Origin of the sequence: Alteromonas sp. CH_MED4-4 (assembly GCF_037029575.1) — a bacterium.
Classification (GTDB): domain Bacteria; phylum Pseudomonadota; class Gammaproteobacteria; order Enterobacterales; family Alteromonadaceae; genus Alteromonas; species Alteromonas macleodii.
On record NZ_JAYMEU010000013.1, the window covers coordinates 1 to 115,343 of the forward strand.

General features: G+C 45.6%; 102 protein-coding genes, 1 other RNA gene and 1 pseudogene (1 of these 104 running past the window's edge). 48 read left to right on the top strand and 56 right to left on the bottom strand.

What is annotated here, in order from left to right; all coding sequences use genetic code 11:
• Nucleotides 1-383: 383 nt before the first annotated feature.
• The 3 genes from acnB to lysC all read left to right on the top strand — a co-directional run bounded on the left by acnB (nucleotide 384) and on the right by lysC (nucleotide 4,927).
• Nucleotides 384-2,996, top strand: a complete 2,613-nt coding sequence (gene acnB / locus WA381_RS10575) for a bifunctional aconitate hydratase 2/2-methylisocitrate dehydratase (RefSeq protein WP_156085945.1) — start codon at nucleotides 384-386, stop codon at nucleotides 2,994-2,996.
• Between the two features lie 71 nt (nucleotides 2,997-3,067).
• Nucleotides 3,068-3,517 carry a DUF192 domain-containing protein gene (locus WA381_RS10580; RefSeq protein WP_014948302.1) on the top strand — a complete coding sequence of 150 codons (450 nt, stop codon included), beginning with the start codon at nucleotides 3,068-3,070 and terminating at the stop codon, nucleotides 3,515-3,517.
• Nucleotides 3,518-3,577: 60 nt separating this feature from the next.
• Complete coding sequence (lysC, locus tag WA381_RS10585; RefSeq protein WP_014948303.1) at nucleotides 3,578-4,927, top strand: lysine-sensitive aspartokinase 3; 1,350 nt, start codon at nucleotides 3,578-3,580, stop codon at nucleotides 4,925-4,927.
• Nucleotides 4,928-4,991: 64 nt separating this feature from the next.
• Here the strand turns inward: lysC and WA381_RS10590 are convergent, their stop codons facing one another.
• From WA381_RS10590 to lptD, 8 genes are all read right to left on the bottom strand, one after another.
• On the bottom strand, nucleotides 4,992-5,573 hold the full coding sequence (locus WA381_RS10590; protein ID WP_156085946.1) for an SOUL family heme-binding protein: 582 nt from the start codon (nucleotides 5,571-5,573) through the stop codon (nucleotides 4,992-4,994).
• Between the two features lie 227 nt (nucleotides 5,574-5,800).
• Nucleotides 5,801-7,825: a HAMP domain-containing methyl-accepting chemotaxis protein gene (locus WA381_RS10595; protein ID WP_014948305.1), complete on the bottom strand. Its 2,025-nt coding sequence runs from the start codon at nucleotides 7,823-7,825 to the stop codon at nucleotides 5,801-5,803.
• Between the two features lie 282 nt (nucleotides 7,826-8,107).
• Nucleotides 8,108-8,935, bottom strand: coding sequence for a symmetrical bis(5'-nucleosyl)-tetraphosphatase (locus tag WA381_RS10600; RefSeq protein WP_156085947.1), 828 nt, complete (start codon nucleotides 8,933-8,935; stop codon nucleotides 8,108-8,110).
• 7 nt (nucleotides 8,936-8,942) lie between these two features.
• Entirely contained in the window at nucleotides 8,943-9,317 is a 375-nt protein-coding gene (apaG, locus tag WA381_RS10605; RefSeq protein WP_014948307.1) for a Co2+/Mg2+ efflux protein ApaG, read from the bottom strand.
• 7 nt (nucleotides 9,318-9,324) lie between these two features.
• Complete coding sequence (gene rsmA, locus WA381_RS10610; protein WP_039235837.1) at nucleotides 9,325-10,152, bottom strand: 16S rRNA (adenine(1518)-N(6)/adenine(1519)-N(6))-dimethyltransferase RsmA; 828 nt, start codon at nucleotides 10,150-10,152, stop codon at nucleotides 9,325-9,327.
• A complete protein-coding gene (pdxA, locus tag WA381_RS10615) occupies nucleotides 10,149-11,135 on the bottom strand; it encodes a 4-hydroxythreonine-4-phosphate dehydrogenase PdxA (RefSeq protein WP_014975694.1) in 987 nt (328 codons plus the stop codon). Before pdxA ends, rsmA begins: the two co-directional genes overlap by 4 nt.
• Before the next feature lie 13 nt (nucleotides 11,136-11,148).
• A complete protein-coding gene (surA, locus tag WA381_RS10620) occupies nucleotides 11,149-12,462 on the bottom strand; it encodes a peptidylprolyl isomerase SurA (RefSeq protein WP_289617973.1) in 1,314 nt (437 codons plus the stop codon).
• 29 nt (nucleotides 12,463-12,491) lie between these two features.
• Nucleotides 12,492-14,744, bottom strand: a complete 2,253-nt coding sequence (lptD, locus tag WA381_RS10625) for an LPS assembly protein LptD (RefSeq protein WP_014975696.1) — start codon at nucleotides 14,742-14,744, stop codon at nucleotides 12,492-12,494.
• A gap of 407 nt (nucleotides 14,745-15,151) precedes the next feature.
• Between lptD and djlA the strand changes: the two genes are divergently transcribed.
• The 12 genes from djlA to WA381_RS10685 all read left to right on the top strand — a co-directional run bounded on the left by djlA (nucleotide 15,152) and on the right by WA381_RS10685 (nucleotide 27,781).
• Entirely contained in the window at nucleotides 15,152-16,012 is an 861-nt protein-coding gene (gene djlA, locus WA381_RS10630; RefSeq protein ID WP_014948312.1) for a co-chaperone DjlA, read from the top strand.
• Complete coding sequence (xerD, locus tag WA381_RS10635) at nucleotides 16,013-16,939, top strand: site-specific tyrosine recombinase XerD (RefSeq protein WP_014975697.1); 927 nt, start codon at nucleotides 16,013-16,015, stop codon at nucleotides 16,937-16,939.
• Nucleotides 16,940-17,289: 350 nt separating this feature from the next.
• Nucleotides 17,290-18,012, top strand: a complete 723-nt coding sequence (dsbC, locus tag WA381_RS10640; RefSeq protein ID WP_014948313.1) for a bifunctional protein-disulfide isomerase/oxidoreductase DsbC — start codon at nucleotides 17,290-17,292, stop codon at nucleotides 18,010-18,012.
• A 243-nt stretch (nucleotides 18,013-18,255) separates the two neighbouring features.
• Nucleotides 18,256-19,977 carry a single-stranded-DNA-specific exonuclease RecJ gene (gene recJ / locus WA381_RS10645; RefSeq protein ID WP_156085949.1) on the top strand — a complete coding sequence of 574 codons (1,722 nt, stop codon included), beginning with the start codon at nucleotides 18,256-18,258 and terminating at the stop codon, nucleotides 19,975-19,977.
• 82 nt (nucleotides 19,978-20,059) lie between these two features.
• Nucleotides 20,060-20,341 carry a hypothetical protein gene (locus WA381_RS10650; RefSeq protein WP_014975700.1) on the top strand — a complete coding sequence of 94 codons (282 nt, stop codon included), beginning with the start codon at nucleotides 20,060-20,062 and terminating at the stop codon, nucleotides 20,339-20,341.
• A gap of 54 nt (nucleotides 20,342-20,395) precedes the next feature.
• Nucleotides 20,396-21,109 carry a DNA repair protein RecO gene (recO, locus tag WA381_RS10655; RefSeq protein ID WP_156085950.1) on the top strand — a complete coding sequence of 238 codons (714 nt, stop codon included), beginning with the start codon at nucleotides 20,396-20,398 and terminating at the stop codon, nucleotides 21,107-21,109.
• Between the two features lie 165 nt (nucleotides 21,110-21,274).
• Entirely contained in the window at nucleotides 21,275-22,012 is a 738-nt protein-coding gene (pdxJ, locus tag WA381_RS10660) for a pyridoxine 5'-phosphate synthase (RefSeq protein ID WP_014975702.1), read from the top strand.
• Nucleotides 22,013-22,039: 27 nt separating this feature from the next.
• Nucleotides 22,040-22,420: a holo-ACP synthase gene (acpS, locus tag WA381_RS10665; RefSeq protein WP_156085951.1), complete on the top strand. Its 381-nt coding sequence runs from the start codon at nucleotides 22,040-22,042 to the stop codon at nucleotides 22,418-22,420.
• A 101-nt stretch (nucleotides 22,421-22,521) separates the two neighbouring features.
• Complete coding sequence (rlmD, locus tag WA381_RS10670) at nucleotides 22,522-23,982, top strand: 23S rRNA (uracil(1939)-C(5))-methyltransferase RlmD (protein WP_156085952.1); 1,461 nt, start codon at nucleotides 22,522-22,524, stop codon at nucleotides 23,980-23,982.
• A 12-nt stretch (nucleotides 23,983-23,994) separates the two neighbouring features.
• Entirely contained in the window at nucleotides 23,995-26,178 is a 2,184-nt protein-coding gene (relA, locus tag WA381_RS10675) for a GTP diphosphokinase (RefSeq protein WP_156085953.1), read from the top strand.
• The gene (mazG, locus tag WA381_RS10680) at nucleotides 26,156-27,103 is read left to right on the top strand and encodes a nucleoside triphosphate pyrophosphohydrolase (protein WP_156085954.1); all 948 of its coding nucleotides are present in this window, start codon (nucleotides 26,156-26,158) and stop codon (nucleotides 27,101-27,103) included. Before relA ends, mazG begins: the two co-directional genes overlap by 23 nt.
• Nucleotides 27,104-27,412: 309 nt before the next feature.
• Nucleotides 27,413-27,781, top strand: a complete 369-nt coding sequence (locus WA381_RS10685) for a YbaN family protein (RefSeq protein WP_156085955.1) — start codon at nucleotides 27,413-27,415, stop codon at nucleotides 27,779-27,781.
• 91 nt (nucleotides 27,782-27,872) lie between these two features.
• Here the strand turns inward: WA381_RS10685 and WA381_RS10690 are convergent, their stop codons facing one another.
• From WA381_RS10690 to WA381_RS10765, 16 genes are all read right to left on the bottom strand, one after another.
• Nucleotides 27,873-29,039, bottom strand: a complete 1,167-nt coding sequence (locus tag WA381_RS10690; RefSeq protein ID WP_156085956.1) for a hydroxymethylglutaryl-CoA reductase — start codon at nucleotides 29,037-29,039, stop codon at nucleotides 27,873-27,875.
• Between the two features lie 207 nt (nucleotides 29,040-29,246).
• A complete protein-coding gene (locus tag WA381_RS10695) occupies nucleotides 29,247-29,894 on the bottom strand; it encodes a hypothetical protein (protein ID WP_156085957.1) in 648 nt (215 codons plus the stop codon).
• Nucleotides 29,895-30,082: 188 nt separating this feature from the next.
• Nucleotides 30,083-30,784 (bottom strand): tetratricopeptide repeat protein, encoded by a 702-nt coding sequence (locus tag WA381_RS10700; RefSeq protein WP_156085958.1) that lies wholly within the window; start codon nucleotides 30,782-30,784, stop codon nucleotides 30,083-30,085.
• Between the two features lie 15 nt (nucleotides 30,785-30,799).
• Entirely contained in the window at nucleotides 30,800-31,645 is an 846-nt protein-coding gene (locus WA381_RS10705) for an SDR family oxidoreductase (RefSeq protein ID WP_156085959.1), read from the bottom strand.
• 65 nt (nucleotides 31,646-31,710) lie between these two features.
• Nucleotides 31,711-32,382, bottom strand: a complete 672-nt coding sequence (locus tag WA381_RS10710; RefSeq protein ID WP_156085960.1) for a TenA family transcriptional regulator — start codon at nucleotides 32,380-32,382, stop codon at nucleotides 31,711-31,713.
• A gap of 3 nt (nucleotides 32,383-32,385) precedes the next feature.
• Nucleotides 32,386-33,900 (bottom strand): AMP-binding protein, encoded by a 1,515-nt coding sequence (locus WA381_RS10715; protein WP_156085961.1) that lies wholly within the window; start codon nucleotides 33,898-33,900, stop codon nucleotides 32,386-32,388.
• Nucleotides 33,890-34,633, bottom strand: coding sequence for a thermostable hemolysin (locus WA381_RS10720; RefSeq protein WP_156085962.1), 744 nt, complete (start codon nucleotides 34,631-34,633; stop codon nucleotides 33,890-33,892). Before WA381_RS10720 ends, WA381_RS10715 begins: the two co-directional genes overlap by 11 nt.
• Before the next feature lie 116 nt (nucleotides 34,634-34,749).
• Entirely contained in the window at nucleotides 34,750-36,552 is a 1,803-nt protein-coding gene (locus WA381_RS10725) for an ArnT family glycosyltransferase (RefSeq protein ID WP_231506596.1), read from the bottom strand.
• Nucleotides 36,553-36,557: 5 nt separating this feature from the next.
• The gene (locus tag WA381_RS10730) at nucleotides 36,558-37,235 is read right to left on the bottom strand and encodes a TVP38/TMEM64 family protein (protein ID WP_049586145.1); all 678 of its coding nucleotides are present in this window, start codon (nucleotides 37,233-37,235) and stop codon (nucleotides 36,558-36,560) included.
• A complete protein-coding gene (locus tag WA381_RS10735; protein ID WP_049586146.1) occupies nucleotides 37,225-37,962 on the bottom strand; it encodes a glycosyltransferase family 2 protein in 738 nt (245 codons plus the stop codon). The genes WA381_RS10730 and WA381_RS10735 overlap by 11 nt, the downstream gene beginning before the upstream one ends.
• Before the next feature lie 90 nt (nucleotides 37,963-38,052).
• The gene (locus tag WA381_RS10740; RefSeq protein WP_039235893.1) at nucleotides 38,053-38,754 is read right to left on the bottom strand and encodes a hypothetical protein; all 702 of its coding nucleotides are present in this window, start codon (nucleotides 38,752-38,754) and stop codon (nucleotides 38,053-38,055) included.
• On the bottom strand, nucleotides 38,751-39,515 hold the full coding sequence (locus WA381_RS10745; RefSeq protein WP_049586151.1) for a hypothetical protein: 765 nt from the start codon (nucleotides 39,513-39,515) through the stop codon (nucleotides 38,751-38,753). The genes WA381_RS10740 and WA381_RS10745 overlap by 4 nt, the downstream gene beginning before the upstream one ends.
• Nucleotides 39,505-39,870, bottom strand: coding sequence for a cupredoxin domain-containing protein (locus tag WA381_RS10750; RefSeq protein WP_156085964.1), 366 nt, complete (start codon nucleotides 39,868-39,870; stop codon nucleotides 39,505-39,507). Before WA381_RS10750 ends, WA381_RS10745 begins: the two co-directional genes overlap by 11 nt.
• Nucleotides 39,854-41,143, bottom strand: a complete 1,290-nt coding sequence (locus WA381_RS10755) for a sensor histidine kinase (RefSeq protein WP_014975720.1) — start codon at nucleotides 41,141-41,143, stop codon at nucleotides 39,854-39,856. The genes WA381_RS10750 and WA381_RS10755 overlap by 17 nt, the downstream gene beginning before the upstream one ends.
• A gap of 1 nt (nucleotide 41,144) precedes the next feature.
• Entirely contained in the window at nucleotides 41,145-41,810 is a 666-nt protein-coding gene (locus tag WA381_RS10760) for a response regulator (protein ID WP_156085965.1), read from the bottom strand.
• A 75-nt stretch (nucleotides 41,811-41,885) separates the two neighbouring features.
• On the bottom strand, nucleotides 41,886-42,785 hold the full coding sequence (locus tag WA381_RS10765) for a transporter substrate-binding domain-containing protein (RefSeq protein ID WP_156085966.1): 900 nt from the start codon (nucleotides 42,783-42,785) through the stop codon (nucleotides 41,886-41,888).
• Between the two features lie 271 nt (nucleotides 42,786-43,056).
• Between WA381_RS10765 and rplM the strand changes: the two genes are divergently transcribed.
• The 7 genes from rplM (at nucleotide 43,057) to WA381_RS10800 (ending at nucleotide 48,229) form a co-directional block, all read left to right on the top strand.
• The gene (gene rplM / locus WA381_RS10770; RefSeq protein WP_014948329.1) at nucleotides 43,057-43,485 is read left to right on the top strand and encodes a 50S ribosomal protein L13; all 429 of its coding nucleotides are present in this window, start codon (nucleotides 43,057-43,059) and stop codon (nucleotides 43,483-43,485) included.
• 12 nt (nucleotides 43,486-43,497) lie between these two features.
• On the top strand, nucleotides 43,498-43,890 hold the full coding sequence (rpsI, locus tag WA381_RS10775; RefSeq protein ID WP_014948330.1) for a 30S ribosomal protein S9: 393 nt from the start codon (nucleotides 43,498-43,500) through the stop codon (nucleotides 43,888-43,890).
• A 437-nt stretch (nucleotides 43,891-44,327) separates the two neighbouring features.
• Nucleotides 44,328-44,960 (top strand): ubiquinol-cytochrome c reductase iron-sulfur subunit, encoded by a 633-nt coding sequence (gene petA, locus WA381_RS10780; protein ID WP_049586157.1) that lies wholly within the window; start codon nucleotides 44,328-44,330, stop codon nucleotides 44,958-44,960.
• A gap of 1 nt (nucleotide 44,961) precedes the next feature.
• Nucleotides 44,962-46,227, top strand: coding sequence for a cytochrome b (locus tag WA381_RS10785; RefSeq protein ID WP_049586160.1), 1,266 nt, complete (start codon nucleotides 44,962-44,964; stop codon nucleotides 46,225-46,227).
• Nucleotides 46,224-46,958, top strand: a complete 735-nt coding sequence (locus tag WA381_RS10790) for a cytochrome c1 (RefSeq protein ID WP_015066276.1) — start codon at nucleotides 46,224-46,226, stop codon at nucleotides 46,956-46,958. Before WA381_RS10785 ends, WA381_RS10790 begins: the two co-directional genes overlap by 4 nt.
• A gap of 168 nt (nucleotides 46,959-47,126) precedes the next feature.
• On the top strand, nucleotides 47,127-47,759 hold the full coding sequence (gene sspA, locus WA381_RS10795; RefSeq protein ID WP_015066277.1) for a stringent starvation protein SspA: 633 nt from the start codon (nucleotides 47,127-47,129) through the stop codon (nucleotides 47,757-47,759).
• Nucleotides 47,756-48,229 carry a ClpXP protease specificity-enhancing factor gene (locus WA381_RS10800; RefSeq protein WP_014948334.1) on the top strand — a complete coding sequence of 158 codons (474 nt, stop codon included), beginning with the start codon at nucleotides 47,756-47,758 and terminating at the stop codon, nucleotides 48,227-48,229. The genes sspA and WA381_RS10800 overlap by 4 nt, the downstream gene beginning before the upstream one ends.
• 194 nt (nucleotides 48,230-48,423) lie before the next feature.
• Here the strand turns inward: WA381_RS10800 and WA381_RS10805 are convergent, their stop codons facing one another.
• The gene (locus WA381_RS10805) at nucleotides 48,424-49,272 is read right to left on the bottom strand and encodes a spondin domain-containing protein (protein WP_156085967.1); all 849 of its coding nucleotides are present in this window, start codon (nucleotides 49,270-49,272) and stop codon (nucleotides 48,424-48,426) included.
• A 12-nt stretch (nucleotides 49,273-49,284) separates the two neighbouring features.
• Nucleotides 49,285-50,100, bottom strand: a complete 816-nt coding sequence (locus WA381_RS10810; protein ID WP_101563515.1) for a spondin domain-containing protein — start codon at nucleotides 50,098-50,100, stop codon at nucleotides 49,285-49,287.
• A 222-nt stretch (nucleotides 50,101-50,322) separates the two neighbouring features.
• On the opposite strand from WA381_RS10810, the gene WA381_RS10815 reads away from it, so the two are divergent.
• A complete protein-coding gene (locus tag WA381_RS10815) occupies nucleotides 50,323-51,075 on the top strand; it encodes a response regulator transcription factor (protein ID WP_156085968.1) in 753 nt (250 codons plus the stop codon).
• A gap of 51 nt (nucleotides 51,076-51,126) precedes the next feature.
• Here the strand turns inward: WA381_RS10815 and mgtE are convergent, their stop codons facing one another.
• From mgtE to WA381_RS10875, 12 genes are all read right to left on the bottom strand, one after another.
• Entirely contained in the window at nucleotides 51,127-52,485 is a 1,359-nt protein-coding gene (gene mgtE / locus WA381_RS10820) for a magnesium transporter (RefSeq protein ID WP_014948338.1), read from the bottom strand.
• A gap of 174 nt (nucleotides 52,486-52,659) precedes the next feature.
• Nucleotides 52,660-52,932 (bottom strand): HPr family phosphocarrier protein, encoded by a 273-nt coding sequence (locus WA381_RS10825; RefSeq protein WP_014948339.1) that lies wholly within the window; start codon nucleotides 52,930-52,932, stop codon nucleotides 52,660-52,662.
• On the bottom strand, nucleotides 52,932-53,777 hold the full coding sequence (rapZ, locus tag WA381_RS10830) for an RNase adapter RapZ (protein WP_014948340.1): 846 nt from the start codon (nucleotides 53,775-53,777) through the stop codon (nucleotides 52,932-52,934). The genes WA381_RS10825 and rapZ overlap by 1 nt, the downstream gene beginning before the upstream one ends.
• Nucleotides 53,778-53,861: 84 nt before the next feature.
• The gene (gene ptsN, locus WA381_RS10835; protein ID WP_014975727.1) at nucleotides 53,862-54,305 is read right to left on the bottom strand and encodes a PTS IIA-like nitrogen regulatory protein PtsN; all 444 of its coding nucleotides are present in this window, start codon (nucleotides 54,303-54,305) and stop codon (nucleotides 53,862-53,864) included.
• A gap of 13 nt (nucleotides 54,306-54,318) precedes the next feature.
• The gene (gene hpf / locus WA381_RS10840) at nucleotides 54,319-54,606 is read right to left on the bottom strand and encodes a ribosome hibernation promoting factor (RefSeq protein WP_012517338.1); all 288 of its coding nucleotides are present in this window, start codon (nucleotides 54,604-54,606) and stop codon (nucleotides 54,319-54,321) included.
• A gap of 30 nt (nucleotides 54,607-54,636) precedes the next feature.
• Entirely contained in the window at nucleotides 54,637-56,118 is a 1,482-nt protein-coding gene (locus WA381_RS10845) for an RNA polymerase factor sigma-54 (protein WP_014948342.1), read from the bottom strand.
• 73 nt (nucleotides 56,119-56,191) lie between these two features.
• Entirely contained in the window at nucleotides 56,192-56,917 is a 726-nt protein-coding gene (gene lptB / locus WA381_RS10850; RefSeq protein ID WP_014948343.1) for an LPS export ABC transporter ATP-binding protein, read from the bottom strand.
• Nucleotides 56,918-56,919: 2 nt separating this feature from the next.
• On the bottom strand, nucleotides 56,920-57,474 hold the full coding sequence (gene lptA, locus WA381_RS10855) for a lipopolysaccharide transport periplasmic protein LptA (RefSeq protein WP_014948344.1): 555 nt from the start codon (nucleotides 57,472-57,474) through the stop codon (nucleotides 56,920-56,922).
• The gene (gene lptC, locus WA381_RS10860; RefSeq protein ID WP_014948345.1) at nucleotides 57,443-58,021 is read right to left on the bottom strand and encodes an LPS export ABC transporter periplasmic protein LptC; all 579 of its coding nucleotides are present in this window, start codon (nucleotides 58,019-58,021) and stop codon (nucleotides 57,443-57,445) included. The genes lptA and lptC overlap by 32 nt, the downstream gene beginning before the upstream one ends.
• Nucleotides 58,018-58,566 (bottom strand): 3-deoxy-manno-octulosonate-8-phosphatase KdsC, encoded by a 549-nt coding sequence (gene kdsC / locus WA381_RS10865; protein ID WP_039224564.1) that lies wholly within the window; start codon nucleotides 58,564-58,566, stop codon nucleotides 58,018-58,020. Before kdsC ends, lptC begins: the two co-directional genes overlap by 4 nt.
• Nucleotides 58,567-59,547: a KpsF/GutQ family sugar-phosphate isomerase gene (locus WA381_RS10870; RefSeq protein WP_156085969.1), complete on the bottom strand. Its 981-nt coding sequence runs from the start codon at nucleotides 59,545-59,547 to the stop codon at nucleotides 58,567-58,569. It lies immediately after the preceding gene.
• A 2-nt stretch (nucleotides 59,548-59,549) separates the two neighbouring features.
• Nucleotides 59,550-60,506 carry a calcium/sodium antiporter gene (locus tag WA381_RS10875; protein ID WP_014948348.1) on the bottom strand — a complete coding sequence of 319 codons (957 nt, stop codon included), beginning with the start codon at nucleotides 60,504-60,506 and terminating at the stop codon, nucleotides 59,550-59,552.
• A gap of 846 nt (nucleotides 60,507-61,352) precedes the next feature.
• On the opposite strand from WA381_RS10875, the gene mlaF reads away from it, so the two are divergent.
• The 7 genes from mlaF (at nucleotide 61,353) to murA (ending at nucleotide 66,060) form a co-directional block, all read left to right on the top strand.
• Nucleotides 61,353-62,153 carry a phospholipid ABC transporter ATP-binding protein MlaF gene (mlaF, locus tag WA381_RS10880; protein ID WP_156085970.1) on the top strand — a complete coding sequence of 267 codons (801 nt, stop codon included), beginning with the start codon at nucleotides 61,353-61,355 and terminating at the stop codon, nucleotides 62,151-62,153.
• Nucleotides 62,150-62,926: a lipid asymmetry maintenance ABC transporter permease subunit MlaE gene (gene mlaE / locus WA381_RS10885; RefSeq protein WP_014948350.1), complete on the top strand. Its 777-nt coding sequence runs from the start codon at nucleotides 62,150-62,152 to the stop codon at nucleotides 62,924-62,926. The genes mlaF and mlaE overlap by 4 nt, the downstream gene beginning before the upstream one ends.
• A 9-nt stretch (nucleotides 62,927-62,935) precedes the next feature.
• Complete coding sequence (mlaD, locus tag WA381_RS10890) at nucleotides 62,936-63,409, top strand: outer membrane lipid asymmetry maintenance protein MlaD (RefSeq protein ID WP_014948351.1); 474 nt, start codon at nucleotides 62,936-62,938, stop codon at nucleotides 63,407-63,409.
• A 118-nt stretch (nucleotides 63,410-63,527) separates the two neighbouring features.
• Nucleotides 63,528-64,193, top strand: a complete 666-nt coding sequence (locus WA381_RS10895; RefSeq protein ID WP_014948352.1) for an MlaC/ttg2D family ABC transporter substrate-binding protein — start codon at nucleotides 63,528-63,530, stop codon at nucleotides 64,191-64,193.
• The gene (locus WA381_RS10900; RefSeq protein WP_014948353.1) at nucleotides 64,190-64,498 is read left to right on the top strand and encodes an STAS domain-containing protein; all 309 of its coding nucleotides are present in this window, start codon (nucleotides 64,190-64,192) and stop codon (nucleotides 64,496-64,498) included. The genes WA381_RS10895 and WA381_RS10900 overlap by 4 nt, the downstream gene beginning before the upstream one ends.
• Before the next feature lie 29 nt (nucleotides 64,499-64,527).
• Nucleotides 64,528-64,785 carry a BolA family protein gene (locus WA381_RS10905; RefSeq protein ID WP_012517351.1) on the top strand — a complete coding sequence of 86 codons (258 nt, stop codon included), beginning with the start codon at nucleotides 64,528-64,530 and terminating at the stop codon, nucleotides 64,783-64,785.
• A gap of 12 nt (nucleotides 64,786-64,797) precedes the next feature.
• Nucleotides 64,798-66,060, top strand: coding sequence for a UDP-N-acetylglucosamine 1-carboxyvinyltransferase (gene murA, locus WA381_RS10910; RefSeq protein ID WP_014948355.1), 1,263 nt, complete (start codon nucleotides 64,798-64,800; stop codon nucleotides 66,058-66,060).
• 145 nt (nucleotides 66,061-66,205) lie between these two features.
• On the opposite strand, the gene WA381_RS10915 is transcribed toward murA, so the two are convergent.
• The 3 genes from WA381_RS10915 to WA381_RS10925 all read right to left on the bottom strand — a co-directional run bounded on the left by WA381_RS10915 (nucleotide 66,206) and on the right by WA381_RS10925 (nucleotide 69,586).
• Complete coding sequence (locus WA381_RS10915) at nucleotides 66,206-67,276, bottom strand: trypsin-like peptidase domain-containing protein (protein ID WP_014948356.1); 1,071 nt, start codon at nucleotides 67,274-67,276, stop codon at nucleotides 66,206-66,208.
• 425 nt (nucleotides 67,277-67,701) lie between these two features.
• The gene (locus tag WA381_RS10920; protein ID WP_014948357.1) at nucleotides 67,702-69,063 is read right to left on the bottom strand and encodes a DegQ family serine endoprotease; all 1,362 of its coding nucleotides are present in this window, start codon (nucleotides 69,061-69,063) and stop codon (nucleotides 67,702-67,704) included.
• 88 nt (nucleotides 69,064-69,151) lie between these two features.
• Nucleotides 69,152-69,586, bottom strand: a complete 435-nt coding sequence (locus WA381_RS10925) for a ZapG family protein (RefSeq protein ID WP_014948358.1) — start codon at nucleotides 69,584-69,586, stop codon at nucleotides 69,152-69,154.
• Nucleotides 69,587-69,841: 255 nt separating this feature from the next.
• On the opposite strand from WA381_RS10925, the gene zapE reads away from it, so the two are divergent.
• Entirely contained in the window at nucleotides 69,842-70,939 is a 1,098-nt protein-coding gene (zapE, locus tag WA381_RS10930) for a cell division protein ZapE (RefSeq protein WP_156085971.1), read from the top strand.
• Nucleotides 70,940-71,269: 330 nt separating this feature from the next.
• The gene (locus WA381_RS10935) at nucleotides 71,270-71,992 is read left to right on the top strand and encodes a YebC/PmpR family DNA-binding transcriptional regulator (RefSeq protein ID WP_014948360.1); all 723 of its coding nucleotides are present in this window, start codon (nucleotides 71,270-71,272) and stop codon (nucleotides 71,990-71,992) included.
• Between the two features lie 135 nt (nucleotides 71,993-72,127).
• Here the strand turns inward: WA381_RS10935 and WA381_RS10940 are convergent, their stop codons facing one another.
• Both WA381_RS10940 and WA381_RS10945 read right to left on the bottom strand, forming a co-directional pair.
• Nucleotides 72,128-72,559, bottom strand: a complete 432-nt coding sequence (locus WA381_RS10940) for a group I truncated hemoglobin (protein ID WP_014948363.1) — start codon at nucleotides 72,557-72,559, stop codon at nucleotides 72,128-72,130.
• Between the two features lie 12 nt (nucleotides 72,560-72,571).
• Complete coding sequence (locus WA381_RS10945) at nucleotides 72,572-73,519, bottom strand: DUF3034 family protein (RefSeq protein WP_039224570.1); 948 nt, start codon at nucleotides 73,517-73,519, stop codon at nucleotides 72,572-72,574.
• A 273-nt stretch (nucleotides 73,520-73,792) separates the two neighbouring features.
• On the opposite strand from WA381_RS10945, the gene WA381_RS10950 reads away from it, so the two are divergent.
• Complete coding sequence (locus WA381_RS10950; RefSeq protein WP_069943783.1) at nucleotides 73,793-74,449, top strand: NAD(P)H-dependent oxidoreductase; 657 nt, start codon at nucleotides 73,793-73,795, stop codon at nucleotides 74,447-74,449.
• 152 nt (nucleotides 74,450-74,601) lie between these two features.
• On the opposite strand, the gene WA381_RS10955 is transcribed toward WA381_RS10950, so the two are convergent.
• The 6 genes and pseudogenes from WA381_RS10955 to WA381_RS10980 all read right to left on the bottom strand — a co-directional run bounded on the left by WA381_RS10955 (nucleotide 74,602) and on the right by WA381_RS10980 (nucleotide 83,803).
• Nucleotides 74,602-75,522 carry an alpha-E domain-containing protein gene (locus WA381_RS10955; protein ID WP_014948366.1) on the bottom strand — a complete coding sequence of 307 codons (921 nt, stop codon included), beginning with the start codon at nucleotides 75,520-75,522 and terminating at the stop codon, nucleotides 74,602-74,604.
• An 11-nt stretch (nucleotides 75,523-75,533) separates the two neighbouring features.
• A pseudogene (locus WA381_RS10960) lies at nucleotides 75,534-76,975 on the bottom strand (circularly permuted type 2 ATP-grasp protein).
• 49 nt (nucleotides 76,976-77,024) lie between these two features.
• Nucleotides 77,025-77,903: a transglutaminase family protein gene (locus tag WA381_RS10965; RefSeq protein WP_014948368.1), complete on the bottom strand. Its 879-nt coding sequence runs from the start codon at nucleotides 77,901-77,903 to the stop codon at nucleotides 77,025-77,027.
• Entirely contained in the window at nucleotides 77,900-80,482 is a 2,583-nt protein-coding gene (locus tag WA381_RS10970; protein WP_069943785.1) for a circularly permuted type 2 ATP-grasp protein, read from the bottom strand. The genes WA381_RS10965 and WA381_RS10970 overlap by 4 nt, the downstream gene beginning before the upstream one ends.
• Nucleotides 80,483-80,502: 20 nt before the next feature.
• On the bottom strand, nucleotides 80,503-83,616 hold the full coding sequence (locus WA381_RS10975) for a transglutaminase family protein (protein ID WP_231506406.1): 3,114 nt from the start codon (nucleotides 83,614-83,616) through the stop codon (nucleotides 80,503-80,505).
• Entirely contained in the window at nucleotides 83,537-83,803 is a 267-nt protein-coding gene (locus tag WA381_RS10980; RefSeq protein ID WP_319633851.1) for a transglutaminase N-terminal domain-containing protein, read from the bottom strand. The genes WA381_RS10975 and WA381_RS10980 overlap by 80 nt, the downstream gene beginning before the upstream one ends.
• Before the next feature lie 288 nt (nucleotides 83,804-84,091).
• Between WA381_RS10980 and WA381_RS10985 the strand changes: the two genes are divergently transcribed.
• The 4 genes from WA381_RS10985 (at nucleotide 84,092) to rnpB (ending at nucleotide 89,072) form a co-directional block, all read left to right on the top strand.
• Nucleotides 84,092-84,406, top strand: a complete 315-nt coding sequence (locus WA381_RS10985) for a hypothetical protein (protein ID WP_231506408.1) — start codon at nucleotides 84,092-84,094, stop codon at nucleotides 84,404-84,406.
• A gap of 85 nt (nucleotides 84,407-84,491) precedes the next feature.
• On the top strand, nucleotides 84,492-87,059 hold the full coding sequence (gene secD / locus WA381_RS10990; RefSeq protein WP_156085972.1) for a protein translocase subunit SecD: 2,568 nt from the start codon (nucleotides 84,492-84,494) through the stop codon (nucleotides 87,057-87,059).
• Between the two features lie 161 nt (nucleotides 87,060-87,220).
• The gene (locus tag WA381_RS10995) at nucleotides 87,221-88,684 is read left to right on the top strand and encodes a potassium/proton antiporter (RefSeq protein ID WP_156085973.1); all 1,464 of its coding nucleotides are present in this window, start codon (nucleotides 87,221-87,223) and stop codon (nucleotides 88,682-88,684) included.
• A 37-nt stretch (nucleotides 88,685-88,721) separates the two neighbouring features.
• An RNA gene (gene rnpB, locus WA381_RS11000) (RNase P RNA component class A) lies at nucleotides 88,722-89,072 on the top strand.
• Between the two features lie 68 nt (nucleotides 89,073-89,140).
• Here the strand turns inward: rnpB and WA381_RS11005 are convergent.
• The gene (locus tag WA381_RS11005) at nucleotides 89,141-91,537 is read right to left on the bottom strand and encodes a TonB-dependent receptor (RefSeq protein WP_197044388.1); all 2,397 of its coding nucleotides are present in this window, start codon (nucleotides 91,535-91,537) and stop codon (nucleotides 89,141-89,143) included.
• A 400-nt stretch (nucleotides 91,538-91,937) separates the two neighbouring features.
• Between WA381_RS11005 and WA381_RS11010 the strand changes: the two genes are divergently transcribed.
• Complete coding sequence (locus tag WA381_RS11010) at nucleotides 91,938-92,882, top strand: DMT family transporter (RefSeq protein ID WP_075176021.1); 945 nt, start codon at nucleotides 91,938-91,940, stop codon at nucleotides 92,880-92,882.
• Nucleotides 92,883-92,901: 19 nt separating this feature from the next.
• Here the strand turns inward: WA381_RS11010 and WA381_RS11015 are convergent, their stop codons facing one another.
• From WA381_RS11015 to WA381_RS11025, 3 genes are read right to left on the bottom strand one after another with little or no spacing between them, the layout of a single operon-like run.
• Complete coding sequence (locus tag WA381_RS11015; RefSeq protein WP_014948377.1) at nucleotides 92,902-93,666, bottom strand: substrate-binding periplasmic protein; 765 nt, start codon at nucleotides 93,664-93,666, stop codon at nucleotides 92,902-92,904.
• Nucleotides 93,667-93,689: 23 nt separating this feature from the next.
• On the bottom strand, nucleotides 93,690-96,569 hold the full coding sequence (locus WA381_RS11020; RefSeq protein ID WP_170826495.1) for an ATP-binding protein: 2,880 nt from the start codon (nucleotides 96,567-96,569) through the stop codon (nucleotides 93,690-93,692).
• Nucleotides 96,566-97,744 carry an ABC transporter substrate-binding protein gene (locus WA381_RS11025; RefSeq protein ID WP_014948379.1) on the bottom strand — a complete coding sequence of 393 codons (1,179 nt, stop codon included), beginning with the start codon at nucleotides 97,742-97,744 and terminating at the stop codon, nucleotides 96,566-96,568. The genes WA381_RS11020 and WA381_RS11025 overlap by 4 nt, the downstream gene beginning before the upstream one ends.
• 336 nt (nucleotides 97,745-98,080) lie before the next feature.
• On the opposite strand from WA381_RS11025, the gene WA381_RS11030 reads away from it, so the two are divergent.
• Nucleotides 98,081-98,578 carry a 3'-5' exonuclease gene (locus tag WA381_RS11030; protein WP_014948380.1) on the top strand — a complete coding sequence of 166 codons (498 nt, stop codon included), beginning with the start codon at nucleotides 98,081-98,083 and terminating at the stop codon, nucleotides 98,576-98,578.
• An 88-nt stretch (nucleotides 98,579-98,666) separates the two neighbouring features.
• Here the strand turns inward: WA381_RS11030 and WA381_RS11035 are convergent, their stop codons facing one another.
• Together WA381_RS11035 and metK are read right to left on the bottom strand one after the other, a co-directional pair.
• Entirely contained in the window at nucleotides 98,667-99,137 is a 471-nt protein-coding gene (locus tag WA381_RS11035; protein ID WP_014948381.1) for a hypothetical protein, read from the bottom strand.
• Nucleotides 99,138-99,374: 237 nt separating this feature from the next.
• Complete coding sequence (metK, locus tag WA381_RS11040) at nucleotides 99,375-100,520, bottom strand: methionine adenosyltransferase (RefSeq protein ID WP_014948382.1); 1,146 nt, start codon at nucleotides 100,518-100,520, stop codon at nucleotides 99,375-99,377.
• Nucleotides 100,521-100,947: 427 nt separating this feature from the next.
• Here metK and tkt point away from each other — a divergent pair, with 427 nt between their 5' ends.
• From tkt to WA381_RS11080, 8 genes are all read left to right on the top strand, one after another.
• Nucleotides 100,948-102,939, top strand: coding sequence for a transketolase (tkt, locus tag WA381_RS11045; protein ID WP_049586189.1), 1,992 nt, complete (start codon nucleotides 100,948-100,950; stop codon nucleotides 102,937-102,939).
• A gap of 18 nt (nucleotides 102,940-102,957) precedes the next feature.
• Nucleotides 102,958-103,968: an erythrose-4-phosphate dehydrogenase gene (gene epd, locus WA381_RS11050; protein ID WP_014948384.1), complete on the top strand. Its 1,011-nt coding sequence runs from the start codon at nucleotides 102,958-102,960 to the stop codon at nucleotides 103,966-103,968.
• Nucleotides 103,969-104,084: 116 nt separating this feature from the next.
• On the top strand, nucleotides 104,085-105,260 hold the full coding sequence (locus tag WA381_RS11055) for a phosphoglycerate kinase (RefSeq protein WP_014975742.1): 1,176 nt from the start codon (nucleotides 104,085-104,087) through the stop codon (nucleotides 105,258-105,260).
• Nucleotides 105,261-105,561: 301 nt separating this feature from the next.
• Nucleotides 105,562-106,461, top strand: a complete 900-nt coding sequence (locus WA381_RS11060; RefSeq protein WP_014978432.1) for a fructose bisphosphate aldolase — start codon at nucleotides 105,562-105,564, stop codon at nucleotides 106,459-106,461.
• A gap of 222 nt (nucleotides 106,462-106,683) precedes the next feature.
• The gene (locus tag WA381_RS11065; protein ID WP_231506410.1) at nucleotides 106,684-106,998 is read left to right on the top strand and encodes a hypothetical protein; all 315 of its coding nucleotides are present in this window, start codon (nucleotides 106,684-106,686) and stop codon (nucleotides 106,996-106,998) included.
• Nucleotides 106,999-107,193: 195 nt separating this feature from the next.
• A complete protein-coding gene (locus WA381_RS11070; protein ID WP_156085975.1) occupies nucleotides 107,194-108,279 on the top strand; it encodes an efflux RND transporter periplasmic adaptor subunit in 1,086 nt (361 codons plus the stop codon).
• A 9-nt stretch (nucleotides 108,280-108,288) separates the two neighbouring features.
• On the top strand, nucleotides 108,289-111,474 hold the full coding sequence (locus tag WA381_RS11075; protein ID WP_156085976.1) for an efflux RND transporter permease subunit: 3,186 nt from the start codon (nucleotides 108,289-108,291) through the stop codon (nucleotides 111,472-111,474).
• Nucleotides 111,464-112,942 (top strand): TolC family protein, encoded by a 1,479-nt coding sequence (locus WA381_RS11080; RefSeq protein ID WP_156085977.1) that lies wholly within the window; start codon nucleotides 111,464-111,466, stop codon nucleotides 112,940-112,942. Before WA381_RS11075 ends, WA381_RS11080 begins: the two co-directional genes overlap by 11 nt.
• A gap of 107 nt (nucleotides 112,943-113,049) precedes the next feature.
• On the opposite strand, the gene WA381_RS11085 is transcribed toward WA381_RS11080, so the two are convergent.
• The gene (locus WA381_RS11085; protein ID WP_039230797.1) at nucleotides 113,050-113,499 is read right to left on the bottom strand and encodes a hypothetical protein; all 450 of its coding nucleotides are present in this window, start codon (nucleotides 113,497-113,499) and stop codon (nucleotides 113,050-113,052) included.
• 234 nt (nucleotides 113,500-113,733) lie between these two features.
• Between WA381_RS11085 and WA381_RS11090 the strand changes: the two genes are divergently transcribed.
• Nucleotides 113,734-115,343, top strand: the 5' portion of a protein-coding gene (locus WA381_RS11090) for a S9 family peptidase (protein WP_156085978.1). It continues 517 nt past the right edge of the window; 1,610 of the gene's 2,127 nt are visible here — the first part of the coding sequence; its start codon is at nucleotides 113,734-113,736; its stop codon lies off the right edge, out of view.

The following is a 115,343-nucleotide window of genomic DNA, read 5'->3' on the forward strand; positions in this document are numbered from 1 at the left end:
ATACCTGCGGTAACACGCCGCGATTACGAACATTTTAACTCTCGCTGAGTGGGTAATTATCTATGCGGACTGGTATTAATCGTTTACGGTTTGCTTCAATTGAAGAAGCATCGTATACAGCTAACCCCTTGTCTTTAAGTCATAAAGCCCTATAACTTTACTACGTGTTAATTGCTAAAGTTACTTTGCTTATTTCTTTTTAATCGCTTTTGCCGTTTAAAAGTAATGGTATGAATAGCGATTATAAGTGAATTAAAAGGGCGCGAAATTTAAAAAATGAGCCCGTGAAGTTATACTATTGATGATTTATTAAACACACCTTGCGTCAAGTGCGTACAAGACCGTTTACTCCCATTGCGCAAGCTAACTTAGAGGAAGAGACTGTGTTACAAGACTATCGCAATCACGTTGAAGAACGTGCCGCTCAAAATATTCCACCTAAACCGCTTAACGCTGAACAGGTAGCTGGCCTGGTTGATTTATTAAAGAACCCGCCAGCAGGCGAAGGGGACTTTCTTTTAGAACTGCTATCAGAACGTGTACCGCCTGGGGTTGATGAGGCAGCTTACGTTAAAGCTGGGTTTTTAAGTGCAATCGCAAATGGTGAAGACAGTTGTGAGCTTATCTCTAAAGAGAAAGCCGTTGAACTGCTAGGAAATATGCACGGTGGCTACAACATTGCTACTTTAGTGGAGCTACTAGATGATAAAGCGCTTGCGCCGTTGGCAGCGAAAGAGCTGAAACATACCCTTTTAATGTTTGACGCTTATCACGATGTGGAAGAAAAGCACAAAGCGGGTAACGAGCATGCCACTGACATCATTAAATCTTGGGCTGAAGGTGAGTGGTTCACGTCGCGCAAGTTAATGGACGATAAAATCACTTACACCGTCTTTAAAGTAACAGGTGAAACTAACACTGATGATTTGTCGCCAGCCCCTGACGCATGGTCTCGCCCAGATATTCCTCTGCACGCCTTGGCAGCTTACAAAATGCCCCGCGAAGGTTTAGAGCCAGAAGAACCTGGTGTTAAAGGCCCAATGGCGCAAATAGAAGAAGTCAAAAGTAAGGGGTATCCCGTGGCTTTTGTCGGTGATGTAGTCGGAACAGGCTCGTCACGCAAGTCGGCAACTAACTCTGTGTTGTGGTTCTTTGGTGAAGACTTACCGGGTGTGCCTAATAAGCGTGGCGGCGGTGTGTGCATTGGTTCAAAAGTTGCGCCTATCTTCTTTAACACCATGGAAGATGCCGGTGCATTGGTGTTTGAAGCCGATGTGGAAAAAATGAACATGGGTGATGTGATAGACATCTATCCGTTTGAAGGCAAAATCACCAACCATGAAACCGGTGAACTTCTTGCAGAATACAGCTATAAGTCGAAGGTGATTCTGGATGAAGTGCGCGCAGGTGGGCGTATCAACCTGATTATTGGTCGTGGCCTTACCGAGAAGGCGCGTGAGACACTAGGCTTAGGCCCGACGAATTTATTCCGTACGCCTGAACAGCCAAAAGACAGTGGAGCGGGTTTCTCGCTAGCGCAGAAAATGGTGGGTAAGGCGTGCGGTGTCGACGGTATTCGCCCAGGCACCTACTGCGAACCTAAAATGACAACCGTGGGCTCGCAAGATACCACAGGGCCAATGACCCGCGATGAGCTTAAAGACCTAGCCTGCCTTGGCTTTACTGCCGATTTAACCATGCAGTCATTCTGTCACACCGCCGCTTACCCAAAGCCAGTGGATATAGAAACGCAGCACACGCTGCCTGATTTTATAATGAATCGCGGTGGCGTATCGCTTCGTCCTGGCGACGGCATTATTCACAGCTGGTTAAACCGCATGCTGCTGCCTGACACAGTAGGCACGGGTGGTGACTCGCATACTCGTTTCCCATTGGGTATTTCATTCCCTGCAGGTTCAGGCTTGGTCGCGTTCGCTGCGGCTACCGGCGTTATGCCGCTAGATATGCCCGAGTCGGTATTGGTGCGATTTAAGGGTGAAATGCAGCCGGGCATTACGCTACGCGACCTAGTACACGCCATTCCGCTGTACGCCATCAAACAAGGCCTATTAACGGTCGAGAAAAAAGGCAAGATCAACGCCTTCTCTGGCCGTATTTTAGAAATCGAAGGGCTAGAGAACTTAACCGTAGAACAGGCGTTCGAGCTTTCTGACGCATCGGCGGAGCGTTCAGCAGCCGGTTGTACTATCAACTTATCTGAAGCGTCGATTGCTGAATACCTGCGTTCAAACATTACCATGCTACGCTGGATGATTAACGAAGGTTATGGCGATCCACGTACGCTAGAGCGTCGCGCGCAGAAAATGGAAGAATGGTTAGCTAACCCAGAGTTGATGCGAGCAGACGCAGACGCTGAGTACGCTGAGGTTATCGAAATCGATCTTAACGAAATTAAAGAGCCCATTGTGTGCTGCCCTAATGATCCTGACGATGCGAAAACCTTATCTGACGTTGCAGGCGATAAGGTAGATGAAGTCTTTATTGGCTCATGTATGACAAACATTGGTCACTTCCGCGCAGCCGGTAAGTTACTTGAGCAGTACAACAAAACACTGCCCACCCGTTTATGGATGTCACCACCGACTAAGATGGACAAAGCTCAATTAATGGAAGAGGGCTATTACAACATTTATGGTCGTGTAGGTGTGCGTACGGAAATGCCGGGCTGCTCACTATGTATGGGTAACCAAGCACGGGTTGATGCGGGCACAACCGTGCTTTCAACATCTACTCGAAACTTCCCTAACCGCTTGGGCGATGGGGCGAATGTTTATTTGACCTCAGCCGAGCTTGCTGCTGTGGGTGCCATCGTTGGGCGCATCCCAACTGCTAAAGAGTACATGGAATACGCTAGTAAAATTAACGCAATGTCGGGTGAAGTATTCCGCTACTTAAACTTCGACAAAATGCCTAGCTTTAAAAAGGCTGAGGAAGAAGCAAAAGCGCGCATTATTCCAACATTGAATGTTGCTTAAAATAGTGTATAAACTACAAAGCCGGTGACCGTTAAGGTGACCGGCTTTTTTATGGCGAAAAGGAATGTCTAATGGGAAAATCTTTCTTTATTGTTGCTGCACTTGTATTAACCTTAGGGTGTGCAAAAGCGCAGGTTGACCCTGTATCGTCGCTGAATTCAGTGGACTTTGAATCCATTACACTGGAGATTGGCGGCAAGCACTATGAAGTTGAGTATGCCAAAACCTTTGAACAACGCGCACAGGGCCTTATGTTTCGCAAAGCCTTGTGTGAAGACTGCGGTATGTTTTTTAAGTTTTCTAGCCCAAAGTTTGCGGGCATGTGGATGAAAAATACCTTTGTTCCTCTAGACGTAGCATTTATCGACAGAAAAGGCGTAATAACGGATATAAAACCTCTCACTCCGCATAGTTTGGAGTCGGTCGGATCATCGAAAGAGGTACTTTACGCGTTGGAAATGAACCAAGGGTGGTTTGCCGAGAATAATATAAAAGTAGGCGACCAAATAACGATTGATTAACCGCGCAAAAGGCGCGGTTGCTGCTGGCGAAATGCTAGTTTTATTCTGGAGTTAAATATAGTGACAAATGCCTTATCGATAGCTAAGTTCGGTGGAACTAGCGTTGCGAATTACGAAGTAATGCAAAACTGCGCCCGAATTGTTGCCGGTAATGACAAAACGCGCATTGTGGTAGTGAGCGCTGCGGCAGGTGTAACCAATCACCTGGTAAGCTTAGCGCACACACCTATGACGCAACAGCAAATTGAAGAGACCTGTCAGGCCATTATCAATATTGAGCTTGCCATTCTTAACAAGTTGAAAGATAAAGACGCGGTTGAGCCAAAACTCAACGACTTGTTAGATGAAATGCGAAGCTTAGCGTTTCATGAAGAAATCCTTCACCGTGATGATTTAAAAGATCAGCTGCTTTCAATGGGTGAGCGGATGTCATCGCTGATGTTCTCTTCAGTGCTTGCAGAGCAGGGCGTAAAAACCATGAACTTCGACGTACGTAAGGTGTTACGTACGGACAGTGAGTTTGGAGAAGGTGCGCCGCAAATCGAAGAAATCGAAAAGCTGTCTAAACAATTGCTGGCACCTGAAATTAAAGACGCGATAGTGGTAACTCAAGGCTTTGTTGGAGCCGATGAGGAAGGCCGTACTACAACGCTAGGTCGTGGTGGTTCTGATTTTACGGCGGCGCTACTTGCTGAAGCGCTTGATGCCGAATCGTGTGAGATTTGGACTGATGTAACAGGGGTGTACACAACTGACCCGCGCATCACGCCAGCTGCTCATCCGTTACCTGAACTCAGCTTTGAAGAAGCGGCGGAAATGGCCACCTTTGGTGCCAAGGTACTTCACCCTGCCACTATGGAGCCTGCACTTCGCAAAGACATTAAGGTGTTTGTAGGCTCTAGTAAGGAGCCAGAAAAGGGCGGTACATGGATTGTGCGTGATTGTGAGCACGAACCACCGTATCGTGCTATTACTCGCCGTAAAGAGCAGGTAATGGTGACAGTGAAAACACCGAAGATGATGTATGCGCAAGGCTTCCTACAGCAGGTATTTGCCATCATCGCTAAGCACAAGCTAAGTGTTGATTTGGTTACCACGTCAGAAATCTCGGTATCTTTTACCCTTGATAACCCTGCAAACTCTGTGGCTCAGCGACTAAACAAAGAGACCATTGCTGAACTTGAAACTATCTGTGATGTGAAAGTAGAAAAAGGTTACGACCTTGTCACGGTTGTAGGTAACAACATGCAAACCGCTGTTGGAGTTTCTAGCAAGATTTTAGCTGCGGTTTCAGATTTCAACCTGCGTATGATTTGCTTTGGCGCTAACCCGCACAACCTATCGTTTTTGGTTAACGAGACCGACAGTGACGACGTGGTTCGCAAGCTTCACACGGCGTTATTTGAATAAGCACCTAATGTGCTGAACGACCCCAAAAAACGGTCGCCTTAAAGGCGGCTGTTTTTATTTCACATCAGTTTGCAGATGCTTTCAAAATGTCGACCTGTACAATGATTTCGTGACGTTTATTCCACGGTAGGGTAAAAGGCGAGTCGTAGCCCATATAGCTAGGTTCACCATCAAGCTCAATATTATTGTCTCTAAGGGCTTTAAGCAGTTTATTCGTATACTGCTTCTTATCGCTGTCCTTGTTGAAACCTGAATAACGAATAGCGGCTACCGTTCTCGCTGGTACAGTAACCAGCGATACATCTTTGTGCGTGGGCACAGGAGCGCTTTTAATGTCATATTTGCTGGGCAAGAAAAACATCATTGTTTCTGAAGATGAGACTTCGACAGGAGAGGTCATTGCAATTTCTTGAGAGCGCTTTCCAACTTCTACGGGGGACGTCATTGATACATTGCTACTGGATGTATTCTCACCAGAGATATAATTAAAGAGTAGCTGAAATGCTCCGTTATCTTCATTCCCACTAGACATTACGCCCAACGCTTCATTGTAATGCCTCACTTCAATATCTTCATCAAGGGTCTCGATAATGGAATAAGGAAGGGTTTCTGTATCTTTGTAATATGATGGCTCAGCCTGGATCATTGTTGACACCAATAAAGTAGTAATGAGAAGAGGCAAGCGAAAACGGGAAAATATCATTCTTTTTTAGTGGTTTGTTACGAATAGTCCTTATACGAATTAAAGCCGATTAATGCTCAGTTAAATTGTTCTTAAGTAACTATCTATGCATCCCTAAAGTGTGCCAGATTAATTGTCGGACACAAAAAAGGGGCTAAAAGCCCCTTCTTAAAACAGGTTCGTAAAAAGCGTTACACTTTAAACTGTCTGATAGACTGTTGTAACTCTTCAGCAAGTCGAGCCACTTCATGGCTAGACTCAGACGTTTGCTGTGCACCAGCTGTCGTCTCTTCAGCGATACCCACAATAGTTTCAAGCTTTTCGCTGATCTCTTGTGATACCGTATTCTGTTCACGGGCAGACTGCTCAATTTGAGAGCTCACGTCATGGGCTTTGTGAACGGCGTCAGAGATGATATCCAATGCCTGTGTAGCCTTTTCAGTTTGTGCCACACACGCCGCAGTTTGCTCTTTACCTTGATTCATCACCGATACCGCTTTTTCAGCACCCGCTTGAAGCACTTCAATCATAGCGTTGATTTCTTGTGTCGATTCTTGAGTTCGGCTGGCGAGGGTTCTTACTTCATCAGCAACAACCGCAAAGCCTCGACCTTGTTCACCAGCACGCGCTGCCTCAATAGCAGCATTCAAGGCGAGCAGGTTGGTTTGATCTGCAACACCACGGATAACGTCTAAGATGCCACCAATGCTTGCGCTGTCTTGATGAAGCTTATTGATAACGTCTGCCGCTTCTTGAACGTCACGAGATAAGATCTCAATGGTGTTCTTATTCTCTAGTGAGATTTGGCGCACGTTCTCAGCCTCAGCATCCGCATGGCGAATTTGACTTAGTGTATCTTCAGCGTTTTGCACAACCAGCTGCGATGTAGAGTGCATTTCTGTGGTTGCTGTTGCTACTTGGCCAATTTGTGATTTCTGATCCTGAATTGAATGCGTCGTTTGCGCCGTCACTGCAGACGTTTGTTCCGATGCGGCTGCCAGCTGTTCAGCACGAACGTTAATGGCTGTAATGAGCTCCTTAAGGTTTCCAATAAGCGTATTACAGTTTCGAGCTAAAAGACCAAATTCGTCTTGCGCCGAATCGTCTAGGCGGTGAGTAAGGTCACCCGATGAAGCCACCGTCAGAAGTTCATTTACACGATAAAGCGGACGTGTGATTGCGCGAACGGTCACGTAGCCAATAAATGCTGCTACTGCAATCGAGATAATAACAACCACAATAACGAACGTGTTGCCCGTCGCAATGGCACCATTAACCTGACTTTCTACATGTGACGCTTTCTTGTCTGCAAGATTGAGCAGGTTTTCTAGAGCGACAACCGCTTGCGCGATATTTGAGTCTGAAGCGTTAAGCGCTTTTTCAGCATCATTTCTGCGCTCTAGACGATCAACATGAAGCTGAACCACGCCATCGTTAGCTTTAATCGCATTGATTGCGTTGTTAACCAAGTCGTTAATATCATCAAGAGTACCAGAATCATCGCGGCCGCCCGCAGTTTGCATCATGTCGCTTAATTGCGTGACCACTTTCTCGACAACCAAATCAACTTCGTTGCCTAGCGTTTGTGAACGAACCAGTGTCTCTGTTTTAATGTACTCGTATGAAACCGTTAGCAAAGAAAGCAGCGACGTCTCAAGTTGACTGCCGATTTCTGCCGCACGTCGTAGGTTAGGGTCGCGCTGAACAGCATCTAAGTCTGAGAAGTCTAGAAGGTAGGTAGATGCATCGTCTGCGTTGTCTTCAGCGTCACCCAGTCTGTCTTGAATTGTGTTGCGTATATCAAGATACATTTGGTGATTTTTGTACATCGCTTCAACATTGGTGATATATGCTTCATATGACTCACGTACAGTATTCAGCGTGCTCTTTAGTTCAGGCTCGTTATTAACGGCCTGCGCCAGTTTCTTATATTCACTCTCAAAGGTGTCTTTGGCAGAGTTAAAAGACGCTCGTTTGTCTTTTAAGCCATTTAGATCTTCTTCGATGTAGCTCTCGAAGGTAAGTCGGCCCATATTGAGAAAGCTGGCTTTAAGTGCATTGCTGCCTGCTACTGTGGGTAATGCAACGTCATTTACTTCTTCCGTTGCTGAGCCTATTGAGTTGAGGTTATAAAGTGAAACAACACTAATGACGATCAGAAGTGCGCTAATCGCTACAAATCCCCCGATTACGCGTGTGGCTACCGTTATTTTCATCGGAACTCCTGGATGAGTGTTTTTTATTTTTATCCCTAACGATATTACCCGTCTCAGCAAACAAAATATAGCGATTAAAGAAGCTAGTTTGCTTAATTACTGAGTAGATAATGAGACATTATCGTTACTATCGTAAGTAAGTGTATCGGCTACAATAACTTAATGTTTATTTTATTTAGCACTTAAGTGTAGAAAGTTTAACTGGTAATACCAGTTGGTGCTTAAAATTATACACGTAAATATGTGAGAATTGGATAATTGCGGAGCCAGTAAACTCTGGTTTTAGGCAGAAACACTCACAAGCGAAGCGGAGTTCAGGTTTAGCAAAGTCATGCTTTGCCCCCAAACATAGCCTGTATCTAAGCCGATAAATTGATGACTGTTCGTTTGGCCCGACAGAGCTGCCCAATGCCCAAATACCACTCGTTGATCGTCACCGAGCTTTTTATTCTCTACTTCAAACCATGGTTTTAACGTGCTACTAGTGCTGTGGGATACTGCGCTGGGATGAGATTTGTTATCAAAATCGAGTGTGCCATCGGTATGAACAAAACGCATGCGCGTACACGCATTCACAATAAAACGCAGTCGCTCATCACCCTTAAGTTTATCTGACCAGTTGTTGGGTTTATTACCATACATTTCTGAAAGAAAAGCAGCGTAATTGTCGGATTTTAGGATGTTGCTAACTTCGTCACTAAGTGAAACGCACTCATCGATAGACCATTTAGGATAGAGTCCAGCATGCACCATTACTGATTGCTCATCTAACTTCATTGCCAACGGGAACTGACGCAACCAGTCAATAAGTTCGGCCAAGTCTGAAGCATTAAGTAGAGGCTCTAATTTGTCGGATTTTTTTGCTTTGCGGATGCCGTTTACAACGGCAAGTAAGTGAAGGTCGTGGTTTCCTAAAACACTGCTAAACTGGCTGCCGAGAGACTTTAAAAAGCGCAATGTGCTCAAAGAATCTTCTCCTCGAGCAACTAAATCACCTACTGCGAGTAGCGTATCGTTTTCTTCGTCGAATTTTACTTTATCTAACGCGCGACGAAGACCATCGTAACAGCCTTGTATATCACCAATGACGTACGTGTTACCTTGCGACATAGAAACCTTAATGAAGAATACTTGGAATGGCTAATCGGAAAACGTCGATAGGAACGCGAAAACGCTCGCCGCTCTCTAATTCCATTACATAGTAGCCTTCCATATTCCCAACCGGTGTGTCAATGACAGCGCCACTGGTATAGTCAAAATGCTCGCCCGCTTTCATGATAGGTTGCTTGCCTACAACCCCATCACCTTCAACTTCTGATGTCTTGCCATTTGCATCGGTAATTTTCCAGTAGCGACTGAGTAATTGCACCGTATGGTCGCTATTGTTCTCAATCGTAATGTGGTACGCGAAGGCAAATTGCTTTGAATCTGACGGAAGGTGGTCGGGAAGGTGACGGGTTTTCACCCGCACCTTAATATCAAGTACATCCATAGAGAACTTACTGCTCTTGTTGGTGCTCTTTTGCCGACACAGCGTTTGCTATTGTGGCAAAATCGTTAAGTGATAATACTTCTGCGCGAGAGGTAGGATCGATACCTAGCTCACGGATCTCCTCTTCACTTAAACTGTCTTTCAGCGAGTTGCGAATGGTTTTTCGGCGCTGGTTGAACGCTTGTGCACAGACGCGCTCAAGCGTATTTACAGACTCAACGTCTACTGGCGGAGCCTGATGCGGCACTAGCTTCACTACTGCAGAATCAACCTTCGGGGGTGGCTTAAAGGCACCCGGCGGAACATTGAGTACCGGAATGACGTGGCAGTAATACTGCGCCATAACGGAAAGCCTGCCGTAATTCTTAGAACCTGGTCCTGCTGCCAAGCGGTTTACCACTTCTTTTTGAAGCATAAAATGCATATCTTCTATGCAGTGAGCATGATCAAAAAGGTGAAACATTAGTGGTGTCGAAATGTTGTAGGGCAAGTTACCAAATACGCGAAGCTTTTTGTCTTTGACTGGCATTTCTTTGCACAAAGCACCGAAATCCATTGTCATCGCATCTTGTTCAATAACCGTTAGCTTATTGCCGTTAAATGGATGGTGTCTCAATCGCTTAGCAAGATCTCTGTCTAGCTCAATGACTGTGAGTGCATCTACTTCTTCACAAACAGGATCTGTTAATGCGCCTAAACCGGGTCCAATTTCTACCAGGTTTTGTTCATTTTTTGGCGCGATGGCCGCAACAATCTTGCCTATCACGTAATCATCGTGAAGGAAGTTTTGTCCGAATCGCTTTCTGGCCGTATGGCCTAAGTGTGTTTTACTCATTGTTGATGATGTGCAAGCTCGATGGCTTTTTCCAATGCTTTTCTGAAACTACCGGCGTCGGCTTCACCTGTTCCTGCTAAGTCTAATGCAGTACCGTGATCTACCGATGTACGAACGAAAGGTAACCCTAGCGTGATATTCACTGAAGCCCCAAAACCCTTATATTTTAGCACGGGTAAGCCTTGGTCGTGATACATAGCCAGCACTACGTCAGCATTTTCCAGATATTTGGGTTGAAATATGGTGTCTGCAGGTAGAGGGCCTGTGATCTTTAAGCCTTCTTCTCTTAGTTCGTTAAGCGCCGGAATGATGGTATGAATTTCTTCAGTGCCAATGTGACCATCTTCACCCGCGTGAGGGTTCAAGCCACACACATAAATGTGAGGTTCTTTAACGCCAAACTTCAATTTAAGGTCGGTGTTGATGATATGAATGACCTTATGAAGACGCTCTCGGGTGATAGCTTTCGCTACATACTCAAGGGGAATATGCGTGGTGGCAAGCGCTACATTAAGACCTTCAGTTGCCAGAAGCATAACCACATCAATGGTATTGGACTGATACGCAAAAAACTCAGTATGACCGCTGAATGATACCCCTGCTTTGTTGATAATGCCTTTGTGTACGGGGCCGGTAACGACGGCGTCGAAGTCGCCATCCATATTTGCCTGACACGCCTGGCGCAGAGTTTCTACTACGTATAACCCGTTTTCGCTATCAAGTTCGCCTGGCGTAACGTCAACGGATTTATCTATTTGCTTTATAAACAACGAACCCGCATCTTGAATTTGCGGGTTAGTGGCATCGTAATCGATTAGCGTTAATGGCAGCCCCAAGGCGCTTGCTCGTGCTTTGAGCATTTCGCCATCGGCAAACACGACAAGCTGCGCTTGCCATGCTTCCTGGGCCAGTTTTATGATCAAATCTGGCCCGATACCTGCCGGTTCTCCCGGCGTTATTGCTATTTTAATTGGTGTACTCATGAATAACTTATTGTTACGAGTCGACAACTTCTACGTAAGCGGCATCACGCATCTCACGTAACCAGTTCTCGGTTTCCTCTGAAAATTTACGGTTGAAGATAAGCTGGTAAGCTTTATCTTCTTTGCGCTTATCGGTAGCGTCATCAATACGACGTTCAATAAGCTGAATTAAATGCCAGCCGTGCACGGTACGAACAGGTTCACTAAATTCTCCAGGCTCAAGCTGTGCAAGTGCGTCTTTAAACTCAGGCACGTAATTATTTGGATCCGACCAGCCAAGCTCGCCACCGCGAAGGGCTGAACCAGGATCTTCTGAATGCTCTTTAGCTAGCTCTGCAAAATCAGCTTCACCATTTTTCACCTCTTCCTTGAAGCGGTTTAGCATGGCTTTAGCTTTGTCTTCGCTAAGAATGATTGACGGCTTAACAAGAATGTGGCGAGAGTTTACTTCTTCCACCGTGACTTTCTCAATACCGCGCGTATCTAATACTTTTAGGATATGAAAGCCTGCACCGCTTCGAATAGGACCAACAAGAGCATCTTTGTCTTTGTTTTGAATAGCTTCAGCAAAAAGCGTCGGCATGGCGTTAATGTTAAGCCAGCCCATGTCACCGCCTTCGAGCGCTTCGTTACCTGATGATGACGCAATGGCGATTTTAGCAAAATCAGAGCCTGACTCTAATAGTGAAATGACTTTGTCTGCACGCTCACGTGCCGATTGAATATCATCATCTGTAGGCTCTGGCGGGAAACCAATAAGAATGTGACCTAAGCGATATTCAGCTTGAGTAGCGCCCTGCTGTTCCATCAGGTCAATCAAGGTTTCAATTTCTTGAGGTGTAATATAAACACGGCGACGTACGTTAGCACGACGAACTTCACCCATGATAACTTCTTCGCGAATGTCTTCGCGGTAATCATCGTATGCAATACCTTCTGCCGCTAATTGGGCACGAAGTTCTTCAATCGTTGCATTTTGATTCGCTGCAATGTTGCTAATGGTCTGCTCTAGCTGTGGGTCGCTAATGCGAATACCCATACGCTCTGCCATTTGAAGCTGGAGGCTCTTAGTGATTAAACGCTCAATGGCCTGTGTACGAAGCGCACGATCTGACGGTAGCTGTTGATTATTAGCTTCTGCGTTGCGTTTAACGTCTTGTATTAGCGCATCGATTTCACTTTCAAGTATTACGCCTTGGTCAACAATTACAGCCACGCGGTCAAGCATGACCTCTTGCGCAACACTGTTAAACGAGAGTAGGGCACCTAACATCAATGCACGGATAATGAACTTCATACACACTCTTTTATTATTGGTTGATTGCATTTAAGCGCTGTAAAGCGCTCAACTGCGGGTTAATTTAAACTATAAGGCTGACGATAGCCAAACATACCGTCTTGAAGCATGCTTCTTTGGGTACCAGATGACCCGATGCCTTTGAAAATAAATTGTAGCGATATTCCAGAATCAAAATCGTCTGTTGTCTGCTCGCCGCTAGCATTGTAACGGTTGTTCAGGCTGCGCTGTGCAACTAATCGCACCGCCCAACAGCATGATTCATACTGGATACCTGCATAGGTTTCTACACTTCTATTGCGTTCAAGATCTCGGTAAGTACGGCCAACCCACTGCCAATTTTCAGATATAGGCCAGCTTGCCGAAATACCAATTTGATCTATGGTTTCACCACTGAGATCGCGAACATAGCGATGACTTAATTGAATAAAGCGCGAATCATCTTTGCGGTATTCAATACCCACACTGCTTAAGTCAACTTTGTCTGTGTCAGTGGTCACTTGCACATCAGAATGGAAGAACCAGTTTTTATTAAAGCGCCAATCCACTTCAGCGGCAAGCGCTGAACGATCTTGATTCTTGGTTGCCGCAATGACTTTGTTATCTTCAAGGTAGAATATCTGACCCACACTAAGAACAAATTGTTCCCGATTGTTTTTATCCAACATGCGTGTAGTCGCGCCAAGGGTGATTTGGTTGTTATCGCTTATTCTATCAAGGCCAGTAAATTCCTGACCTCTAAACAATCCTTCAACGTCGGTTAACAGCGGCGTTGAGTCATAGAATCCAATCGCAGTTTGGTCTTCATACGATGTATAAAGATATTGAATCTTTGGCTCTAAAGTCATCGACATATCGTCGCTGAACCACGATTTATCCCTTTCAAAATATAATGCGCCATAAAGGCGAGCTTGTCCTAATGTGCGTTCAACATCTTCTTTTAAGTCAGTTCCTTCAACATTGTCTTGTTGATAAACCGTTTGAAAAAGCGTGGTTTCTGCGACAAGTTCACCCCATGCTGCGCGAAGCGGCACCGCTAAAGTAGGTGCAACGTGAAAACGAGTAGCCGTTGGAGCGGTATCGAGAGTATTGTCAAAGTGTGCGACTTCTGAGTCTAGGTTGAACTCTAGATATTCACCTAACGCTTTGTTGTAGTTGATTTTGATCTCAGGTACGGCGCGATAGCTATCTGCAGTATTACCCAGTACTTCAAAATCTTTTATCTGCATATTTACGGATAGATTTTGCGAGTAGTAACTTAATCCAACGCTACGATATAGGTGGGTGTCAGCGCGACTGTAATAATCTGAACCAAGGTCAACTAAATAGTTGTCGTCACTTAATCCGTTGAAATCAACGTTTAGTAACCAGTTGTCAGCTATAAGCCCTTGATGCTCCAAGCGATAAAAATATCGGTCAGGGTTCCCACTAATATCTGAGTCGCTCGGCAAGTACTCCACGTACGCTTTGCCTTGGCTACGCTCCGTTAGATAACGGAACTCAGTATTCAACTGAAGACCGCGAAGGGTCATCAATCGCGGTGAGATGGTCATGTCATAGTTGGGGGCAATGTTCCAGTAAAAAGGCTGCGTATAGTCGACGCCCGTTCTGCTTGAACTGGTTAACTCTGGAAACAATAAGCCCGTTTGGCGCTCGTTGCTAACAGGGAACGCAAAATACGGTAAATAAAACACTGGAACATCGGCAATGTAGAAGCGTGTGTGTTTGGCTTGGCCCCATACGGTCCCTTTTTCCAAACTAATTTCACTGGCGCGTATTAGCCAGTCTTCATCGCCTTCAGGACACGTAGTGAAGCTAACTTCTTTGAGCACAATTCCCGTGTCTGTATCTAATACAATATCTTTTGCGGCTCCCTGACCCACAAAACCCGTCAGCTGATAGCGGGTATTTTGCATTTCTAAGCGCTCTTCTTCAGAGCGAAGGGTCACGGCATCACTTTCTACTTTTAACTGCGAGTCTTGATACGTTACGTCGCCTTTCGCAATAAGGTCTCTGCCACTTCCGTTAATTTGTGCTTGAGATGCACTAATTACCGCAGTATCTGACGTGATATCAACATTACCAGAAAACAGCGCTACGGTATCTTGGATAATTTCAGTACGGTTAGCTTCAACTTTAACGTGGCCTTTGGGCATTAATGCCTGGCTACTGAAAGTAACAGGTTCGACTGAGCAGAATGCAAGAGGGGCTGCATCTGACGTTGGTTTAGAATTTGAAGCTGTCGTTTCCTGTGCAAACGCGACTGTAGGCAAAAGAGTCGCGGAAACAAGCATGGCGCAGGTGTTTTTCATGCGTTAATGGGCGGCCTGTTTTGTTGTATGTTGCTTTTAAACCCAAGTAAGACGACGTCCGTCTCGGTTAGTTCGACATAACGTTTAAAAAAACAGTGATAATGCACATTACTTCTTGGCAAAGAGTTAATGTAGCTTTCACTCGCTATTACTATTTATATAAGCGCTCAATTCTAAGCACTTCTGTCGTAATTACCAACCATTCAGACAAAAAAATGCACTTTTATATGCACAACACATCAAAGACGGAGGCAATTAGTGGCAGTAAGCTTGATTTCAAGCTGCACAAGCCCTAGTTAATTAACTTATGTATTTGATATGATGATTGGTATAACGCGCTCTGCACGGCGTGATTTCACTACAGTAACATCAACTTTCTAAACAGTGCACCAACGGAGTATGACGCGATGTCAATTTGGGGAAAAATCCTCGGCGCCTTGTTCGGCTTTATGTTTCTTAAAATACCTGGGGCGATCTTAGGGCTGTTAGTCGGGCACTTTTTTGATAAAGCCTATCGCCAAGACTTCAATCAGCTAGGTGGCTTTGGGCGCTTTTTTACCGATCAGGACAATCTGAAGCAGCAAGCTATTTTCTTTCATAGTTTGTTTAGTGCGTTAGGCCATCTTGCTAAGTCTGACGGCAAAGTAACGGACAGAGAAATTCAAATCGCCACAGCATTAATGGACGAGATGCGTTTAACTGGGGATGCCCGTCGTGAAGCTCAGGATGCATTTAGAGAAGGCAAAGCACGAGACTTTCCTTTAGTCGATACGTTGAAAGGTTTTTACGACGCCAGCCACGGTAGACGGGATATTCTTCAAGTATTCTTAGAGATTCTTATTCAAGCCGCTTTCGCCGACGGTCAGCTTTCACAGGAAGAATACAACGTACTTGAAAAAGTAGCGAAGCCACTAGGCTTTAGGCGTCGTGATTTAGATTATCTAATTTCAATGTATGAAGCTGAAATACGCTTTAGGCAGCGGTCTAACTCTGGCTCAGGACAACGCACTCATTCAGGTCAACGTCAGCACAGCCAATCAGCCTATTCAGAACAGCAAAGTTTAGATGATGCCTATCACATATTAGGTGTGGCGGCATCTGACGATGAAAAGACAATAAAGCGTGCTTACAGGAAGCGCATGTCTGAGCATCACCCCGATAAGCTGGTGTCTAAAGGGCTACCTGAACAGGCAATGGAAATTGCGAAAAAGAAAGCGCAAGATATTCAATCAGCCTACGAGCTGATTAAGCAAAAGCGTGGCTTTTAGATGGCAAAAACTCAACGTGAGTTAACTTATGTGCCGGCAGCTAGTCAGGCGCATATCGATGGTTTTATCGAGATGCTTTGGCTTGAGAAAGGACTGTCTGATCATACTCAGCAAAGCTATCGCACCGACCTTACTAAGCTTGCTATCTTCAGCAACAATCAAGGCGTAAAAGATATCGCTGTGCTGACCACTGAGCAGCTTCAGGATTATTTAGCCTATCGACACGACAAGGGGCTGTCCACACGCAGCACCCAGCGTGCGCTTAGCGCTATCCGGGCGTTTTTCGTATTCCTAATTAGTAAGCAGGTTCGCGTTGATAGCCCAGTTTCCGCGCTGTCTAATCCGAAAACACCCAAAGCTTTGCCTTCTTCACTCAGTGAGCAACAAGTTGAAGATTTGCTAAATGCCCCCCTTACCGACGACCCTATTGAATGTCGGGACAAGAGCATGCTTGAAGTGCTTTACGCGACCGGCCTTCGTGTAAGTGAGCTTATTGGGTTAACAATGGATCAAATAAGCCTTCAGCAAGGCGTAGTTAGGGTTGTGGGTAAAGGGAATAAAGAGCGCTTAGTGCCCCTTGGTGAAGATGCAATAGAATGGCTGCTGACCTATATTAAAACAGCAAGACCGATACTCGCCAGTAAAGCTTCTGATGTGGTATTTCTAAGCAAGCGTGGACAGAAAATGACGCGTCAAACATTTTGGCATCGCATTAAATACTATGCGGTGAAAGCGGGAATTGAGCAGCACCTTTCTCCTCACACGTTGCGTCATGCCTTTGCGACACACCTTTTGAATCACGGTGCTGATTTACGCGTTGTACAAATGCTATTGGGGCACAGCGATTTGTCAACGACTCAAATATACACCCATGTAGCAACAGAGCGACTTCAAACTTTAATCCACAGTCATCACCCACGTGGCTAAATATTCAAATAAAGAATGCTATAAATTGGGGGCTGTATACGACGAGGCTCAGTGACGACGTATATAAAATAAAAAGGTCTATGGTAGGATACGAGCCATGTAAAACGTTTAGAAAGTACATTTTCCGTTAGTGCTTTAACGCGACTGAGTTTAAATGTTGACGTTAAATGTACTGAGGTTAAAAGAAAATTAGCGTTTAAAGTGCAATTTTTTGCTAAGTTTTACGGTCTGAACGTTATGAATGTAAAAATTTTTAGCAATTGCTTTAAATGGAAAGATACCGATTCAAGCAATTGTATGTTAAGCCAGTAAGTACAAGCGAACTTAAATGGCAAAATGGAGAGTATTTAGTGAAAGCAGTAAAGAAAGTATTGTTAGCCAGTGTAGTTGCGGCAGGTTCTCTATTAGGGCTTAGTGCGCAAGCGGCTGATGAAGCGGCTATCCGTGATAAATTAACCTCAATGCTAGGGTTAGATGTAGAAACTATTGCTGACTCTCCAGTATCAGGGCTGGTTCAGGTATCAACAAACCGCGGTTTATTTTACGTAAGTGAAAACGGGCAGTATCTGCTTCAGGCTCGTGTTTTTAACATTGATGAAGAGATGCGTAACGAAACAGAGCTGGCACTTTCTGGGCTGCGCAAAGAAGGCGTAAAAGAGATGGAATCATCGTCTATTACGTTTAAGGCCAAAAACGAAAAGCATGAAATAAGCGTATTTACTGATATTACGTGTGGCTATTGCCGTAAATTTCACAACGAGATTGATGAACTCAACGATGCGGGCATCACCGTACACTACCTTGCGTTTCCACGTTCTGGGTTAAACAGTGAAAACTACAACGATATGGTGTCGGTGTGGTGTGCGAAAGACCCGCAAAAAGCGTTAACTAAAGCTAAAGCGGGTAACGACGTAGCTAGCGCAAGCTGTAAAAATAAAGTGGCAGAGCAGTACATGTTGGGTCAAAAATTAGGCGTGAATGGCACGCCAAATATCGTACTGCCAGACGGTTCATTGATTCCTGGTTATCAGCCAGCTGCGTTGCTTGCTAAAGCATTGGAGGAAGCTGAATAGCCATTCAGTCCTTAACCTTAAATATGATAAAAACGCACGCTTTGTGCGTTTTTTTGTTTTCTGCGGTATGATTCGTCCTCATATTTTCTAGCGTTTTTTCGTACAGTTTTGCTTTGCAGTTCACTCGGGCGTTTACTTGGAATCTGCACTAATTATCAAGTGTCCCGACTCCAGTCTTTTTATTTAAAGCCTATTTGAACTGGCATCGACAACTGCATTTACAGTATTGGTTAGTGGTATTTCATGATTTTGCCTATTGTTCGCCGTGAGGTTACCGGCGCCTCGCTTAGTTCCGACTTACATCCTGTTATCGATAGAATTTATCGCGGTCGTAATATTGCGAATTTAGATGACTTGGAGAATGGTCTAAAAGGGCTAACACACTTCAATGTCTTGAAGGGGATGCCGCAGGCCGCGCAAATTCTCGCCAATGCTGTTGTGCAAAATAAACGTATTATTATTGTGGGCGATTTTGATGCCGACGGAGCAACCAGTACATCGGTATGTATATTGGCGCTTCGAGCCATGGGCTATCAAAACGTTGATTTTCTTGTACCTAATCGTTTTGACTTTGGTTACGGACTTAGCGTGCCTATCGTGGATGAAGCTGCCAAACAGAGGGCAGAGGTTATTGTCACAGTGGACAATGGCATTTCCTGTATTGACGGTGTAACCCATGCAAAGTCGTTGGGAATGCAGGTTGTTGTTACCGATCACCATTTGCCAGGCGATGTTCTACCTCCTGCTGATGCGATAGTAAATCCTAACCAACCTGGCTGTGAATTCCCTTCTAAAAATTTGGCTGGGGTTGGCGTTGCCTTTTACATCATGCTAGCACTTAAAGCCGAGTTACAGCAGCAAGGGCATTTTGAAAGAGCGGGGTTAGCGCCACCAAACCTAGCGTCGCTACTTGATATTGTTGCGGTTGGCACCGTGGCCGATGTGGTGGTACTGGATAAAAATAACCGAATTTTAGTTCATCAAGGCCTTCAGCGCATTCGGGCGGGTAAGTGTCGACCTGGCATCAAAGCCTTGGTTGAAGTGGCAAACCGAGATTGCGCTCACTTAACCTCAACTGATTTAGGCTTCGTGGTTGGGCCAAGGCTTAATGCCGCGGGTCGATTAGACGACATGTCTCAAGGTATTGCGTGCTTATTAGAAGATGAAACCATTCAAGCGCGAATGATCGCTGCGGAACTCGATGCGCTTAATAAAGAACGCCGTGAAATTGAGACCGGCATGAAAGCACAAGCGGAAATCGTACTAGAGCAAATGGCGCTGGATGAAGGCGATATGCCAAGCGCACTGGTGGTTTATCGCGAAGACTTTCACCAAGGGGTTATTGGTATTGTGGCAGGGCGTTTGAAAGAGAAGTATCTTAAGCCTGTTATCGCTTTTGCCCATCAAGACGACGAGATCATTAAAGGTTCGGCACGCTCAATTCCTGGCGTGCACATTCGCGATGTACTTGATGAAGTTAATACGCGCTATCCTGGCGTTATCGAAAAATTTGGCGGGCATGCCATGGCCGCTGGATTAAGCTTGCCCGTAGCTAAGCTTCAAGACTTCGAGCAGGCTTTTGTTGATATTGCGCGAGCGCACATGGCAAAGCTTGATGGAAATCATGCTTTACTTTCCGACGGTGACTTGTCATCGAAAGAGCTGTGTTTACCCTTTGCGCATTTACTGCGTCAAGCAGGTCCGTTTGGACAGGGCTTTGAATCACCACTATTCGATGGTGAATTTGCATTACTTGACCAGCGCTTAGTTGGCCAAAAGCACCTAAAAATGGTGTTAAAAAGTGACGGTGCTAACGAGGTCGATGCTATTGCGTTTAACGTGGATTTAAAATCATGGCCGAATGCCATGGTCAAACGCGTGCATATTGCCTATCGGCTCGATATCAACGTATTTCGCGGTCAGGAAACCGTGCAACTTATTGTCGAGCAAATAGAAGCGCGTTAGCAGGAGCGAGTTCACACGCAGACGGATGGCCAGTAAGCCTAACGAGCAATAAGCGTAAAGTTGTGGAAAAAAAGGGGCAAAGGTGAAAAGCGAAAGACAAAAGCTGGTGGATAAGCATAGTCAGCTGAATCAAACCGACAATGCAAAAGTGATTTCCCACGTTCAGCGAGAAGAGAAAGACAGCGACTGGATTCGCCACACCATTATGCTAGAAGGTATTGATGTCCCTTTTATCTATCGGCGTAAACAGCAATACCAAAGCTTAAAAGGCGCGCGAGTGAACGTCACCTACTATCGCCACGTTGAAGAGGTGGCTGGCATTGAGTTTGAAACCATGAAAGTGGTACGAATTAAGCGCAGCTGATATTAACGTTGCCACAGGCACCACTTCACAACAATTAACACACAGTGAGCAACAATGAATAATGAATGGTTAAATGCCTATGTACTGCATAGACGCCCTTACAGGGAGGCCAGCTATATTGTTGACTTTTTTACCCTAGAAGAAGGGCGTGTTAGTGCGGTAGCGAAAGGGGTGAAGAATAGTAAATCTGACAAGAAAAGCCTGCTTCAACCTTTTCAGCATCTTCGTTTACAGTTAAGCGGAAAGTCAGAGTTAAAAAACTTACGTCACGTTGAAAGCGTTTCGCCTTCCATCAACCTTGTGGGCACGGCGTTATTTTGCGCAATGTACGTTAACGAGCTAACTAATCGCGTTATGCCAGCAGGACTTGCCAGCGATGGCGTTCACAACGCTTATGAAAATGCGCTGCTGTCCCTTCGTGATAATAGCGATATAGAAGTGACCTTGCGACAGTTCGAATTTGCACTGCTTGACGAAATGGGGCTACTGCCCGACTTTACTACTGACGTAGAATACGAAATGCCCATAGAAGAAACAGGCAGCTATAACTTTCAGATAGATGCGGGCTTTGTGCCTATTCCCGAAGATATGGCTGGTCCCCGCGGTATGCGAGGCTTTCCTGGACGAGCGCTGCTTAGTTTGTCACAGGGGGAATTTACGCCGCTTAGTAAAAAAGTGGCTAAGGTGCTTTGCCGGGACTTGCTGAAGCCGCTAATTGGTGACAAGCCACTCAAAAGCCGCGAGCTTTTTATGCACAAACCGCGGTAATAGCATTAAATTATTTTCTCTTAACTCAAACGCTTAATAAGCACGTTCTACAAAAAAATTTGCTACAATTGCGACTTTCCTTAAAAGGGTATTTTTACCCTTAAAGCAACGTATTAAACAGGAAGAGCAGGCCTCTTCTATCGCTCTTACAGGTTAGGTGGTGAAATGAGCACGATTTTATTAGGCGTTAACATCGACCATATTGCAACGCTGCGCAATGCGCGCGGTACGCATTACCCAGATCCAGTGCACGCAGCGGATATTGCCGAGCGTGCAGGTGCAGACGGCATCACGGTTCATTTACGTGAAGACCGCCGTCACATTAAGGACCGCGATGTACGCATTTTAGCGCAAACCATTAATACCCGACTTAATTTGGAAATGGCGGTAACCGATGAAATGCTGGCAATTGCCGAAGAAGTGAAGCCTGTTTTTTGTTGCTTAGTACCAGAAAAGCGCGAAGAGCTGACTACCGAAGGTGGTCTTGATGTGGCAGGGAATTTTGAAAACATCAAAGCGGCGTGCGAGCGACTCGCTAATGCGAACATTTTGGTGTCGTTATTTATTGATGCAGACAAAGCGCAAATTGACGCGGCCGCAGCATGTAACGCTCCTTACATCGAGATTCACACCGGACAATACGCAGAAGCTACCAGCGAAGAAGAACAGCATAAAGAGCTAGCGCGTTTAGTTGAAGGTATCGAGTACGCCGATAGCTTAGGGCTTAAAGTGAATGCAGGTCACGGCTTGCACTATCACAATGTTAAGCCTATTGCGGCTATCCCTCAGTTAATCGAACTTAATATTGGCCACGCTATCATTGCTCGCGCCGCGTTTGATGGCCTTCATACGGCTGTAGCTGATATGCGTAAACTTATGCTAGAAGCACGAGCGGGCATTTAACCTTAGATTCAAAAGGGTGTAGATAACGTGGCGATTGCAGGGCTAGGTACTGACATTGTAGAGATAGCGCGACTTGGTAAAGGTGACGGTGCTAATGAACGCTTAGCCAAGCGAGTACTTACGCCTGCCGAGTGGCAGCAGTTCAGCGAGCACGGTACGCCGGTTCGCTTCTTAGCCAAACGTTTTGCCGCCAAGGAAGCGGCAGTGAAAGCCCTTGGTACAGGAATTGGAAACGGGATCAGCTGGCAGCATATAGAAGTGCGCAATAACCATTTAGGTGCGCCAGAGCTTCATTTTTCTGGCGAGTTTGCTGCAATGTGCAAAAACCGAGGTATCACGCGAAGCGTGGTCAGTATTTCAGATGAGCAGCATTATGCTGTCGCCACCGTTATACTAGAAACTGAATAGAGCAACTGCCCCTAACCCACGTAGGCGACTTCTATTTGGTGAGCGCGTGCAAAAACCTCTACTAACATCAAACCACGTAAAGCAAGTAACCGGAGTTACACTTGGCAAACCTTTTTAAACAATCTCGCAGCAAGCAAAAAGGCAAAACGTCGCTTACTGAGCGTGGCGCTTCAAAAAAAGGGAATGCCAGAGCCAACGCGCAGGTCGCAGGACTTCGATTTGGGAAAAGCAAAAATGCAGCGGATACCAGTGAAAGTCAAAAACCTAACACGGTCACCATTGAAGATTTAGACTGGATGGGCAATGGCGTAGTGCGCGGCAATCCGATGGTATTTGTTGAAGGTGCCCTTGTAGGAGAAACCTGCGACATAGAGGTGGTATCAAGCAAAAAGAAAGTCATTAACGCCAGGGCGACAAACATTCACTCGCCAAGTGATGAAAGACAAGCGCCTTTTTGCCCTGTGTTTGATGTATGTGGCGGGTGTCAGCTACAGCACATAAAGCCCGACGCTGCCCTTGTGCAACGTGACCGTGCTCTTAAAGTGATGATGGAACGTCACCTTGCAATGAAGCCACACGTTTGGCAAGCACCTTTAGCAGGGCCGCGCCCTCAATATCGCAGAAAAGCCAGGCTGGCTATAGATGCCCGCAACCCCAATCAAATTAAGTTGGGCTTTCGTGAAGCAAATAGCAACAACGTTATCAATGTAGAAACCTGCCCAATACTGGTCGACCCGCTATCTAAACTTATTGGCCCTTTACGAGATGTGCTTGCAGGGTTCGAGTCAGCGCGTCATATTGGGCATATCAGCCTTATTGCAGGCGACAACACCTCGCATCTTGTTATTAAACACACCAAAGCCCTTGAAGCTGAGCTTATTGATGCAGTGAGCGAATTGGTGAACACGAGTTCATCAGTTGGTGTTTACGGTATTGAATTAAAGCTTGAAAATAAGCAGGGGCAAATTCGCAGTGTGGGCCGTGGTACTGATATGGTGATGAACACGGTAAATGGCTGCTCAATTTCACCTAGTGCTAACGACTTTATTCAAATTAATAAAGTGGTTAACGAAAAAATGGTTAATCAGGCAATAGGATGGCTAAACCCAAAGCCCAACGAACGTATCGCTGATTGGTTTAGCGGGCTGGGCAATTTTACTTTACCTATTGCTAAGTTAGGTGCAAAGGTTCAGGCGGTAGAAGGTGTGGCAGAGATGGTGCGCCGCGCCAAAGACAATGCACAGCAACAGGGCATTGAAAATGTAGAGTGGCTGCATTTAGATTTGGCCGATAAGATCAACGTCGAGGCTTCATTACAGCAGGGCTTTGATAAGGTACTACTCGACCCCTCAAGAGAAGGGGCGTTGACCGTTTGTCATGCGCTTGTAAAAGCACTACCAAAAACGATAGTGTATGTTTCTTGCAACCCAAGTACGTTTTCTAGAGACGCGAAGGTGTTGATAGACGGAGGATATGAAATGGAAAAAGCGGGCGTAGCAGAAATGTTCCCCTTCACCCATCACATGGAAATGATGGCCTTGTTTACGCGAAAGCAGCAGTAACGAGTAAAGGATATGGTATCGACAAGAAAGGTCCACCAAGCCGACCGACCGCCCTTTGAAGCGTGGTTAGATAGCCTTGAGTTAAGTGCAGAAACAAAAGAAAAACTAAGCGCAGTGTCATCTATTCCAGAGCGACTGTTGGTTGGTCAGGAAATGGTTGAGATTTTGTGTCAGCTCAATATGGATGATGCAACGCTTCAGGCAGCCTTGGTTTTTCCATATTGCGAACAGCACGCCTTAAGTGAAGACGATATTTATGAAGAATTCGGCGGGGAAATACGCGACCTGATCGTTGGCGTGCGCCGAATGGATGCCATCAAGTCGTTACATGCGCGTAAAGTAAAAGGCTCTGGCTTTGCAGAAAAGTCGGACGAACAGCACATAGACAGTATTCGTCGTATGCTGCTTGCGATGGTAGAAGACGTGCGTGCCGTTGTGATCAAAATGGCAGAACGCATTTGTGCATTGCAACAGGTTAAAAAAGCCGACGAAGAAACCCGCGTTATGGTGGCCCGCGAATGCGCTAGCATCTATGCGCCACTGGCAAACCGTTTGGGCATTGGTCAGTTAAAGTGGGAGCTTGAAGACCTTGCGTTTCGCTATCTACATCCCATCACCTACAAACAAATAGCGCATCAGCTTGACGGCAAGCGCAGAGAGCGCGCCGAGTACATAGAAACCATAGTAGGCGACTTGCAGGGCTTGCTTGATAGCGAAGAAATTCGCGCAGAGGTTTACGGCCGTCCTAAGCACATATTCAGCATTTGGAAAAAAATGCAGAAAAAGCGCCTTACGTTTGAGCAGCTTTTTGATATTCGTGCGGTGCGTATTATTGCCGAGCGACTTCAAGACTGTTACGCCGCGCTTGGTACGGTTCACGCCAGCTATAAGCACCTACCGAACGAATTCGACGACTATATCGCAACGCCTAAACCTAACGGTTACCAGTCTATTCACACGGTTATTGTGGGGCCTGAAGGGAAGTCGGTTGAGATTCAAATTCGCACGCAAAAAATGCATCAGGATGCAGAACTGGGTGTGGCTGCACACTGGAAATATAAAGAGGGCAGCACGGGCAAGCAGTCAGGCTATGACGAACGCATAAACTGGCTTCGCCGCATATTAGCGTGGCAAGAGGAAGTGGCCGAATCTGGCGATTTAGTTGAAGAACTTCGCAGCCAGGTGTTTGACGATAGGGTGTACGTGTTCACACCAAAAGGCGATGTTATTGACCTTCCCCAAGGCGCTACACCGCTTGATTTTGCTTACTATATTCACAGCAACGTGGGACATCGCTGCATTGGCGCAAAAGTGAATGGGCGAATAGTCCCTTTCACTTATTTACTGCAAAGTGGCGATCAGATAGAAGTACTTACTGGAAAAGAGCCAAACCCAAGCCGCGACTGGATGCACCCAGGTCTTGGCTATGTGCATTCATCACGGGCGCGTGCCACTATCCATTCCTTCTTTAAAAAGCAGGACAGAGACAAAAACCTTGCTGCCGGTAAAGAGCTACTAGAGCGCGAACTTCAGCGTGCTCATTTGCCTGCCAAAGTACCCAGTGAGGCATTTGAGAAGTTTAACTTACAAACCCTCGATGACTTGTACACTGCGGTAGGTGCCGGTGATGTGCGCGTTATGCAGGTGATTAACTTTATTCATCACTTGCAGGAGCCGCCAGCCCCAGAGCCCGAAATTAGTCCTAAGGTTAAAACGCGCAAAACTGCGGCTGGGACGGGCAAAAAAGATGCAGTGGTGGTGCAAGGGGTGGGTCACTTAATGAGCCAGCTGGCGAACTGCTGTAAGCCGGTTCCCGGCGAAGCTATTTTAGGCTATATCACGCAAGGCCGCGGCGTAAGCGTTCATAAAGAAAGCTGCGACCAGCTGCAACACTTGTTGTCACAACACCCTGAGCGTCAGATAGAAGTGAATTGGTCACAAGAGCTTAAAGTAGGTTTTGAGACGGGTATTGATATATTTTGTCACGATAGAACTGGCCTGTTGCGTGATATTACTACGGTATTGGCGAATGAAAACGTGCCGCTTTTAGGCGTGAACAGCCTAAGTGATAAAAATAGACAGACGGCGCTTATCACTATTTCGATAGAGGTTCAGGACCTCGATACGGTGTCTAAAGTGTTAACCCGATTGCGACAGCTTAAAGGCGTGACCGATGCAAAACGCAAACAAAGCTAAGCTTAGCGAAATGCAGCGGCTGCTTAAAATTATGGCGCAGCTGCGCGACCCGCAATCTGGGTGTCCGTGGGATGTAAAACAAACCATGGAAAGCCTAACTCGCTACACTATAGAAGAAGCCTACGAAGTGGCCGATGCTATTGCCAATGGTGATATGCACGACATTAAAGATGAGTTGGGTGATTTGCTGTTTCAAGTAGTGTTTTACGCGCAGATAGCCAGTGAGTCGAGTGCATTTTCTTTTGACGATGTGGCGAAAAGCATTAGCGATAAGCTCGTGCGTCGCCACCCTCATGTTTTTGCTAATTCGCATGCACCTGAGGGCGAAGTCGATACAAATGAAAACGTCACGGTCGAACGTACCCAATTGAGCGATATTGCTTTAAACGCGCAGTGGGATGCTATCAAAGCCCAGGAAAAGCAGCTTAAAAAGCAGCGTTTAAAGCAAGACAACGAAGCAATAGAAAACAGTATTCTAGATAATGTGCCTAAAGGTATGCCAGCACTAATGTACGCGCAAAAGCTGCAAAAAGCCTGTGCAAAGGTAGGTTTTGATTGGCCTGATGCCGCACCTGTCATAGATAAAGTGCGTGAGGAAGTGGAAGAGATTCAGCAGGAGCTGGATTTCAAACAGCGAGCACTGAATACTGGTGTTGCACCTTTAAACAGTGGCGTGCCCGACAACCAAAAAGCAATTGAAGAAGAAATTGGTGATGCACTTTTTGCCATGGTTAACTTGGCAAGACATTGCAAGGTAGATGCTGATACCGCACTTAGAAACGCCAGTAACAAGTTTGCTAACCGTTTTAAAGGCGTAGAGCGCTTGGCGGCTGAACAGGGCGACAAGCTCGACGCATTGACGCTTGATGAAATGGAAGCGCTGTGGCAGCAGGTTAAGCAGTCGTCTTCTTCCAGTGTTGAGTAAATGGCACATTCTGAATACTAAAAACTTTCCCAAATATTGACCTTATCGTCAATTTTCTAAGCTGAAGACGCGCAGCGAATTGTTGAATTGCATTAAGCTTGAGGTTTAGTCCCTAGAATTAGACCAATGTAGATGGAAACTTCATTATTTTGGCGTATGGTTATAGAGTAGGTTTGATTTACGACAAAGCAATGTAGATCCACTTTATCTAATATCTGAGTATAAATTTGGCATATTGGAAGGGCGTGTCGCTGGTGTTAAGTCATGACACTTACCAAGGAGTTGGACTGAATTGGGCGTAACCGTTTTATGAAAAAAATACTGTATTCTACACTGGGGCTGTTTTTAACGCTTCTTGGCATTATAGGCGCGTTTTTACCTGTTATGCCGACCACGGTATTTTTGATAGGTGCGCTTTTTTGTTTTACTCAATCTTCACCGCGCCTTGAAAACTGGTTACTTCAACACCCTAAATATGGCCCCAGTCTTGTTGCGTGGCGAAAACATGGTGCAATTTCGAAAAAAGTGAAATGCATAGCGTGTTGCAGTATGTTGGTGAGCTTTATTTTGGTTTGTCTGTTCGCATCAATGCCTATTCCAGCTTACATAGGCATAGGTCTATTTATGGGAATAGGCGCGTACTTTGTTGTTACGCGCCCCAGCATGCCTGCTGTATAACTTCTCTATACAGAATTTACTCACCTTCGGCAGTAGCGCACAGTTTATTCGAACTACATTGCTAAGCGTTAGGTGACAGGTATAAAAACCTTTAACGGTTTCTACCCAGTCGCTCGTGACTGCTTACCCATTCGTCTGCGACAACTGCAGAACCCAGCGACAGATCGCCACACAATACGGTCGCAGCGACAATTTCCGCAAACTTATTTACGCTGCCCCTTTCTGTGCAGCCAAGTACGCTTAAACATTCGTTTTGTGTAGCTAAACCGGTTCCACCACCGTATGTAGCAACGATTAACGATGGAATAGTCACAGAGAAGTAGTAGTCTCCATTTGGCATAATTTCAGCGTAGGTAAACCCCGCAGACGACTCCGCCACATTAGCGACATCTTGCCCGCAAGCGATGAACATGGCGGTAATGCCGTTAGCGAAATGCGCACCATTGTTAACGCTGCCTGCCATCAATGCGCCCATATTTGAATATTGGCGCTGTTTAAACAAAGCCTCTGGCGGACAATGCATAATCTCCGTCATAAGTTGTTTTGGCAGGGTGATTTCTGCTACAACGCGCTTTCCGCGGGTATGCAGCGAGTTTAAGTGCGAGTGCTTTTTATCGGTATCAAGGTTTGCTGCCAGCACAAAGTGCTCAATAGGGCCCGAATAGTTTGCCTGTATCCACTCGCAGCCTGCTTTGGTAGCTTTACTTACCATGTTTTGCCCAGCTGCATCACCGCAGGTGAAGTTGAACCTAAGCCAGCGGAGCTTAGAGGCAGCATACTGCTCAATATCCCTTAGCTTGCCCACGCTGGTGGTACTATCACAGGCTTGTTTAATGGTTTCAAAATTTTGCTCGACCCACCTGCCAAATGCGAGTGCTTCACGTGCATCGGAAAACGCAAACATGGGCGCCCGCTGCATGGCATCGTCAATAACGGTGGTCGTTATACCGCCTGCTTCTCTTGTTAGACGCATGCCTCTGCTGTAGCTGGCTGTTAGCGTACCCTCTGTTGTGGCCATTGGAACGTAGAACTCACCTTTGGCGTACTCTCCATTCACTAGCATTGGGCCTGCGAAGCCAATAGGAACCTGTGCAACGCCGGCAAAGTTTTCTATGTTTCCCGACAAGGTTTCTGGCGGTATAGAATAGTGTCCTAAGTGATTTAGCTGAGTGCCGGTTTCGCGCGCAATAAATTCGCGGCGTGTTCGGCTCATGTCGTGGGTATAGTCGTTGTCTGAGGAACGTGGGATTTTAGGCATTGGGCCACTCCTTTTTTCTTTCATATTAGGAGTGCTGATACCGAATTAGAACTGTTTACAATTTATACATGAGGATAAGTGCCACCTATGTATGCGCATTTTATGTAGAAAGGCGTTAAATTCACCTTTCTACACGCAAAAAGCGGGGATATTGCTTATTTCGAACTCATTAGCGACGCGCGATAGCCCCGCATAAAGCAAATGATACTATGCTTTTTTATCCAATTTTGCCTGAAGTATAGCAATCTCTTCTCTGCGTTTTTTATCGGCTAGAGGGCGGTTGGCTTTTTCAGGCGCGTTTTGAGCGCGGATTAAAAACCCTTGGGCTTCTTCGTATTCACCATCGTCGAAAAGAAACTCAGCATAAAAGAAGTTTTGGTCCATACCTTCTGGGTTAATTTCTAATGCACGCTTAAATAATTGTTTTGCCTTCTTATCGCTTCCAAAGCTAACTGGCCAGCCTGGTACTTTATGAAAAAGTGCCGCCAATACAGTAAGTGCCGTCCCCTCTAATACCGCTTCCTCTTTTTCAATGGCACGTTCTAAATTTTCCTTCGCACTTTCAGCAAAGTCCAGGGCACCTAAACCGCCTTTCGCACTTGCAGTACTTGATTGAGAGATAGCTAGCCAGGTCAGTGCTTCAGCGCTATTTTCTGATTGCTCGACTAACACTTTCGCCTGCGCAATCAGTGCAGAAAATGCCTCTAATTGGGCTTCACCTTCAAGCTCATAGTTCGTTTTTGCCCACGCGTGTTGTAACGGTAGTAAATCAGGGGTGTTTGCATGAACCGTAGATATCGACAACGTAGTAATAAGGATGAATAGAAAAGGAGAGAAGAAATTCTTTTTCTGCATGAAAAGTCGCCTTTATAAGATAGAGGTAGTTAGGAATAAACGAGATAACTCGACGAAATTGTTAGTAATTTCATGAATTATCGTTGAATCGGCGGCTAATCTAACGGTATTTGCAGCGAAAATCTAATACTTGTTGAAAATGGAAAGGCAATAAGAGCATTGCCTTTCCCTGTATACCTTTAGGGTGACTAACTTTTTCTCGCTATTTTCGCTTCCAATAAAGCGATCTCTCTTTTGCGACCTGAATCTGCAATAGGACGATCAGCGCGCGCTGGGGCGTCGAGCGCTTTCTTGGCAAACTTGAGCGCTTGCTCGTATTGTCCATTATCGAACAAGTACTCGGCGTAGAAATAGTTGGGGTCTATCCCGTCAGGGCTTATTTCAAGTGCATGCTTCAGCAATTTCTCAGCTTTTTTGTCGTTACCAAAGCTAATAGGCCAACCCGGAAGCTTATGGTACAGCACTCCTAGACTGGTCATCGCTGAGCCCGAGAGTGCATTTTCATCTAGTCGCATTGCATGTTCGAAACTCTTACGAGCATCCTTTGCGTAGTCCAGAGCACCAAGTCCCCCCTTGGCACCAGCTGTACTGGATTGAATTATGCCTTGCCAAATCAATAACTCAGGGTTATTGGGTTCTGCCTTTACGAAAGATTTAGCGGTATTAATAAGGGCGACGAATGCTTTTTCCTTTTCTGCGTCATCAAGTTCATAGTTAATATGTGCCCACTGATGCTGAAGTATCTTTAAAGGGCTGGTTGCTGTTTCGCTTAAGGCTAATGTCGGCGCTGTACTTTCTGTGACTTCGTTAGCTTGAGTCATAGCAGTGTGACTTAATGCCAGACCGAGCCCCAGAATTACCGTGGTGCTAAGCGTGGTTAATTTCTTCATGATAATGTCCTCGTGTTAAACCAGCTTGTTACCCAGGCGGGTATCGTTTTGAGCGCTGGTCTGTTTGTCTTGTGATTGCGTTTTTCGAAAGGCATAGCGTTTAATTGTTGGAAGTTTCTTTGCCAACGCATTGTCAACAACACTAGGAACTAGTGCGTTAAGCTTGGCAAAAAAGCGTTCAGCACGTCCGAGCGCGACTCTTGGCAAATTGTTTTCTAACTGTTTAATGAATGCTTGCGCTACTGCATCAGGCTCGTCTGTCTGGTTGCCCAATGCCTCATTTAGCGCATTAGCGCGTTCGTCATTTATATCGGTACGCGTTGCGCGTGGCGCTAGATAGTGAAATTTAATTTTGCTATCGCTGAATTCTCTGTGCATCGCTTCCGTCCAGCCTTTCAAAGCGAATTTAGTAGCGCAGTAGGTTCCGTGCGCAGCAAAACCTATGCTTCCAAAAGCTGAGCCTACATTCACGACATGCGCAGACGGTCTACGTTCGAGTAACGGCAGTAGGCGTTGGGTTAGTAGCATCGGAGCCAGCATATTTGTCGACACAATTGACTCGATTGGGGTGCCCTCAAACTCGCCCACATAGGTAATGCCAGCATTGTTAACCAGAATACTTAAAGGACGTCGTTGGCAGGCACTTACTACTCTATCTCTGCCTTCATCTGACGTAATGTCAGCCACAATGGCAGTATGATGAAGGGTTAAATTTTGTTGCAGCTGTTCGAGCTTCGCCTTACTTCTGCCAGTTAGGATAATGTGCGCGCCTTTTTCATCAAGCGCCTTGGCTATTGCTTGACCAATACCGCCAGTTGCACCTGTAAGAAGTACCACTTGATTACGCCACTGAATATTCATTGTATTTACCTTAACGTGTTATCAATTTACCTCGGGGGATAAGCACCAGAGGTAAACCCTTGAATTCAAGCAACCTGTTCCAGGCCGTGTTCAGGTGTTAATTCGCGAAAGATATCTCCGTATAAGCGATAAAACATGTTCGCGCTGTGAATGATCATTTGCTGCTCTTTGGGGTCAGTAATTTTGTTCATAAGCCCTTCAAAGAAAACAATGTGCTCTTGGTCTAGCGCACCGTGAGAGGTAAGGTATTTAAACGCTGATTTAGGCAGAGATAACTTGTCTTTGATTTGTTTTGCAGCCGCGTCGGCAAGCGCAATACTTGTGCCCTCTAAAACGAATACCATGCCGAAGAAATACAGTGGGCTTTTGCGTGCTATTGCATCAAAAGCATAGGCAACCATTAATTCGGTGGCGGGTCCAGGCTGACTTTTCCTCGCCTGTTCTTTATCAACGCCACAGGCTGCAAGGTCGTTAAGGATCCACTCTTGGTGACCCATTTCTTCTTCAATGTATTCACCAATTGCTTCTCTTAGCCATTCCTTATCTTCGTTGAGTTTGGCACCTGTAGCCATAAGCAGGGGTACAGTAAACTTAACGTGATGATAAGCCTGTTGAAGAAAGGCAATATAGTCGTTTAGGTTAAAATCACCGTTAAAGCAGCGTTGTATAATCGGCGCCTGTAAGAATGACTGTCTGGCATGTTCGGTGTTGCTTTGAAGTTGCTGATAGAAATTCATAAATTATTCCTTGATAACAAATTGAGAAGAAAATGCTGTTGTACTTTGAACGCTGTACTGGTGTTGGTCTTGGCTCTGGTAGAGCATGTCTAAGTCAGTTGCGTAGCGGGTAATTATTGCGTCACGTTTTAGTTTTCCCGTTGGGGTAAGCAGTTGGTTTTCTGGCGTGCAAAGACCGATGGTGGCGAAGTTAACAACTTGCGCATAGTCAGGTAACTGCTTATTGATAAGCGCCACGGTGCTTTGAATCTGCGTATTAGAAATAGTATTGGAAGCGGGTACGAGGAGCGCGACACAGTAGGGTTTAGCTTCGCAATACACCAAAGCCTGCCTGAACAGTCCTGTTCCCAGCAATAAAGACTCAATCCACTCTGGCGATACGTTTCTGCCAAAGCTGTTCACCATTATGTTTTTTATACGCCCATTCAGCGTAAGTGTGTTGTCAGAAAAGACGCCTAAATCGCCGGTTCTGACCTGGGTCGGATAAAATGAGGAAGGTTGATTCAGATAACCCAGAAAGTGGTTGCCTGTAACTACGACTTCACCCTCTTCGATGTGCAGTTGATTATGACCAAGCGTTTTTCCGGCACTGCCCATCGTATTGCAATTGGGCGTGTTCAATGTTGATACTGATACCGCTTCAGATAAGCCATAACCTTCAAATACTGGTAGTCCCTTCGCTTGAGCTTGCGCCAGCAAAGTGGGCGCTACATGTGCACCGCCAACAGCAATGAACATTAGTGATGAAGGTGGTGTCCAGCCCTGATTACATGCCTGTACTAGCACCATTAGCAAGTCGGGCACCAAGATCACAGACGTTGGTTGAACGCGGTCTATCAGTGACAGCAGTGCGTTTGGATTGACGAGTTTGCTTCCTTGAAATCCGCGCTCAGATGCCGTGGCTAAATAAACCGTGCCGCCGTGGTACAGAGGGGCGTAAACACCTGCAACATTTTCAAGCAGGGTAGACAATGGCAGTAAACACAGGTGGTTCACTATTTCTGGTTGAACAGCACGCTCAATAGAATGGGCAACTTTCCATTGCGATTCAGTTGACAGGCACACGCCTTTCGGTGAGCCCGTAGAGCCAGAAGTAAAGGTTATTTTGTTAGTACCTACAGGTGTGTATACACGAGAGTCATGTTTGAGTGAATGAGCGACAATGTCGTTTTCGCTATCAATAACAATCGGTGAATCACTCCATTCACTTAGTTCACCTCCGCGATTGGTCAATAAAAAGTGACACTGGCTCTCATTTAATACATGTTCTTGTTGGGAAGCGCTAAAAAATAGCGGAACGGGGACACAGCAAACGTTAGCCTGTTGGCAGGCTAAATCAGCAATCACCCATGCAAAGCTATTGTCAAAGGCAATGCCCACCCTCTCGGCATTGTGGTTTGTTATCCAGCTTGCGAGGTTCTCGACGGCGCTCAAAAGGGCGCAGTAAGTCATTGAACCGTCTTTGCATTTCAGCGCAACGTCATCGTCGTGCCCGTTTATATACTGATTAAGCAACATACGCTGTTTCCTTTTTTGTGCAGATATTTTGCGTTAACGCATCCACATTTGCGGAAATAAGCTCAATTGCACGTTGGTAATGAGCATTAAGTTCAGGGCAGCCAATTATGTGTTGTGTTACGTGATGTAGCGACAGGGCAGTAACCTGAGGAGCGGTGTCATAATAGGTGCCCCAGTCATCGCTATTCCCTTTAAGTTTTGACGCATCGGCTTTAACAAGGGGGAGGAGTTGAATACCCGCGCCCATGAGTAAAGAGGTGAGCTGTGAGGTCGCACTGAAAACCAGATATTTGCTACCACATCGTTTTAAAACGAAGAACAGGGCAAATAACAAGGGGAGGGTATAGCGCGATGCACTGCTAAAAAGGTTACCAACTTCAGCAATATGCGCTCTGTTTACGGTTATCCCTTGTAGGGTGAGGGCAGTTTCTACCGAAGTGTTAAGGTATTGCTCTATAAAAAGAGAATTATTCTGACCATCATAGGCGGCAAATCTTGCGCCTGCGGCGGCTTTAACTCCCTTAGCGTCAAGAGCAAACAGCATAGGCATAAAGGAAGTCACTCGTGCGTTGTAGCGAGCTTTAAAACCACTCGCTATAAACGCTTCAATACGGCGGCGGGCATTATGTCCATGTTTTGCCGCGATAAAGGTTATTGCGGGCTTTTCCTTTGAGACAATCGCAGATTGCTGACTAGCAACCTGGGTTGGAACAGAAGCTAAAACGTGACTCATAAACATGCTCATTGGTTTTGCGATGTTATGAGTATTTACGCGAGACCTTAAGAGAACCTTAAGTGGGAAAAACTTTTATAAATGTCAGCCCAAAATGTTAAGAACGCCCAAGCTAATTAATCGCTTGAGCCGTCATAGCTATTAAAAACTGGGCCGTTAGCCGGTAAATCACAGGTAGCGTTCGCAGCAGTGGCAGGAAGCAACAACCATTCGTCACGGTGGGCTACACCCTGTGAAGTGGCTTGTGATAAGTCTACACATTGAAATTTGTAGTCACTTGGAACTAACAAAAAGCGTTGACGTATTGGCGGTCTAACCCGCCGGTCTGAAATCTTTGTCTGCTCGCGGGAAGGCTCGGAAGTATCGGTCAACCAAGCCCACGCTGTCCCGTTTTCTACTTCTTTCGGAGTATGGTAACCAAAATGAGCCATTTCAAAGGGTGAATAAAGCAAATACTGTTCTTTAAAGCTGACTATCCCCACCTCGAAGGCAGTTGAATCCTTCGTCAACATATTACTTATCTGGCTTTCTGCATTTTGAAGGACTATACGGGGAGTACGGTAGTCGTTTAGCAGCCATGCACCGAATGTGGAAGGAATTACAGTTAAAATGAAAAGCCATGCCAGTAATTGGCGGGCGAGTAATTCTCCATCCCCTGCGTTGCGCTTTTTATTGTAAACATAGTAGACAATAAGAGTACAAAGCCCAGCGAATCCGAGTACAAGTAATACTATGCTTAAACGAACAAGGGTTTCGCTGTCGCTGTCAAAGCGCGTCATCAGCTTAACAGCAGTGGGCTCGTGAAATAGCAGTGCTAAGCCAGCAATCAATAAAACGGCAGAGATTAACGAGGTAACTGCGCGCGCAAAAAGCAGCAACCCTCTTGATAAAGTTGAATTCGCAAGTACCAGACCTGCAACCATACTCAACGCAGGCAGTGCCGGTAGAACATAAACACCACGTTTACCTGGGCTGATACTAAAGAAAATGACAACCAATATTACCCATATCAACAAGGATGAGTAAGCGGGGTTGTGAATAAGTACATCTTTTAACGACTTAGCTTTTGATACAAGTATGGCAATTGGAGTTATCCAAAATACAGGAATAACTTCAACAATATAGTAATACCAGGGCTCTATGTGGTGCCAGGCATTGGCATATCGCTCAGCCGTTTGTTTAAACAAAATATTCGACAAGTATTGTTGTATTTGAGGCTCTTGTTTTATCAAACCAAGATAAAGCAGAGGTGCAAGCCACATCGCCACAACTGATAGCATGATTAAGGGACCAAACAACATGCGCAATGACCACTTGCCGCTATGTGAGCCGCTGGTAAATGCGAAAAATGCAATGGGGATAAATAAAAGAACAGGTAAAAAGCCAACGCCTTTGGTTATGATCCCAAGCCCCATAAAGAACCATGCTGCAAAGTACCACCGCCAATTAACATGCACATAAAAGTGCTGAACGAGTCCGTAGACGCCAATCCAGATAAAGCAGGCGACAAGGGCATCTATTTGAGCGAATTTGGCTTGAATAAGAAACTGAGGGCTCAGTAGAAGTACGAGCATACTCAACATTGCCGCTTTTTCATTGGCAAGTCTTAGCGATAGCTTGTAGGTTAACCCCAAAGTGACAAGGCTTGCGATAGCGTTAGGCAGGAGCATAGCCACCTTCAGGCTACCCGTTATAAGGTAAAAGAAGGCAATACACCACATAAACACAGGGGGCTTGTCCGGATAAATTTCGCCACCGCGCATGGGCACAAGCCACTGTCCACTGTTCACCATCTCTTTTGCGACCAATGCGAATCGAGGCTCATCGGGGGGCCAAGCATCTCTGAAACCCAGACCAACAAATATCAGAGCACAGGCAAAAAAGAACAGGGTAGATGCATGGCTATTTGAATTAAGCATAAGCCTCACGACGGCTCACTCCTACGAGAAATGCCTGATAAGGATAGAAGTAGAAGAAGGCTAATGATTAAGCCACCAATTTGTAAAGGCTGTTCGAGGGAGCTGACAAATCGAGAACCGCTTCCAAGCAAGGTAAACAAAAAAGTTTGAGGCGCAAAGCCGATTGCACTTGCAGCAATAAACGGGACAAACGGAACGCTTAGCACACCTGCTACGGCGTTTGTGATTAGGTTGGAGCCAACAGGGAATAAACGAACAATTAGCACATTGCGAAAACTTCGCTTGGCCAGTTTGTTTTCAACAGGCTTTAATTTTGTACCTAAAAGACGGACGGCAAGTGAGCGTAGAGGGCCATTTGCTAATGCGTAGGCTATGCATGCAGACAATACCGTTAGCAACAAGGCAATTAATCCTCCCTGCAATGCGCCAAAGCCCACTCCGCAAAAAAAACTGACAGCCTGACGGGGAAAACCCATGGTTAAAAGTACAACACAAGCACTCAGTATCATGCACAGCGATTGCCAATTTAAATTAGAAATATAGGCATTCAACCAATCTGTATCATCACCGTGCTTCCATACTTCACCAGTGACCTCAAGCGACACATAGCAGACAAGCGCGATGCTTGCTGCCCCGATGAAAAACTGTATGAAGCTTTTGAGGCGGCGAATATTAGTCTTCATTACCAATTCCGCTGGTAATGTGATTAAGCTTATTTCTGTGCATTAGCCATCTGACGCCAAGCATATCGATGATCCCTGCCCAGCCACGATTCCACGCTGTGTAATTTGATTTACCTTCTAAGCGCGCGCGATGATTAACCGATACACATACCACGTCTCCCCCAAGCCTTTTGGTTAAAGCGGGAATATATCGGTGCATATGGTCGAAATAGGGCAAAAGTAAAAAGGTACTTCTTGGGAGGAGTTTCAAGCCACAGCCCGTGTCTGGTGTGTCGTCCTGTAGGATCCACTGGCGAACACGATTGGCAACTTTAGACTGAAATCGCTTCCACGGGGTATCTTTTCGCTTTTTACGATGCCCTATAACGCAGAAGTGCGCTGCATTAGTCTCTTTAGCTGCGCGAATAAGTCGCGGTATATCAGCAGGATCGTTTTGCCCATCAGCATCAAGGGTGATGATCCACTTGCCTTTTGCCTGTAAAACGCCGTGAAAAACCGAAGTGCTTTGACCGCAGCTCATAGGGTGGACGATGACACGACAACTTACCGGCAAGGTGCTTGAAAGGTTATGCAGCAAGGATAGGGAGTCGTCACTGCTACCGTCATCAACAACAATAATTTCTGTTGTTGTACTTGGAACCACTTCTGCAATTTCTCGTAACAAAGCAGAAAGGTTTTTGGCTTCATTTTTAGCAGGTAAAACAACACTGACGTCAAACTGGTGCATAAGAATATTTGGTAAATCATCGAATGACGTGCACTTTAAATGTTGAACCTTAAGGAAAGCTTAAGTTAGGCGCTAAAGTGCAAACTTGCATTAAAATTCGTATTCCAACGACATGCGAAGTGTGTGATCTTTACTGTCACCATTTAGTCCGGCAATAAAGCCCAGTTCCCATTTTAACTGCTTCTGTCGGTCAAAGCGTTTTATACCCATGAATGCTGGACCAACCCCGATAAAATCCTCTGCTACATACACTTCCAATCCAGGTTGTACTTCAGGGATCCAGCGATACCTAAACTTGGCTTTAAATTCGCTTTCCCATTCATTCTCAACAGTTTGACCCCACTCGTACACCAAGCTAATGTTAGTTGTTAAACTGAATTGGCCAAACTCTTTTTCTGTTAATATCCCCGCTTTAACTTCCCAGTCATCGGTATTGTGCTGCTTTTCCAGCTCAAACAGCGTTGCCCAGTCAGCCCAGTATCGCCCTTGTTCAGTCATCATCCAGCGTAACTCTACTTCGTAGCTTTCTAAGCCAAAATCTTCATTTTCATCCCGCGCACCGACAAGGTATGTCTCGAGGATCATAAACTCTGAAAGTGCATGGCCGAATGAGAAGCGTTGCATTAAAACATTGCCATCGTCATTTTGTCTTGAGGTAAGTCGCCACTCAAACTCACGTTCAAAGGGTAATACATAAGGGTGATAAACCTTATCTACGGTAAAATTATCTGCATAACCGTTACTTGAAAACACGGCGCATAATGCGATAGCAGTAAGGAGAAAACGTCTCACTGTGCGACCTCCTGAATTTCATCAGAGAATCTCTTTTTTGAAGAAAAGAAAGCAATTAAATTAGGCACGATAAGTGCGAAGAAAAACACCAATAAATAGCTCATAGAGGGCGTAGCCTCATAGCCAATAAGAGAATTCAGAAGATGACCATATTCGCTATTGTCACTAATAATTGTGCTGCTATCCCATAGCTGCCTTGGCGATGGGAAGGTGTCAGTTTGTTCCAATAATAATGCGATATTAGCGGTTTGAGCTGCCACAAATGTGGTTGCAAAAAAGTATGTTGCTCGCTTGCTAACAAAGTGGGTGAGCAAAATATTAAGTAGAATCGCGATGCTAATACTTATACCCAGACCAATGATAGTGCCCAAGAGCAATAACGTACTATCACTATTACCTGATAACTCGGAAACAAAATAAACTAAAAAGTGCAGCGAATTGGGTAAGCCAATACCTATTATTAGCAGGGTGAGGCCTAGACTGAACCTATTCGACATGCGTGACGGCAAAAGGACAACAAGGCACATACCCAACCACGCAATAAAAAACAGTATTGATTTGAGATACTCAAATCCGGCACCTTCTGATAGTTGCGATACCAGTCCTAGCTGGGGGTAGGTAAATACAGCGAGCAATACCAGCAGCAACACCCGCCACACAACGGCAAGCGTAGATACACGCGGCAGCGCCAGCAATACACTAATGAGCATGAATATGGGCAAGGTGTCACGCAAGAAGAGAACGACGGTATTAATTAGCATCCAGCGTGCCCTCTTTGCTTTTAACTATTACCTTTCCTATTGCGCTATTAGGATGAAACTCACCAAAAAAAGGATACTCACCGGCTTTTAATGGGCCAATAAAGATGGTCCCTCGGCTTTTCGCAAATATCACTTTTTCTCTGTTCAAAGAAAAGCTATCTATTTCTTCGGGAGTATCATCGAAATTGACAAAGGTTAGCTTTACTTTTTGCCCTGCAGGCACAATCACTTCCTGAGGAAAGAATAAGTGCTCTTTAATTTCCACCACCACTTCAGGTAAGGCGAACGCAAGGGGCGTATAAAAAGCACAAAGGGCTGAAAAGCAGAATAAAGAAATCTTAGAGTATGTAGTCATTGGAAAATGCCACCCTAACTTCTAATCCCCCGAGCGAACTTTCATCTAAAGAGAGCTCAGCCCCGTGTAATACAACGATTTGTTCTACAATGGCTAGCCCCAAGCCGCTTCCCGAATGAGGCGAGCTGTTAGATGCTCTTTTGAACCGGTTTAGCACGACAGCGCGCTGGTCAGCAGGGATGCCTGGCCCAGAATCGCAGACGCTTAAAATAAGCTCGTCTTTCCGTCGTTCAATCTTAATAATTATTTGTGCACCGCTAGGAGAGTATTTACTCGCATTGCTCACTAAGTTCTGAAGCAAGGTGTAAAGGACAAATTGAGAACTTAGCAACCAAGCTTCTTCTCCTTCCAGTGCTATCTCTTGGTTTTTATTTTCAATAGCGCCGTATAGGTCACTAATCACCTCTTGCGCGACCACGTGCACATTTACAGGTTCTCGCTGTTCTGCAAACGTTTCTGGGCTGGTGCGAGTAAGCAAAAGGAATTGATTTACCGCGTGGATCATTCTATCAGTGTCTGCTTTGAGCGGAGCCAACACGTGGCCTTTTTCACCTAACTCGTTCGCTATATTGTGAATGTTTATTTTCATCACGCTGAGCGGAGTTCTAAGCTCATGCGCCGCGTTTGATGCGAATTGCTGCTCTCGTTCGAATGCTGAATTCAGTCGCGTGAACATGGTGTTTAACGTAGTAACAACAGGGCTAAGTTCACTGGGCTCACGGGATAACGCAATGGTAGAAAAATCATTACCCTGTCGGCTGGCAAGGAGTTTTGATAGGTGTTTTAACGGCGATAGTCCCCAAGTAATGCCAAAAAAGAGAATGAATGCAAGAATAGGCACACTAATTATAAAAGGGGTGATGGCGGCTACAGTTAGCGAGTCAGTTAAAGTGAAGCGACTACTTACGGGTTGAGCTACCATATACCAGCTATCATTATTCGGGTTAAACCGGGTATGTACCCGCCAGCGTGTACCCAGTGCGTTTACTTCAGAAAAACCCTCGGAGAAGCTGGTTAATGGCGTGCTTAGCGCGTCAGTAGATGAGCTGGCCAGCTTACCTTGTTTCCATACCTGGAAGAAAAGTGTCTGTTGCTGTGTGCGGGTGCCGCTATCTACGTAAGAGATTGCGCGGGATAGCTCAACTAACTCGTTATCTAACAAGGTATTCGATATACCCAGCGTTGCGCGGTAGCCTTTAAGTGCTGCACTAAATATCACTAAAACAAGCGCGCTGATCAGTGTAAGAATTAGAAAGCGGCGAATTGAAGACAATTCACTCCCCCGATTTTGAAATGCAATAACCGACGCCTCGAATAGTCTTAATAAACTCAGGAGGCATTTTTTTACGCAAATTACTCACGTGTACTTCTATTGTGTTGCTTGCCACTTCCTCTCCCCACTCATAAAGTTTATTTTCCAGCTGATCTTTACTCAGTATGCGCCCTGCGTTTTCAATAAGCGCTTTTAGTAGCATGAGTTCACGTCGAGGTAAGTGAACGTTTTGATTGTCGATAGTAAGCGTATGATGGGCAGTATCAAGGCTGACATTCTTAACACTAACAATGCTGTGAGATGCTGTGCTCAGACGACGCTCAAGTACTCTAATCCTAGCTAACAGTTCTTCTATTTCAAACGGTTTAGGTAAGTAGTCGTCGGCGCCTGCATCTAAGCCAGAGATTTTGTCTAGCGTTTTGTCCCGTGCAGTTAAGATCAACACAGGAAGCGTTGCGTTTTTCTTTCGAATAGATTTTAGTACGTCGAGGCCATCTGTGTCGGGTAAACCCAAGTCAAGAATGACAATGTCACTTTGGCCCGCTCGAAGCGTTGCAAGGGCATCTGCGCCTGAATAAACACAGTCTACCGTGAAGTTGGCATTCTTTAGTGAAAGGGCGAGGGCGCCAGACAACGGCCTATCGTCCTCTACAAGCAGTACACGCATAAAAAACTCATTGATAAAAAAACAAATCAAAACACTAAACGAGAGACCTTAAGAAAACCTTAAGTGCTTAGTGTTTTACTCTGACATCTCTTTTTCGAGCGCGCGTATTGCTATATCTTTGTATTTATCCCAACGCGCGTAATCTAGTTTATAAGGTATTGTTGGGTTGCCGAGCTTGTGAATTTTTCTACTTTCAGCATCGGCAAGCATTTCTGCTTTTCTGTGCCCTTCGAAGCTATCGAAGATACGTTCGAGTTCTCCATCGTCTAGAATCTTGATAAGACCTAATCTCAATCTATTCGCGAGGGCAGGGTTATCTGGGCTAACAAAAAAGTACTCATAGTTGGGGTATTTTAATAGGTGGAACTGCTCTAAAGAGACATGCTTATCTTTGTGGCGTTCTAAATCGCGGTGTACTTCGATAATATTGCGGGGAAAGGCGTCGACAAGGTTGCGAGAGACCATTGAATACATTGAGCCAAACCACGAACTCCAATCTTCTCCTTCAACTCTGTACCCATTAGCCGTTAAGACATCCATATCTGGCCAGTCAGTGCCTTGAACCATTGTAAGGTTTTTCAAGGTTCGGCCATCGGCATCTTCGGTGAGTTCGCTTTGCCGGGATGGGTTAATAACAAGCACTCTGAATCCAGCAAATCCTTTGAGTAAAGGAAGCTTAATAGGAATGAGCTTTTGTTCTCGAGTCTGGTTCGTTACGCTCCACAGTACGTCTGCTTCTCCCTTTAATAGGGATTGCATCTGACGACTTTGCGTCATGGGCTGAGGATGAGGGACAAGGGTTATATCGCCATATTCCTTTGTTGCCTTAAATACGGCATTGAGCACAGCTACGTGATAACTTCCATAATCATCATCGGCAAACGCACGTGTATATACTAACTCCTCAGCATTTACACTGGACAAAAGTAGCGTGTGTAGCATCATCATTGAAGCTACGAAGCGAGACATTTTCATTTGTTTTTATATTGGTTCCGAACACAACAGTTTGACGTTACCTTAAATCTGTTTCTGTGTCATCGGCAGATGATGGAATTTTATCCATATTTTTTGTGCTTAGGGGTTCGCATTTCCTTCAATTCCTGTATAATTCGCGCCCTGCCCAGTTACGCCCACCTTTGGGAAGGTGGAAGAATCAGCCGGCTCGAAGGGGTCATTGTGTTGATTTTAAGGTGATTTCTGGTGTTCAGAAATCAGTAACGACGATATTATTCGGGTGAATTTGAAAATGAAAACTTTTGTTGCTAAGCCAGAAACGGTTCAACGTGACTGGTATGTGGTAGACGCCACAGACAAAACTCTAGGCCGTTTGGCTTCTGAAATCGCACTACGCCTTCGTGGTAAGCACAAGCCAGAGTACACACCTCACGTGGACACTGGTGATTACATCGTAGTAATCAATGCTGAGAAAGTTGCGGTAACAGGCCGTAAAGCGCAAGACAAAATGTACTATGCGCACTCTGGTTACCCAGGTGGTCTTAAAGAGACAAACTTTGAAAAACTAATTGCTCACAAGCCAGAAATGGTTATTGAAAAAGCAGTTAAAGGCATGTTGCCAAAAGGCCCTCTAGGTCGCGCAATGTTCCGTAAAATGAAAGTTTACGCAGGTGCAGAGCACAAGCACACCGCACAGCAACCACAAGTTTTGGACATTTAAGGAGCTATTAACATGGCAGATACTCAATACTACGGCACAGGCCGCCGCAAAAGTTCTACTGCTCGTGTGTTCCTACGTCCAGGCACAGGTAGCATTAAAGTAAACCAACGCGCTCTTGACGAGTACTTTGGTCGTGAAACAGAGTGCATGGTTGTTCGTCAGCCACTTGAACTTGTTGAAATGACTGAAAAGTTTGACGTATACATCACTGTTAAAGGTGGTGGTTCTAACGGTCAAGCGGGTGCAATCCGTCACGGTCTTACTCGTGCTCTTATGGAGTATGATGAGGCACTACGTCCAGCACTTCGTAAAGCTGGCTTCGTTACTCGTGACGCACGTCGCGTTGAACGTAAGAAAGTTGGTCTACACAAAGCGCGTAAGCGTCCACAATTCTCAAAGCGTTAATTTTTACGTTTTTTGTATTTGCAAAAACCCGGCTTATGCCGGGTTTTTTTTGCTCTTTTTTCTATTACAAGTTGCCTGCGTCCCACATTCAGTAAAGTCTTCAAGCCTCTACAATTCATAACAAAGGTTTAATTTGCTGGTGTTATCTAACCAAATATTCTTCAAAACCTTGATTTTAGGCCTTTCCCTCACTAAACCTAAACACACCTTTTGAATTAATTTATCGCTTAAATATCAGTAAAACCTTGTGTTTATAAGGGCTTTTCTTTTATCATTTGCGGTCGAAAATTTTGAAAACTTTCGTGACCTCGTAAACCAGTAAATTTTTACTGTTACGTCGCTGTCATGACAAGCCATATGATGCATGACGCAAGCGTGATAAAACCAGTATAAGCTTGGGTTACACATCATAATTATCCAAACCTGGAGAAATGTGGATGAGCAATGTATCTGTAGATGCAACAGAGTCTGCACACAATGAAAACCAGCCAGAAAACAACACTCGTCGTCGGTTCTTGACCGTTGCCACGTCGGTAGTTGGTGGTGTAGGTGTCGTTGGTGCTGCTGTGCCTTTTATTGCGTCCTGGAATCCAAGCGCCAAAGCGAAAGCCGCCGGTGCTGACGTTGAAGTAGATATCAGCGGGATTGAGCCTGGACAGTTAGTACGTGTGATGTGGCGAAGCAAGCCTGTGTGGATTGTACGTCGTACGCCTGAAATTCTTGAAGAACTAGGCACGCACGAAGATAAGCTGAAAGATCCTAACTCTGAAGCTGAGCAGCAGCCTGCCTTTGCTCAAAACCGTTTCCGTTCAATGAAGGAAGAGTACCTTATCCTTGTTGGTATCTGTACTCACCTGGGTTGTTCTCCACAGCATCTTAAAGACGGTGCATTTGAAGAAGTGGTTGAAGGCGTTCCAGATGGATTCTTCTGCCCGTGCCACGGTTCGAAATTCGACATGGCTGGACGTGTATTCCAAAACGTTCCTGCACCGTTGAACCTGGTTGTACCGCCATATCAATTCGTTGATGACAATAACATCATCATCGGTTCAGAAGCGGAGGCCGTGTAATATGAATGCTTTCCTAGGTTGGATTGAAGAGCGCATCCCAATGATGCGCGTTGCGAATATGCACGCTCTTCAATATCCTGCTCCAAAGAACATGAACTTCTGGTATGTGTTCGGTTTTCTAGCAACTATTGTTTTGGTTAACCAGATTGTTACTGGTATTTGGTTGACCATGAACTTCGTTCCATCTTCAGAAGGCGCATTTGCTTCTGTTGAATACATCATGCGTGAGATCGACTACGGTTGGATCATCCGTTACATGCACAGTACTGGCGCATCGGCGTTCTTTATTGTGGTATATCTACACATGTTCCGTGGCATGATTTACGGCTCTTACCAGAAGCCTCGTGAGCTTCTATGGGTGTTTGGTATGTTTATTTACCTAGCGCTTATGGCAGAAGCTTTCATGGGTTACGTTCTACCTTGGGGACAAATGTCTTACTGGGGTGCGCAGGTAATCGTATCACTATTCGGTGCTATTCCTGTTGTTGGTCCTGACCTTGTTATCTGGCTACAAGGTGACTACGTTATCTCTGGCGCTACGCTTAACCGTTTCTTCGCACTTCACGTAATTGCGCTGCCTCTGGTTATCGTTATTCTTGTGTTCCTTCACATCATCGCTCTTCACGAAGTGGGCTCTAACAACCCAGACGGTATTGCGATTAAGCACAAGAAAGGCTCACTGCCTGAGTCTGAAAAGACGAAGTATGAAATTCACGAGTACTACACAAGCAAGTACGACATTGCTGATGACGTGTTACCGTTCTTCCCGCACATTGTTCTTAAAGACCTTGTGGCGTTCTGCGTGTTCTTAGCACTATTCACTTATGTGCTGTTCTTTGCCCCTGAAATGGGTGGTAAGTTCCTGGAACACCCTAACTTTGAAATTGCTAACCCGCTGAAGACTCCTGCGCACATTTTCCCTGTTTGGTACTTCACGCCGTTCTACGCCATTTTGAAAGCGGTACCTGATAAGCTGTTCGGTGTACTTGCCATGTTTGGTGCTATTGCTGCGCTATTTGCTCTGCCTTGGGTTGACCGTGGTCGCGTTAAATCATGGCGCTATCGCTGTGGCCTACACAAAGTAAACCTAATTGTGTTCGCTATCGTGTTTGTTTTCCTTGGTTACCTAGGTGGTACGCCGCAAGAAAACTGGAAAATCATTGCCTCGCAAATCGCAACAGTAATGTACTTCGGTTTCTTCATTGCACTGTTCCTATACAGCAAAAACGAAAATACTAAACCAGTGCCAGAGAGGATTTCTAAATGAAAAAAATGATGTGCTTTTTAGCCTTCTTCCTACCTGGCGTCGCGTTTGCGGCAGGCGGGAACGTACACCTAGATGAAGCGCCTATCGATTTGACTGATAAGGCGTCTTTACAACGCGGTGCACAGTTGTTCATGAACTACTGTTTGGGCTGTCACTCAATGAAGTATCAGCGCTATCAGCGTTCATTCCAAGATTTGGGTATTCCTGATGAACTAGGCCAAGAGTATTTGCAGTTCACGGGTGACAAGGTGTCTGACTATATCACTCGTGCAATGCCTGAAGAGGCAGCAGCAGGGTGGTTTGGTGCTGCTCCACCAGATCTAACGCTAGTGGCTCGTGTTCGTGGTGAAGACTGGATTTACACTTACCTGCGCTCTTTCTATGTTGACGAAAGCCGCCCGTTTGGTGTTAATAACACAGTGTTCCCAGAAGTGGGTATGCCACACGTGCTTCAGCCACTTCAAGGTACGCCAACGCGCACTTATGAAGAGCAAATGGTTGATGGTGAGATGGTCAAGCGTTATGTAGGCATTAAGTCAGATGGTACTGGCGCAATGTCTCCTGACGAGTACGACCAAGCCGTTGCCGATATCGTGAACTTCTTGGAGTACACAGGTGAGCCTGCGAAACTTGAATCTCACAAAATCGGTAAGTGGGTGCTTATCTTTATCGCAGTATTGTTCGTATTTGTTTACTTATTGAAGAAAGAATACTGGCGAGAAGTGCACTAATCGCACAGATTTATGTATAATATGAAAAGGGGGCTTCTCGCCCCCTTTTTTTGGTATTTACTCGTGCTACCTGAAAACCCTTTTGTATAGGGTGTTCAGGTAGCACGAGTTAACGTAATAAGCTTACCGTTTGTAAGCGTAAACTTGTTTCTCGACGGAGGAAATTGAATGGCCGTAGCCGCGAATAAACGTTCTATTATGACGTTGTTCTCTGACACAATTGATATTTATAGCCACCAGGTGCGTATTGTGTTGGCAGAAAAAGGTGTGGGTGTTGAAATCAGCTACACAGATCCTAGCAACCTGTCTGAAGATCTGTTGGAGTTAAACCCTTACGGTACTGTTCCAACTCTAGTTGATCGCGAGCTTGTACTTTACAAGTCGCACATCATCATGGAATACCTTGATGAGCGTTTTCCTCATCCACCACTTATGCCGGTATATCCAGTATCTCGTGGTCAAAGCCGCCTGATGATGCACCGCATTGAACAGGATTGGTACTCACTTGCAGCTCGAATTTTCCGTGGCGAAGGTGACGTTGAAGCAGCACGTAACGATTTACGTGAAGCTTTGTTATCACTAGCTCCAGTATTTGGTGAAATGCCTTATTTCATGAGCGAAGAGTTCAGCTTAGTTGATTGCTACCTTGCTCCGCTATTATGGCGTCTACCTGCGTTAGGTATCGAATTGAACGGTGCTGGCAGCAAAGAAATTAACGCTTACATGAACCGTATTTTCTCTCGTAGTTCATTTAAAGCGTCTTTGACTGACCAAGAGCGTGAGATTCACAACCCGCTATGACATCTATGACGTCAAACCAGCCCTATTTGCTTAGGGCTTTTTATGAGTGGATTGTTGATAACGACTTAACGCCGTACATTGTGGTAGATGCAACCAACGAGTTGGTTGAAGTGCCGCAAGAATTCGTTAAAGACGGTCAGATCGTTTTAAACGTATCACCTAGTGCGTGTGTTAACTTTTCTCTTGATTTAGATGGCTTATCTTTTCAAGCGCGCTTCTCTGGGCAACCTAGAAGATTAAGTATGCCTTGTGAAGCGGTAATGGCTATTTACGCAAGAGAAAATGGTGCAGGTACGGTATTCGCCACTGAAGAAGATGTGGCTCGTGCGCAGCAAGAGCGTCCAGAAACATCTGAAGATGTTTCTCAACCTAGCGGCCCGACGTCGCTGGAAGATGCTGATGCAAGCGACGTGAAAGACGCACCTGTTCCACCTAAAAAGGGTAAACCTACCCTTAAAGTTATTAAGTAGCTTATTAAGTAACTTATTAAATAGCTTATCAAATAACGTATTTGCCTGGTTTTGTGAAGTTTATCTACTCAGCAAAGCCAGCGCTTATCTTTCTTATTCCGTTAAGTTTTATCTCCGGCTCCCCTTCGCACAAAAGTAAAAACACCCCATTACCTGCGTAATAGGGCGCTTTCACGTTTACTGTGTTTGACCATTTAACGGGTTCGGGTAATCACCACGCGGCTCGTTGGGAAATCAAAGCGATGGGCCTCGGTTAGTACCGATGTAGACAGACCCTCACGGCTTGGATCGTCAGCGTTTGCACTAGTGACTACACCTTGGTGAAGTCTTACTGCATCGGCAAGATCATCCCTCACCACATCATAGCCCGCAGCTTCTCCGCCGCCACCCGCTGCACTAGCGGCAGGGCCTGGCATAGTAGCAGCTGTTTCTGTGTTTGCTTCTGTACCCGCATCCCAAGTCACTGTCATGAACGTTTTTATATCACCAACCGCCATGTTGCTTACATTCGCAGCGTTTAAGCCGGTGAATGCGTCGTTGGTGTTGACCAGCATGGTCGTTACCGTAAGGCGAAGGTCGTCAGCATCGAGTTCTGGAACCACTAGAGTTAGTTCTGCGCCCATTGAGCGAGGACCCAATATGCCCCCAGAGTTTTGCGCATCCAAAAAGTCCGTGGAGTCCATGGCTTCAGTAATGACCATAGACGGGTCACCGCCTTCAGCCATTATTTCAATGCCCATGCTGGCTGGCTCGCCTTCATTAAATGAATGGAAGCCTGACTCATGCAATATGACGGCGGCAGGTGCAAAGGGCTGAGAGTAGGTTAAATTGGTAATTTGTACGGTATAAACCGCTGAATTACCATTAATACCGTCTTGTCCGTCCGAACCGTCCTGGCCATCCGTACCATCTTGTCCGTCAGTACCTGCTTCCCCCTGCGGACCCGCTGGTCCTTGAGGGCCTGTATTACCATCGTCGCCGCAGGCAGCAAGAAGCGCTGAAAGCATCAATAATGTACTGAGTTTAATTATTGGATTATTCATCGTATTGGCTCCTTAAGATGCAGGAACAGTAATAACTACACGTGCTACTGGGTTCAACCAACGGTGTACGGTAGAGTCCAGATCACTGGCACCAGCGGCGCTATCAGTATCACCAAGCGCATTGCGGTGGATGTGTACTGGGCCATCTTCACCATCTTCAATTTCGCCATTAACGATTTGTGCACCCACACCCGTGCCACCTGTACCCAAATCAACAACACGAGTGGGAGCGCCGCCACCGGCAACACCCGGTACGCCATATCCACCCAGCGCGTTTCCGGTCCCAGCTTCAACAACATCTGTACGGGCACTATTTAATTCATCGTTAAGCTCAGTACCGGCGTCGTATGCATTAAGGTAATAAGTGTAGGTACCCGGCTCGGTTGGAATTTCAATACTGTCCATACCAACAAAAGCGTCGTTAGTAGGTATTAGCATGGAAAGTAGCGAAAGATATGGCTTGTCCATAGTATCGAAGGGATAGCTTAACGTAGCTTTCGGCGCGAGAAGTCCGCCAAAACGGTGCCACGTATTTGAACCATTGTCGGTATCAACAGGGCCGAGTAACGCTTCAAAGTTTGCGCCGCTTGAATCAGCATTTTGTTCGTCGTCAATAACACCAGCTTCAGCTAACCACGCTAGAGCTGATGACGCAGGTTGCCCAACTTCAAAGGCATCGACGGTGTCATCGTGAGCTATGACTAAGCGCGGCGTAAAACTCTGCGCCTGAGTCAGGTTGGTAATTTCAATGTCTAAAGTGACAGCTTGGCTTACTGATACTGCTGCTAGCGACAAAAGCGTTGCGCTAGCAAGTTTAGTGAATTTCATTTTATTGTCCTTATTTATGGCTTAAATCGCATAAAAATTTAGGGCAGTAAAATGTCCAATTCATCACAGAACTTTCACAAAACGCACACAGATTCGTCTCAATAAATAACAGTGCTGTTATAAATTCTGAATTTATATTTTTTATAAAAAAATTGTAATCACTGTGAAAGAAAACCACGAACGCACTGGTCTTGTTTTTTATTGGCGAATTAGGAGCGAGATATGATCCTTATCATCTACAGTGGAAATAAGTTTCAACAGAACATATCGCAATGCTTAAGTAAGCATAGCTTTCTTTACGACGCAGTCTCTAATTTTCAATCCGCAGAGTCGTTGCTTAAGGCGCAGCATTATTCGCTCGTTATTGTTGAGTCGCATGGAAACATTATCTGTCTTAATCGTATAAAAGGCCTTGTTGATACGAACCCAGAAAGTTGGGTGATGGCAGTGGAAAGTGACGCGATGACAGACGATGTGGCCGACGAAGAGGTAGATGAAGCAAACTACTATGAAGTAGGCGTAGATGATTATCTATCAGGGCCATTTGATGCACGCATGTTTACTGCCCGTATTCGCTCCCATATGCGCAGAAGTATGCCTAGCCAAGCACATTTAAGACCATCTCAAGGTAGTGAAGAGCGCATCGAAATAGGACCCCTTAAAATCGACCAGCGTTTTCATAGCGTAACCCTAAACGGCCAAGTGCTGACGTTAACGGCTAGGGAGTTTGCGCTACTGGATTATTTTTGTCGTCATCCAAACCAAGTTTTTTCTCGCAATCAATTGCTCAGTGAGGTGTGGGGCTATAACCACGAAGGCTACGAGCACACGGTGAATACCCATATAAATCGTTTACGCACTAAGCTTGATAAAATCAACAGTATTGAAAATGGTGGACAGCTAGTAGAAACCGTCTGGGGTGTGGGTTACAAGCTGAACGTCAATGGATATATAGCGAAAGCGCTTATTGCATGAGTGTTGTTTAGCTCACCCATGCCCTATCAGGCATGAGAGTTCAAAATTAACTTAAATTAGAAACAGCGTCGCAGTACCTAAGAAAGCAAAAATACCCACTACATCGGTTATCGTAGTTAAGATAACACTGCCAGCTAGGGCAGGGTCTATCTTAAGACGCTTCATGATCATAGGTAAGGTTGCACCCGCTAAAGCAGCCGCAATCATGTTTACCATCATGGCAAAGGCAATAATTACGCCCAGCATGTAATCTTGTTTCCATAACGCGATGACAGAGGCAATAAGCACCGCCCAAATAGCACCGTTTAAAAAGCCGATGGATATTTCTTTACTGATAAGCCATCGTGAGTTACTTGCGTTAACATGGCCTAGTGCCATACCACGGATAACTAGCGTTAGCGTCTGATTACCCGCTACACCGCCCATACTAGGGACAATGGTATTTAGAATAGCTAACACAGCCAGTTGGCTCAGCGTTGCTTCAAATAGATCACTCACCATCGCAGCCATTAGCGCCGTCACTAAGTTTACTGCCAGCCACACCGAGCGTCGTTTAGTACTTTGCATAACGGGTGCAAAGGTATCTTCGTCGTCATCAAGACCCGCCATACTCATCATCGAGTGTTCCGCGTCTTCACGAATAATATCAACCACGTCATCAATGGTAATTCGGCCCACTAAGCGATGGTTTTCATCTACAACAGGTGCTGAAAGCCAATTGTATCGCTCGAACAGGCTTGCCACTTCATCGTCTGGCATATTCACAGGAATCGCTTCAGATTCCTCGTCCATAACGTCAGACACTTTATCGTCGGTATCTGCGGTGAGTAAACGGGTAACCGGAACAATACCAACAAGGTTGTCAGTTCGGTTTACCACGTAAAACGTATCCGTATTCTCAGGTAGCTCGCCTTTTAAGCGGATATAGCGCAGAACCACGTCAATGGTCACATCGGGACGTAATGTGATGGTGTCGGTGTTCATGATGAAACCAGCGGTTTCTTCACCGTAAGACAGCGCTTGCTCTGCGCGCACGCGATCTTGTGCATCCATCGAGTCTAGAATGTCGGCCAATACTGGCTCGGGAAGGCTGCTTAGCGTCTCTGCTAAGTCATCGGTATCCATCTCTTCAAGTGCGTCAACCACATTAGCGGGAAGCATTTTTGTAATGATACCGTTTCGAACATCGTCAGACAGTTCTTCTAAAATGTCGCCGTGAAAGTCACCATCAATGAGCTCCCATAATTCGTCACGGGTTCTGCTAGGGCTAGATTCAAGAATGTGGGCGACGTCTGAAGGCGGTAATTCAAGCAGAAGCTTACGTACAGATACGAATTGACCGTTGGTCAACGCAGCGTTGAGTGCGCGTAACTGAGTTTGTACGTATTTAGAAACAAGCGCTTCTGCCATAAGGCGTTATTCCTACAAGCTAAAAGATGAACAATGCAGGCCATAGAGCCTAAGTGGGCGTAGAATATCGCAATTATGATGAGTCTGTCATGATAATTGCGTAGGTTTTGCGCGGGATTTTAAGATAACTGCGCTAAGTGTTGATTAATTGGTCAATGGATTGGGCAAGTAAGACTATTCGTCTTCGTTAAATCTGCCCTCAATAAGCTCTTCAATAGCTGCAAGTGCATCAACAGCATCACTGCCGTCCACAATCACGTCTACCTGTTCACCTTGATGGCTTTCAAGCATCATTAATCCCAATACACTGCTTGCGTCTGCTTCTTTATCGCCTTTTTTTAAGATGATTTTAGCGTCGAATTGATTAGCCAGTTTAACCAGTTGGGTCGCCGCTCTTGCATGCAACCCTAACTTATTGACGATAGTTAGCGTTTTTTGAATAGTCATTACTGATTCAGCTCTCTATGGCGAATTTGTACATCAGGGTGTATTTCACTGAAGGTTTTCGACAGGGTCTGTGCGATATAAACCGAACGGTGTTGGCCACCAGTACAGCCAATCGCTACGGTTACGTAACTTCTGTTATTGCGCTCTAAATGAGGCAGCCATGTCGTTATTAAATTCTGAATTTGCCAAATGAACTTGGTCACTACAGGCTGCGACCCCAAAAATACTTCTACTGGCGCGTCTAATCCGGTCAGATGTTTAAGGTCGGGCTCCCAGTGGGGGTTAGGTAAAAAGCGGGCATCAAAAACGTAATCCGCATCTTTAGGAATACCGTGCTTAAAGCCAAACGACTCGAACACAAGCACAAGGCGTGAGCTTTTCTTACCCAAGATACGCTCTCGAATTAACTCTGCCAGTTGGTGAATGGTAAGCTTATCAGTGTCTAAATATAAATCTGCGCGTTCAGCAATAGGAGCAAGTAGGGCTGACTCGGCTTTAATGGCTTCTGAAAGCGATTTATTAAGCTTGGCGAGAGGGTGAAGACGACGTGTTTCGCTAAAACGCTTAACCAGTACATCATCGCTCGCGTCAATGTAAACAATGGTCATCGACCACGAAGAAGGCAGGTAGTCTAGAATTTCTACCAAATCGTCAGGATTTTTAGGTAAGTTTCTCACATCGATACTTACCGCAACCTGATCGTACTCGTCAACAACTGTATGGGTTAAGGTGGGAAGTAAGTTTACCGGGATATTATCAACACAGTAATAACCTAAATCTTCCAATGCGCGAAGTGCGACAGACTTACCAGACCCCGAACGACCACTGATTATTATCAGCTTCACCTACTTTCTCCCTAATACTCTGGTTTTATCACATACGCGTTGTTGAATTAGGCGCCTACTAAACGGTTAATAGGCGCTTAATGTTTAACTTAATGCAGATAGAATATCGTCGCTTGTCGTTGCGCGACGTATTGCTTTAATCGTTTCTTTGTCGCTTAGTTTACCAGCCACGGTGGCCAGCGTTTGAAGGTGTCCTTCGGTCTGTTCCTCGGGAACGAGTAGCGCAAAAAAGATGTCTACGGGTTTCTCGTCAAGGGCGTCAAAGTCGATTGCTGGCGTGCTGGTTACAACAATGGCAATCACTTTCTCAAGGCCCGGCAGGCGCCCGTGGGGCAGGGCGATACCATTGCCAATGCCTGTACTACCCATACGCTCTCGAGCCATCAAACTGTTAAGTACCGTTGCCTGATCAATGTTCTCGTTTTGCTTGGCAGCGATATCAGCGATGATCTCAAGAATTCGCTTTTTACTATTACACTGAACCGCACACTCGGTGCGGTCCAGACTTACGATGGCTTGTATATCCATGCTTAATTAACTACTAATGTTTTTTCAGTTTTTCCTTATGCTTGATTACCTGCCGGTCGAGTTTATCAACCATGCTGTCAATCGCCGCATACATGTCGGTATTTTCTGAGGATGCGAATACTTCAGCGCCACTTAAATGAACGGTCGCTTCGGCTTTTTGATTTAATTTTTCAACGTTCAGGATGACATGCACATTAGAAATGTGATCAAAGTGACGTTCAAGTTTGCTGAACTTCGTATCGACATAATTACGCAAAGAGTCGGTGATTTCGACATGATGACCAGTAAGGTTGATTTGCATATTTCGTCTTCCTTATATTATTAAGCCCGATTAAATAAGGCTTTTGCGTTGGTTCGACGGCGGGATCGACAACGATTCCCGGTACTTTGCTATTGTTCGCCGGGCAACTTTAATGCCTTGTTCGGCCAACAATGAAGCAATCTTGCTATCACTTAGCGGCTTGCTAGGCTTTTCAGCGGCCACTAATTTCTTGATCAATGCACGAATCGCTGTAGATGAACATTCACCACCAGACTCTGTTGCAACGTGGCTTGAGAAGAAATACTTCAATTCGAAGATTCCACGTGGCGTATGCATGTACTTTTGCGTTGTCACTCGCGAAATAGTGGATTCGTGCATATCTACCATTTCTGCGACATCATTTAGCACCATTGGTTTCATCATTTCCGGGCCGTGCTCAAAAAAGCCCATTTGCTGCTGCACAATGCAGTTTGCAACCTTCATTAAGGTTTCGTTACGAGATTCAAGGCTCTTTATGAACCACTTAGCCTCTTGCATGTGTGAGCGGATGAATTGTGAATCGCTACTATTCTTGGCACGGCGACTCATTGCTGCGTATTGTTGATTTACGCTTAACTTAGGCAGACTGTCGGGGTTCAGCTCAACCACCCAACGGCCATTTTTCTTGGTTACTGAGACATCAGGAATAACGTACTCAGGCTCTTTAGTAACTAAAGCACTACCTGGGCGAGGATTCAAGGTTTGCAGCAAACGCATTGCCTCGCGTAGCTGATCTTCTTTCAATCGGCTTTTACGCATAAGCGTACGATAGTCTTTGCTGCTCAGTAAGTCAGAGTACTCTTCAATCAGTTGCTTTGCTTCAGCAAGCCACGGTGTGTCTTCTGAAAACTGGCGCAATTGCACCATCAAACATTCTTGTGGAGAGCGAGAGCCAGAACCAATAGGGTCGAACATCTGAATGCGCTTAAGCACACATTCTATTTCGTCCATTTCAATCGGCTCTTCCATATCATCATCGTTAACCGCTTCTAAAATATCGTCAAGGGTAACGGTTAAATAACCTGACTCGTCAATAGAGTCGATGATTGCTGTAGCGATTGCGCGATCGGTATCCGAGAAATGGGTAAGGCGCATTTGCCAAAGAAGGTGCTCTTGAATATCTTCAGTAGTCTCTCCTTGGAAGATTTGCTCGTCGTCATTGGATGGACCCGGAGCAGGCGAAGATGAAGCAGAGTAGTATTCATCCCACGTACTGTCGATTGGCAGCTCATCGGGAAGATCGTTTTTCTCAAGTGCATCGCCGGCTTCTAATGTGTCACTAGATGCAGAAGCAGTGGCCTCAGAGCCGCTGTCATCGTTGTCGATATTGTTCTTTTCTAGTTGCGGCTCGTCGTTACCTTCTTCAACTTCTAATAGCGGATTAGAATCGAGCGCTTCTTGGATCTCTTGTTGAAGATCAAGTGTAGAAAGCTGCAGCAGTTTAATGGCCTGCTGAAGCTGTGGTGTCATGGTAAGTTGTTGGCTAAATTTTAGCTGTAAAGATGGTTTCATCTACGTCTTATTTAAATGCTCTAAATTGAATATACCAGAGCGAAACTGAAAAATGACAATTCGGTTACATTAACTATAGCCTGAATTGTTCGCCTAGGTATACATCCCTTACTTTTTGATTACTTAAAACCTGTTCCGCCGTTCCTTGCGCAATAAGCTCGCCATGACTCACAATGTACGCCTTTTCACAAACATCCAATGTCTCTCGTACGTTATGGTCCGTGATAAGGATTCCAATACCCCTATCGCGAAGATGTTGTATTATCTTCTTTATATCATTAACTGATATTGGATCAACACCAGCAAATGGTTCGTCTAACAAAATAAATTGCGGTTTTGCTGCCAGAGCGCGGGCAATCTCAACGCGACGGCGTTCGCCCCCTGACAAACTCATCCCAGTACTATTACGTATATGGTTAATATTAAATTCATCAAGTAGCGCATCTGCTTCTTCTTCTTGCTGTTGTGAATTTAAATCTTTACGGGTTTGCAAAATGGCCATGATATTTTCATGCACTGTGAGCTTTCTGAAAATAGAGGCTTCCTGCGGTAGGTAGCCAATTCCGCGGCGTGCACGCTCGTGCATGGGCTGATGAGTTAGCTCATTGTCGTCGATTTCAATCTTGCCTTTATCCAGATTCACTAAACCAACAATCATGTAGAATGTGGTGGTCTTACCAGCGCCATTTGGGCCAAGAAGACCAACAATTTGACCCGTTGAGACAGACAGACTTACATCTCGAACAACCTGTCTTGACTTGTAAGCCTTAGCAAGATTTTTAGCGCTCAAAGTTGCCATTGCTATTCATTGCCCTCGTTGTCTTTTTTGTCTTTCTTAGACGAAGTTTTGCGAATGGTCTCAGGTGTGAATACTGTAGTCACTCGACCCTCACCATCCTTACCTGCGCCGCCAGTCGCTAGCAATTGCTCGGTAATCATATCGAACGTGATGTTGTCACCCTGTACTTTACTGGTGTCTTGTTTCAACTCTGCGTTTCCGGCAAGAGAAATCGTTCGGTTCACCACTTCATAGCGTATTTCATTAGCTTTTGCCGAAACTGGCGTGCCGTCTTCCAATTGCTGGGAATAGCTTGCAGGCTTTCCTCTAGCAATAAATATTTCACGACCACCACCGTCAGTGGCAATTACTTCCACTTCGTCAGCTTCAATAACCAAAGAGCCTTGAGTTATGAGTACGTCGTCTTTGTACAACGCGGTTTTATTTTTACCGTCGATAAACTGGGTGTTCGAGCCTATTTTTATGGGCTGCGAAAAATCATCTTCACTGGCGTGTACCGCACCGCTAGCGATGGCAAGCAATAAACTAGTTGCTAGGGGAATAAGTGGTTTGTACATGATCTAAAAGCTCGTATTCTTGTGTGCGTAAATTCGCGTTAAACCCATTACTTAAAATGACATATTGGGTGCCCAGTATTTCAACGGGTTGGTCAGATGTCATTTGCTTGGTCTCTAAATTAATTTGAATGTACTCGGTCGATATACTTCTGACAAAGTCATCGCCAGTTTGGTTCTCAATATTAACTTGGTTTTCCAGCTGGATTAGCTCGTTATTGTATAGTGTACCTTCATCAGCGGTTACCACCCATGGTGATGACGCGTTTTCTGTATAAAGGGTGTATTTAGGTTGCTGAAACAATACAAAGCCAAGCTGGTCGTAATGCTCCATCGACTCTGCAAATACTTTGTGATTTAACTCACCGTCTTGATTGTACAGCGTAGTGGTTAGATTTTTTGCTTTGTAGGCGGGCTTTAGCGCATCGTTTTCACGATTCCCCTGCGTTTCCGGCTGCTCTTCCATCCACGTAGGGATGTACATCAGCATCGCCAGAATAAATAGCGCCGATATACTTAATCCTAAGCGATTAAAGCCAAACAGGCTCATACACTAGCTCCAAAAATCTCATTTGCTACCCCTTTGGCCTGCAAAATGGTATCCGATATTTCTCGGACCGCGCCAAACCCACCGGGAAGGGTCGTAATCCAGTTTGCTTGTTTTGCTACGTAAGGATGGGCATCGGCAACCGCAATTTTAACCGCAACGTGCTTGTACATACCCGTATCTGGCATGTCATCACCTACCGCAGCCACTTCGTCAGTGTTTAACTCAAGGCGTTTCATCAGGTCGCTAAGCGCGTCTGCTTTATTCTCTTCGCCTTGAATTATATGTGCAACATTCAGTGCCTTCATTCTATTTTCAACAATGGCAGAGCGACGTCCAGTAATTACCGCGACATTCACTCCATTGCTCACTAGCGCTTTTACACCATATCCATCACGGGTATGGAATGCTTTAAGTTCTTCACCGTCGTTACCTAAGTAAATTCGACCATCTGAGAACACACCATCAACGTCGCATACCAGCAACTTTATCTTGGCTAGTTTTGCGAAAAGCGAGTCATTTATTTCCGTGTACAAGGTGGTTGTCATTTAAAGCACTCCTGCTTTTAATAGCATATGCATGTTAAAGGCCCCAACAGGTTTGCGCTTATCGTCAGTAACCATTAACGCACTAATTTTATGGGTTTCCATCAAATTCAGGGCTTCTACAGCCAGCTGACCTGCGGTGGTAGTCTTGCCGCCTTTAGTCATTACTTCTTCTACTGTCGCACTGTGTACGTCTATTCGGGCATCGAGAATTCGTCGTAGGTCGCCATCCGTAAAGACGCCTGTCAGCGTACCGTCTGCCGCTATCACGCCTGTCATACCCAGTCCCTTTTTAGATATTTCCAGCAGTGCGTCAGCAACAGAAGCACTGGCATGGACAAGGGGGATATCACTGCCGCTTTGCATTATATCGCTAACTTTAAGCAGAAGTTTTCTGCCTAAACTACCGCCTGGGTGCGAAAGCGCAAAGTCATCTGAGGTGAAACCTTTTTGGTCGAGCAGTGCTACCGCAAGCGCATCACCCATAACCAGTGTGGCGGTTGTGCTTGACGTAGGAGCAAGACCTAGCGAACACGCTTCTTTTTCAACGCTGATATCAAGTACGACATCTGCGTGTTGCCCTAATGAACTGGAAGCACTGTTGGTCATGGCGACCACCTGTATGCCTAAGCGCTTAACTACGGGCAATAAGTTAACGAGTTCGTTAGTCTCGCCAGAATTAGAGATGGCGAGTAAGACATCGCCTTTGCTTAGCATGCCCAAGTCGCCATGGTTGGCTTCACCAGGGTGCATGAAAAATGCAGGAGTACCTGTACTGGCAAGTGTAGCGGCAATTTTATTTCCGATATGCCCAGACTTTCCCATACCACTCACGACAACTTTACCCTTGCAGGCAAAGAGAATATTACAGGCAGCGATAAATTCATTGTTTAAGCGCTCTGCCAGATTAGCAATAGCCTGTGTTTCAATTTCAATAACGCGCTTCGCTGAGTCGATATAGTTCATCTGAGTTTGTGTATTCATGATTATCCGAATAGCCAGAATTGATAGCCGATAAAGCAAGCCAGAAGTATGAATCCATTTGTTCTTGATATTGTACGTTTGCCGATTAAATCGAAGCTGAACAAGAACAATAATAATGTTAAACCAAGCATTACGTACATATCTCGGTTGTAAACGTCAGGGTCCAGGATACCAGGCGCGATTAACCCGGGCATGCCAAGTACGGCAAGCAGGTTGAAGATATTTGAGCCGATGATATTACCCAGTGCTAAATCGTCTTCCCCTTTCAGTACACCCGCAACACTTGCTGCTAGTTCAGGTAGACTTGTACCAAACGCAATAATCGTTAGTCCGATAACCAAATCCGAAATGCCCATGTATCTGGCAATTTCTACTGCTGAGTTCACCAAAAAGTGAGCACTTAATGGCAGTATTACAAGGCCAACACCAATCCAAATGAGGGCTGACGTATTCGAGACGCCTTTGGGGATTTCATCTGCGGTTTCCGCAACCAGAGGGTCTTCTTTATCTACCTGTAGCGACAGCCACGCCATCATTGCCAGTACGAAAATGAACAGGCCTAGTAGGATAATGCCTTCATAAGACTTAAGTTCACCGTCAAACATAAAGCCAATGGCAATCAATGAGATGATAAGGAGTGCTGGAAGCTCGCGCTTTAATGTTGTTGATGAAACAAGCAATGGTTTCACTAGCGCGGTTATACCTAAAACTAGCGCGATGTTCGTGATGTTAGAACCTAGCGCGTTACCCACGGCGGTGTTCATATTGCCATTTGCGGAGGCTATGGCGGAAACCACAATTTCAGGTGCCGAAGATCCCATAGCGACAATCGTTAGTCCGATCATCATTGGAGAAATGCCGATGTTTTTTGCTAATGCTGAGGCGCCATATACAAACCGGTCAGCGCTCCAACTCAGCACAATCAACCCAACAAGAAAAATGACAATGTTTAAAAGCACAACAACCTGTAATAGAAAGTATTTCGCTAGATTGTCGCAAAAAGAGTGCCATTTGCCTATGCTCGCAGCGTTTTATTTTCGCCAAATACTGTCAATTGACGTAAATTTCCGCTGAACACGCAAATTAGGTCGCACTTACACACACAAGACTTCATATTCAGTTTCAGTTAAGAAACAACAAAATAGGATGGAGTCAATGTTAAGCGTAAAGATTGCTAGGGAAGGTTAGGCACTTAAACGTGAGATACCGAATACCAGACCGCATAGATTATTACCCACGCAGCGAGATTTAAAATGTCCGTAATCGCGGCGTGTTACCGGAGGTATAGTGGTTCTATATCAAGGTGACACAACAAAGAGTACGGACATTTTAAACTCGCCCTTCGGGAAGGTCTGGCAAGCTTCCTAGCTTCATTCTGGGAATTTGAAAGGGAACAGCCATTCCTGCATTCCCACGCTTCGCTAGGAAACTTGCCAGCGCCTTCTGAGTGGGCAATTATCTGTACGGACTGGTATATATTCGCTTTAATCGAACATAACTTGTAACTTTTTGACTTTGGCGATGGGCTTGAAAAAGCGTACAATGCCCTTAAATTACACCGCCCAGACGAGGTGTTCTATACCGTGTCTGGCGATAGAAATTCAAAAAAGTACACTGGAGAGTAAACTTTTTTGATTTTATGCGCTCATAAAGTAAACTGTGCAGTAAACCTTAAGAGTGGATCAAGTGAAGGCATGGAAATTGAATACTCACTTACTCTTATAATTTTAAAATTTTCTAAGTGGATTGAACGCGATATTTTATAAGGTCTCAATCCAACGTCAGGGGTCGACATTTAAGTAACTATGGATCATTTAGTTGAAGTAGATAACCTTACCTTTAAGCGCGCTGATCGCATCATTTATGATGGGATATCGCTAAAGGTACCCAAAGGCAAAATTACTGCGGTAATGGGGCCAAGTGGTATAGGTAAAACCACGCTGCTGCGCCTTATTGGCGGGCAGTTAACGCCAGATGAAGGTGACGTTAGATTCGACGGCGATTCGATTGTTTCTATGTCGAGAAAAACGCTATATGAGACACGTCGTAGAATGAGCATGCTTTTTCAAAGTGGTGCGCTTTTTACCGATATGAGTGTGTTCGATAACGTGGCGTTTCCACTTCGCGAACATACAAAACTTTCTGAAGACGTTATTGCGACAATTGTCGCTTTAAAGCTACAGGCAGTAGGATTGCGCGGTGCAGCTGAATTAATGCCTAGTGAATTGTCTGGTGGTATGGCGCGCAGGGCTGCTTTGGCTAGGGCAATTGCACTAGATCCAGATTTAATCATGTACGACGAACCCTTTGCCGGACAAGATCCTATATCAATGGGTGTGCTGGTTAAGCTTATTCGTGAATTAAACGACGCACTTAATCTAACCAGTATTGTGGTGACTCACGATGTCACTGAAGTACTGACCATTGCCGATTATATATATATCTTAGCTGACAAGCGGGTTATCGGTGAAGGAACGGCGCAGCAAATCAAAGAAAGTGACTCTGAATTAGTCCAACAGTTCTTGAAAGGAAAAGCAGATGGTCCGGTACCATTTCATTATCCTGCACCTGATTTGAAAGCAAGCTTCTTGGGGGCAGATAAATGAAGTTCTTCCAATCAATAGGCGCTAAAACGATAGGGAAGGTCACTGCGGTTGGTCGAGCAGCTCTTATGTTATTCGGTGCGTTAATCGCTGTTCCTCGGCTTAAAAATGTACCGCTGGTGATTAAGCAATTGTATGTAGTGGGCGTTCAGTCGCTACTCATTATTATGGTGTCGGGGTTATTCATCGGCATGGTAATGGCGCTACAAGGCTACACCATTTTGGTTGATTATGGCGCAGAAGGTAGTTTAGGCCCCATGGTCGCACTTTCATTGTTAAGAGAGCTTGGTCCGGTAGTTACCGCATTGCTTTTTGCTGGGCGAGCTGGCTCAGCCTTAACAGCTGAAATAGGCTTAATGAAAGCCACTGAGCAGCTGAGTAGTTTAGAGATGATGGCGGTAGACCCGCTACGACGTATTGTCGCACCGCGTTTTTGGGCGGGAATGTTAGCGATGCCTATGCTTGCCATTATTTTCAGTGCCATTGGTATTTTAGGCGGCCACTTAGTGGGCGTTGATTGGTTAGGCGTTGATGCAGGCAGCTACTGGTCAATTATGCAATCGACAGTAGATTGGAACCAGGATGTCATAAACGGCGTAATAAAAAGCCTCGTGTTTGCCTTGGTTGTGACGTGGATTGCCATATTTAAAGGTTACGATTCTATTCCAACATCGGAAGGGATCAGCAAAGCGACTACCGAAACGGTGGTCTATTCATCATTAGCAGTATTAGGGCTGGACTTCGTGCTAACCGCCCTTATGTTTGGTATCGAGTAGGGGATCGGAATGAGTAAGTATAAAACGGAAGTAATGGTTGGTGTGTTTGTCATGCTTACAATCGGTGCGTTGTTGTTATTGGCACTGAAAGTAGCAAACCAAACGGTAGCCACCGAAGGCGATACCTACACGTTATACGCAAAATTCGACAATATTGGCGGCTTAAAGCCGAGATCGGCAGTAAAGGTTGGTGGGGTAACGGTTGGCCGTGTGTCATCGATTACGCTAGACCAAGAAGATTTTACGCCAGTGGTTGAGCTGTCAATTTTAAATGAATACAACGGCTTTCCAGAAACCAGCTCTGTGTCTATTTTGACCTCGGGTTTGCTAGGCGAACAGTATGTTGGCTTCCAACCTGGCTTCTCTTTCGACGGTGTCGCTAATTTACAGAATGGCGATTACCTTCAGGATACTAAGTCAGCTTTGGTTCTTGAAGATCTCATTGGTCAGTTCTTATTTAATCGCGGAAGCGACGAAGACTAATCGCAGTATTACGGCCAGACGTATATTACCAGGTCGTTAAATTATTCCAGCGGCGTGATGAAACTTATTAGATTGCCATCAGGTCTGCTAAATAGAGTTTTAAGTTAGGAGAGTAATTTTGAAAAAGTTTATGGTAGCACTTGGCATCTTCATGATGTCTGTAGCGGGCATAGCGAATGCACAAGAAGTTAATGAACAAAACCCGTATGAATTGGTTCAAGACGTAGCAAACCGCACGTTTGAGCGCATCAAAGCGAACCAAGCAGCGATTAAAGCTGATCCTGAAATGCTACGCACTATTATGGAAGAAGAATTAGTACCTCATATCGACTACAAATTCGCTGCTTTTATGGTACTAGGTAAACACTTTAAGTCAGTACCTCAAGAGAAGATGGGCGAGTACATCAGCGTATTTCGTCAATATTTGGTAACAACCTACGCTGTGGCAATGGGCTACTACGACAACCAAGAAGTCATCTTTGAGCCTGAATCATCTTTTGATGATAAAAAATCAGTAACAGTGCGTGCAGTGGTTCAAGATCCAAACCGCCCTGAAATCAAAATTGCTTTTAAAGTTCGTAAAGATAGTAAAACGAACGAGTGGAAAGCCTACGATATGGTTGCTGAAGGCATAAGCATGCTAAACAGCAAGCGTAGCGAATTTGAATCAATCCTTCGTCAAGACGGTATCGATGCAGTTATCGCACTAATGCGCGACAAAATTGGTAAGCCAGTTGAGCTTAAGCAAGGCGAGCCAATCGAAATCGAAGGAGAGGCTGAGTGAGCCTATTCGAGGTAAACGACAAAGGCAATGTAGTGGTTCACGGTCATCTTGACCGTGAAACGCTGTCGAAGAATTTCTGGGATAGTTTGGACGGAAATGAGCGTAGTACCTTGATTAACAATAAAAGATGTCTTGTTGATTTAAGTGATGTTGAGCGCGCAGACAGTGCAGGTTTGGCTTGGCTTATTAATGCCGTTAGGGATGCAAAGCAAAATGGTGTTAGCATGAGCCTATATAAAATGCCTGAGAAGCTACGTAAGCTTGCTAAAATAAGCGACGCAGATAGCTTTTTACCCGTAGAATAAACACCCGTTAGCGAATTAAGAAGTAAGTTATGGAATTGTCTGAAATTGAAAAAATCTTGAAAGATGCGTTAGACCTTCACGAAGTCCATGTAAAGGGCGAAGGTTCGCATTTTAATATTATTGCGGTAAGCGATGCTTTTAATGAAATGAGCCGTGTGAAGCGCCAGCAAGCGGTATATGCGCCTTTGGCTGATAAAATTGCAGACGGCAGCATGCATGCAATTACCATCAAGACGTTTTCAGTAAAAGACTGGGAGCGTGAGCGCCAGTTTAATATTCCTCAATAATAGGCGTAGCACGTGGATAAACTCGTAATTAAAAAGGGCCCTGCGCTCAACGGTACCGTGCGCATCTCTGGCGCTAAAAACGCGGCCTTACCATTGTTGATGACAAGCTTGCTGACCGACTCTCCTTGTCGTTACACCAACGTTCCTCGTCTTCGTGACATCAATACTACGACGGCACTTTTGCGTGAATTAGGTGTTGAAGTTGCACTACCCGCACCTAACGATATCGTTATCGATGCGAGTACGCTACAAAGCGTTACAGCGTCCTATGAGTTAGTACGTACTATGCGTGCGTCTATCTTGGTACTTGGCCCATTGCTAGCTAAGCAAGGTAAAGCGAATGTCTCTTTGCCCGGAGGCTGTGCTATAGGTGCGCGTCCAGTAAATCTTCATTTAACTGGCCTTGAAAAGATGGGCGCGAAGATTGAAGTAGACGAAGGCTATATTCGAGCCGAAGTCGATGGGCGTCTGAAAGGTGCGCGTATTTTCATGGATATGGTAAGCGTGGGTGCCACTGAAAACCTACTGATGGCAGCGGCGCTGGCTGACGGAACAACCATTCTTGAAAACGCGGCACGCGAGCCCGAAATCGTTGATTTAGCGAACTGTCTTATTCAGATGGGCGCGAAAATTAGCGGTGCAGGAAGCGATAAAATAACCATTGAGGGCGTGGAAACCTTAAACGGTTGTGATTATGCAGTGCTGCCTGACCGTATAGAAACCGGTACTTTCTTGGTAGCGGCCGCTGTGACAGGTGGGAAAATACGCTGTACTCATGCGGCGCCAGATACATTAGATGCGGTGCTAGATAAGTTAGAGCAGGCCGGAGCTAAAATCACCACTGGTGATGACTGGATAGAGCTAGACATGGAAGGGCGCAAACCACAGGCTGTGCGAGTTAAAACCGCACCACACCCAGCATTCCCTACGGATATGCAGGCGCAGTTTGTTACCTTGAACTGTGTTGCCGAAGGCACGGGCGTAATTACAGAAACCATATTTGAAAACCGCTTTATGCACGTGCCAGAGTTACAACGTATGGGCGCAGAAATCGCGTTAGAAGCGAACTCAGCAGTGTCTAAAGGCAGCTCAAGCCTTAAAGGAGCTCCGGTAATGGCTACTGACCTGCGCGCGTCGGCAAGCTTGGTGATAGCTGGGCTCATCGCAGAAGGTGAGACTCACGTGAATCGCATTTATCACTTAGACCGTGGTTATGAAGCCATTGAAGAGAAGCTGGGTGGCTTGGGTGCCATCATTGAAAGAGTGAAAGAATAACTCAAGGTTTCGCACTTCTACGAAAAAGCGCCAGATAGCATATCTATCTGGCGCTTTTTTTGTGTCTATTATCTATGCGGGCTGGTATTAAATCTTCACGTTTAAAACTCAGGAAGCCGAACTAATCTGCCAGCTCCAACAATACTTATTGACCAGCGCGAAGCTCTGCGACCGTTGCCGTAAGAGTAATTGAACGCCCGTCGCGGCTGAGCTCAATTTCAAGTTCAGTACCGGGCTCGGTTTCGGCAATCATATCCAACGTTTTTGATGCGCTTTCTAAACGTACGCCGTCTATGGCTACAATGATGTCGCCAGGGCGGATACCCGCGATATCGGCAGGGCTGCCTTTAGCTACTGCTGAAACGTCTATGCCTGGTCGGTTGCGGTTTTCACCGCCAACAAAACCAAGCTGCCCGCGAACAACACGTCCATTGCTGATAATTTCATCCATGACTCGCTTAGCTAATTCGTAAGGCACGGCAAAGTTAATGCCGTCTACATTGCGAGCGCGATTATTTGAATCTAGCACTTGGAAGTTGGCGTTAGTGATACCCAGCAAAATACCATTGCTATCTACCAGCGCGCCACCAGAGTTACCTTGGTTCAAAACTGCGTCGGTTTGAATGAAATCAACATAATTAGATAGACCATTTCGTCCGGCTCTGCTTACAATGCCTTGAGTAATGGTTTGTCCCAAATCGAAAGGATTACCAATCGCCATCACCACATCACCCACATGGGTGTCAGGTTCTGACACCTGAGGAATAATGTGCAGGTTATCAGCGGTGACTTTTAACACGGCAAGGTCGGTCAGTGGGTCGGTGCCCACAATTTGCGCTTCCAAAATACGTCCATCTTGAACCGCTACGTAAATGCTATCTGCATCTGCAACTACGTGGTGACAGGTAAGCAAATAGCCATTTTCTGTCATGATAACGCCAGAACCCAAATTGGTGCGCCCACGAGATTGATTTCTGAATAGGCCTGAACCGTTCTCAATACTGACGCTGTAGATATTGACTACTGCAGGCGCAGAGCGACTTAGAGCAGTAAAATAGCTTTCGCGACTAGCGCTTACTGATGGAGAGTTAAAGAATCCTTGAGCAAGGCCTTTGCCTTGACGTAGATCGGGTAGGAAAACTAACAGTAGTGCAGCAACAGCTACGCCAAGAAATACAGATTTTAGTAAGAAGTTAAAAATTGAGCGGCCAGTCACAAATCACACTTTTTGTTATCTGTCGCACTTAATTAATACGTGCCGTTAACTCAGCACTACTTCACAATCTTAAAGCGCAACATTCTTAAATTATCATCTTACGGCAAAGGATATCACTTTATTTAATAAACTACCGTAATGAAACGCAAATTTTGTGCAACTCAATTTGCACTAGCATGTACTTCAAAACCTTTCATGCTGTTCATACAGCCTTATTTACGTGGACATAGGTGTAGCTCGAGAATGCGGCTTATCAGAGGAGTCCGAAAAGAAGCCCCGTTAGGAAGCTAGGAGCACACTGTTTTCAACGGTTATCATTTGAAAACAAAAACGGCGCTTATAATTATAAAGCGCCGTTTTTATGCCAACCCTCAGCTTGGACACCAACGCGTCTGAGCTGAGGATGTAATTGAAGAGCTACATTGCTACTGTCTGATTACCAAGTAAAGCGTAGAGTTTCCACGTTTTACATTGAGTGCGATAACGCCTTTAGCCTCGTCTAGTGCATTTCTGAACTCTGCAACCGTGGACGTACGTACGCGGTTAACGCCAATTATCACATCATCAGATTGAAGGCCAATTCTCGCCGCAGGCGCACCACGCTCGATATCAGAAACCACTACACCAGCATTCCCAGCATCGTCAGTGCCGTTAGACAGGGTTGCTCCTTCTAGGGCTGGGTGAATTTGAGCAGCCGTCACTGTCGTATCTGTAGCGTCATCTAATACAACGTCTACATTCATTTTCTTACCTTTGCGCATTACCGTGAGCTCAACTTCAGCGCCCGCGCCCATACTCGCAATTTTTGCGCGCAGTTCTTGGAAGCTATGAAGTTTACGACCATTAATGGCAGTAATAATATCACCGGCTTGCAGACCACCTTTTTCAGCGGCAGAGTCTGGCTGCACTTCGCTCACGAACGCACCAATGTTCACTTCCGCATTCATGGCTTCTGCAAGGCCCGCGTCAATATCGCTACCTAAAATGCCTAGAAGGCCACGGCGAACTTCACCAAATTCTGCAATTTGATCAATTAGGCTTTTCATCATATTGGCAGGAATAGCAAAACCAATACCGACGTTACCGCCGTTAGGACCAAAAATAGCGGTGTTGATACCAACCAGTTCACCGTGAAGGTTAACTAACGCACCGCCTGAGTTACCGCGGTTAATTGCTGCGTCGGTTTGAATAAAGTCTTCATAACCACCAATGTTCAAGCCAGAGCGGCCCAGAGCACTTACAATACCAGAGGTAACCGTTTGAGAAAGACCAAACGGATTACCAATAGCTACTACAAAGTCGCCTACGCGCAGCGCGTCAGAATCGGCAAGCGGTAACGCTTTTAAATCATCAGGTTCTATTTTAAGTAGCGCGATATCGCTTTGCTCGTCAGAGCCTAGCTTTTTCGCCTTAAACTCGCGACCGTCAGTTAACTTAACAGTGATTTCATCTGCATTATCAACAACGTGGTTGTTGGTAACGACATAACCTTTATCGGCATCAATGATGACACCAGAACCAAGACCTCGGAAAGGGCGTTCTTGAACCTGCTCTTGCGGGGCGCCGAAGAAGTAGCGAAACATCTCGGGTACACGCTGCGTAGAGGTTTGTGTTCCTTCTACCGCAATGCTCACTACCGCTGGGGTAGCTTCTTCTAGCATAGGGGCTAAAGAGGGAACTTCATCTTTCTTATCAGAAAAGAACGGTAACGCCGCCTGTGTGCTAGCAGTAAAGCCCAATGAACTTACAACAACGGCAGACGCCAATAGACAATGGCGGAAAGACATTTTCATGTTCGCTTACACTCCTTCATGTTATATGCGACATAGCATGGTTTCACTAAAAGAGTCCGAGGTCGTGATAAAGTTCCCGATGTTACTGTTTTTCTGCGGTATTCTTATCAGATCCGCCGACGAACAGCCCAGAACCCGAGTTAGCGAAGTCTCTTGGCTGTGTGTCAGATACACGCTGAACTCTCGATTTGTCAGACCCTTTTAGGTTGTTACGTAAATACGTAGTTGCTTGTTCCCCATAAAAAGGAACTTTGCTGTCATCATCGCTGCCTTGCTCAAGCAGCAATTCATACTCTTCAATTTGTTGCTTTAAGGTTTCGCACTGGCTTTCAATGCTCTCTAAGCTTTGACGAGTTTGATGAATGTGGTGTTGCGCCTGCTGTGCGAGGATCTCTTTAACTTGCTTCTCAGTCTGTGCAGTATTGCCTGCGCCCTGCTTTTGTTGAAAAAAGCGACCTGCGAAAAAGCCAATAATTAACCCAACTACTAACAAAGCAAGAGATACTAACAATTCCATTATATTCTCCGAATCAATCTACATCTTGCAGCCGACCTTTACTTCTACGATCTAAAAGCTGCTTTCGACCATACGCTGAATATAGCAAGGTCGAACCCGAAAAGCGCATACATCGTGACATTTATTCGGTGTATGTCGAATTTCAATGTGAGATTCTACCGTGATTTCCATTAAAATTAAGGTCATAATTGAGAAATTCAAGCAGGTCGGTGCAGCAAGCGCCGCTATTGACTTTTGTACGGAGTGGTTTCGGCGATGACGCCATGGGAAAAATATCAGCTAGATCTTCAGTCGTCTGACTTTCATTACGACGCGGCGCAAGAAAATGCAGTAAAAGAACTTCAACGTTTGTTTGATGAACTTACCCAACCAGAAAAGAAAACGACGTGGCGGGTAAAGTTAAAAGCAGCGTTTGGGAAAGGCCATGCGAAGCCCGGTATCCAGGGCATCTACTTTTACGGTGGTGTAGGGCGAGGCAAAACCTATTTAGTAGATACATTCTACGACTGTTTGCCTTTCGAAAAGAAAATGCGCGTGCATTTTCACCGCTTTATGTACCGTGTGCACGATGAACTAAAGCAGCTTAAAAACGCACAAGACCCGCTAAAGCTGGTAGCGGCTAAGTTAGCAAAAGAAGCGCGGGTAATATGCTTTGACGAGTTTTTCGTGTCTGATATAACCGATGCCATGATTTTAGGCACGTTAATGGAAGAGCTGTTTGGTCACGGTATTGTGCTGGTGACGACGTCGAACATAGTCCCTGACGATTTGTATAAAAACGGATTGCAGCGTGCGCGGTTCTTACCCGCTATCGATCTACTCAATCAGAATACCCGCGTGGTAAATGTTGATAGCGGTATTGATTATCGTCTTAGAACGTTAGAGCAAGCCGAAATTTATCACTACCCACTTGATGGCGAAGCCACCGAAAACTTGCATAGCTACTTTTCTCAATTAGCTCCGGAAGAAGGCTCTAAAGGCGAAGATATTGAGGTGAACAACCGAAAAATACCGACGCTTAGAAACGCTGACGGGGTATTGATGATTGATTTTAAAGCCTTGTGTGGCGGGCCCAGAAGCCAGAGCGACTACATTGAGTTAAGCCGTTGTTATCACTCAGTGCTTTTAGCCAATGTTAGGGAAATGGGACAGCATAATGACGATGTGGCGCGTCGTTTTATTGCGATGGTGGACGAATTTTACGAGCGAAATGTAAAGCTGATCATATCTGCAGAAGTCGCGCTGGAAAGCTTGTACACCGAGGGGCTACTTAATTTTGAGTTCAGACGCTGTCTTAGCCGCTTAAAGGAAATGCAGTCACACGACTACCTGGCAACCGAGCATTTGCCGTAAACATAAATATGGGGTCAGAGTACATTTTGACCTCATTAAAAATGTGAAAGCTACCAACCTACACCCTTTCTAGGGGCGTTCACATTGGTATTACACGAAAATTAAGGTAGAATTTCGCCCAAATTTTTTGTGTCGCTTAGCCTACCGTTATTTTGGGCAGTGTTTCGCTTGGCAATTTCTAGCACCGTCGCGTTCGACCATTTATTGAAACGTCGAGTTCGGCAATGCTACCAAGTAAGGCAGAGCGATGCGCCTGATGAACGGTCAGGCAACAGGTAGCCCGATAAAACCCAACGCAGCATTTCAAATTGCGAGAAAGAGAATTTTAAGATGGGAAGAGCATTCGAAGTTCGTAAAAACGCCATGGCAAAAACTGCCGGCCAAAAAACTAAAGTTTATTCTAAATACGGTAAAGAAATTTACGTATGTGCGAAAAATGGTGGTGCCGATCCAGACACCAACCTTTCACTTCGCCGCCTAATGGAAAAGGCGAAGAAAGACCAAGTACCAAGCCACGTTATTGAAAAAGCGATTGATAAAGCCGCTGGTGGTGCTGGCGAAGACTTCCAGCCTATGCGTTATGAAGGTTTTGGCCCAGGTAACTGCATGGTCATTGTTGACTGCTTGTCTGACAATGCAAACCGCACCATCACTGAAGTACGTAACTGCTTTACTAAAACCAACGCGAAACTTGGTGCACAGGGTGCGGTATCGCATATGTTCGATCACCAAGCGGTATTCCAGTTTGAAGGTGACGACGAAGACGCTATCCTAGAAGTGCTAATGGAAGCCGACGTAGACGTAACTGATGTTGAAGTTGAAGACGGTAAAGTTACAGTTTACGCGCCACACACTGAATTCTATCAAGTAAAAACAGCGCTAACTGAAGCCTACCCAGACATTAGCTTTATTGCAGAAGAAATGAGCTGGATGCCTCAGACCGAAACTGAGATAAGCGAAGAAGACATGCCGATGTTTGAAAAATTCATGGACATGCTTAACGACTGTGATGACGTGCAAGACGTTTACCACAACGCGATTACGCCTAACTAAGCTTCAGCTAATTTAGATTGATATAAAAACCCTCGCTAAGACGAGGGTTTTTTATTGTTGTATCTATAAAAAGAACTATAACGTTAACGTACCTGCTTTATTCAGCGTGTACAGGACAGATAAATACACGCTTCCCTACAGGTATACCGTTTCGTATTTGATTGGCGCTAGCAGCTTGAGAATACGGTTTTCTTGCTGATAGGTTAGCCCCACATCGCGCATCGCGCCTTGGACATACTCCACCAATATGTAAAATTCACGCTCCTTAATATTGAGACCCGTGTGAGACTCCAACATTGTTTTTCCATCATATTCGCAAGGCCCGCCAATAAGCTCGCATGTTTGCAATACAAGTTGATCTCTTAAATGTTTTTTGGGAACACCTTTGAAGTAATGACCAATTACGGGGTCAGTGTAAATTCGTGTAATCGCTACACCGTATATGGTATTGAGCGTTTTATGGCCGCCAATTTCTTCATAAAGGCTTTGTTCAGGAGCGCTGGCGCATGCGGTTATCAATACGCTTAACGCAGCAATTACCATTAACCGGAAGCAGTGTCTGATCATTTCGTTCCCCTATCAAAAAGTGCTGTTTACCGTTAGATAAAATCCTGAAGAACTTTCTTGCAAAGGTAAATTGCCCAAATCCACATAGGCAGCGGTAATCGAAATAGATTTATTTGGGAAGTAGGCAATAAAGGCATCAACAACGGTGTCTTCTTCAGCTAAGCCTCCTAATCGATTGGTTTGCGTTCTAAACTCTGTGCCAATTGCTGTGGTAGGGCTAATTAATACCGCTAAAGAGCCCTCCCATTCGAGCTTAGCGCTATCGTTGTTTTCAGAACCAAATCCAAGTAAGCCAAACACATTCGCCTTTGTATATCGCGCGGTAAGATTGGTGAGTAAATTATAACCTGATGGAGTGCCTAACCACAGTTTCGTGGCTGAAAGGTAAACGTCGGTACCACTGTCGTCTTTCGCACCTAGCAGCATTGGTACGCCTACGCCGGGCAAGGGGGTCGTACCGTCGGGTAGCGAAAGAGAGCTGTCGTAGTCTCTGTTTTTCTTGTATTGTGCGCCGATGGATACTTGGGGTATCCATGAGTTTTGAGTAAAGACGCCATCGCCAAGAACCTTAACTTTTGCACCGATTATATCTTGCTCAATGGTGGTGCTGTTGGCGTTTGTAATAGCACCTTCTGTGAGTAACGCGAAAACGTTGCTTGTTAACCCTGAAGCAATATCGAGGCGCTGTCGCTGCACGCTAAGCTCTATACGGTCAAACAAACTAACACTTGCCCCTGCTGTTGTAAGGGAATAATCGCTTAGGCTTAAGTACTGAATATTTGCCGAATAACTGACCTCTTCTTTACTCGCGTATCCGCCAATAAATGCCCAAGGCGTAATGCCGCCACCCGCAGTGCCCTCGAAACCTGTAATACCACCAGATGCAATTAAGCGAGATCCACTGTCTGCGAGTACGGGAGAAGATGCGAGAAAAAGAGGGAGGAGCAAATGCCTGATCATAAGGTAAACCTAATGTTTTTAAATGGTTTTTTGTAATTCTATTTATCAGCATAGCGCTTAACCCATGAATTGTGAAATGCACGCTGCTGGCGGTATTAACTATTATCGAATTTTTATTATCAAAAAATATTTGAAACTGATTCGTTTTTTATGGGGCTTATCATTGAAAAGCTGAATCTATACCATACACGCCATATTCATTGAGTACTTTAATTTTCTGTTCGCAGCATTCATGCGTGAACAACAAATAGCAGACGTATTGAGGAGTTAGTTGTGTCTCATCCAATTATTGAAGATTTAAATAAGCGTTACACGGTTAAACAGTACGATGCGAGTAAACGCATTTCAGCTGATGATCTGGCGACAATTCTTGAGGCGTTGAGACTATCTGCGTCTTCAATCAACTCTCAGCCATGGAAATTTGTGGTTGTTGAAAGTGATGAAGCAAAGCAGCGTTTACACGATAGCTTTGCCAACAAGCATCAGTTCAATCAGCATCACGCTAAAGAAGCATCGCATACTATTCTGTTTGCTTATGATCCTAAATTTACGAAAGAGAAATTTGTAAAGCGTGTCGATGCAGAAGTATCGTCTGGTCATTTACCCGAAGATATGCGTGAAAACTTCATGGGCGCTTACGCATTTGCTGAAGCGAACACCGATGAGAACGGTAACAACGCGGCTTGGACCAAAGCGCAAGTTTATCTAGCATTAGGCAATGTTCTTCACACGCTGGCGCGTTTAGGCATAGCGTCTACGCCGATGGAAGGTGTTGACGCCGAATTGCTTGGCGAACAGTTTAAAGATGAGCTAGACGGCCACGTTTGCGAAGTGGCACTTGCCATGGGCTACCCAGATACAGAGCAAGATTGGAACCATGGTTTACCGAAAGCGCGCCTTGCAAAAGAAGATGTGATCGCGGTTGTGTAATACCTGACAACACAAGCTTGCAATGAATGTAACAAAGCCCGCTTAGTGCGGGCTTTGTTTTGCTTTCTTACTTTTGTGTTCTGGCTTCCATTTCCTGTGTTCACTTATAACTTCTTTTACTTTGCGCACCGACAGACGCGGAAAAACGCGCACTAATGTAAGAAGTATTGCTCTGCGAGTTGTTGATGAATGTCGGCAAAATCAATTTGAAGCTCGTCGATATAGTTGTGCAGCGCTCGTCCTCGAAGTGTCGCAACAGGCTGCTTTTCTAAATCACTAATACTGTGGTCAATTCGCTCTATCATCGCTTCATTGTCGGGCAAGTTGAGGAACAAACTCTTTAGTTTGTTCAAGCAGAACAACACACTTCGCGGAAACTCCTTGCTATGTAGCATAAATAACAACACATCGCCCGGACGTATGCGAACGCCCATTTTCTGGCGATACATTTGGTAGCCGCTCAGGCTTCTAAGTACACTCATCCATAAGATGTTTTCGAATGGCAGGTCACTCATGTCTTCGGTAAGGGTCGATGAGCGAACGTCAATTATCCTTGATGTCATATCAGCCCGCTCCAATGCCGCACCAAAGCGCCAGAAGAAATAGCCTTCATCGTGGCTCATGCTGGCATCCATGGTTCCAAACATTAGTAAACACTGATTGATTACCTGTTTTAAACTTGCAAAGCGCCCGCGTTTACTTAGAAAGCTTGTACTGTTCTCTTTTACCGATAAGTGAAGTGCGTTCAGCGTTTCCCACACTTCTCTTGGAATAACGTCTCTGATTGTGCGCGCATTATCTCTTGCGTATTGAAGCGAATTCAATATGGAAGACGGATTGCGTGTGTCTACCGTCAGGAACTTAACGACATTCTTCTCGCTGTATTCATTATAAATGGCTTCAAATGGCTCGCGATTTCCTGTTATGTCTAGCAATGGCTCCCAGCCTGGCGAAAACCCTTTGGGTAAGTCCATCAGCAGGAGGTTGTTAACATTAATCAAGCGGGCGAGATTTTCAGCCCTTTCAACGTAGCGCGCCGTCCAATAAAGCGTTTCAGCAACTCGTGATAACATGTCAGTCCCTCCTAATCCACAATCCAAGTATCTTTACTACCACCGCCTTGTGATGAATTGACCACGAGGGAACCTTTAACAAGGGCAACCCTAGTGAGGCCTCCCGTTGTAACATAGGTGTGAGTACCTGATGAAAGGATGAAAGGGCGAAGATCCACATCACATGTCGCCCTTCAATTGTAGAACCGTCAATAGTAGGGACGGTAGACAAATTCAAGGTAGGCTGTGCTATCCAGTTTCTGGGGTCAGCCTTTATTTGAGCAAGGGTTTCTTGCTGCTGCTTTTTGGTTGATTTTGGGCCAATTAGCAAGCCGTAGCCTCCCGATTCATTGGCAGGCTTTATTACAAGCTTGTCGATATTGGCTTCAACATATTTGAAGTCTTCGGGCTCGTAACAACGGTAGGTCTCTACGTTAGGCAGCTTAATCTCTTCATCCAAATAATAGCGAATCATGTCAGGCACATAGGTGTACACCACTTTATCGTCTGCCACGCCAGCCCCCGGCGCGTTGATCAGCGTTACCTTGCCTTTACTCCACGCTCGCATTAGCCCGGGAACGCCCAGCATCGAATCAGGGTTAAACGCTTCTGGGTCTAAAAACATATCGTCAATACGGCGGTAGATAACGTCCACTCTGCGTAGGCCTTTAATCGTCTTCATATATACGCAGTCGTCTTTTTCTACGGTTAGATCTCGACCTTCTACTAGCTCACACCCCATTTCCTGAGCAAGATAGCAGTGTTCAAAGTAGGCAGAGTTGTAGATACCGGGTGTAAGTACCACAACTTCAGGCTTATCCTGAGGACGCGGTGATAGACTCGACAACATGTCGAACAGCTGTGAGGGATAGTCGTTTACGGGAAGAATATCCATTTTCTCGAACATGTCTGGAAAGACACGCTTCAGCACCGAGCGGTTTTCTAACATGTAAGACACGCCAGAAGGTACGCGCAGGTTGTCTTCCAGTACGTAAATCGTGCCGTCGCTATCTCGCACTAAATCAGAGCCGCAGATATGTGCCCAGATACCGTTTGGGGGAGAAACACCTACGCACTGCTTTCTAAAGTTCACGGACTTATCGAGAAGCGCTTTAGGAAAAACGCCATCTTTAATAATCTTCTGATCGTGATACAGATCGTCGATGAACATATTAAGGGCTTTTACGCGCTGTTTAAGTCCTTCTTCTACGCGTTGCCATTCTTTATTTGGGATAATACGAGGAATGATATCGATGGGCCACGCTCGGTCAATTGAACTTCCTTCACCATAAACCGTGAAGGTAATACCCATTTCTTTCACCACCAACTCGGCGGCGTCTTGCGCGTTTTTGAGTTCTTCTTCACTTAATTGCGACAAATAATCCATTAACGGCGCACCGTGAGGGCGGGGTTTTCCATTTTTATCTATTAGTTCATCGTAAAACTCGGAAAAATTGCAGTGTTCTAGACTCACAGCTTTCGACAACGTCTGACTTTGTTTTTGGCTACTCAAACTACGCTCCTTATTGTCCGCGATTCATATCCACTGAAACGTCTAAAACCTGATTTCCACCACCAAACATAATGCCTTTAAGCGGTGTGATATCTGCAAAATCTCGTCCGACAGCTAACGTAACGTGCTGGTCGTAGGGTTTCAAATTGTTGGTCGGGTCGTAATCAATCCAACCAGAGCCCGGTACAAAAAGCGCAACCCAAGCGTGGGTGGCGTCTGCACCAGTAAGCTTTTCCTGACCCGGTGGTGGAATCGTTTCGATATATCCACTTACATAGCGCGCCGCCAAACCAATACTGCGTAAGCAAGTAAGCGTTAGGTGCGCATAGTCCTGACATACGCCCCGCTTGTGCTCAAACACGTGGCTTACTGGGGTGTTAATCGTCGAAAAGGATGGGTCAAAGGTAAAATCGTTAAAAATGCGGTTCATTAAGTCGTCGCACGACTCCACGATAGAGCGGCCAGGCGTAAACGACATCAAGGTATAGTCTAAAATCGCTTTATTGGCCTGCGTTAAGCGAGTAGGAATACTGAAAAACTGTGCTGCCAACATGCTCTGATCTACTGGGTAGCGAATTTGATCTCTCACGCTTTCCCATTGCGTATTGTGCGCAAATAGACCTTGTAATGGTGCTCCTTGAATTTCAACTTCACTGGTTGCGATGACCTGCATTTCTTCATGCAAAGTGGGTATTTCAAACACCGTTACCGTGTTGTCGAAGTAGTCTTTAAACTCTGCCTGATAGTCAGGTTCAGGCACAATGGTGACACTGGCGCTAATCCTTTTTTGATTGAAGGTGTTTAGCGGTATTAGGCGGGCATGGTTTTGTGTCAGGCTCACCTTGTCGGAATACTTGTAGGTAGTGACGTGACGAATGGTGTACTTCATTTTTTCACCTCACTTTCATTCGGACTACTGGCATCAGGCGCACTGGCTAACGGAGCTGTCGCTTCCTCATCTATTGGTTTTTCGACGATCTGTACAGACGCGGTGCCAATGCCAGACCAGTGCAGTTGTGACGCAGGCTTAGTGTGGCTGAAGTATTGAGTTTGCATCATTTCGCTAAATTTCTGCAGTTGTGATGTCACGCTTTTTAGTAAAGACACCAAGCCCGAAGGTGCCTGATTAGTGTTGATATTTAAGGTCTGTCTGTCAGCCAGCGCGAAGCTTGCTTTTAACTGCAACAGAATTTTCTCAGTGGTACTTAAAAAGCCGGGCTTGGCGCTTACCGGCAAGCTTTCGCAAAGCTCGGTAATTTTTTGGATTTGATGGGCTAATGAGCGCGGGTATTCGGCATCTAAAAGCAATAGCTCTAATCCCGTTTCAATACTTTGAAACGCTCGGTATCGGCGTCTGTGGGTAATAGCGCTCACTTGCGCCACCAACACGATTTCCAGCACGTTTTGTTGCTCAGCTTCGGGAAGCGGAAATTGCAGCAGGTTTTGCACCATAGACACAAGCTGTTTACTGCGCTCTAACCGTCGTCCAATTTCTATCATAAAGGCGCCATTACTTTTAGACAGGCTGTCTTGAATAGAGCCGTTAAACGCCATGGTAAGCCCAATTAATTTATCGAGTGTACTTTGTAATCTGTGCGTCGGAGTCTGCTCGGTAATGGTACTAAATTCGTGATGTTCCTCTTCTAGGCTTTCGATAATGCGCAAGCTGTCATAAGAAAGTAGCTCTCTCACTTGCAGCGCGCTTTGCACCACCATATTAATGCTACTGTAAAGGCCGCCAGCGAAGGAATTATCGTTAATTAGCGATATCACTAATTCTTTGAATCCTCCTTCGTTCACGGTTATTTTCGCTGCGTCTGGCGTAAGGTAAGGGTAAATTAATGCCTGCTGTTCTAACCCAGATTTAAATCGTAACAGGGCATTTCTGTGCGCCTCATCGGGGTAAATGGCAAGCTCAGTGAATTTGTCTATAAATACCCTGACCAACCGAATCACGTTTTCACTTCGCTCTACCGCACAGCCCAACCAAAATAGGTTTTCCGCCGTTCTGCTAGGCAGTAGCCCCTCGACTAGCGCTAAGTCTGCATCTGATTGCAGTGATTTGGGAATAGAAGGCGCACGCTCTTGTGGCGGACCTATGGTTTCAACCCACGTGTCCTTTATTTCTGTTTTGCCATCGGTGCGCGCTGCCTTAGGCGTAAAACACATGGCTGAGGGGAGAATAAAAACTTGCCCTTGTGAGTACAACGCATAGCAACGCATAATGACTGGCTTACTTACCAGCCCTTTATCGTGCCAAAATGGCGTATGCGAAAGATTCACCTTTTTTCGCCAGAATAGGTCGGTTAACGCTACCGTTTGTAGTGTATTTGCAATAGCGTCAGCGTCTTTTTCACCGTCGTATTTTAATTCAGGGTCAACATAGCTTAATAACTCATATCCCGACCAATCACTTTGCGTAAGGTTTTCTGCGGGAAAGGTTTCTTGTTGGCGAAGCAGTAAAGATTCACCATCAAAAAACTCAGCGGCCCTATGCAAATTGTTTTTGATGGCAGGAATTTGAATAGCGCCATTGCCCAAGGGGTTGAGCAATACCACGTTCTGAGTTCGGACTGCGTGAATTAGACCCGGGATTCCGAACACTGAGTAGTCAACTTGTTCCAGTGAATCTAAGAATCTGTCCTCAATCCAGCGCAAAATGACATCAACTTTTCGTAATCCGTCTAAAGCTTTAAGCCAGACTTGTCCTTTCCTCACCGTTAAATCAGCGCTTCTTACTAGGGTGTACCCCATGTAAGTGGCAAGATAGGCTTGCTCAGAATAATACTGATCGTCTGGACCTCTGCACAAAATAACAATGCGCGGGTCATTAATCGCAGCGGTTTCTTGGTCAATAGCATGTTGAAGTTGCTCAAAAAAGCCTGCTATTCGCTGCACACCACATTCAGCAAACTCCTCACTCATTACCCTTCTTGCCACAATCCTGTTTTCCAGCAGCAGTCCAAGACCGCGAGGGAACTGGCAGTGATCGTTCAGCATGAAATACTCGCCGTTTACATCTTGGGCTATGTCAAACGCGCTTAGAAACACACCGTTGTTTAACGAGGAAAGCGTGTGGCTCTCGGCAAGATAGTAAGGATGACGCATCAAGTGGTCTGTAGAGAAAACGCCGTTGGTTAGCGTGTGCCTGTCTGTGTTAAGGTCTAATAGCACTTTATTGAGCAGTAAGACTCGCTGTTCAATGCCGCGGCTGAGCATTTCCCAGTCTTGGCTTGAAATGAGCATAGGCAAGGGATCTAGCTGCCAATTCTGGCGTTCATCGATATCCGCAAAACCACTGTTTCGCATTAGTCGGCGAATTTCATTTGCTCTAAAGGACAGCTCGTCACTGTTAAGGCCTGACAAACGAGAAAATAACGTATTGAGCAGACGTTTGCTCTCATCCGCAGCAGTGCTCGAATTGATATAGCTGCTAAGCCATTCTGGCATGGTGAAATCTTCACTCATAAAATCGATTGTCACTTAAACTATAGTGTAGGAGGCCGGCGCAAATCCAGCGTATTTGGATATTCTTCATTCTCGGCTTCCTCTAAAGGTAAATCAAAATCACTGTGACCTTCATGGTCAACCACATACTGTGTAGCAAAGTGAGGCGACCACTCAGGCATGGAAGACGATGCCACCGACGGGGTATGACCGTGATCCCAGAATCTGGCAATACGCCTTCCTTCTGCCTCAAAAGCGTTCACAGGCATAGTAGAGAAGTTGCGCCCGCCCGGGTGACTAACATGATAGGTAAATCCGCCTAAAGAGCGACCCGCCCAGCTGTCGTAAACATCAAAGACCAACGGCGCATGTACGCCAATGGTCGGGTGAAGCGCTGATGCAGGGTGCCACGCTCTAAAGCGAATTCCGGCTACATGTTCTCCGCGAATATTGGTGGGTTTTAACGGTAATCTGCGGCCGTTACACGACACTATGTAACGGTCTGTATGCATGTTTGAAACAGTGAGCTGGACGCGTTCCAGTGAGCTGTCAACATAACGCGCAGTTCCGCTGCCTGTCGCTTCTTCACCCAATACATGCCATGGCTCAATAGCGCTAAAGAGATCTAGCTTAATTTGACCGACTTCACGGCTACCGCAGCGAGGGAATCGAAACTCGAAAAACGGATCGAACCATTCAAGCTTAATGGGGAAGCCCGCTGCGTTTAGGTCGCTACATACTTCAGCGATATCTTGCCGTACATAGTGGGGCAGCATAAAGCGGTCGTGAAGCTCTGTGCCCCATCGCACCAGTTTCTTCTTGTATGGTTGTTTCCAAAACCACGCTAGCAGCGTGCGCAGAAGAAGCATTTGCATCAAACTCATTCTGGCGTGAGGAGGCATTTCAAAACCGCGAAACTCTACAATGCCCAATCGCCCGGTGGGTGAGTCGGGGTTGAATAGCTTATCGATACAAAACTCTGCACGATGGGTATTCCCTGTCAGGTCAGTCAGCAAGTGCCGAAGGAGGCGGTCAACTAACCAAGGTGAGGGAACTTCGCCATCGGGAATTTGAGAGAACGCAATTTCTAATTCGTAAAGCCTTTCATCCCGAGCTTCATCGACGCGAGGCGCTTGGCTAGTCGGGCCGATGAAAAGGCTCGAAAACAAATAGGAAAGCCCAGGGTGATGCTGCCAATAAGTAATAAAGCTTCGAAGAATGTCTGGACGTTTTAAAAACGGGCTCTCTAGCGGTGTCGGCCCACCCATGGTCACGTGATTTCCGCCTCCTGTGCCGGCGTGCCGTCCATCAAGCATGAATTTTTCTGTTCCTAGTCGACATGACTTGGCCATGGCATAAAGGGCATGGGTATTTTTTACCAGAGTATGCCAATCGGATGCAGGGTGAACATTGACCTCGATAACACCTGGGTCGGGGGTAACCGCAAACTTTTCAACGCGACTGTCGTAGGGCGGAGTATAGCCTTCTAATATCACGGGAATATCAAGTTTATCAGCGATGGACTCAATAGCGTTTAGCAGTAGCGCATAATGTTCAAAGTGGCTTACAGGCGGCATAAATACGCATAACTTTCCATCGCGCACTTCTATACAAAGGGCGGTTAATACTGACTTTTCACCAATATATCCTTTGTGAGACGTTGGGGATGAGAGCGAGCCGGTCATGTCTGCCGGATCCCGTTCTGCTAGCGTATCCGGACTGCCTAAGCTGCTCAACGGGAGGCGGTAACCTAATGGAGAGTCGCCCGGTAATAAGAAGCAGTGCCCTCGTTTAAATGACCATACGCTACTTTGCCATCCGTCAAACACCGTGTCGTAGGCGAGGGGAAGAATAAAGCCCACGGGTTTATCTAAACCCTGCTCCAATTTGGCTAAAAAGCCTCTGCGGGTCATTGCGTGAAGCAGTTCCGGGGCGTCGGGTGATGGGTCTTGTGGCAGGTTACCCTCTTGCCATAAATGATATAGCACGTCTTCATAAGCGGTGACGACAACCTTTTCACTTAAACCTAACACCGTAGCTAGTTGAGTAGCAAATGTTTGCGCCTCGTTTTGTGAGAAAGAGTAAGTGGCGTTGTTGTCAGCAAGTAGCGCTTGATCATGCCAGATAGGCGTTCCGTCTTTACGCCAGTAACAGGCATATTGCCAGCGAGGTAATGGCTCTCCGGGATACCACTTACCTTGTCCATAATGGCGAAAGCCACTATTGCTAAAGCTTTCCACCATTTTCATGAAAAGCGTGTGCGCTAAAATGCGTTTCTCCTTGCCGTCGGCGGCGGTATTCCACTGTTCGCTTTCCATATCATCAATGGAAATAAACGTGGGTTCGCCGCCCATGGTGAGGGTTATCCCTGCATTAACTAACTCTTTGTCTATTTGGCCTCCAAGCCTATCGATAGCGGCCCACTGGGCATCGCTGTAAGGCTTGGTTACTCGGGGTGGTTCATGCAAACGTTGTACGTTGTTGTAGAAGCTAAACGTCGATTCACATTGATCGATGGCACCGGTAACCGGCGCTGCCGACAGTGGTTCAGGGGTACATGCCAATGGAATGTGCCCTTCACCCGCGAAAAGCCCAGACGTAGGGTCAAGGCCAATCCAACCCGCACCGGGTACGTAAACTTCACACCATGCGTGCAGGTCGGTAAAGTCTTTTTCCGGGCCGCTTGGCCCATCAAGTGACTTTTCATCACTTGCCAATTGAACCAGATAGCCCGAAACAAATCGCGATGCCAGCCCTAAATGCCGAAAAAGCTGAACCAATAGCCAAGCCGAGTCACGACACGAGCCGCCCTTTTTCTGCAGAGTCTCGTCGATGCTTTGGACTCCGGGCTCCATGCGCACACCGTATTCTATCAGGTCGTATACCGCGCGGTTTACACCCACTAAGAAATCGACGGTAGCAACAGGTTCTTTAGGCTGCTGATCGTCAATTAACTGCTGAAACAAAGATGATGCTTCTTCTGTCTCAAGGTATGGCGTTAAATCTCTCGCCAGCCTTTTTTCATAAGAAAAAGGAAAGGTTTCAGCGTAAGACTCTAAAAAGAAGTCAAAGGGGTTAATAACCGTCAGTTCGGCAACAAGGTCTACGGTGAACCAGAACTTTTTTAGTCTTCTCAGGAAATACCACGCGTGCAAGGTAGTTACCAAACGGGTCTTGCTGCCAATTGATAAAATGATTCTCAGGATAGACTTTTAAAGAGTAACTTTTTATTGGTGTTCGACTATGCGGAGCAGGGCGAAGGCGGAAAGTGTGCGGTGACATACTGATACTTCTATCGTAGTGGTATTCAGTATGATGTGTGATCCCTACAGTGATTGTCATGCTATGGCTCCATTGCCAATTGATATACAAACAGCACAAAAAATCACCTTATATCCAAGTGAGTAAACTTACAAGAAGAAGCGATGGGCAGAAATGTAAAACCCAAAAATTATGTGCTTCAACGGTAATCTCGTTACTCACGATATTGAATAATGTATACTCACCCCAATATATGCGCTATAAAACAGCGCGTGTTTTAAGCGCGACTTTTCCTTCACAGATAGACAATTCACTACTTTGAGAGCACTAAACTTTCGCCACGGGTTTTCGTCCTACATGCCGCTTTTCATGGCATGGGTACTCTCGTGTCTCATCCTTAGTGCAAGCTTCCAAAGTGGTCAAATTAATAATGAAGTTGAAGTAAGTCAGCAGTCACCACTTGCCCAATTTAATTACGCGGGCAAGAGCTACTCGTTACGGTTTACCGGCACTAAGCTAGAAAACAGTGACGATCAAGGCGATGGACCAGAGGCAACTGTTGAATTGACCTTGGGGTTTGTTGTTCTGGCTATTGTGCTGTGTTTGGGTATGGCAAATGTTGTACCCCGTGCTCGCCAATACTACCGCCAACCTTCTCGCGGCCCACCTTTATCCCTGAGCTAATTCTCTTTTTGCCTTAATGCGCTAGCACGTTCGCTTAGCTGCAAATTAAGGCGCTTCAAAAAATTAAATTATTCAGGATTTTAAAATGGCACGATTTTCATTTCGTGGCTTTGTGTATGTGCTCATCGTTATGCTCGGTTTACTGAGCGCTGCGCCCAACATATTGCCACAATCAATTAAACAGCAGTTACCTACGTGGTACACCACTTCCACACTATCTTTAGGCTTAGATTTGCAAGGTGGTTCGCATCTGCTATTAGCCGCAGACACCAACGCCTTGTTTGAAAAGCAACTCAACAGCTTTTCGAGCGACTTACTTAGCGAATTGCGCAGTCAAAACGTGCGCTATACAAAAACGTCTCATTCACTCACTCATAAAGATAGTCGTTCTGGAAGTGTCGTCTTTACATTGCGTAGTGCAGATGATGCGAGAAAGGTAAAAGACACCGCATATCAAATTTCCGCTCAGCCAAATGGTTCAAGTGCACTTGATGTAGAGATAAAGCAAAGCACCGTTACCCTTACGCTTAACGAGCTATACACCGAACAACTGGTTAAAGACACGTTAAGCCGAAGTGTTGAAGTAGTTCGAAAGCGTTTGAACGAAACGGGGCTTACTGAGCCTAGCGTTACGCTACAAGGTAAAGACGCCATTTTAGTTCAGATGCCGGGTATGTCTGACCCCACTCAAGTTAAAAAATTATTGGGCACTACCGCACAAATGACTTTTCACTGGGCCGCGAACAGCCAGTCTGAGCAGGTAATGAATAAGCAAGATGCGGCGGGTAATACCTATCGCTTAGAGCAAAAAGTGGCGCTAGAAGGTGAGCATATTACTGATGCGGCAGGTGTCTTAAGTAGTGAAAATGGCCAGCCAGTAGTGACGTTCCGATTAGACAGCGCAGGTGCTAAGCAGTTTGCCACAATGACACGTGACAACATCGGCCGTGTGCTTGCTATTGTCCTTGACGACAAAGTGGTTACAGCCCCCGTCATTAATAGCGTGATTCCGGGTGGTCGTGGTGAAATAACCGGTAACTTTACATTGCCCGAGGCGGGCAACACTGCACTAATGCTTCGCACTGGTGCGCTACCTGTGCCACTTAACATTATAGAAGAACGCACGGTAGGGCCAGATTTAGGCAGCGATGCAATTCAAACTGGAGTGGAAAGCGGTGTGGCAGGTGCGTTACTGGTATTGGCATTCATGGTGGCGATTTACGGCAGGTGGGGCGCTATCGCAAGTTTTGCTCTTTGTATCAATATGGCATTGGTGTTTGGCGCATTAACCCTGTTTGGCGCAACCCTGACGTTACCGGGCATAGCAGGTTTGATCCTAACCATGGGCATGGCGGTCGATGCGAACATTTTGATTAATGAACGTATTCGTGAGGAAAGTAAAAAAGGTCGTCCGGCAGCCAGTGCAATAGAAGTGGGTTTTGATAAAGCGTTCGCGACTATTGTGGATTCAAACTTCACCACACTAATAGCGGTAAGTCTGTTGTTTATGTTTGGAAGCGGCCCTATTAAAGGGTTTGCAATTACAATTGCCCTTGGTCTGGTGTCTTCAGTATTTACTGCTGTAGCCCTAACTAAAATGTTAATGCTAAGAGTGGTTAAATCGAAGCACAAGAATACGCAAGATCGCGCGCAGCAGCGCGTTCCTTTGCGCTTTTCATCACCGCTTTTGCGGTTAAGCGATAAGCTTAGCGGTATTAATTTTCTGGCAAAGCGTAAAATTGCACTCGCTGTTTCGGTAGTGCTAACAGTGCTTTCAATCGGCTTGTTTGCTAAACCTGGCTTACATTATGGTGTCGACTTTACCGGTGGCACCATGATTGAGTTGACCGCACCAACCCTTACTACCGATGAGCTAAGGAATGTGATTGAAAGCAATGGCTTTGATCAGATAGCAATTCAAGAATATGGCAGTGAACATCACTATTTATTGCGAGCACCTGTTCTAGATAGCAGTGGCGATCTTGAAAATAGCAACGCAAAGCAGACTGACGCACTAAAGCGTGCGATTTCGCAAGCCGACAGTGAGGTAAGTTTTGATAAAATTGATATGGTTGGACCCAAAGTCAGCGGAGGCTTTGCCGAGCTATCCATTCTAGCATTGCTTATCGCAGGTGGCGGCATGTTGGTGTATCTGTGGGCACGCTTTGAAGCGCATTTTGCGAGCGCAGCGCTGCTAACCGTGATACTCGATTTAACCAAAACCATAGGCTTTTTCGCGCTTACGGGCATCGAATTTAACTTAACGGCTGTCGCAGCACTGTTGGCGCTCATTGGTTACTCTATAAACGATAAGGTGGTGGTGCTTGATCGCATCCGTGAATTATTGCGTTTAGACCCAAACAAGCCATTGGCAGATACTATTAATGAGGCCGTGAACAGCACGCTAAGCCGCACGGTGTTCACTTCCGTTACCACGCTGTTGGCGTTGTTACCAATGGCTATTTTTGGCGGTGATGCAGTAGAAAGTTTTGCAGTCCCTATGGTTTTTGCTGTCGTGATTGGCACGTCATCGACCTTGTTTATCACCTCTACGCTGCTGTATTTGTTGGGCAGCAGAAGAGAGAAACAAGGTAAAGCGCAGTTAAAGCCTACTGCAGAAGAGATTAAGGCTTCGTTGTCGCACATCCCTTAGGCGGCACAAGTTCCTTAACCCCAATACCTCAGCGTGCTTTCGTACCTCAATACATTGGTGCAAAAACGCGGTAAGGTAGCAGTATTAACAGGAACCCTTGATGCTCTCACGCATACCCGAATAATTTGCGTGAGAGCATCAAGGGCAATAAGGAACGTATAATGTTTGCAGTTGATCACATTATTTTACTCAGTGCAGTGCTTGCCATTTTGGGCGTACTGGCCAGTAAATTGTCCCCGCGCTTTGGCGTACCTGTTTTAGTTTTATTCCTTGGTGTAGGTATGTTGGCTGGAGAAGATGGTATCGGCCGAATCTTCTTCGATAATGCTGATGCTGCGCATGCCATTGGTACATTTGCTCTTATTCTCATCCTATTTGATGGCGGTCTACAAACGTCAAAAAAGTCCATAGCGCAGGCGTGGAAACCCGCCGCGTTACTCGCCACTTTTGGCGTAATTGGTACGGCAGTGATCACCGGTATCGCTGCTATGGTTATTCTCGATTTACCGCTTTATAAGGGCTTATTGCTTGGTGCTATTGTCGGGTCGACAGATGCCGCAGCAGTGTTTTCTGTTTTGCGCAACGCTGGTATACGCATTCCTTCAAAAATAAAATCCACACTAGAACTAGAAAGTGCGTCGAATGATCCAATGGCCATATTCCTCACAATTGGCCTTATAACGCTTATTCAAGACAGTACCACTAAGCCAGTTGACTTACTTTCGCTGTTTGCCAGTCAAATGGGAGTGGGAGCGATAGTGGGCCTTGCCATTGGCGGTATTGCAGTATGGCTTTTCAGACGCGTCACCTTAATGGCCATCGGTTTGTACCCGGTATTTGTGATGTTGTTTGGTGTATTGTCTTTTGGCCTTGCTGCGAACTTAAATGGCAGCGGCTTTCTCGCTACCTTTATTACGGGTGTTATCGTGGGTAACAGCCGCTTTGCTTATCAGCGTAATACGTTTGTGTTTCTGGATGGGCTGGCCTGGCTTGGGCAAATTGCCATGTTTGTTATCTTAGGTTTGTTGGTAACGCCCACCGAGCTGTTTGTTAATTGGAAAGAAGGCCTTTTAATTGCGTTTGTGCTTATTTTTATTGCACGTCCGCTGGTGGTTATGCCGATTTTGTTGCTTTCAAAATTCTCGTTCAAAGCATCGTTGCTCATCTCATGGGTGGGTTTACGCGGTTCGGTGCCAATTATACTCGCTATATTTCCGCTAATATTTGGCATGCCATACGCCGAGCTTATTTTTAATGTGGTGTTCTTTATCGTGCTTATTTCCGCCTTATTGCAAGGTTCCACCTTACCTTATGCGGCGCGTAAGTTAGGCTTAGTGTTGGACGATGAAGTAAAGGAATCGAGCACGCTGGAGATTGTAAAAGTCGCTAAGAGCAAGCGCGAGCTTATAGAAATAGAGGTATCGAAGTTATCACCGGCACTACATAAAACCATTAGCGAATTAGCCCTTCCCGATAATACGGTAGTGGCGATGATTGCCCGTGGTGAAGAAACCCTTATACCTAAAGGAAGTACCAAAATAGAAATGGGCGATCAAATTTTCATTATCACCAAACTGCTCGACAAAAGCGCCGTTGAGCACTGCTTTTACAGCGAGCAGGAATAGGGTGCTATTGTAGGGTACTTCATGTAGAATGCGCCGCGGAGTTGGCCAGGCAATCGCCGCTTTCGTAAGAAAGGGGAGGAAAGTCCGGGCTCCAAAGGGCAGGGTGCCAGATAACGTCTGGGCGGCGTGAGCCGACGACAAGTGCAGCAGAGAGAAGACCGCCTAAGCATGTTTACATGCCGGTAAGGGTGAAAGGGTGCGGTAAGAGCGCACCGCACCTCTGGTAACAGAGTGTGGCAAGGTAAACTCCACCCGGAGCAAGACCAAATAGGATCCCTCAACGTGTGGCCCGCATGGGGATCGGGTAGGTTGCTTGAATCAGTGAGCGATTGCTGATCTAGAGGAATGGTTGCCCACGACAGAACCCGGCTTACGGCCAACTCCACTCTTTTCCCAAAAGAAAGTGAAGCCTCTACCTGAAGGGATATTTCCTCAGGCAGAGACATTTATCACTCTTTACTGAAAGAAATAGCGGAACGTCGCACCAATGGTGCGCGGTTGGTTCACCGTAAATCCAAGTCGAGCTCGTCCACCACGTTCTCTATCAAAGGATAGCTGCGCGTTTTCGTCGAACAGGTTGTTTGCATACAGTAATATTTCATAGTCATCGTAGGTAAGACCGAAGCTCATATTAAGCGTGCCGTAGTCGTCTAACAACAAGTCTAACTCCGTTGTTTCTGCGCCAGTGGCACCGCCAAAGGCAAGGCCTGAAGTGAATATACCTGCGCCTGCAACTTGGTCACTAGGCTGGGTTATACGGTCTCCCACGTACTGGTAAGAGCCTTGGAAATAGGTGCTGTTTGAAGAGAATAAAGGCTGCGCTAAATCGTAGGTAAATGCGATGGAAAAGCTCTCTTCAGGTACTGAAGCTAGGCGGTTACCGTCTTCTACGCCACCTAGTACCGCACCATCACCATCAACAACGGTTGAATCGAACTCGGCTTCAATGATGCTACCCGTTAATGAGAAAAAGAGCTGGTCAGTAAACTGACGCGTAAGCTCAAATTCAATACCTTGGGTGTGGGCGTCAGGCACGTTAAATGATACACGTGACGAGCAAGAACCAGCATCCAATGTAACCTGAAGATCTTCAATATCGTTATAGAAAGCCGAGATGTTAGCTGACCATCCACGACCTGATGATTTCATACCGATCTCATAGTTGGTGAGCTTTTCATCGTCATAGTCTTGGAACGAACCAAAGATGGCTTCATCTTGGTCGGTACACAGGCTTCTATTTAGCGGGTCATTTACACCGCCAAGTCTAAATCCTTGAGACACCTGAGCATTTAAGTTCACGTTTTCGCTTACGCTATACTGGCCGATAACGCGAGAAGTAAAGCCATCTGATTCTGTAGAATCGGTCTGGTTGTCGCCGTTGGCAAATAAGCCCCCAGAGATAAACTGACGCTCTTCTTCATAATCGTAAAAACGAGAGCCCACGGTCATTTTAAAGTCATCGTTCACTTGATAGTTCACTTCACCAAACACAGCAAGCTGCTTCAAGTCGTACGGTAAATAGGCGTTGTAGGGAGAATCAGCTTCAAAACCATTGGCAACCGCTGCTGACGTGCCTTCACCTAAGGTGGCGTCGGTAAATGCGTCGTACCCAGGGGTAGGGAGTGATTGGTCGTAAACACGCTCTGTAGAAGAGTAGAAAGCGCCAACTAGCCAGTCTAGCGCGCCATCGCCATTGGATGCGGCGCGAAGCTCAAAGGTATCTTGCTCTACTTCCGTTCTGTCTAATAAGTTCGACGGTAATAGTACGGCTTCATCAGGAAAACCTAAGTCGATACTTACTGAGCCCGAAAGCGCGCTGGCATCACGACTTACAAGAATATCGCGGTCGGTATAGCTATAAACAAAGGTAAAATCAGCAACGTCGGCTTGATATTCAGCAGTTACGTCAGCAATCAAGGTATCGTCAGAGAAGCCTTCTTCAAGCAGCAGGTACTGTTCTCGTTCACCCAATTGAATAGCTGGGCGGGTCGTTGTGTAAGGGTTAGCAAACACGTTATACACTTCCTGTCTGTTAAACCCGTTCATTTCTAATTCTTGGAAGATAAGTCGTGGTGTAATGGTTAGCTTATCGTTTGGGGCGATGATGAACGCTACGCGTCCGCCAGTTCTATCGCCGTCGTTAACGTCTTCGCTAAACGCGCCGTTTTCACCTAACGCATCTATAAAGCCTGCGTAATCAGTGCGGTATACCACCGCGCGCATGGCAATGGTGTCGGAAATAGGTACATTTACCATGCCCTTAACGTGACCGCCCACGCCACCGTCTGTCACACTATTAAGATTAGCTTCAAACTTACCTTCAAAGGTATCTAACTCGGGCTGATTGGTGATGTAGCGAAGGGTTCCGCCGATAGAGCCAGATCCAAAAAGCGTACCTTGCGGACCGCGCAGGGTTTCAATGCGGTTAAGGTCGAAAAGGTCGAGATCTGGAGTAAATAAAGACAGCGAGATCACGCTTTCATCGAGGTATACGCCGACCTGCTCCTTAACGCCTGGTTGGTCTCGTACAATTTGACCCGCTGAAACGCCACGCATAGATACTTGGCTTTGGCCTGGTCCTAAGTTTTGAATTGATACGCTCGCCACGTTTCTAGCGACGTCTTCTAAGTTTCCTGCACCGCTGCGTTCAAAGTCTCGCTGCGTTTGTGCGTTGATTGAAAAAGGAATGTCTTCAATGGATTCTGCACGCTTTGTTGCAGTTACTATGATCTGCTCAAAGTCATCGTCATCCTTTTGTTGTGTGTCCTGCGCCATTGCACCGGAGCTAAGCAGCCCCATTACCGCAACGCTAAGTGTGCTTCGTCTAAACGACGATTTTTCTATTTTAAACATAAGTCCATCCAGGTTGGTTGTTTCTATTTTGTTATCAGGCAAGGGCGTAATGTGGCAAAAAAGTTGGGTTATTTCCATAACTTGCGAAACAAATATTTCATTTTTTGTTGTATCTAATGCGGTACGTTTTTCTTGTTAATTTAGTGTTAATTGTAAATGTGTGGGGAATGTGCGTCTAAAAGGTCAAAAGAAGCGTCTATCTGGCTAATTACAAAAGCAATAATCTAAGTATCATCTTTATGAGAGAGGTGTTGACCCTAAGAGCAAAAATGACTGGGCGATAAAAGCAAGCGGCAGCAAGCGGTTTATATCAGCGTCACAATAAAAGCTGATGGGTTAATTAGAAAGTACAACATGAAAGCATTGTTCAACAGTTAACGCTAAGAAGGTGAGTAATAGAGTGGAGAAAGCAGTGAATACAAGCGATGTAGTAAAAGGGATATTAGCAATTGTTATCGCAAGCTTTCTGTGGGGGACAACAGGCACTGCCGCTCAGTTCGCTCCAGAAATCAGTCCTCTGGCAATCGGTGCCTTTGCAATGGGTATAGGTGGTGTATTGCTTTGTGTTAGTGCCCGAAAATCACTGGTAAAGGATGCACCTATTCTTTTTTCTACACCACTGACCTTTCTGTTTGGCAGTGCATGTGTTGCAATTTATCCGCTGGCCTTTTACAGCTCAATGCGTTTGTCAGGCGTTGCCATAGGCACCGTGGTTTCTATCGCCAGTGCACCACTATTCGCTGCGCTTTTAGAGTATTTTTTAAGTAAAAAGCCCGTGTCTTTAAAATGGTTTATTAGTTTTGTGTTTGGTGCGTTTGGGATTGGCATGTTAGCCATGGGTAAGGCACACGACGCAATGGCGTTGTCAGCATCTAAAGATGATCAGGTGTTCGGCGTTATATTGGGTTTAATTGCCGGTTTAACTTACGCTGGATACTCATGGGCTGCGAAGCAACACATTGACGCTGGCGCAAATTCAAAATCTGCCATGGCCGGACTTTTCGGTTGCGCTGCCGTTGCTCTGTTGCCTTCCCTCTGGTTTACCGGTCAAAACTTGTTTGCTAACACTATCCACATTAGCGTTTCACTCTATATGGCTGTTGTGCCGATGTTTCTTGGTTATTTGCTATTTGGCTATGGTCTTCGCACTACCGAAGCGAGTAAAGCTACGCTTATTACGTTAATTGAGCCACTGGTTGCGACACTTTTCGCTATTTTTCTAATTGGCGAAGTATTCAAGCCGGTGGGGTGGGTTGGCATGACGCTGGTGTGTCTTTGCCTTTTAATCCAATCGATAAAATTTCCCTTTGCTTTAAAGCGCTATGGCAAAAAAGCAACGGCGTAATGTTGAAACTGCGTGTGGCTTATAATGAAAAGTCAGAATACTTGTTAAGTATTCTATCAATTTGACCCGTTTGTTTTAATTCAGCAATGGCGCGGTTAATGGCGGGGAGCTTATCTTTATGTCGATTGTGAATACGCAACGCCATTTTGCCTGCGGTATGGATGGGGCCCAGCGCTATTTTTATGTTGTGCATTGAAGACCAGTAACGCGCCGCTGCTTCCTCCATTATGATGACATCTATCCGTTTCATGCCAAGGGCTAAGATAAGGTTACTCTCGGCTTGAAAGTCCATTCTGACGAACTTATCAGAATCAAAATAGACATAGCCGGAGATCATCCCTACGGTTTCACCGTAGATAGAGGCGACGGTTTGGTATCGGCTATGGTTTTCAGGCAGAGTAATAAAGTATTCTGTGATGTCTATAATGGGATCTGAGAAAGTGAAGTCGCCCGCGGGCTCATCTTTAGACAGCCAGCTTGGACTGAAAAAGTCGAAATCAAGAGCGCCTGTTTTAAATGCAAGCATGGCACGTTTGGTAGAGAGCATGACTTTTTCTGTCTTAATACCTGCTCTATTCATAATAAGGGGAAGGATTTCAACTAGAATACCGGCCCTATCTTCGTCGACAGCATTTTCGTACGGGATAGAGCTGCCTGACGTTCCAAGATTATATCGCAGTACTTCATCGGCAGTCGCGCCACCGCCTAAAAGCGAAACGTTAATCAATAAGATAAACGAAATAACTTTTTTGATGTGAGGGGCTAATCTCGCTAAGGCGTTCACTCAAGATGTTCCACTACAATAGGTTAATGAACGGCGCTTTCTTCACTATTTCTTTCAATGCTTGCCCAATGCTCAACTTTGTCGATGAGGTCAATAGCATCAAAAGGTTTACTTAGGTAATCGTCCATTCCGGCGTTAACGCAGCGCTCTTTGTCACCTTTCATGGCATTGGCGGTTAGTGCGATGATCGGCACATTCAAATAGCGTTCTCCGGCCTCACCATTTCTTATGCGTTTAGTTGCTTCAAAGCCGTCCATTTCTGGCATTTGACAGTCCATCAAGACAACATCAAAGGTCACTTTCATTTTGTTCAACGCTTCAAGTGCCTCTAGGCCTGATTTGGCACTCAATGTAGTGTGGTTGTTTAGGTGCTGTTTAACAATAACCTGATTAATGTCGTTGTCTTCGACAATTAATACTTTGCGTTTTTTCCCTTTTTCCCGTTTCACTCCTGAGGAGTGGTGAACTGGCTTAAGCAGGGCTTCGTCGGCTTGTTCAAGCATAATAGTGAAAGAGAACGTGCTTCCGTGACCTTTAACGCTCTCAAGTTTTATATCGCCGCCCATGAGTTCGCATAATTGTTTGCTAATAGAAAGGCCAAGGCCTGTTCCGCCGAATTTGCGAGTTGTAGAAAGGTCTTCTTGGGTAAAGACATCAAAGATTGTACTTTGCTTGTCTTGTGCGATGCCAATGCCGGTGTCTTTTACGCTACATAAAAGCTTAAGGCTGTTATCTGCATTTTGCTGAATGCTGGTGGTGACTTCAATACATCCACTGTCGGTGAACTTCACGGCATTACCTAACAAGTTCGAGAGTATTTGTCTAAAGCGTACATCATCGCCTTGTACAACGTGAAAGCCTTGTAAATCAAAGTGAAAATGTAGCGCTAACCCTTTTTCTTGGCACATAATCGCGTACTGACTTTGAAGGTTTTCAAGCGACTCTAAAATGTCGAATGGGTTTTCTTCAATTTGCAGTTGGCCTGCCTCAATTTTAGAGAAGTCCAAAATATCATTTACGATATGTAAAAGGCCCTGGATACTAAACTTAGCAAGAGACAGGTAGTGCTTTTGCTCCTCAGTGAGTTCAGAGCTAGCCATTAACTGCAAAACACCAGAAATACCGTGTATTGGCGTGCGTATTTCATGGCTCATACTAGCGAGGAAGCTCGATTTAAGACGGGCAGACTCTTCCGCTTTTTCTCGCGCATCCTGAAGATACTGTTCGGTTTGTCGTTGTTGAGTAACGTCCTGTTGAAACCCGATATAGTGAGTGACTTCACCATTTATTTTTACCGGCGTTAAATTCAAACGATTATAAAAGGCGCTGCCGTCTTTTTTATAGTTGAGCAGCGTCGTTTCAATAGGCTCGCGCACTGCAATAGCCTTGCGGATTTGGTCAACTGTCTGCTTGCTGGTTTCATCGCCCTGCATCGACCTGCAGTTATGACCGATTATTTCTTCACGACTGTAGCCTGTAAGCTCTTCAAAGGCACTGTTTACGTATATTATTGGTTGGCCGACGCGCTTAATGTCCGAAATGATGATCGACACCGTTGCTTCATCCATAGCGTGAGTGAGCACTTTAACGTGACTTTCAAGAGAGCGTTGTTCAGTTTCGTCGCTACCAACATAGATATCACCACGAATATTACCATTAGCATCGGCCAGTGATGTTTTAGTCCAATGAACAAACCGCTCTTGGCCGGTTGATACCGAAAAGTGTGTAAGTTCATTGCTCTGTGAAGAAGCAAGCTTTTGCATAATGAACTTCAAAATACCGTTCTTTTCACCGTACTGGTCATGACAAAAGTCGTCGAAGCGCTTATTAGAAAGTAAAGTTTGCTTGTCTTGATCAACCACTACAAGCATATCGCCCATTGATTCCAACACGTTGGAAAACTGTTCGTTAGACAGCGAAACCTCTGTCAAATCCCAAATCAGTTTGTCAAACGCTTCGCGAATATCCGCAAGTTCTTGGGCCTCAACGTCACTATCAAGGCGTAGTGAGGTCTTATCATCACTGTTTAGTCGATTCTTAATGTCATTGTACAAAGTCGAAAGTGTTCGCTCGGCAAGCGTTCCCGTCATACTCACCATATGCAAAATGATAAATACGAAGCCTACGATCATTGCCAGCAATACAATCCCAGTCCATGCGGCTTCTCTGTATGCGGTGATGGTGGGTTTAACGCTGTACAAGGTTAGATTTTGCCAATCAGCCTTTTTTATAGCGTAGCCGCTGTCATCAAAATCGGAAAAGCTTGAGTTGGGAGCAATGAGTGAGGGCTCACTGCTAAACAGGACATGCCCACTAGAGTCGGTAACAAGCTGGTTAGTCAGTCTGGGATAGGGCGCGAGCAAAGACTGCAAGCTATCCACATACATGACAAGTGCGCCTTCCGCTACGCCTCTAAGTAACACTGGAACGCTTATTAATACGCCGTACTTTGATACCGAGGAGTATGCATTCGATGAACCAAGGGTTTGCTGGCGCCATGCACTACTGAGCGACTCGGGGATAACAGCATTCCAGTTTTTATCAATCACCCGGTTCCCGGCAAAATCAAATAGCGCAAACTCGACACTTTTCGCCTGAGTTAAATTTAACGAGCGGAAAAACATGGGAAGGTAATTATCCCTTTGCTCGAAATCAACCAAGGAATTGATGATGATATCGTTAGCTGCCAAGTCTGCTAGCTGTCTAGTGGTATCGCTAACAATGTAATTGATATCTTGTTCTAAACCATCAACAGATTGTTGTTGAAGCTGGTCGGTTTGTTTAACAATGAAGTGAAAAGAGAGAGCAAATAGAATGATAGACAAAACCGCGACGAGTAAAACCAGTCGCGGTAGCATGCTTGAAAGCAGAAGAGAGCGTAACCTTGGGGGCTGCTGCATCATTGCACGCCCGTTGTTACCAAGTGACCTTTTTCGTTAAACGTAGTCATAAAATAATCCTTTGCCCAGAGTGCATCGTGTCTGTCCTCTGAAAATGGAGCTGTGTAGTGCTTCACTGCACCTTGCACATTTTGAAGAGACTCTAGCGCACCGCGTAATGCGTCTACTTCTATACTACCAGCTTTCGCGGCAGCTGCCGCGATTAAATGAGTTAAATCATAAGCATGAGCCAAACCTGTCACACCACCAATCGCAGTCGCATCCACCAAGCCATACTTATTATAATAGGCTTCTAACAAGCTTTTTGCCTTGGTATTTTTCTGGTGGTTGAAGTGGAAGGTTTGAAGTACTGACACATTGTAGTTAGCGATGGGCTTTGCAAGTAAAGAGGCGAACTGACCCGACGCGACTCCCCAATGCGACACAACTGGGAGAGAGGCGATGCCTTGTTTTGCCATCTCATCGAGTACCACAACACCTTCAGGAACGTTAGTGACAAGAATGATCGCTTCCGCTTTCGCGCTTTTTATTGCCGCGATATCCTCAGAAAAGTCTTTCTGCTGCCAATTTATCCAATGGGTTGCTGTTATATCAATATCATTATTACTTGCAGCTTGTGTTAATGATTCAAGGTTTGAGCGTCCCCATCCTGTTCTTTCCAGTACTAACGCAATATTTGAAAGCCCCATATATTTGACGTGATTAATTAGGACTGACGCTGCTTCAGCGTCGCGTACCGACACGCGAAATATGTTATTCGGTGAGTGCCCGTTGTCGATAATAGGCGTCCCCGCTGCCCAAGGAACCAACATCAAAATGTTTTTTTCGTGTATTGGGTCGACTTCAGCGAGAACTACAGGTGTATGAACGCCGCCTACTACCGCAAGTAAATTGGGAGTTTGGGAAAATTGCTCAATGTTATATACACCTCGAGCTGGGTTGCCGCGATGGTCTTTCGCAATAACTTTTATTTGACGACCTAGAATCCCACCAGCGGCATTTATTTCGTCGACGGCAAGCTCGACCCCTCTTGTAATAGCGATGCCACCTTCAACAGCTACCGCTGAAAGATCGGCATCAATACCAATCACCAGAGGCTCCGTTGAACTTAATGCTTTACTTGCAGTAAAAATTGAAAAGACGCAAGCCAGCGAGAGAAAGATAGAAAGTGCACGCATGAATAGGCTACCTAAATGTTAACCTTAAAAGTGTATAGCAATGTGCTCAGTCTTTTAGCGTAAACGTCTTATCCTTTAGTATAAGTTTGATGCTTTTTTGAGAGCTTTTACGAGATTTTTGAGCGCTGGCGACGGGGTGGTGTACTAAACGAGTGCGCATTAATTGTGGCACGATTCTACTATTAGCTTATATTTCGAGAAGAGTGGTTGTACATTTGCTAAACAGTGTTCGACGTTGTTTAGTTGTTCCTCTGGTGACGAGGTAGCAGTAAAACCGCCTGATAAAAATGGTTTGCGTATGTTGCAAGCAAGGATAAACAGCGGTTTGGAGCGTGAGTGCGAAAGAATACCCTGCCAACAATAATAGACATTGAAGCAAGTGGATTTGGCGCAGCGAGTTACCCTATTGAAATAGGTATCGTGCGCTATGATGGTGCAAAGTGGTGTAAGCTACTTCGGCCCTTTGACTCGTGGGTTCACTGGGATCGAAAAGCGGAGTCACTGCACGGCATAACGCAGCAGATGCTGCAAACTCGAGGAGAAGAGCCTCGAAAAGTCTGTGTTGAGTTAAATAACTTCCTTGGCAATACGGTTGTTTACAGTGACGGTTGGGTCGTTGATAACCCGTGGCTAATTAAGCTCTACGCCGCAGCGCAGGTAGAAATGTCTTTCACGTGTAGAGCATTGGAATATATTTTGTCTGAAGCACAAATGAATCAATGGCATGAGGTGAAAAGCCGCCTTGCGAGCCAACTTGATGTTAAGCGTCATAGAGCGAGTTCCGACGCGATGGTAATTCAACAGACTTACGCAAAAACCTTATCATTGGCATAACGGCAACTACGTTTCGTCTTTATGATGGGGTGTAATACTAAAAGCGCACCGTGAGTGCAATGTAGCGGTGACCTAAAACAAGGATGACTTAAAACAAGTAATTGACGCCCAATGAGAGAGCCATATTCTCTTCTTCCCCAACTTGCCTATGTTCAAGCTCTACCGCCATGTTTAAACCCTCGCTTTTGCCAAGCAGCCAGCCCAACCGAGTAAAAGTACCTACATCATGTGGTAAATAAAGCCATTCTGCGTAATGCTGAAAGGCGGTATTGTTGGTTTTGTACGTTGCATAGACCTTTTGCGGAACCCAAGTGTTAAACCGCCTGCTGGCGCTAAACATACCTTGTGACCCCGCTGGGTAGGTATAACTGTTGTCGTATAGATAAGTTTCGGTTGTAGATTGAATGCGGTACATACTATTTAGCTGCCACCGGGCTATTTTTTTGCTTTTGAATTGGATAGGACTGTAGTGGGGAGCATTTATTTCCGCGAGCACGGGGGAAGCCGCCATAGACGCAGCCAAAGTAAGTGCCAGAAGAATACCAGTAACCACATTCATGGAAGAGCCCAAGTTGTTATCATGGCTTGTAAACAACCAGAAACTACAAGCGATAGTGTGTTCGTTATTTAAGCATAGCTGCAAAAAATAAATGATGAAAATATTCTTTGCTGTTTTTTATTTGTTTCGTTGATTTTGCTATCCAAATAAAAAACGCCGCTAGTTTATACAAACACTTTTTTGCAAAGCGTTATATAAACTGAGCGGCGCATTTAAAAGCGTTATTTGGTTATCGAATTAAATCGATGCTTTTAACGCTTCTGCTTTATCTGTTGCTTCCCAAGGGAATTCGTCACGACCAAAGTGACCGTACGCAGCCGTTGGGCGATAAATAGGGCGCTCGAGGTCTAGCATTTGAATAAGTCCATAAGGGCGTAGGTCGAAATGTTCACGGACCAGTGCTACTAACGTTTTCTCATCTACCACACCTGTACCGAAGGTATCGATGCTGATAGACGTTGGCTCTGCCACACCGATTGCATAAGACACTTGGATTTCACAGCGCTTAGCAAGTCCTGCTGCAACAATGTTCTTAGCAACGTAACGACCCGCGTATGCTGCACTGCGGTCTACTTTTGATGGATCTTTACCAGAGAACGCGCCACCACCGTGACGGGCCATACCACCGTAAGTATCAACAATGATTTTACGACCAGTTAAGCCACAGTCGCCCATTGGACCACCGATAACGAATCGTCCCGTTGGGTTAATGTGAAAGCGTGTATTTCCATCAATCCATTCACTAGGCAGCACTGGCTTAATAATTTCTTCCATTACCGCTTCGCGAACTGTTTCAGTGCTCACTGAATCACAGTGCTGGGTTGAAAGCACAACTGCGTCGATGCCAACAGGCTTGTCGTTTTCATATTTGAAAGTAATTTGGCTTTTAGCATCTGGGCGTAACCAGTCTAGCTTACCAGATTTACGCACTTCAGCTTGTTTTTGAACAAGGCGGTGAGAGTACGTGATTGGCGCAGGCATTAGTACGTCAGTTTCGTCGCTAGCGTAGCCAAACATTAGACCTTGGTCACCAGCACCTTGTTCTTCAAGGCTTGCGCGATCAACACCTTGATTGATGTCAGGTGACTGTTTGCCAATAGCATTTAATACCGCACATGAATCAGCGTCGAAGCCCATATCTGAGTGCGTGTAGCCAATTTCTTTAACTGTTTTTCGGGTAAGCTCTTCAATATCTACCCATGCAGAGGTAGTTACTTCACCACCCACTAAAACCATACCGGTTTTTACATACGTTTCGCAGGCCACCCGAGCGCGAGGATCTTGTTCTAAAATAGCGTCAAGAACCGCATCTGAGATCTGATCAGCAATTTTGTCCGGATGTCCTTCAGACACTGACTCGGATGTGAATAAATGCGTGGCCATAAATGCTCCGTAAGCGTTAAATTATCAAAATAGTCGTATATTGTACTAAAACAAGTTATAAATACCAGTCTTTACTTCTAGACGTCTAAAAGTCTCTTCGTTACGAATAGTTGACACAACCCGATCACTTATAGGGTTATTCAGGTCGTAATTGTCGAAGTTAATGATGTATTTGTAAAACTAGGCGTCAGATATAACTGTTTTTGCTGTAATGGGAATACGTGATGGTCAGGGTATAGACCATTTTTTACTATGACTTTCACTATTGGCAATCAAAACCCATTGAACTGTAAGGTGGCATAGGTAAGAATAACGCCACATTCATTCGTATAAAGAAGTAGAGCGAACGCCTTACCTCTACGCTCGTCTAGCTTGCCTAGCCCGCTAAGATACGAAACAAAAGATACAAAATAAATCAGGAGACAACATGCCCTCTCGTCGTGAACTCGCCAATGCAATCCGTGCATTAAGCATGGATGCCGTTCAACAAGCTAAATCTGGTCACCCAGGTGCCCCAATGGGGATGGCTGATATCGCACAGGTACTATGGGGTGATTTCTTATCACACAACCCTGCAAACCCATCTTGGGCTAACCGCGATCGCTTTGTGCTTTCAAATGGTCACGGCTCGATGCTGTTGTACTCTCTTCTTCACCTTTCAGGCTACGAACTGCCAATTGAAGAGTTAAAGAACTTCCGCCAATTGCATTCAAAAACGCCAGGTCACCCAGAGTACGGTTATGCGCCAGGTGTTGAAACGACCACTGGCCCACTAGGCCAGGGTATCAGTAATGCTGTGGGCATGGCGCTTGCCGAAAAAGTACTAGCGGCACAATTTAACAAAGATGGTCACACTATTGTTGACCACCACACCTACGCATTCCTAGGTGACGGCTGCTTGATGGAAGGTATCTCACACGAGACCTGTTCACTAGCCGGTACACTAGGCCTTGGTAAGCTTATCGCGTTTTGGGATGACAACGGCATTTCAATTGATGGCGAAGTGGAAGGTTGGTTCACCGACGATACACCAGCACGCTTCAAGAGCTATGGTTGGGAAGTGATCGATGGAGTTGACGGTCACGATGCAGAGCAAGTAAAAGCCGCTATTGAAAAGGCACAGGCGAATACTGCGCAACCTACGCTTATTTGTTGTAAAACCACCATTGGTTTCGGCTCGCCTAATAAAGAAGGTACCGAGTCTTGTCACGGTGCACCACTAGGTGAGGACGAAATTGTCGCTACTCGCGAGAAGCTTGGCTGGAGCCATGGCGCGTTCGAAATTCCAGACGATATTTACGCTGGTTGGGATGCTAAAGAGAAAGGTTCAAACGCGGAAAGCGCGTGGAATGACGCTTTCGCAGCATACGAAGCCGCCTACCCAGAGCTTGCAGCAGAATTCAAACGCCGTGTAAATGGCGAGTTGCCAGCAGATTTCAGCGACAAAGCAGACGCTATCATCGCTGAACTTCAAGCTAACCCACAAAATATCGCGTCACGTAAAGCGTCACAAAATGCACTGAATGCGTTTGGTCCGCTACTTCCTGAACTATTAGGCGGCTCTGCTGACCTTGCAGGTTCTAACCTTACTATTTGGGAAGGCAGCAAAGGTGTTGAAGCGAACGATGCCTCAGGTAACTACATTTATTACGGTGTACGTGAGTTTGGTATGTCGGCCATGATGAATGGTATTGCCCTTCACGGTGGCTTTAAGGCATACGGTGCAACCTTCCTAATGTTTATGGAATATGCACGCAACGCGGTACGTATGGCAGCGCTAATGAAGCAGCCTGCAATTTTCGTTTACACCCACGATTCAATTGGTCTAGGTGAAGACGGCCCAACTCACCAGCCGGTGGAGCAGGTGGTTGCGCTACGAGCAACGCCTAACCTTGATAACTGGCGCCCTTGTGATCAGGTTGAGTCTGCTGTGTCGTGGAAGTCTGCTATTGAGCGCACTGACGGCCCAACAACGCTGATCTTCACGCGTCAAGGCTTAGCGCAGCAAGAAAGAACGGCTCAACAAGTTGCTGATATCGCGAAAGGTGGTTACGTACTTAAAGACTGCGAAGGTACGCCAGAGCTTATTCTTATTGCTACCGGTTCTGAGGTTCAGCTAGCCGTTGAAGCCGCAGCGAAACTAACCGAGCAAGGTAAGGCCGTTCGCGTAGTGTCTATGCCATCAACTGACGTATTCGACCGTCAGTCTGCTGATTACCGTGAAAGTGTACTACCTTCTAGCGTTGTTAAACGCGTAGCGGTTGAAGCGCTGTCTAAAGATAGCTGGTACAAGTACGTTGGCTTTAATGGCGCTATCGTGGGCATGGACACCTTTGGTGAATCTGCACCTGCTGGCGACCTGTTTAAGCACTTCAACATTACCACTGACGCTGTAGTAGAGGCAGCACTGTCTCTGTAAGAGGTAATAGATAAGCCTATGGTAAATATTGCCATAAATGGGTTTGGTCGTATTGGTCGTAACGTGTTGCGCGCGCTGTATGAAAGCGGGCGCAACAACGAATTTAACGTGGTGGCCATTAACGACATTGCTAAACCCGAAGGCATAGCACATTTACTTAAATACGATACCGCCCACGGGCGGTTCCGTTTTGATGTGGCCTTAGAAAATAACACGCTAAATGTCGCAGGCGACGATATTACACTGCTCGCGATAAGCGATATTAAAGACCTACCCTGGAAAGACTTGGGCGTTGATATTGTGCTTGAGTGTACGGGCAAGTTTGATGACAGAGCATCGGGGCAAGCACATTTAGATGCCGGCGCTGGCAAAGTGCTTTTCTCGTCACCCGGGTCACCAGATTTAGACAATACGGTCATTTTCGGAACCAATGAAGACACGTTGACCAGTGAACAAAAATTAGTCTCCAACGGCTCTTGCACCACAAACTGCATTGTTCCTGTTATCCAAGCGCTAGACGCTGCGTTCGGTGTTGAAAGTGGTACGATCACAACCATTCACGCGTCTATGCACGACCAGCAAGTTATCGACGCCTATCACGAAGATTTGCGCAGAACCCGTGCTGCAAGTCAGTCGATTATTCCCGTTGATACCCGACTTGCTGCCGGTATAGAGCGCATTCTGCCTAAGTTTGCGGGAAAATTCGAAGCCATTGCGGTTCGAGTGCCAACTATCAATGTTACTGCCATGGATTTAAGTGTAACGCTTCAATCTAAGGTAACGATTGAGCAAGTGAACCAAGCCCTTCGCAATGCAAAAGCGGGGCGTTTACAGGGTATTTTGGACTACACCGAAGAGCCTTTGGTGTCGGTAGATTTCAATCACGACCCTCACTCGTGTATTGTAGATGGCACACAAACAAGAGTCAGTCACAAACAACTGGTTAAAACACTAGTATGGTGTGACAACGAATGGGGTTTTGCAAACCGTATGCTCGATACCGCAAAAGTGATGTTCGACGCAAAATAAAGCATTGATGCTGCCAAGGGTTGGTAGCACCAGCCCGCGCAGCTTTCACAGTTAATTTGAGCGTGTCTTACCTTCAAAACACGCTCTACTGAATTTAAATTAACATAGGAAAGACGATGGCAATTCCAAGCATGAGCGATATGGCCCTAAAAGGTCAGCGCGTATTAATTAGACAAGATTTAAACGTGCCGGTAAAAGACGGCAAAGTAACTTCTGATGCGCGTATCAAAGCATCAATCCCTACGATTAAAGCAGCCCTAGACGCAGGTGCGGCAGTTATGGTGATGTCTCACCTTGGTCGTCCTACTGAAGGCGAGCCTGCAGACGAATTCTCTCTTCAACCTGTTGTTGATTATCTTAATGACGCCCTAGACGTACCGGTTAAGCTTGTAAAAGATTACCTAGATGGCGTGGAGCTTGCAGACGGCGAATTAGTTATCCTTGAAAACGTACGTTTTAATAACGGCGAAAAGAAGGACGACGAAACGTTAGCAAAACAGTACGCAGCACTTTGCGACATCTTTGTTATGGATGCGTTCGGTACTGCTCACCGCGCACAAGCGTCTACTCATGGCGTTGCTAAATTTGCACCAAAAGCCTGTGCTGGCCCATTACTTGCTGCAGAATTAGACGCACTTGGCAAAGCGCTAGACAACCCTAAGCGTCCAATGGTTGCTATTGTGGGTGGCTCTAAAGTGTCTACCAAGTTGACCGTGTTAAAAACATTGGCTGAAAAAGTTGACCAGCTGATTGTTGGTGGCGGTATTGCCAACACTTTCATTGCTGCTCAAGGCCATAATGTAGGTAAGTCACTAGTAGAGATGGACCTTACCGAGCAAGCCACGCAGCTTATGAATGAAGCGCAGGCGAATGGCGGTAATATTCCAGTACCTACAGATGTTGTCGTGGGCAAAGCGTTTGATGAGAATACCGAAGCGACGCTAAAAGTAGTCAGTGACGTTGCCGACGACGATATGATTTTTGATATTGGTCCAGACTCTTCAAAGGCGTTAGAGGACATTATCAAGAACGCGGGAACCATTGTATGGAATGGCCCTGTAGGCGTATTTGAATTTGAACAGTTCAGTGCTGGAACAAAAGCGCTGTCTGAAGCGATTGCGGCAAGCGACGCATTCTCAATCGCAGGTGGTGGTGATACACTAGCAGCAGTTGATAAATACGGGATTGCCGATAAGGTCTCTTATATTTCAACAGGTGGTGGCGCGTTCCTAGAATTCTTGGAAGGCAAAACACTACCAGCGGTAGCAGTACTAGAAGAAAAAAATAAATAAGCCTGGGCGCTGCATGTAAACGCAGCGTTTTAAAGCTCTAGATAGCTAAGGCCTAGTACAAACGTTACCCCATAAGTGTCACGCTCAGTAACAGCATTGTTGAGCGTGACCTTTTAATCGGAAACGATTACACCTGCGAAACAGTGAAGTACGCAGGCATAAATACCAACTTTATTACAGATGTGTTTACTTAAGGTGCTGGCATGCTGCGTCTGAGACAAACAGATCTTTAATAGAATTGGTATAACAATAAACCCTACACCTGTCTATTAAGGCAGTAATATACAAAAGGAGTGTTGCAATGGCATCACAAGCTCAGCAGGCAATGCTGGATAAACTGAAGACGCAAACCGGTTTTATTGCAGCGTTAGATCAAAGCGGCGGTAGTACCCCTAAAGCGTTGCGCTTATACGGCATCGAAGAGTCAGAGTATAGCTCAGACGAAGAGATGTTTAATCTTGTTCACGAAATGCGTACACGCATTATCACCAGCACCCCTTTTAGCGGCGAGCGCGTTCTTGGCGCAATCTTGTTTGAAAACACCCTTGATAGAGAAATTGAAGGCATGTCTTCTGCACATTTCTTATGGCAGAAGAAGCGCGTAATTCCGTTCCTAAAGGTAGATAAAGGATTAGCTGAAGAAAGCAACGGCGTGCAGGTAATGAAGCCAATGCCAGGTCTTGATGCACTGCTAGCTAAAGCGGTGGCGCAAGATGTATTTGGCACTAAAATGCGAAGTGTTGTTAAGCTTGCGAATCACCAAGGTATTAAAGACGTTGTTGCTCAGCAATTTGAAGTGGGTAAGCAAATTTTAGCCGCGGGCCTTGTTCCAATCATTGAGCCAGAAGTGGATATTCACAGTCCACAAAAAGCGGAAGCAGAAGCATTACTTAAGCTAGAGATTTTGACGCAGCTTAATCTGCTAAACGAAGGTCAGGAAGTCATGCTTAAGCTTACGCTTCCGACAGAGGCAAACTTTTATAAAGAGCTTGTTGATCACCCTCGTGTACTTAAAGTAGTGGCGCTATCTGGTGGCTATAGCCGCGAGGAAGCAAACGCGAAGCTGGCAGAAAACCAAGGTATGATCGCGAGTTTCTCTCGCGCACTGACAGAAGGCGTATCTGCACAGCAAACTCAAGAAGAGTTTGAAGCAACGCTTGATACTGCAATTGAAGGTATCTACCAAGCGTCTAAAGCTTGATCCTCTCCTTTTAAATTGATTGTAAAGAGCGCCTAATGGCGCTCTTTTTCGTTGTGCGGTTTTGTCACTTCCTATTCCATTTCGCTTTTGTCGATTCTGAAAACGTGCAATCGCTTATTGCCCGCGTTTACTAGCAAGAATGTTTCTTGTAAAAGCGTAATTGCCTGTGTAGCATAACGCCGCAATTTTCCTTATATAATTGAATTTCTGGAATAATCATCGGTGAATAATCATCAGTACATGAAGCAGTACACCATATACGCATTAATTGCGTTGTTGTTTACTTGCTTATCTGGACTTAAACAGGATTACAAGCCGATCACGTTCAAGCATCATTTTGATGCTTCTATCTCAGAATATTCCTTTGAATTTGATACTGAGGAAAGTGCACCGGAAGAGCCCGTCCCGCCACAAAATGTTGTGCTGGATTATCTTACGGACTCCTTCACGGATACCGCAAAACCACGTCCGCGTGGGCTTTTCAAAACATTCCTTAACTACGCAACGCCGTTAACCCGAGCGCCGCCTATTGCTTAGTTTTTTAGGTTTAGCGGTTATTGGCTACCTAAAAAACTCGTTAATTCGATATTCCTAACAACGCGCCAGCGCTTTGCTGGATGTTTTTGCGTGCTTAATTATCAGCGGTGAACCTATTTGCTGAAAGCGCGCTAGTGGCATGCTGTCTTTTTATAAGGCATGTCACGATTAGCCTTTTTATTACGAATTTACATTATGAGCAAAAAAGCACTTCTTGCAGTAAGCATTGTTACCGCACTATTAGGTGGGTGTGGCCATGAGGAACATGCTGCGCATCACGAAAAACTTCAATTCAACGTTACTCATCCCATCGTACAAGACACAACGCTGGTAAAAGAGTACGTCAGTCAGATACGTGCCATTCAACATATTGAAGTTAGAGCTATGGAAAAAGGCTATCTTCAATCGACCTTTGTTGATGAGGGACAAACGGTAGAACGTAGTCAGCCCATGTTTAAAATAATGCCTAACGTGTATGAAGCTGAACTACACCGCGCTGAAGCTGAGGCTAAAGCAGTCGAGATGGAGTACAAAAATACAAAGTCGCTTGTTGAACAAAACATTGTTTCTCCTAACGAACTTGCCGTCATAGAAGCACAGCTTCAAAAAGCTCAGGCTGAAGTTGAACTGGCAAAGACTCACTTAGCATTCACAGATATCAAAGCGCCGTTCACAGGCAAAATGGACCGACTGGAAGCTCGAACGGGAAGTTTGCTTGATGAGGGTGAACTGCTCACCACATTGTCTGATATCAGCACAATGTGGGTGTATTTCAATGTGCCTGAATCAGAGTATTTAAAGTACGCGCAGAACAGCGCATCAAATGATCAAACGTCAGTGCGATTAAAGCTTGCCGATGGCAGTATTTACGCGCATCAAGGCGTGATAGATGCCATTGAAGCTGATTTTGATAATCATACCGGTACCATTGAAATGCGTGCGTCTTTCCCTAACCCAGACCAACTGCTAAGACATGGGCAGACCGGTAATGTCATGGTGGATATTGCCTATCCGGATGCTTTAGTTATTCCTCAGAAAGCCACATTCGAAATTCTCGATCAAAGCTTTGTGTATGTGCTGGATAGCGAGAACAAGTTAGCAACCCGCCACATTAACATCGCTGCAGAACTCCCTAACATCTATCTGGTTTCAGACGGACTAGCGCCGGACGACACTATTTTGATTGAAGGACTGCGAAGAGTTTCGAACGGCGATGAGATAGAGCCTGAACTTATTTCAGCCAGCGACACATTAGCTGAACTGTCACTGCACGCAGAATAAGGGGGCGCTATGTTTGGAGTTTTTATTAAACGTCCAGTGATGGCCATCATGCTATCGCTGATGATTATATTTTTGGGCGTGTTGTCGGTGTTTAGCCTGCCCACGTCACAGTTTCCAGATATTGCTCCGCCGCGAGTGCTTATTTCTCTGGCATATCCCGGTTCGAGCGCTGATGTATTGGTGAAGTCATCGCTGGTTACCATCGAGCGTTCAATCAACGGTGTGCCGGGCATGAAGTACATCGTGTCTGATGCGACCAGCGCGGGTGAAGCCACCATTCAAGTTATCTTCGATTTAGATGTAGATCCGAATCAGGCTCTAATTAATGTGAAAACGCGGCTTGACCAGATCATGAACCGGCTGCCCCAGCTCGTGCAGTTAGAAGGGGTGGTACTAGAGCGGGTTCAGCCTAGCATGTTGATGTACATAAACGTTTATAGCACGGACAAAACGGCTGATGAAAAGTTTCTGTACAACTATTCCAATATCAACCTTATCCCAGAGATACAGCGGGTAAACGGTATTGCCAGTGCAAAAATATTGGGAAGTCGCCAGTACGCCATGCGAATTTGGTTAAAGCCTGATCGCATGCGTGCTTACAATGTTTCTGTAGATGAGATCATGGAATCGATAGACGAGCAAAGCTTGATTGGGCGCCCTGGGCGACTTGGCAGAAGCTCAGGCATTACTGCTCAGTCCAAAGAATACGTGCTTATTTACGAAGGACGTTACGACGAGCCTGAAGAATATAAAAATATCATTATTCGCGCCGATTCCGACGGTCGCTTGCTCAAATTAGGTGATATTGCCGATGTTGAGTTAAGTAGTGAATTTTTCGATATTTATTCGAACAAAGACGGATATCCTTCCGCTGCCATAGTACTTAAGCAGAACTACGGAAGCAGTGCCAACGAGGTTATTTCTCAGGTGAAAGCCACTATGGCTGAACTAGAAAAAACGTTTCCAGAAGGCATGAAGTACGAAATCAACTACGATGTTTCCAAGTTTCTAGATGCCTCTATTGAACAAGTGCTGCATACCTTGTTTGAAGCCTTTATTTTGGTTTCCTTGGTGGTGTTCATCTTTCTGGGTGACTGGCGCTCCACATTGATCCCGCTTCTTGCTGTGCCGGTTTCACTGGTAGGGACGTTTTTCTGCATGCAGGCCACAGGGGTGAACATAAATCTTATTACTCTGTTCGCATTGGTACTAGCTATAGGGATTGTGGTGGATAACGCTATTGTTATCGTGGAGGCCGTTCACGCGAAAATGGAAGAGAGCAGCAGCCTAACCCCTTATATGGCGACCCAACAAGTACTGGGTGAAATGGGGGGAGCTATTATCGCAATTACACTTGTGATGACGGCGGTTTTTGTGCCCCTTATTTTTATGACGGGCCCGGTAGGTGTCTTCTATCGCCAGTTCTCTATTACCATGTCATCGTCAATTATCATCTCGTGTATTGTTGCGCTTTCATTAACGCCAGTGCTGTGTGCGATGTTGCTTAAAAACCCACATTCACACACAAGAAAGGCAACGCCATTAAGCAAGTTTATTGATGGATTTAACTATTATTTCAATAAGTTAACCGGTCGTTATACAGGCATTATTAAAGCTATCGTTACACGCCGGAGTGTTACTGTAGTGCTGCTTGCGGGCTTTGTGGTAAGTACCTTTGGCGTTAATCAGGCATTACCTACAGGCTTTATTCCCGGTGAAGACCAAGGGCAAATCTATGCCATTATTCAAACACCGCCAGGCAGTACCCTTGAAGCGACGAATACAGTAGCGCGAGAGCTGCAAAGCTTGGCGCTGGACGTTGAAGGCGTCTCCTCGGTGTCCTCTCTTGCTGGCTATGAAATTCTCACGGAAGGACGAGGTTCAAATGCTGGTACCTGCTTGATTAACCTTGAAGATTGGGCTAATCGCGAACAGTCGGTACGTGACATTATTGAAGAACTAGAAGCCAAAACACACCACTTAGGTGCAGTGATTGAGTATTTCGAACCGCCTGTTGTGCCGGGTTATGGCGCGTCGTCGGGGTTATCATTTCGTTTACTCGATAAAACCAACACGACCGACTATCAAGAGTTCGACCAAATCAACAAAGCCTTCATGGAAGAACTCGGTAAACGTGATGAGCTAAAAGGTTTATTCACGTTTTACGCGGCCGATTATCCTCAATACAAAATTGAGATAGATAACCAAGCTGCAATGCAGAAAGGGGTATCTATTGGCGCGGCCATGGAGAATTTGAATATTCTTATTGGTAGTACTTATGAGCAAGGCTTCACGCGCTTTAATAACTTCTTCAAAGTGTACACACAAAGTGCACCGGAATATCGTCGTTATCCCAGTGACTTATTGGGTTACTACGTGAAAAACGAAGAGGGTGAAATGGTGCCTTACTCGGCCTTTATGAAGCTGATTAAAACCCAAGGCCCCAATGAAATTACACGCTACAACCTTTATACCTCGGCAGCAATTCGTGCAGAGCCTGCAGCAGGGTATACCTCGGCGCAAGCGATAAAAGCAGTTGAGGAAGTAGCGGCTGCAACCCTGCCAAAAGGATATGACATAGGTTGGGAAGGCTTGTCATTTGACGAGGCTAAACGAGGCAATGAAGCCATCGTTATCTTTGCCGTAGTATTGTTGTTTGTATATATCGTGCTGGCATCACAATACGAAAGTCTGCTTCTACCTTTTGCAGTCATTCTTTCACTACCTACCGGTATTCTCGGCTCATTCCTGTTTCTAAAAGGAATGGGGCTGGCCAACGACGTTTATGCGCAGCTTGGCTTAGTTATGCTGGTTGGGTTACTCGGCAAAAATGCCGTGCTTATTGTGGAATACGCAGTGCAAAAAAATCAGCAGGGCTTATCGATTGCTGACGCAGCTGTTGAAGCGGCCAAACAGCGCTTCCGTCCAATCCTAATGACATCGTTCTCGTTTGTAGCAGGGCTAATTCCGCTTGTTATTGCAACGGGGGCAGGCGCAGTGGGAAATAGAACTATTGGTGCTTCTGCCTTAGGCGGTACTTTGTTCGGCACTGTTTTTGGTGTGCTGGTTATTCCTGGGCTTTACTACTTGTTCGCCAAACTTGAAGAAGGTAAGTCATTAATCAAAAACGAAGATCATGTCCCTCTTACTGAAACTTACCACTATAACGATGAGGTGCTAAGCGATGATAAATAAAAAGCGATTTACTTATAAGCCGCTGTGGTTAGCGCTTAGTAGTGCGTTGTTAGTAGAGGCATGTGCCATCCCTACCATTGAAACGCGAAACCCTAATCTAGATTTGCCAGAGCAGTTTAACGCGAAAGTTTCGCAAGTGGATACTCAGGCTGGTCAAGGGATTAACCAGAGTACACAAGCAAATATTCAATGGAGAGAGTGGTTTAACGACCCTACGCTTTCTGCGCTGGTGGAAACGGCGGTTAAGAACAACCAAGAGGTGTCTATATTAATTCAACGCATTAATATGGCGTCGAATGAAGTGTATGCACGAGAAGGGGAATATTTGCCTCGACTCTCTGCGGGGGTAGCCGCTGAAACCGAAAAGGTAGGCGAATATACCCGGGAAGGCGCAGTAGAAGAACAGTTAAATATCAAGGAGGATAAAGAATTTCCCGACCCGCTGGCAAACTTAAAGCTAGGCCTTAATGCGTCGTGGGAAATTGACGTTTGGCATAAGCTGAGAGATGCGTCTAAAGTGGCCTCGCTTGAATACTTGGCGTCGGTTGAAAGTAAGAACTTTTTCGTTACCCAGTTAGTATCTGAAGTTGCGCGTACTTACTATGAACTGCTGGCGCTAGATAACAAGCTAGAGAATCTTGACTCAACCATTTCGCTACAGCGTAATGTTATTCACACTATTAATGCGTTGAAAGAATACGGGCGGGCGTCATCGCTACCCGTTGCGCGCTTTAACGCGGAAGTGAAGAAAAACGAGAGCGAGCGTTACTTGATTGAGCAGGAAATCCTAGAGAAAGAGAACACGCTCAATCTGTTATTAGGACGCACTCCACAGCCCATTCAAAGGGACAGTAACGTGTTACTCAGCGCCGAGATAATAAGCCCGCAGGTGGGTGTACCCTCTGCGCTATTAGACAATCGCCCGGATATAAAACAAGCTGCACTCACGCTCCAGGCAGCAGAGTTAAATATCGATGTGGCTAAAGCCAACTTCTACCCTTCTTTTGAGCTAAAAGCAGGGTTAGGTTTATCGGCGTTTGATAGTCGCTACTTGTTTAATGTGCCTGAGTCATTGGCATATTCATTATCTGGTGATGTTTTTGCGCCATTAATAAACCGCAGGGCGATTGAAGCGGTTTACCAAAATGCCAGCGCCGAACAAATTGAAGCGGCTTACGAATATGAACTGACCGTTTTAACGGCGGTAGCTGAAGTAACTAACAGTTTATCGAAGCTCGATAATTTGGAGAAAAGTGCTGAAGCAAGGCGACATCAAATTGCTTCACTGGAACAGTCGATTGATATTGCCAATAGGCTTTTCTCGTCAGCTCATGGTGAATATTTAGAGGTGCTGCTTGCACAGCGAGAAGCACTGGAAGCGCGTAGCGAGTTTATAGAAACCCGTCAGCAGCAAATGGCCGCACTGGTCGATTTGTATCAGGCACTCGGAGGCGGATGGCAATCTTAAAATCAAAAGGAGAGCGCTCGCTCTCCTTTTTTTCGCCTTTATCAAAAGCTGGCGGTGAATTTCAGACTCAACGTGTGACAAAAGCAGAACGCATGCGGTGTTAAATGTTAACGCGTAAAGTTAAAGCGGGCAAAAAAGCGCTCAGCTTCGTCACTATCAAAATCATAGCCATTATTCGTCATCGCTTCTAAAGCATCTTCTACCGTTTCGTAAAAGCCATAAGGAACCTCGGCAGCGTCGTAGCACTGAGAAATCTGATGCTTAGTTGTCAGCATAATGTCGGTATCTAATATGACCACGGCAAGAAACGACAGGCCGCGGGTTTTTCTTACCCGAGTTTGTTTTACAAAAATATCAAAGGTGGAAGGGGGCATCAGGCTTTCACCGTAAAGACAGCTTACTTGTGCCCATTTAGTGCCCTTTTCGAATTTTGAAATGTCAGAAGACATCTTTACTACGCCATTTCTCATGGTTTCGTCATTCCACGGTCCGCGCGCTGAGAAGAGCAGCAACTGACCGCTTACGCTACATTCAAACTCGCCGTGTGGATTATTCATGGGCATTACCTTTAAGCCTTATATAGAAGTTAGCACTTTACTGCTATCACGCAACTAACCATTCGGCTAAAGCCAGCGCCCCTGTGTACTGCGCTTAATCGCCTAGCGATGTCGCTCAACGTTTAATCTTTATTGGCTGAATATATTCAGTAATATGGAGACGATAATTGCATCACTACAACGTGATCACCCCATAAAAAAGAACGGATAAGAACAAATAGATTAAGGTGAGATATGTCTTTTACGAGAAATCACAGGTACCCGTCAGTCAAAAAACGGTTTGCTATATGGGCTGCACTATTTAGCGTAGGCACGCTAGCTATGCCATCCACAGCGCTTGCAAGCAATGAGAGAGAATCTCTTACTACCGACTCTGAACGCTATTTTAAATCGGAAGATATTTTTAATTTGGAATACGTGAGCGAAGTTCAGGTGTCGCCAAACGGTAAATATGTTGCGTATGTGCGCCGTTCAAACGACATTATGTCGGATAGCAGTCGAGCGAACGTATGGCTAGCGTCGGTTGATGGAAAGTCACACCGCCCCTTACTGTCGTCGAAAAAGAGTTACTATTCTATTCGCTGGTCACCTGACGGTAGCCGATTGGCTTACCTTTCTAATGAAGAAGGTAAACCGCAATTGTATGTGCGTTGGATGGATACAGGGCAAACGGCACTCGTAACAAATGTCACCTCAAACCCAAGTAACATCACTTGGTCGCCAGATGGTAAGCATATTGCTTTCACTATGAGCGTTGATGCCAAGGAAAAGCCGCTAGACATTAAAATGCCTAAAAAGCCTGACGGTGCAAAGTGGTCTCCTAGCTTTCAATATATTACCAAAGCGCGCTATCAAGCCGATGGCCGAGGCATTCTTGAACCTGCTTACACCCATATTTTTATTGTTCCTGCTGACGGAGGCACAGCACGACAGCTTACTTCAGGGAACTATCACCACAATGGGCGCTTAAGTTTCTCTCCTGATAGCGACAAAATCTATTTCTCTGCCAACCGCAGTGACAATTGGGAGTATGAGCCTGTTGAGGGGGACATCTTTTCTGTGGATATGATGGGTAATATCGCACAGCTTACCAACGACAAAGGCCTTGAATCATCGCCTGTCGTATCGCCTGACGGAAAGCACATTGCTTACGCACGCCGCGATGACGAAAAAGTGATGTACAAAAATAGCTATTTGTATGTGATGAAGAGCGATGGTACAGATGCTCAAAATTTAACAAAAGACATTGATAATTCAGTGTCTAACTTTCACTGGAAAGATAATAAGCACGTTTATTTTCAGCAGTCGGTTCGCGGTTTAGCGCAGGTAGATGTGGTATCGCTATCGGGCAGAGTTAAAGCCGTAGCTAATGGGCTGGGCGGTACTACGTTAGGACGGCCTTATGTGTTTGGCACCTATCACGCTGTTGATGATGTAGTGGCGTATACCAAAGGACGTACCGATCGCCCCGCTGATTTATATGTCACTACGCGAAACGAGCGACAGCTTACTGCACTAAACGAAGACGTTCTAGGTCATAAGCAACTTGGCGAAGTAAAAGAAATTGTCTATCCGTCTTCTATTGATGGCGAAGAAATCCAGGGGTGGTACATTCTGCCGCCAAACTATGACAGCTCGAAAACGTATCCGCTTATCTTGGAAATTCACGGCGGACCTAATCTCGCTTATGGCCCTGTCTTCACGGCTGAGCTGCAGCGCATGGCTGCAGAGGGCTACGTGGTGTTTTATGATAATCACAGAGGTAGTACAGGTTATGGAGAACGCTTTGCATTGCTACTTCAAGGGAAATACAGTTCGGAATATGACTTCTCAGACCATATGTC

Coding starts and splice junctions, on each gene's coding strand:
- pdxA (WP_014975694.1), bottom strand. CDS start 11,135: ATGAGTACACCAATTAAAATAGCAATAACGCCGGGAGAACCGGCAGGT.
- WA381_RS10750 (WP_156085964.1), bottom strand. CDS start 39,870: ATGACTACATACTCTAAGATTTCTTTATTCTGCTTTTCAGCCCTTTGT.
- WA381_RS10805 (WP_156085967.1), bottom strand. CDS start 49,272: ATGAATAATCCAATAATTAAACTCAGTACATTATTGATGCTTTCAGCG.
- WA381_RS10695 (WP_156085957.1), bottom strand. CDS start 29,894: ATGCAGAAAAAGAATTTCTTCTCTCCTTTTCTATTCATCCTTATTACT.
- WA381_RS10970 (WP_069943785.1), bottom strand. CDS start 80,482: ATGAGTGAAGATTTCACCATGCCAGAATGGCTTAGCAGCTATATCAAT.
- WA381_RS10760 (WP_156085965.1), bottom strand. CDS start 41,810: ATGCGTGTACTGCTTGTAGAGGACGATAGGCCGTTGTCTGGCGCCCTC.
- WA381_RS10965 (WP_014948368.1), bottom strand. CDS start 77,903: ATGAAGTACACCATTCGTCACGTCACTACCTACAAGTATTCCGACAAG.
- lptC (WP_014948345.1), bottom strand. CDS start 58,021: ATGAGCCTGTTTGGCTTTAATCGCTTAGGATTAAGTATATCGGCGCTA.
- WA381_RS10715 (WP_156085961.1), bottom strand. CDS start 33,900: ATGTTGCTTAATCAGTATATAAACGGGCACGACGATGACGTTGCGCTG.
- WA381_RS10940 (WP_014948363.1), bottom strand. CDS start 72,559: ATGATCAGACACTGCTTCCGGTTAATGGTAATTGCTGCGTTAAGCGTA.
- WA381_RS10815 (WP_156085968.1), top strand. CDS start 50,323: ATGATCCTTATCATCTACAGTGGAAATAAGTTTCAACAGAACATATCG.
- WA381_RS10920 (WP_014948357.1), bottom strand. CDS start 69,063: ATGTCTTTCCGCCATTGTCTATTGGCGTCTGCCGTTGTTGTAAGTTCA.
- WA381_RS10955 (WP_014948366.1), bottom strand. CDS start 75,522: ATGTTATCACGAGTTGCTGAAACGCTTTATTGGACGGCGCGCTACGTT.
- WA381_RS10725 (WP_231506596.1), bottom strand. CDS start 36,552: ATGCTTAATTCAAATAGCCATGCATCTACCCTGTTCTTTTTTGCCTGT.
- WA381_RS10595 (WP_014948305.1), bottom strand. CDS start 7,825: ATGAAAATAACGGTAGCCACACGCGTAATCGGGGGATTTGTAGCGATT.
- surA (WP_289617973.1), bottom strand. CDS start 12,462: ATGCAATCAACCAATAATAAAAGAGTGTGTATGAAGTTCATTATCCGT.
- WA381_RS10870 (WP_156085969.1), bottom strand. CDS start 59,547: ATGAATACACAAACTCAGATGAACTATATCGACTCAGCGAAGCGCGTT.
- WA381_RS10765 (WP_156085966.1), bottom strand. CDS start 42,785: ATGAAAATGTCTCGCTTCGTAGCTTCAATGATGATGCTACACACGCTA.
- recO (WP_156085950.1), top strand. CDS start 20,396: ATGAATAATGAATGGTTAAATGCCTATGTACTGCATAGACGCCCTTAC.
- WA381_RS10720 (WP_156085962.1), bottom strand. CDS start 34,633: ATGAGTCACGTTTTAGCTTCTGTTCCAACCCAGGTTGCTAGTCAGCAA.
- lptA (WP_014948344.1), bottom strand. CDS start 57,474: ATGTACAAACCACTTATTCCCCTAGCAACTAGTTTATTGCTTGCCATC.
- WA381_RS10905 (WP_012517351.1), top strand. CDS start 64,528: ATGGAATTGTCTGAAATTGAAAAAATCTTGAAAGATGCGTTAGACCTT.
- WA381_RS11035 (WP_014948381.1), bottom strand. CDS start 99,137: ATGAATGTGGTTACTGGTATTCTTCTGGCACTTACTTTGGCTGCGTCT.
- WA381_RS11075 (WP_156085976.1), top strand. CDS start 108,289: ATGTTTGGAGTTTTTATTAAACGTCCAGTGATGGCCATCATGCTATCG.
- secD (WP_156085972.1), top strand. CDS start 84,492: ATGGCACGATTTTCATTTCGTGGCTTTGTGTATGTGCTCATCGTTATG.
- WA381_RS10700 (WP_156085958.1), bottom strand. CDS start 30,784: ATGAAGAAATTAACCACGCTTAGCACCACGGTAATTCTGGGGCTCGGT.
- kdsC (WP_039224564.1), bottom strand. CDS start 58,566: ATGACAACCACCTTGTACACGGAAATAAATGACTCGCTTTTCGCAAAA.
- xerD (WP_014975697.1), top strand. CDS start 16,013: ATGGCAAAAACTCAACGTGAGTTAACTTATGTGCCGGCAGCTAGTCAG.
- mlaD (WP_014948351.1), top strand. CDS start 62,936: ATGAGTAAGTATAAAACGGAAGTAATGGTTGGTGTGTTTGTCATGCTT.
- sspA (WP_015066277.1), top strand. CDS start 47,127: ATGGCCGTAGCCGCGAATAAACGTTCTATTATGACGTTGTTCTCTGAC.
- WA381_RS10705 (WP_156085959.1), bottom strand. CDS start 31,645: ATGAATATTCAGTGGCGTAATCAAGTGGTACTTCTTACAGGTGCAACT.
- WA381_RS11020 (WP_170826495.1), bottom strand. CDS start 96,569: ATGATGCAGCAGCCCCCAAGGTTACGCTCTCTTCTGCTTTCAAGCATG.
- petA (WP_049586157.1), top strand. CDS start 44,328: ATGAGCAATGTATCTGTAGATGCAACAGAGTCTGCACACAATGAAAAC.
- zapE (WP_156085971.1), top strand. CDS start 69,842: ATGACGCCATGGGAAAAATATCAGCTAGATCTTCAGTCGTCTGACTTT.
- WA381_RS11070 (WP_156085975.1), top strand. CDS start 107,194: ATGAGCAAAAAAGCACTTCTTGCAGTAAGCATTGTTACCGCACTATTA.
- rplM (WP_014948329.1), top strand. CDS start 43,057: ATGAAAACTTTTGTTGCTAAGCCAGAAACGGTTCAACGTGACTGGTAT.
- mgtE (WP_014948338.1), bottom strand. CDS start 52,485: ATGGCAGAAGCGCTTGTTTCTAAATACGTACAAACTCAGTTACGCGCA.
- WA381_RS10925 (WP_014948358.1), bottom strand. CDS start 69,586: ATGGAATTGTTAGTATCTCTTGCTTTGTTAGTAGTTGGGTTAATTATT.
- WA381_RS11005 (WP_197044388.1), bottom strand. CDS start 91,537: ATGTTTAAAATAGAAAAATCGTCGTTTAGACGAAGCACACTTAGCGTT.
- WA381_RS10980 (WP_319633851.1), bottom strand. CDS start 83,803: ATGACAATCACTGTAGGGATCACACATCATACTGAATACCACTACGAT.
- rpsI (WP_014948330.1), top strand. CDS start 43,498: ATGGCAGATACTCAATACTACGGCACAGGCCGCCGCAAAAGTTCTACT.
- recJ (WP_156085949.1), top strand. CDS start 18,256: ATGATTTTGCCTATTGTTCGCCGTGAGGTTACCGGCGCCTCGCTTAGT.
- tkt (WP_049586189.1), top strand. CDS start 100,948: ATGCCCTCTCGTCGTGAACTCGCCAATGCAATCCGTGCATTAAGCATG.
- WA381_RS10580 (WP_014948302.1), top strand. CDS start 3,068: ATGGGAAAATCTTTCTTTATTGTTGCTGCACTTGTATTAACCTTAGGG.
- WA381_RS10590 (WP_156085946.1), bottom strand. CDS start 5,573: ATGATCCAGGCTGAGCCATCATATTACAAAGATACAGAAACCCTTCCT.
- lptB (WP_014948343.1), bottom strand. CDS start 56,917: ATGGCAACTTTGAGCGCTAAAAATCTTGCTAAGGCTTACAAGTCAAGA.
- WA381_RS10935 (WP_014948360.1), top strand. CDS start 71,270: ATGGGAAGAGCATTCGAAGTTCGTAAAAACGCCATGGCAAAAACTGCC.
- WA381_RS10995 (WP_156085973.1), top strand. CDS start 87,221: ATGTTTGCAGTTGATCACATTATTTTACTCAGTGCAGTGCTTGCCATT.
- metK (WP_014948382.1), bottom strand. CDS start 100,520: ATGGCCACGCATTTATTCACATCCGAGTCAGTGTCTGAAGGACATCCG.
- lptD (WP_014975696.1), bottom strand. CDS start 14,744: ATGAAAAACACCTGCGCCATGCTTGTTTCCGCGACTCTTTTGCCTACA.
- WA381_RS10730 (WP_049586145.1), bottom strand. CDS start 37,235: ATGAAGACTAATATTCGCCGCCTCAAAAGCTTCATACAGTTTTTCATC.
- WA381_RS10845 (WP_014948342.1), bottom strand. CDS start 56,118: ATGAAACCATCTTTACAGCTAAAATTTAGCCAACAACTTACCATGACA.
- WA381_RS10600 (WP_156085947.1), bottom strand. CDS start 8,935: ATGTCGCAAGGTAACACGTACGTCATTGGTGATATACAAGGCTGTTAC.
- apaG (WP_014948307.1), bottom strand. CDS start 9,317: ATGGATGTACTTGATATTAAGGTGCGGGTGAAAACCCGTCACCTTCCC.
- WA381_RS10945 (WP_039224570.1), bottom strand. CDS start 73,519: ATGATCAGGCATTTGCTCCTCCCTCTTTTTCTCGCATCTTCTCCCGTA.
- WA381_RS10685 (WP_156085955.1), top strand. CDS start 27,413: ATGAAAAAAATACTGTATTCTACACTGGGGCTGTTTTTAACGCTTCTT.
- WA381_RS10790 (WP_015066276.1), top strand. CDS start 46,224: ATGAAAAAAATGATGTGCTTTTTAGCCTTCTTCCTACCTGGCGTCGCG.
- WA381_RS11055 (WP_014975742.1), top strand. CDS start 104,085: ATGGCAATTCCAAGCATGAGCGATATGGCCCTAAAAGGTCAGCGCGTA.
- WA381_RS10810 (WP_101563515.1), bottom strand. CDS start 50,100: ATGAAATTCACTAAACTTGCTAGCGCAACGCTTTTGTCGCTAGCAGCA.
- WA381_RS10735 (WP_049586146.1), bottom strand. CDS start 37,962: ATGCACCAGTTTGACGTCAGTGTTGTTTTACCTGCTAAAAATGAAGCC.
- WA381_RS11060 (WP_014978432.1), top strand. CDS start 105,562: ATGGCATCACAAGCTCAGCAGGCAATGCTGGATAAACTGAAGACGCAA.
- WA381_RS11025 (WP_014948379.1), bottom strand. CDS start 97,744: ATGCGTGCACTTTCTATCTTTCTCTCGCTGGCTTGCGTCTTTTCAATT.
- WA381_RS10710 (WP_156085960.1), bottom strand. CDS start 32,382: ATGAATTTCTATCAGCAACTTCAAAGCAACACCGAACATGCCAGACAG.
- WA381_RS10785 (WP_049586160.1), top strand. CDS start 44,962: ATGAATGCTTTCCTAGGTTGGATTGAAGAGCGCATCCCAATGATGCGC.
- relA (WP_156085953.1), top strand. CDS start 23,995: ATGGTATCGACAAGAAAGGTCCACCAAGCCGACCGACCGCCCTTTGAA.
- ptsN (WP_014975727.1), bottom strand. CDS start 54,305: ATGGATATACAAGCCATCGTAAGTCTGGACCGCACCGAGTGTGCGGTT.
- WA381_RS10690 (WP_156085956.1), bottom strand. CDS start 29,039: ATGCCTAAAATCCCACGTTCCTCAGACAACGACTATACCCACGACATG.
- mlaE (WP_014948350.1), top strand. CDS start 62,150: ATGAAGTTCTTCCAATCAATAGGCGCTAAAACGATAGGGAAGGTCACT.
- WA381_RS10745 (WP_049586151.1), bottom strand. CDS start 39,515: ATGCTAATTAATACCGTCGTTCTCTTCTTGCGTGACACCTTGCCCATA.
- epd (WP_014948384.1), top strand. CDS start 102,958: ATGGTAAATATTGCCATAAATGGGTTTGGTCGTATTGGTCGTAACGTG.
- mlaF (WP_156085970.1), top strand. CDS start 61,353: ATGGATCATTTAGTTGAAGTAGATAACCTTACCTTTAAGCGCGCTGAT.
- WA381_RS10985 (WP_231506408.1), top strand. CDS start 84,092: ATGGCATGGGTACTCTCGTGTCTCATCCTTAGTGCAAGCTTCCAAAGT.
- djlA (WP_014948312.1), top strand. CDS start 15,152: ATGTCAATTTGGGGAAAAATCCTCGGCGCCTTGTTCGGCTTTATGTTT.
- hpf (WP_012517338.1), bottom strand. CDS start 54,606: ATGCAAATCAACCTTACTGGTCATCATGTCGAAATCACCGACTCTTTG.
- WA381_RS10825 (WP_014948339.1), bottom strand. CDS start 52,932: ATGACTATTCAAAAAACGCTAACTATCGTCAATAAGTTAGGGTTGCAT.
- pdxJ (WP_014975702.1), top strand. CDS start 21,275: ATGAGCACGATTTTATTAGGCGTTAACATCGACCATATTGCAACGCTG.
- mazG (WP_156085954.1), top strand. CDS start 26,156: ATGCAAAACGCAAACAAAGCTAAGCTTAGCGAAATGCAGCGGCTGCTT.
- WA381_RS11080 (WP_156085977.1), top strand. CDS start 111,464: ATGATAAATAAAAAGCGATTTACTTATAAGCCGCTGTGGTTAGCGCTT.
- rsmA (WP_039235837.1), bottom strand. CDS start 10,152: ATGAGTAAAACACACTTAGGCCATACGGCCAGAAAGCGATTCGGACAA.
- WA381_RS10800 (WP_014948334.1), top strand. CDS start 47,756: ATGACATCTATGACGTCAAACCAGCCCTATTTGCTTAGGGCTTTTTAT.
- WA381_RS11085 (WP_039230797.1), bottom strand. CDS start 113,499: ATGAATAATCCACACGGCGAGTTTGAATGTAGCGTAAGCGGTCAGTTG.